General features: G+C 43.7%; 97 protein-coding genes, 4 tRNA genes, 2 pseudogenes and 2 riboswitches (1 of these 105 running past the window's edge). Of the genes and pseudogenes, 52 read left to right on the top strand and 51 right to left on the bottom strand.

Annotated features, from left to right (window positions below):
* Both glnD and dapD read left to right on the top strand, forming a co-directional pair.
* Positions 1 to 1622, top strand: partial view of a bifunctional uridylyltransferase/uridylyl-removing protein GlnD gene (gene glnD, locus BM135_RS03105; protein WP_092517713.1) — the 3' portion only. It extends 1033 nt beyond the left edge of the window; the window shows 1622 of its 2655 coding nt (coding positions 1034-2655); its start codon lies off the left edge, out of view; its stop codon occupies positions 1620 to 1622.
* 37 nt (positions 1623 to 1659) lie between these two features.
* A complete protein-coding gene (gene dapD, locus BM135_RS03100; protein WP_092517710.1) occupies positions 1660 to 2484 on the top strand; it encodes a 2,3,4,5-tetrahydropyridine-2,6-dicarboxylate N-succinyltransferase in 825 nt (274 codons plus the stop codon).
* A gap of 129 nt (positions 2485 to 2613) precedes the next feature.
* Here the strand turns inward: dapD and BM135_RS03095 are convergent, their stop codons facing one another.
* Positions 2614 to 3249, bottom strand: a complete 636-nt coding sequence (locus BM135_RS03095) for a hypothetical protein (RefSeq protein ID WP_092517708.1) — start codon at positions 3247 to 3249, stop codon at positions 2614 to 2616.
* Positions 3250 to 3517: 268 nt separating this feature from the next.
* Between BM135_RS03095 and BM135_RS03090 the strand changes: the two genes are divergently transcribed.
* Positions 3518 to 3904: a DUF3461 family protein gene (locus tag BM135_RS03090; protein WP_092517706.1), complete on the top strand. Its 387-nt coding sequence runs from the start codon at positions 3518 to 3520 to the stop codon at positions 3902 to 3904.
* A gap of 103 nt (positions 3905 to 4007) precedes the next feature.
* On the opposite strand, the gene BM135_RS03085 is transcribed toward BM135_RS03090, so the two are convergent.
* The 4 genes from BM135_RS03085 to syd form a co-directional block, all read right to left on the bottom strand.
* Positions 4008 to 4454, bottom strand: coding sequence for a flavodoxin (locus BM135_RS03085; protein ID WP_092517705.1), 447 nt, complete (start codon positions 4452 to 4454; stop codon positions 4008 to 4010).
* A gap of 50 nt (positions 4455 to 4504) precedes the next feature.
* Positions 4505 to 5257: a tRNA pseudouridine(65) synthase TruC gene (gene truC, locus BM135_RS03080; protein WP_092517704.1), complete on the bottom strand. Its 753-nt coding sequence runs from the start codon at positions 5255 to 5257 to the stop codon at positions 4505 to 4507.
* A gap of 1 nt (position 5258) precedes the next feature.
* The gene (locus BM135_RS03075; protein ID WP_092517702.1) at positions 5259 to 5615 is read right to left on the bottom strand and encodes a YqcC family protein; all 357 of its coding nucleotides are present in this window, start codon (positions 5613 to 5615) and stop codon (positions 5259 to 5261) included.
* A 565-nt stretch (positions 5616 to 6180) separates the two neighbouring features.
* Positions 6181 to 6729 carry a SecY-interacting protein gene (gene syd, locus BM135_RS03070; RefSeq protein WP_092517700.1) on the bottom strand — a complete coding sequence of 183 codons (549 nt, stop codon included), beginning with the start codon at positions 6727 to 6729 and terminating at the stop codon, positions 6181 to 6183.
* A 233-nt stretch (positions 6730 to 6962) separates the two neighbouring features.
* Here syd and BM135_RS03065 point away from each other — a divergent pair, with 233 nt between their 5' ends.
* The 4 genes and pseudogenes from BM135_RS03065 (at position 6963) to xni (ending at position 10912) form a co-directional block, all read left to right on the top strand.
* Positions 6963 to 8654 (top strand): cholesterol oxidase substrate-binding domain-containing protein, encoded by a 1692-nt coding sequence (locus BM135_RS03065; protein WP_092517698.1) that lies wholly within the window; start codon positions 6963 to 6965, stop codon positions 8652 to 8654.
* A 386-nt stretch (positions 8655 to 9040) separates the two neighbouring features.
* Complete coding sequence (queF, locus tag BM135_RS03060) at positions 9041 to 9886, top strand: NADPH-dependent 7-cyano-7-deazaguanine reductase QueF (protein ID WP_092517696.1); 846 nt, start codon at positions 9041 to 9043, stop codon at positions 9884 to 9886.
* Positions 9887 to 10002: 116 nt separating this feature from the next.
* Positions 10003 to 10110: pseudogene (locus BM135_RS16525) on the top strand (pyrimidine/purine nucleotide monophosphate nucleosidase domain-containing protein); the annotation flags it as partial.
* Between the two features lie 46 nt (positions 10111 to 10156).
* On the top strand, positions 10157 to 10912 hold the full coding sequence (xni, locus tag BM135_RS03055) for a flap endonuclease Xni (protein WP_092517694.1): 756 nt from the start codon (positions 10157 to 10159) through the stop codon (positions 10910 to 10912).
* A 134-nt stretch (positions 10913 to 11046) separates the two neighbouring features.
* Here xni and BM135_RS03050 read toward each other — a convergent pair whose 3' ends face one another.
* The 8 genes from BM135_RS03050 to BM135_RS03015 form a co-directional block, all read right to left on the bottom strand.
* The gene (locus BM135_RS03050; RefSeq protein ID WP_092517692.1) at positions 11047 to 12462 is read right to left on the bottom strand and encodes a TolC family outer membrane protein; all 1416 of its coding nucleotides are present in this window, start codon (positions 12460 to 12462) and stop codon (positions 11047 to 11049) included.
* A 5-nt stretch (positions 12463 to 12467) separates the two neighbouring features.
* Positions 12468 to 13808, bottom strand: coding sequence for an HlyD family type I secretion periplasmic adaptor subunit (locus tag BM135_RS03045; protein ID WP_092517690.1), 1341 nt, complete (start codon positions 13806 to 13808; stop codon positions 12468 to 12470).
* Between the two features lie 51 nt (positions 13809 to 13859).
* The gene (locus tag BM135_RS03040; RefSeq protein WP_092517688.1) at positions 13860 to 15632 is read right to left on the bottom strand and encodes a type I secretion system permease/ATPase; all 1773 of its coding nucleotides are present in this window, start codon (positions 15630 to 15632) and stop codon (positions 13860 to 13862) included.
* Positions 15633 to 15755: 123 nt separating this feature from the next.
* Positions 15756 to 16088 (bottom strand): AprI/Inh family metalloprotease inhibitor, encoded by a 333-nt coding sequence (locus BM135_RS03035; protein ID WP_092517686.1) that lies wholly within the window; start codon positions 16086 to 16088, stop codon positions 15756 to 15758.
* Positions 16089 to 16322: 234 nt separating this feature from the next.
* Positions 16323 to 17753 carry a serralysin family metalloprotease gene (locus tag BM135_RS03030; protein WP_092517684.1) on the bottom strand — a complete coding sequence of 477 codons (1431 nt, stop codon included), beginning with the start codon at positions 17751 to 17753 and terminating at the stop codon, positions 16323 to 16325.
* Between the two features lie 671 nt (positions 17754 to 18424).
* On the bottom strand, positions 18425 to 19522 hold the full coding sequence (gene rlmM, locus BM135_RS03025) for a 23S rRNA (cytidine(2498)-2'-O)-methyltransferase RlmM (protein ID WP_092517682.1): 1098 nt from the start codon (positions 19520 to 19522) through the stop codon (positions 18425 to 18427).
* Positions 19515 to 19910: a DUF423 domain-containing protein gene (locus tag BM135_RS03020; protein ID WP_092517680.1), complete on the bottom strand. Its 396-nt coding sequence runs from the start codon at positions 19908 to 19910 to the stop codon at positions 19515 to 19517. The genes rlmM and BM135_RS03020 overlap by 8 nt, the downstream gene beginning before the upstream one ends.
* A 56-nt stretch (positions 19911 to 19966) precedes the next feature.
* Positions 19967 to 20890 (bottom strand): transcriptional regulator GcvA, encoded by a 924-nt coding sequence (locus BM135_RS03015; RefSeq protein ID WP_092517678.1) that lies wholly within the window; start codon positions 20888 to 20890, stop codon positions 19967 to 19969.
* Between the two features lie 406 nt (positions 20891 to 21296).
* Here BM135_RS03015 and csdA point away from each other — a divergent pair, with 406 nt between their 5' ends.
* Positions 21297 to 22502 carry a cysteine desulfurase CsdA gene (gene csdA, locus BM135_RS03010; RefSeq protein WP_092517767.1) on the top strand — a complete coding sequence of 402 codons (1206 nt, stop codon included), beginning with the start codon at positions 21297 to 21299 and terminating at the stop codon, positions 22500 to 22502.
* A 139-nt stretch (positions 22503 to 22641) separates the two neighbouring features.
* Entirely contained in the window at positions 22642 to 23100 is a 459-nt protein-coding gene (gene csdE / locus BM135_RS03005) for a cysteine desulfurase sulfur acceptor subunit CsdE (RefSeq protein ID WP_092517676.1), read from the top strand.
* A gap of 23 nt (positions 23101 to 23123) precedes the next feature.
* Here csdE and tcdA read toward each other — a convergent pair whose 3' ends face one another.
* Together tcdA and mltA are read right to left on the bottom strand one after the other, a co-directional pair.
* The gene (tcdA, locus tag BM135_RS03000) at positions 23124 to 23936 is read right to left on the bottom strand and encodes a tRNA cyclic N6-threonylcarbamoyladenosine(37) synthase TcdA (protein ID WP_092517674.1); all 813 of its coding nucleotides are present in this window, start codon (positions 23934 to 23936) and stop codon (positions 23124 to 23126) included.
* 88 nt (positions 23937 to 24024) lie between these two features.
* Positions 24025 to 25125, bottom strand: coding sequence for a murein transglycosylase A (mltA, locus tag BM135_RS02995; RefSeq protein ID WP_092517672.1), 1101 nt, complete (start codon positions 25123 to 25125; stop codon positions 24025 to 24027).
* A 227-nt stretch (positions 25126 to 25352) separates the two neighbouring features.
* Here mltA and BM135_RS02990 point away from each other — a divergent pair.
* From BM135_RS02990 to BM135_RS02980, 3 genes are all read left to right on the top strand, one after another.
* Positions 25353 to 25429: transfer RNA gene (locus BM135_RS02990), tRNA-Met, on the top strand.
* 133 nt (positions 25430 to 25562) lie between these two features.
* Positions 25563 to 25639 (top strand) — tRNA-Met (locus BM135_RS02985).
* A gap of 66 nt (positions 25640 to 25705) precedes the next feature.
* A tRNA-Met gene (locus tag BM135_RS02980) sits at positions 25706 to 25782 on the top strand.
* A gap of 238 nt (positions 25783 to 26020) precedes the next feature.
* Here the strand turns inward: BM135_RS02980 and amiC are convergent.
* On the bottom strand, positions 26021 to 27268 hold the full coding sequence (amiC, locus tag BM135_RS02975; RefSeq protein ID WP_092517670.1) for an N-acetylmuramoyl-L-alanine amidase AmiC: 1248 nt from the start codon (positions 27266 to 27268) through the stop codon (positions 26021 to 26023).
* A gap of 242 nt (positions 27269 to 27510) precedes the next feature.
* Here amiC and argA point away from each other — a divergent pair, with 242 nt between their 5' ends.
* Positions 27511 to 28836, top strand: coding sequence for an amino-acid N-acetyltransferase (gene argA / locus BM135_RS02970; protein ID WP_092517668.1), 1326 nt, complete (start codon positions 27511 to 27513; stop codon positions 28834 to 28836).
* 44 nt (positions 28837 to 28880) lie between these two features.
* Here the strand turns inward: argA and recD are convergent, their stop codons facing one another.
* The 11 genes from recD to lgt all read right to left on the bottom strand — a co-directional run bounded on the left by recD (position 28881) and on the right by lgt (position 45553).
* On the bottom strand, positions 28881 to 30773 hold the full coding sequence (gene recD / locus BM135_RS02965) for an exodeoxyribonuclease V subunit alpha (protein ID WP_175485925.1): 1893 nt from the start codon (positions 30771 to 30773) through the stop codon (positions 28881 to 28883).
* A 5-nt stretch (positions 30774 to 30778) separates the two neighbouring features.
* A complete protein-coding gene (recB, locus tag BM135_RS02960; protein ID WP_175485920.1) occupies positions 30779 to 34399 on the bottom strand; it encodes an exodeoxyribonuclease V subunit beta in 3621 nt (1206 codons plus the stop codon).
* Positions 34396 to 37281: a pitrilysin gene (gene ptrA, locus BM135_RS02955; RefSeq protein WP_092517662.1), complete on the bottom strand. Its 2886-nt coding sequence runs from the start codon at positions 37279 to 37281 to the stop codon at positions 34396 to 34398. Before ptrA ends, recB begins: the two co-directional genes overlap by 4 nt.
* Positions 37282 to 37316: 35 nt before the next feature.
* Entirely contained in the window at positions 37317 to 40739 is a 3423-nt protein-coding gene (recC, locus tag BM135_RS02950; protein WP_092517660.1) for an exodeoxyribonuclease V subunit gamma, read from the bottom strand.
* On the bottom strand, positions 40732 to 41115 hold the full coding sequence (locus tag BM135_RS02945) for a prepilin-type N-terminal cleavage/methylation domain-containing protein (RefSeq protein ID WP_092517649.1): 384 nt from the start codon (positions 41113 to 41115) through the stop codon (positions 40732 to 40734). Before BM135_RS02945 ends, recC begins: the two co-directional genes overlap by 8 nt.
* On the bottom strand, positions 41112 to 41570 hold the full coding sequence (locus tag BM135_RS02940) for a YgdB family protein (RefSeq protein WP_245737281.1): 459 nt from the start codon (positions 41568 to 41570) through the stop codon (positions 41112 to 41114). The genes BM135_RS02945 and BM135_RS02940 overlap by 4 nt, the downstream gene beginning before the upstream one ends.
* A 23-nt stretch (positions 41571 to 41593) precedes the next feature.
* Positions 41594 to 42205, bottom strand: a complete 612-nt coding sequence (locus BM135_RS02935) for a prepilin peptidase-dependent protein (protein WP_092517645.1) — start codon at positions 42203 to 42205, stop codon at positions 41594 to 41596.
* Positions 42202 to 42708: a prepilin peptidase-dependent protein gene (locus tag BM135_RS02930; protein ID WP_245737279.1), complete on the bottom strand. Its 507-nt coding sequence runs from the start codon at positions 42706 to 42708 to the stop codon at positions 42202 to 42204. Before BM135_RS02930 ends, BM135_RS02935 begins: the two co-directional genes overlap by 4 nt.
* Positions 42709 to 42880: 172 nt before the next feature.
* A complete protein-coding gene (locus tag BM135_RS02925) occupies positions 42881 to 43336 on the bottom strand; it encodes a YaiI/YqxD family protein (protein WP_092517641.1) in 456 nt (151 codons plus the stop codon).
* 535 nt (positions 43337 to 43871) lie between these two features.
* Complete coding sequence (gene thyA, locus BM135_RS02920; protein WP_092517639.1) at positions 43872 to 44666, bottom strand: thymidylate synthase; 795 nt, start codon at positions 44664 to 44666, stop codon at positions 43872 to 43874.
* Entirely contained in the window at positions 44663 to 45553 is an 891-nt protein-coding gene (lgt, locus tag BM135_RS02915; RefSeq protein WP_092517637.1) for a prolipoprotein diacylglyceryl transferase, read from the bottom strand. The genes thyA and lgt overlap by 4 nt, the downstream gene beginning before the upstream one ends.
* 61 nt (positions 45554 to 45614) lie before the next feature.
* Here lgt and BM135_RS16860 point away from each other — a divergent pair, with 61 nt between their 5' ends.
* On the top strand, positions 45615 to 45836 hold the full coding sequence (locus tag BM135_RS16860) for a hypothetical protein (RefSeq protein WP_175485918.1): 222 nt from the start codon (positions 45615 to 45617) through the stop codon (positions 45834 to 45836).
* Positions 45837 to 46036: 200 nt separating this feature from the next.
* Here BM135_RS16860 and BM135_RS16855 read toward each other — a convergent pair whose 3' ends face one another.
* The 4 genes from BM135_RS16855 to rppH all read right to left on the bottom strand — a co-directional run bounded on the left by BM135_RS16855 (position 46037) and on the right by rppH (position 49929).
* Positions 46037 to 46429 (bottom strand): hypothetical protein, encoded by a 393-nt coding sequence (locus tag BM135_RS16855; protein ID WP_175485916.1) that lies wholly within the window; start codon positions 46427 to 46429, stop codon positions 46037 to 46039.
* A gap of 2 nt (positions 46430 to 46431) precedes the next feature.
* Positions 46432 to 46788, bottom strand: coding sequence for a tlde1 domain-containing protein (locus BM135_RS02905; protein ID WP_092517635.1), 357 nt, complete (start codon positions 46786 to 46788; stop codon positions 46432 to 46434).
* A 354-nt stretch (positions 46789 to 47142) separates the two neighbouring features.
* Entirely contained in the window at positions 47143 to 49389 is a 2247-nt protein-coding gene (gene ptsP / locus BM135_RS02900) for a phosphoenolpyruvate--protein phosphotransferase (RefSeq protein ID WP_092517633.1), read from the bottom strand.
* Positions 49390 to 49398: 9 nt separating this feature from the next.
* Positions 49399 to 49929 (bottom strand): RNA pyrophosphohydrolase, encoded by a 531-nt coding sequence (gene rppH, locus BM135_RS02895; RefSeq protein ID WP_092517631.1) that lies wholly within the window; start codon positions 49927 to 49929, stop codon positions 49399 to 49401.
* 116 nt (positions 49930 to 50045) lie between these two features.
* Positions 50046 to 50150, top strand: a riboswitch (TPP riboswitch).
* Positions 50151 to 50288: 138 nt separating this feature from the next.
* On the opposite strand from rppH, the gene thiB reads away from it, so the two are divergent.
* The 3 genes from thiB to thiQ are packed head-to-tail and all read left to right on the top strand — an operon-like array spanning position 50289 to position 53561.
* The gene (gene thiB / locus BM135_RS02890; RefSeq protein WP_092517630.1) at positions 50289 to 51293 is read left to right on the top strand and encodes a thiamine ABC transporter substrate binding subunit; all 1005 of its coding nucleotides are present in this window, start codon (positions 50289 to 50291) and stop codon (positions 51291 to 51293) included.
* Positions 51269 to 52873 (top strand): thiamine/thiamine pyrophosphate ABC transporter permease ThiP, encoded by a 1605-nt coding sequence (gene thiP, locus BM135_RS02885; protein WP_092517628.1) that lies wholly within the window; start codon positions 51269 to 51271, stop codon positions 52871 to 52873. The genes thiB and thiP overlap by 25 nt, the downstream gene beginning before the upstream one ends.
* Positions 52866 to 53561 (top strand): thiamine ABC transporter ATP-binding protein ThiQ, encoded by a 696-nt coding sequence (thiQ, locus tag BM135_RS02880; protein ID WP_092517626.1) that lies wholly within the window; start codon positions 52866 to 52868, stop codon positions 53559 to 53561. The genes thiP and thiQ overlap by 8 nt, the downstream gene beginning before the upstream one ends.
* Before the next feature lie 102 nt (positions 53562 to 53663).
* Here the strand turns inward: thiQ and BM135_RS02875 are convergent, their stop codons facing one another.
* Both BM135_RS02875 and BM135_RS02870 read right to left on the bottom strand, forming a co-directional pair.
* Entirely contained in the window at positions 53664 to 55370 is a 1707-nt protein-coding gene (locus BM135_RS02875; RefSeq protein WP_422646135.1) for an ArnT family glycosyltransferase, read from the bottom strand.
* A gap of 263 nt (positions 55371 to 55633) precedes the next feature.
* Positions 55634 to 57043 (bottom strand): DUF6880 family protein, encoded by a 1410-nt coding sequence (locus BM135_RS02870; protein ID WP_092517622.1) that lies wholly within the window; start codon positions 57041 to 57043, stop codon positions 55634 to 55636.
* 87 nt (positions 57044 to 57130) lie between these two features.
* Between BM135_RS02870 and BM135_RS17280 the strand changes: the two are divergent.
* The 3 genes and pseudogenes from BM135_RS17280 to rluA form a co-directional block, all read left to right on the top strand.
* A pseudogene (locus BM135_RS17280) lies at positions 57131 to 57451 on the top strand (DNA polymerase II); the annotation flags it as partial.
* A 371-nt stretch (positions 57452 to 57822) separates the two neighbouring features.
* The gene (rapA, locus tag BM135_RS02860; protein WP_092517621.1) at positions 57823 to 60732 is read left to right on the top strand and encodes an RNA polymerase-associated protein RapA; all 2910 of its coding nucleotides are present in this window, start codon (positions 57823 to 57825) and stop codon (positions 60730 to 60732) included.
* A 134-nt stretch (positions 60733 to 60866) separates the two neighbouring features.
* The gene (gene rluA / locus BM135_RS02855) at positions 60867 to 61520 is read left to right on the top strand and encodes a bifunctional tRNA pseudouridine(32) synthase/23S rRNA pseudouridine(746) synthase RluA (protein WP_092517620.1); all 654 of its coding nucleotides are present in this window, start codon (positions 60867 to 60869) and stop codon (positions 61518 to 61520) included.
* Between the two features lie 6 nt (positions 61521 to 61526).
* Here rluA and djlA read toward each other — a convergent pair whose 3' ends face one another.
* Entirely contained in the window at positions 61527 to 62351 is an 825-nt protein-coding gene (djlA, locus tag BM135_RS02850; protein WP_092517619.1) for a co-chaperone DjlA, read from the bottom strand.
* A 182-nt stretch (positions 62352 to 62533) separates the two neighbouring features.
* Between djlA and lptD the strand changes: the two genes are divergently transcribed.
* The 6 genes from lptD (at position 62534) to apaH (ending at position 69291) form a co-directional block, all read left to right on the top strand.
* A complete protein-coding gene (gene lptD, locus BM135_RS02845) occupies positions 62534 to 64897 on the top strand; it encodes an LPS assembly protein LptD (RefSeq protein WP_092517618.1) in 2364 nt (787 codons plus the stop codon).
* Between the two features lie 64 nt (positions 64898 to 64961).
* A complete protein-coding gene (gene surA / locus BM135_RS02840) occupies positions 64962 to 66266 on the top strand; it encodes a peptidylprolyl isomerase SurA (RefSeq protein WP_092517617.1) in 1305 nt (434 codons plus the stop codon).
* Positions 66244 to 67245: a 4-hydroxythreonine-4-phosphate dehydrogenase PdxA gene (gene pdxA / locus BM135_RS02835; RefSeq protein ID WP_092517616.1), complete on the top strand. Its 1002-nt coding sequence runs from the start codon at positions 66244 to 66246 to the stop codon at positions 67243 to 67245. The genes surA and pdxA overlap by 23 nt, the downstream gene beginning before the upstream one ends.
* A complete protein-coding gene (rsmA, locus tag BM135_RS02830; protein ID WP_092517614.1) occupies positions 67238 to 68053 on the top strand; it encodes a 16S rRNA (adenine(1518)-N(6)/adenine(1519)-N(6))-dimethyltransferase RsmA in 816 nt (271 codons plus the stop codon). Before pdxA ends, rsmA begins: the two co-directional genes overlap by 8 nt.
* 36 nt (positions 68054 to 68089) lie before the next feature.
* Positions 68090 to 68467, top strand: coding sequence for a Co2+/Mg2+ efflux protein ApaG (gene apaG, locus BM135_RS02825; protein WP_092517612.1), 378 nt, complete (start codon positions 68090 to 68092; stop codon positions 68465 to 68467).
* 2 nt (positions 68468 to 68469) lie between these two features.
* Positions 68470 to 69291, top strand: a complete 822-nt coding sequence (gene apaH / locus BM135_RS02820) for a bis(5'-nucleosyl)-tetraphosphatase (symmetrical) ApaH (RefSeq protein ID WP_092517610.1) — start codon at positions 68470 to 68472, stop codon at positions 69289 to 69291.
* Between the two features lie 68 nt (positions 69292 to 69359).
* Here apaH and folA read toward each other — a convergent pair whose 3' ends face one another.
* The 8 genes from folA to nudF form a co-directional block, all read right to left on the bottom strand.
* The gene (gene folA / locus BM135_RS02815; protein WP_092517608.1) at positions 69360 to 69845 is read right to left on the bottom strand and encodes a type 3 dihydrofolate reductase; all 486 of its coding nucleotides are present in this window, start codon (positions 69843 to 69845) and stop codon (positions 69360 to 69362) included.
* A gap of 335 nt (positions 69846 to 70180) precedes the next feature.
* The gene (gene ftsP / locus BM135_RS02810; RefSeq protein ID WP_092517606.1) at positions 70181 to 71602 is read right to left on the bottom strand and encodes a cell division protein FtsP; all 1422 of its coding nucleotides are present in this window, start codon (positions 71600 to 71602) and stop codon (positions 70181 to 70183) included.
* Positions 71603 to 71937: 335 nt separating this feature from the next.
* Positions 71938 to 72669, bottom strand: coding sequence for a 1-acylglycerol-3-phosphate O-acyltransferase (locus tag BM135_RS02805; protein ID WP_092517604.1), 732 nt, complete (start codon positions 72667 to 72669; stop codon positions 71938 to 71940).
* Positions 72670 to 72736: 67 nt separating this feature from the next.
* Positions 72737 to 74989, bottom strand: a complete 2253-nt coding sequence (gene parC, locus BM135_RS02800) for a DNA topoisomerase IV subunit A (protein WP_092517602.1) — start codon at positions 74987 to 74989, stop codon at positions 72737 to 72739.
* A gap of 104 nt (positions 74990 to 75093) precedes the next feature.
* A complete protein-coding gene (gene parE, locus BM135_RS02795) occupies positions 75094 to 76989 on the bottom strand; it encodes a DNA topoisomerase IV subunit B (protein WP_092517600.1) in 1896 nt (631 codons plus the stop codon).
* A 73-nt stretch (positions 76990 to 77062) separates the two neighbouring features.
* On the bottom strand, positions 77063 to 77671 hold the full coding sequence (yqiA, locus tag BM135_RS02790; RefSeq protein WP_092517598.1) for an esterase YqiA: 609 nt from the start codon (positions 77669 to 77671) through the stop codon (positions 77063 to 77065).
* On the bottom strand, positions 77671 to 78510 hold the full coding sequence (gene cpdA / locus BM135_RS02785; RefSeq protein ID WP_092517596.1) for a 3',5'-cyclic-AMP phosphodiesterase: 840 nt from the start codon (positions 78508 to 78510) through the stop codon (positions 77671 to 77673). Before cpdA ends, yqiA begins: the two co-directional genes overlap by 1 nt.
* A 97-nt stretch (positions 78511 to 78607) precedes the next feature.
* Positions 78608 to 79249: an ADP-ribose diphosphatase gene (gene nudF / locus BM135_RS02780; RefSeq protein ID WP_092517594.1), complete on the bottom strand. Its 642-nt coding sequence runs from the start codon at positions 79247 to 79249 to the stop codon at positions 78608 to 78610.
* 218 nt (positions 79250 to 79467) lie between these two features.
* Here nudF and tolC point away from each other — a divergent pair, with 218 nt between their 5' ends.
* From tolC to BM135_RS02765, 3 genes are all read left to right on the top strand, one after another.
* On the top strand, positions 79468 to 80838 hold the full coding sequence (tolC, locus tag BM135_RS02775; protein ID WP_092517592.1) for an outer membrane channel protein TolC: 1371 nt from the start codon (positions 79468 to 79470) through the stop codon (positions 80836 to 80838).
* Between the two features lie 215 nt (positions 80839 to 81053).
* Positions 81054 to 81755 (top strand): DUF1190 family protein, encoded by a 702-nt coding sequence (locus BM135_RS02770; RefSeq protein WP_092517590.1) that lies wholly within the window; start codon positions 81054 to 81056, stop codon positions 81753 to 81755.
* Between the two features lie 6 nt (positions 81756 to 81761).
* Positions 81762 to 82922, top strand: coding sequence for a glutathionylspermidine synthase family protein (locus BM135_RS02765; protein ID WP_092517588.1), 1161 nt, complete (start codon positions 81762 to 81764; stop codon positions 82920 to 82922).
* Positions 82923 to 82927: 5 nt separating this feature from the next.
* Here the strand turns inward: BM135_RS02765 and ygiD are convergent, their stop codons facing one another.
* Together ygiD and ribB are read right to left on the bottom strand one after the other, a co-directional pair.
* Entirely contained in the window at positions 82928 to 83704 is a 777-nt protein-coding gene (gene ygiD / locus BM135_RS02760; RefSeq protein ID WP_092517585.1) for a 4,5-DOPA-extradiol-dioxygenase, read from the bottom strand.
* A 346-nt stretch (positions 83705 to 84050) separates the two neighbouring features.
* Positions 84051 to 84704 (bottom strand): 3,4-dihydroxy-2-butanone-4-phosphate synthase, encoded by a 654-nt coding sequence (gene ribB, locus BM135_RS02755; protein WP_092517583.1) that lies wholly within the window; start codon positions 84702 to 84704, stop codon positions 84051 to 84053.
* Between the two features lie 118 nt (positions 84705 to 84822).
* Positions 84823 to 85028: riboswitch (FMN riboswitch) on the bottom strand.
* Positions 85029 to 85225: 197 nt separating this feature from the next.
* On the opposite strand from ribB, the gene ubiK reads away from it, so the two are divergent.
* Entirely contained in the window at positions 85226 to 85501 is a 276-nt protein-coding gene (gene ubiK, locus BM135_RS02750) for a ubiquinone biosynthesis accessory factor UbiK (protein WP_092517581.1), read from the top strand.
* A gap of 141 nt (positions 85502 to 85642) precedes the next feature.
* On the opposite strand, the gene hldE is transcribed toward ubiK, so the two are convergent.
* The 3 genes from hldE to BM135_RS02735 form a co-directional block, all read right to left on the bottom strand.
* Complete coding sequence (gene hldE / locus BM135_RS02745) at positions 85643 to 87067, bottom strand: bifunctional D-glycero-beta-D-manno-heptose-7-phosphate kinase/D-glycero-beta-D-manno-heptose 1-phosphate adenylyltransferase HldE (protein WP_092517579.1); 1425 nt, start codon at positions 87065 to 87067, stop codon at positions 85643 to 85645.
* A gap of 132 nt (positions 87068 to 87199) precedes the next feature.
* Positions 87200 to 90070: a bifunctional [glutamate--ammonia ligase]-adenylyl-L-tyrosine phosphorylase/[glutamate--ammonia-ligase] adenylyltransferase gene (gene glnE / locus BM135_RS02740; RefSeq protein WP_092517577.1), complete on the bottom strand. Its 2871-nt coding sequence runs from the start codon at positions 90068 to 90070 to the stop codon at positions 87200 to 87202.
* A 60-nt stretch (positions 90071 to 90130) separates the two neighbouring features.
* On the bottom strand, positions 90131 to 91117 hold the full coding sequence (locus BM135_RS02735; protein WP_092517575.1) for a CYTH domain-containing protein: 987 nt from the start codon (positions 91115 to 91117) through the stop codon (positions 90131 to 90133).
* Between the two features lie 317 nt (positions 91118 to 91434).
* Here BM135_RS02735 and BM135_RS02730 point away from each other — a divergent pair, with 317 nt between their 5' ends.
* Positions 91435 to 92055 carry a TIGR04211 family SH3 domain-containing protein gene (locus BM135_RS02730; protein ID WP_092517573.1) on the top strand — a complete coding sequence of 207 codons (621 nt, stop codon included), beginning with the start codon at positions 91435 to 91437 and terminating at the stop codon, positions 92053 to 92055.
* 15 nt (positions 92056 to 92070) lie between these two features.
* Entirely contained in the window at positions 92071 to 93243 is a 1173-nt protein-coding gene (locus tag BM135_RS02725) for a multifunctional CCA addition/repair protein (protein ID WP_092517571.1), read from the top strand.
* Positions 93244 to 93358: 115 nt separating this feature from the next.
* On the opposite strand, the gene folB is transcribed toward BM135_RS02725, so the two are convergent.
* Positions 93359 to 93712: a bifunctional dihydroneopterin aldolase/7,8-dihydroneopterin epimerase gene (gene folB, locus BM135_RS02720; protein ID WP_175485924.1), complete on the bottom strand. Its 354-nt coding sequence runs from the start codon at positions 93710 to 93712 to the stop codon at positions 93359 to 93361.
* Positions 93713 to 93821: 109 nt separating this feature from the next.
* Here folB and plsY point away from each other — a divergent pair, with 109 nt between their 5' ends.
* Positions 93822 to 94481, top strand: a complete 660-nt coding sequence (plsY, locus tag BM135_RS02715; RefSeq protein ID WP_092517569.1) for a glycerol-3-phosphate 1-O-acyltransferase PlsY — start codon at positions 93822 to 93824, stop codon at positions 94479 to 94481.
* Between the two features lie 125 nt (positions 94482 to 94606).
* Positions 94607 to 95647 (top strand): zinc-dependent alcohol dehydrogenase family protein, encoded by a 1041-nt coding sequence (locus BM135_RS02710; protein WP_092517567.1) that lies wholly within the window; start codon positions 94607 to 94609, stop codon positions 95645 to 95647.
* A gap of 112 nt (positions 95648 to 95759) precedes the next feature.
* Here BM135_RS02710 and tsaD read toward each other — a convergent pair whose 3' ends face one another.
* The gene (tsaD, locus tag BM135_RS02705) at positions 95760 to 96800 is read right to left on the bottom strand and encodes a tRNA (adenosine(37)-N6)-threonylcarbamoyltransferase complex transferase subunit TsaD (RefSeq protein ID WP_092517565.1); all 1041 of its coding nucleotides are present in this window, start codon (positions 96798 to 96800) and stop codon (positions 95760 to 95762) included.
* Positions 96801 to 97353: 553 nt separating this feature from the next.
* On the opposite strand from tsaD, the gene rpsU reads away from it, so the two are divergent.
* The 3 genes from rpsU to rpoD all read left to right on the top strand — a co-directional run bounded on the left by rpsU (position 97354) and on the right by rpoD (position 101606).
* Positions 97354 to 97569 carry a 30S ribosomal protein S21 gene (rpsU, locus tag BM135_RS02700; RefSeq protein WP_001144069.1) on the top strand — a complete coding sequence of 72 codons (216 nt, stop codon included), beginning with the start codon at positions 97354 to 97356 and terminating at the stop codon, positions 97567 to 97569.
* A gap of 114 nt (positions 97570 to 97683) precedes the next feature.
* Positions 97684 to 99432, top strand: coding sequence for a DNA primase (gene dnaG / locus BM135_RS02695; RefSeq protein ID WP_092517563.1), 1749 nt, complete (start codon positions 97684 to 97686; stop codon positions 99430 to 99432).
* 320 nt (positions 99433 to 99752) lie between these two features.
* The gene (gene rpoD / locus BM135_RS02690; protein ID WP_092517560.1) at positions 99753 to 101606 is read left to right on the top strand and encodes an RNA polymerase sigma factor RpoD; all 1854 of its coding nucleotides are present in this window, start codon (positions 99753 to 99755) and stop codon (positions 101604 to 101606) included.
* A 55-nt stretch (positions 101607 to 101661) separates the two neighbouring features.
* Here rpoD and BM135_RS02685 read toward each other — a convergent pair whose 3' ends face one another.
* Positions 101662 to 102441, bottom strand: a complete 780-nt coding sequence (locus BM135_RS02685) for a GNAT family N-acetyltransferase (protein ID WP_092517558.1) — start codon at positions 102439 to 102441, stop codon at positions 101662 to 101664.
* A 289-nt stretch (positions 102442 to 102730) separates the two neighbouring features.
* Here BM135_RS02685 and BM135_RS02680 point away from each other — a divergent pair.
* Positions 102731 to 102806, top strand: a tRNA-Ile gene (locus BM135_RS02680).
* Positions 102807 to 102992: 186 nt separating this feature from the next.
* On the opposite strand, the gene BM135_RS02675 is transcribed toward BM135_RS02680, so the two are convergent.
* Complete coding sequence (locus BM135_RS02675; protein WP_422646134.1) at positions 102993 to 103211, bottom strand: hypothetical protein; 219 nt, start codon at positions 103209 to 103211, stop codon at positions 102993 to 102995.
* 415 nt (positions 103212 to 103626) lie between these two features.
* On the opposite strand from BM135_RS02675, the gene BM135_RS02670 reads away from it, so the two are divergent.
* The 14 genes from BM135_RS02670 (at position 103627) to BM135_RS02605 (ending at position 115281) form a co-directional block, all read left to right on the top strand.
* Positions 103627 to 104016, top strand: a complete 390-nt coding sequence (locus BM135_RS02670; protein WP_092517550.1) for a hypothetical protein — start codon at positions 103627 to 103629, stop codon at positions 104014 to 104016.
* Positions 104017 to 104122: 106 nt separating this feature from the next.
* Complete coding sequence (locus tag BM135_RS02665) at positions 104123 to 105196, top strand: methyltransferase (RefSeq protein WP_092517547.1); 1074 nt, start codon at positions 104123 to 104125, stop codon at positions 105194 to 105196.
* A gap of 13 nt (positions 105197 to 105209) precedes the next feature.
* Positions 105210 to 105938, top strand: a complete 729-nt coding sequence (locus BM135_RS02660; protein ID WP_092517545.1) for a beta-ketoacyl synthase chain length factor — start codon at positions 105210 to 105212, stop codon at positions 105936 to 105938.
* Positions 105931 to 106722, top strand: a complete 792-nt coding sequence (locus tag BM135_RS02655; protein ID WP_092517543.1) for a lysophospholipid acyltransferase family protein — start codon at positions 105931 to 105933, stop codon at positions 106720 to 106722. The genes BM135_RS02660 and BM135_RS02655 overlap by 8 nt, the downstream gene beginning before the upstream one ends.
* Before the next feature lie 18 nt (positions 106723 to 106740).
* Positions 106741 to 106998: a phosphopantetheine-binding protein gene (locus tag BM135_RS02650; RefSeq protein WP_092517541.1), complete on the top strand. Its 258-nt coding sequence runs from the start codon at positions 106741 to 106743 to the stop codon at positions 106996 to 106998.
* A gap of 11 nt (positions 106999 to 107009) precedes the next feature.
* Positions 107010 to 107291 carry an acyl carrier protein gene (locus BM135_RS02645; RefSeq protein ID WP_092517539.1) on the top strand — a complete coding sequence of 94 codons (282 nt, stop codon included), beginning with the start codon at positions 107010 to 107012 and terminating at the stop codon, positions 107289 to 107291.
* Positions 107292 to 107339: 48 nt separating this feature from the next.
* Positions 107340 to 107915: a COG4648 family protein gene (locus BM135_RS02640; RefSeq protein ID WP_422646133.1), complete on the top strand. Its 576-nt coding sequence runs from the start codon at positions 107340 to 107342 to the stop codon at positions 107913 to 107915.
* Positions 107915 to 109300, top strand: a complete 1386-nt coding sequence (locus tag BM135_RS02635; protein ID WP_092517538.1) for an AMP-binding protein — start codon at positions 107915 to 107917, stop codon at positions 109298 to 109300. The genes BM135_RS02640 and BM135_RS02635 overlap by 1 nt, the downstream gene beginning before the upstream one ends.
* Positions 109287 to 109646 (top strand): ApeI family dehydratase, encoded by a 360-nt coding sequence (locus tag BM135_RS02630; protein ID WP_092517537.1) that lies wholly within the window; start codon positions 109287 to 109289, stop codon positions 109644 to 109646. The genes BM135_RS02635 and BM135_RS02630 overlap by 14 nt, the downstream gene beginning before the upstream one ends.
* Positions 109637 to 111412, top strand: a complete 1776-nt coding sequence (locus BM135_RS02625) for a glycosyltransferase family 2 protein (RefSeq protein WP_245737277.1) — start codon at positions 109637 to 109639, stop codon at positions 111410 to 111412. The genes BM135_RS02630 and BM135_RS02625 overlap by 10 nt, the downstream gene beginning before the upstream one ends.
* Positions 111413 to 111415: 3 nt before the next feature.
* Positions 111416 to 111838: an acyl-CoA thioesterase gene (locus tag BM135_RS02620; RefSeq protein ID WP_092517536.1), complete on the top strand. Its 423-nt coding sequence runs from the start codon at positions 111416 to 111418 to the stop codon at positions 111836 to 111838.
* Between the two features lie 17 nt (positions 111839 to 111855).
* Positions 111856 to 112458, top strand: a complete 603-nt coding sequence (locus tag BM135_RS02615) for an outer membrane lipoprotein carrier protein LolA (protein WP_422646136.1) — start codon at positions 111856 to 111858, stop codon at positions 112456 to 112458.
* A complete protein-coding gene (locus BM135_RS02610) occupies positions 112430 to 114754 on the top strand; it encodes an MMPL family transporter (RefSeq protein WP_092517534.1) in 2325 nt (774 codons plus the stop codon). The genes BM135_RS02615 and BM135_RS02610 overlap by 29 nt, the downstream gene beginning before the upstream one ends.
* Positions 114751 to 115281, top strand: coding sequence for a DUF3261 domain-containing protein (locus BM135_RS02605; protein WP_092517532.1), 531 nt, complete (start codon positions 114751 to 114753; stop codon positions 115279 to 115281). Before BM135_RS02610 ends, BM135_RS02605 begins: the two co-directional genes overlap by 4 nt.
* The last annotated feature ends 62 nt before the right edge of the window (positions 115282 to 115343 follow it).

Below are 115343 nucleotides of genomic sequence, written 5' to 3'. Positions count from 1 at the left end.
ATACCGAGTTTCAATTGCGGGGAAATCTCATCGATCTAAACGATGAAATACTGTTTAGCCGTGATCCTACTTCAATGTTGAGAATGTTTTATCACATGGCTGAACATCGTGAAATTAAGGGGATCTATTCCACAACATTGCGTCAACTTCGCTATGCCCGCAGAAACCTGAACAGCCCTTTATGTGAACTTCCCGAAGCACGAAAAATTTTCATGGATATTCTGCGCCATCCCCATGCGGTTTCTGGAGCATTACTTCCAATGCACCTTCATAGTGTATTAGGGGCTTATATGCCATTTTGGAGCAATATTGTCGGCCAGATGCAATTTGACCTTTTTCATGCTTATACCGTTGACGAGCATACTATCCGTGTACTGCAAAAATTGGAAAGTTTTGCTGATGAAAACAACCGGATGATCCATCCTCTGTGTGTTGAGCTTTATCCACGTCTTCCTCAACCAGAACTATTGCGGCTGGCGGCTTTTTTCCATGATATTGCCAAGGGACGCAATGGCGATCATTCTGATCTTGGTGCCAAAGATGCCTTCGCATTTGCACAACAACATGGTCTGACAAATCACGAAGCAGAATTAGTCGAATGGCTGGTTCGCGACCATCTACTAATGTCAGTGACTGCACAGCGTCGGGATATTCAAGATCCGGAGATCATTCAGCAATTTGCAAGCCGGGTCAAAAACCAAAACCGTCTTAACTACTTAGCCTGCCTAACCGTCGCAGATATTTGCGCCACCAACGCCAAACTCTGGAATAGCTGGAAACAGAGCCTGATACGAGAACTCTATTTCACCACTGAAATCCAATTGCGTCAGGGTATTCAAAATACTCCTGATTTACGGGAACGCATCCGCAATAATCGCTTGCAGGCATTGGCTCTTCTGCGACAAGAAAATATTGACGAACAGCGCTTGCAAAACATCTGGAGCCGTTGCCATGCAGATTATTTCCTGCGTCACACCCCCGACCAATTAGCCTGGCACGCCAGCCACTTAGTCCACCACCACTTTCCGGAACCGATGGTTCTGATCAGTACTGCATTTTCTCATGGCGGCACAGAAATTTTTATTTGGTGCCAAGATCGACCTTCGCTTTTTGCTGCCGTTGTTGGAGAATTGGACAAGCGTAATTTAAGTGTCCACGATGCCCAAATCTTTACTAATCGTGATGAAATGGCAATGGATACATTTGTTGTTTTGGAACCTAACGGTCATCCACTGGCTCTTGATCGTCACGAACCTATCCGTCGAACTTTGCTGCAAGTTGTGAATGATCCTCATCCTAAGATACCAAAAGCACGCAATTTACCTACCAAGTTGCGTCACTTTAATGTCCCAACCAAAGTGAACTTTTTACCAACAAAAAATATTCGTCGTACTTACATGGAATTAATTGCGTTGGATCAACCCGGATTATTGGCTCGGGTAGGCAATATTTTTGCTGAATTGGGAATTTCCCTGCATGGAGCCCGCATTACGACCATCGGTGAGAGTGTCGAAGACTTTTTTGTATTAGCAGATAAAGATCAAAACGCATTACATAAAAAAATAAGGGATGAATTATCAGAAAGGTTGACAGAAGCCCTCAACACACGGGATAAACTATAGCAAGATTCTCTTAACAGAAATTAGGAACCGCATAATTATGCAGCAATTACAAACGACTATCGAAAATGCATTTGAGAACCGTGTAAACATCACTCCCACTACCGTTGATAGCGAAACCCGTGATGCCATTAATCAGGTTATTCAAATGCTGGACAGCGGCAAACTGCGTGTCGCCGAAAAAATCGACGGACAGTGGGTAACTCATCAATGGTTGAAAAAAGCAGTATTGCTCTCCTTCCGTATTAATGACAATCAGGTGATGGAAGGTGCTGAAAGCCGCTATTTCGATAAAGTACCGATGAAATTTGCTGATTATGATCAGGCACGTTTCGAAAAAGAAGGATTCCGTGTCGTCCCTCCGGCGGCTGTCCGCCAAGGGGCATATATCGCCCGTAACACCGTCTTGATGCCATCTTACGTCAACCTCGGTGCTTACGTGGATGAAGGCACGATGGTAGATACTTGGGCTACAGTCGGTTCCTGTGCACAGATCGGTAAAAATGTTCACTTATCTGGTGGTGTTGGCATTGGTGGTGTTCTGGAGCCATTGCAGGCCAACCCCACCATCATTGAAGATAACTGCTTTATCGGCGCACGTTCTGAAATAGTAGAAGGCATTATCGTAGAAGAAGGCTCCGTGATCTCAATGGGTGTTTACATCGGACAAAGCACCAAGATCTATGATCGTGAAACTGGCGAAATCCATTATGGCCGTGTACCTGCGGGTTCTGTCGTGGTATCCGGTAATCTTCCATCCAAAGATGGCAGCTACAGCCTATATTGCGCTGTTATCGTGAAAAAGGTTGATGCCAAGACCCGTGGCAAAGTTGGTATTAATGAACTGCTAAGAAATATTGATTAATAGCATGAATTATCTATTTCATAGATAAGTTCACGAAATTATTATGCGGCTATATATTTGTATTGCCGCATAATTGTAGATTCAGAAAGAACTATTTTCGCATGTGGAAGCTAACTTATTGAAATAATCCTATTGAAGAGGTAGCTCGTTTTTAGAAATAATTGCCAATCTATTCTGATGATGTTCAGGATCTCCCCATAACCAAATTTCCTGTCGGCTAACATCGCCTTGGGTCAAAATTTTACGCAATTCACAAGAGATCATATCATAAGCGTAAACATGCATATTATATGCTAGCGCGTCATACATCCGATCCTGCCAAAAAGCCATACCATCAGTAGTCTGGTTCATATCTGATACAATTACATTGTACCGTTCAATTAAGTAATCAAAGAACACCTTACCAGCTAAGTCACGTAGAACAGCCCGATGTTGAGGTGTTCTAATGCGCCAAACAAGAATTTGCGTTACAGGACGACAATTTAATACAACATCCGGTTGTATAACCACCCTGTTATAATAAGCAACCTCTTTAGAGACATCATTAATCAAAGCTAACTCAAAATGAGACTGACTAATCCACTCACCCAATCGACCATCAACACGAACCATGCGATAACCAGGAGAAAGTACTAATCCTTTTATCTGGTTTGTGATATCTGTCCCCTCCACCAGTGAAGAATAGAGAGCATGATTATCTGAGCTTTCGTTCAAATGAGCAAAAACTTCATTAACCTTTTCAGGATCTAACAATCTTTTTGGCATGTGTTCCTCTCAGCTCTGATTATCTAAAATGGATAACACAGTTATTAAATTGATAAACATTTCTTGAAGAGATGCTAGTTTGATTGAATCTTAAGTTCAATAAGAAAACCTGTTACTTTATTGTTCTATTTCTTACTGACAACTAACCTGTTTCAGGCAGTATTCCCTCAAGTACCATTAACCAATTGACTTTTAACGATTACGAAATGGATAATAAATCCACTATTTTTTGCCTTTCCATTTCATTTAGGTGACTAGGTGGCGCGCTATGTACGATAACTTGAAAAGTTTGGGGATCACGTATCCTGAAGACATTGATCGCTATAGCCTCCGTCAGGAAGCGAATAACGACATTCTGAAGATTTATTTTCGCAAGGATAAGGGCGAATTCTTCGCCAAGAGCGTTAAATTTAAGTATCCACGCCAGTTAAAAACCATCTCTGACGATCACTCAAGCCAAGGTTATAAAGAAGTCAAAGAGATAAACACTAACCTGCGTTATGTGATTGAAGAGCTGGATCAGATTTGCAAGCATGACCAGATCGAAGTGGATTTGAAACATAAGATCCTCGACGATTTACGCCATCTCGAACATGTCGTTGCGAATAAGATTGCAGAAATCGAAGCAGATTTGGAAAAACTGACTCGTAAGTAATATGTCAGCTGTGTCATACACCGCTTATCCTTCCGAGGTCTCGAGTCAACTAAAGGAATAAGCGGTGTAATAACTCCCTGTACTACATTTACTAAAACATGCTCTACAATAGAGTTCCCCACTTCTCAATCCAGTCTTGGGCAAAAACTTCAGGCTCAACCACTTCAATAGCATCAATCAGCAGTATCTCACCGATTCGTTTGGCTCCCTGTTCCTGTAACAACTCATCAAAAGTGTGACCACCACCACAGAAAGTGTCATAACTACTGTCACCCAGCGCAATCACGCCATAGCTCAAATCGGGCTGATAGCCCAGCTTATCATTCAGCTCTGTATAGAGCGGCTGGATATTGTCAGGCAGATCGCCTTGCCCCGTTGTTGAAGTGACCACTAAAACAACTTGCTGTAAATACTCTTGCCATTGCGCCAAGGTTGCATCTTCAAAAATCTCGATCTCATGCCCCTGCTGTTCAAGGATCTGCTGCGCTTCTTCCGCAACCGCCAACGCATTGCCATAAACTGTACCAACGAAAACACCAATCTTTGCCATAAATATTGATCTCTTTAACTGGTTTGATACTACGTTGATTGATACTACATTCATTCATGAATAGTCAGACATTCCAGCTCAGGCACAATACCCTGCCAGCCAAATTGTTCAAGTAAATGCTGCCATGATGACTCCCATCGCGCAGTCAGAATAAGGTTCTCTCCCGTCACGGGATGCTTGAGTTGAAGATGGCTGGCATGCAGCATTAACCTGCTAGTCTGATAATATTTAGCAACACCGCGATTTTGTCGCAAATCGCCGTGCGTGGTATCCCCAATAATCGGGTGTCGAATATGCGCCATATGCCGCCGCAATTGATGCTTACGACCAGTTTTTGGCGTCAACTCCAAAAGACTGAAACGTGATGTTGGATAACGCCCTATTTCAATCGGACACTCTACTTGTGCCAGTGAACGGTAATAAGTAACGGCTGGTTGCGCTTCTCTGTCTGTATCAGCAAATTTATCCGCAATCTTATCCAGCTGCTCCATTAGGGCGTAGTCGATAATATCATCACCTTCAATATAGCCCCTTACAACTGCATGATATGTTTTTTGTATATCGTGGAATTCAAATTGTTGTGAAAGTGTTCTGGCAACTTCACTTGAAAGCGCCATCAATAAGACACCGGATGTTGGCCTGTCCAGACGATGAACAGGGAAAACATGCTGCCCAATTTGATCACGCAGAGTTTGCATCACAAAAACAGTTTCATGGCAAGCCAGCCAACTACGGTGAACTAACCATCCGGCTGGCTTATTGACTGCAACAATATGTTCATCCTGATAAATAATATCCAACATCTCAAATATCCTGCGTAAACGCATTGCCCGTAAATAAATTGCCCGTAAATAAATTATCCAATGCACATAAGTGTTCAAGCAAAGGTAAATAACGTTCTACTTCTTCTTTATAAACTTCTTCAAAATATGGGGCGATGGCGAATGCTGTCGGCAAACTGGCTTTTTGATCTATCAAAGCGCGCATTCTTGGGATTAATACCCACTGGAGCCACTCTTCTGCTGACATTGTATCAATAGAAAAAGGCTCAGTACTTTCAAAGGATTCTGGTTTAGGTGGATAATTTTGCCATAAACCCGCTGTTTTCATGGCAGCTTCAATTAACTGTAATTTATGTAGAATTTGTTTGTCGATACTCATGATGTTTCGTCTGATACTTGTCTGTTGCTCAGATGACAGAAACTGCCACCACGTCATTGGGACGTAAGAGTATCATTGATACGATTTCAGCGGAAAAGTTGCGGTAGGAAAATTACGGCTATAAATAAGGGAGGAGATAAAATCTCCTCCCTTAGAGTGGCTGTCATAGCAATCCTGCTATAATGGGGCACTCCCTGCTTTTTTTCCCTGACAAAAATATCCCTATTAGTCATCCTTTACTTAATCATTATACTGATAGTTTTCGGCATTCCTGCCTGTACCTAGTCATCCTTGAACCATCTTCCTGATGGATTTATTCCCTGGCAATTATTTTGCTGTGGCTCCTTGCGGAACAGTGAAAGGATCCACGATTTAGCCTGTTGAAACAAGCAACTGAATCAGTATCACAGGAGATAGGACAAAATTAACACCAAGATAAAATCACGCATATCATTGATACAAAATAAAAATAATACATCTGAATAATATTCACATCATGATTCAAAGAAATATCTTACGCGTTATGTGAGATATTTCTTACAAGAAATTAAATTAATATCTGCAATTAACTCATAACAGGATGGATAGCCGAAAGGAAACTTGCCAAATCTGGGGATAAAGTTTCCCGGTTATCGCTGCCAAATTGTTCGAAAATCACTTGTCCTGTCAAATTGCACACGGAAATCAGTCCCATATCGGAATCAGTGGTTCCAATAAATACAGTAGGTGAGAGTTTTAAGCGCTTCTGTGTGATAAGGTGCCCAATCAGGTTTTCCTGCAACCGAATAAAATCATCTTCACTCCATACCTGAATCAGACTGAAACTTTGCCCCTCAAAGCTGGCAGTCATATCACCTGCAAACTGCATCACGTAATAATCATGGATAGAGTCCTGCAAACGGATCTCCAATGCAGCTTCTACTTTACTGAGTTTTTCTTGAACAGAAAACGTCCGGGGAAGCCAATGCACCACACCATCTCCCGTACGCTCAATACATGGTGAAGGTATACCATACAACTCTCTGCTAGCTGGAGGAAAGCCTGTTTTCTCTTGCCATAATTCAACATAACGTCGGGTAAAATCAGAAAGTACTTCTGTCACATTAAAGGTCATACGATTATATCATCCACATTTTCAGGCTCAGGCTTATAATGCTATCCCGCTCATTACTATACGCTTTTTAGCAAAATAATAATCAAAGAGTAATATTACCATCTTAATGAAAAAATGTTTATATAGTCTATCCTTTTCTAAATATCTAGCTCTATTTCAATAAATTATAAAATCTATAATGATTTTACATTCAAAAACAAAAGCCTACCAATTAACAAATAAGGAAATAAAAAATGTCTTCATCAGAATCAATTGAACAAGAAAACAATCAATTACAAAAAGAGACAATTACGGAAATAGAATATCACTTATCTAATTTCCCTAGAAAAATAATATGGAAAATAATAAATTTTAAAAATTGGTCAGGAGAAATTCAAGCTGATACTATACCGTGCTGTATACCTAAATCTATCGAGGAAGTTATTACCGTCGTCAATTGGGCATGGAAAAATAATTATAAATTAAGACCTATCGGACAATCACATAATTGGTCACCATTGATATTGGAATCTGGACAAAGTTTCACAAATCGAATTATGCTGATGGATCTTTCCCCTCACTTCAGTCAGGTCAGTATCAAACATCGCTCTCAATTTTCCATAGTGACAGCACAAACTGGCATATTGATGGAAAAATTAATGACCCAAATGGAAGATCAAGGCTTGGGCTTCTCTGCAACACCTGCCCCCGGAGATTTAACACTCGGCGCTGTTCTCGCGATAGGAGGGCACGGAACTGCCATTAAAGCACTTGACGAAACGCTACTTCCGGGACACACATTTGGTTCTCTCAGTAATACGATATTATCCCTGTCTGCTATCGTGTGGGATGAAGAAAATCAGCAATATGCCATTAAACAGTTTGAACGCAGTGATCCAGATTGTGCTCCTTTATTAACCCATATAGGCGGTGCCCTCATTTTAGAAGTCCAATTTCAGGCTGGTAAAAATCAACGCTTACGGTGTCAAAGTTTTACCGATATTCCTGCGGCGGAATTGTTTGCCTCCTCAGAAAATGCAAAAGGAAATCGAACTCTTAGCCAATTCTTAAATAAAAGTGGTCGGGCTGAGATAATTTTATTTCCCTTTACAAATAATCCATGGCTAAAAGTCTGGAGTATCTCACCAACTCAGCCCCTTTCCAGCGTTGAAGTTAACGCTCCCTATAACTACCCATTTTCCGATAATATTCCACTTATCATATCTGATCTTGTGAAGGAAGCGCTTAGCACTACCCCTTCAGTAACCCCATTTATAGGTGAAATGCAATATCTACTCACAAACATCGCCTTACAAGGCCGTGAAAAAGATATCTGGGGCTGGAGTAAAAACCTGCTGTTATATGTGAAACCGACAACATTACGCGTTACGGCAAATGGTTATGCCGTATTAACACGCCGTGCTGATATTCAACGTGTACTAAGCGTATTTTATAGCCAATGGAAAAATTTAATCGAACAATTTGAAATTGAAGGAAAATACCCTATCAACGGCCCCCTTGAAGTTAGAGTTACTGGATTAGATAATCCTGCCGAAGTCATGTATGAAAAAGCGGTTGTTCCTGGCTTATCAGCCATTCGTCCCCGTTTGGATCACCCTGAATGGGATGTCGCAGTTTGGCTAGATATATTGACCTTTCCGAACACACCATATTCCATTGAATTTCTGCGTAAATTCGAGCAATGGTTATTCCAAGAATTTAATGGGACTTACGCATCAGCCCGTGTCGAATGGAGTAAAGGTTGGGCATATGGAAAAACTGCCGCATGGGAGGATACGGATGTGTTAACAAAAATAATCCCGGCTTCATTTACTGATGGTTTATTTGCTGATAACAATTGGGCTTTGACAATTTCTGCATTACAGAAGTATGATCCACATAATATATTTAGATCTCCATTATTGAATAAATTACTTTCTGATTAATAAATCTCTAATAAATAGCAGATATATAAATATATCTGCTATTCATCAAAACATAGATAAATAAAATGAATAGAGAAAACTTGATTCTTGGATTCACATATTAAGTGCAACATCGTAACGAACGAAGTAAATGAGTTGGTATTCCTTTAAATAACTCATTCGGCATTTTGTTACCCGCAACATTAATGGCCGATCTCTGGGTTATAGCTCATCCATTGAAGCAAAAAGACTTAGCTTTGTGGAAGCAGCGCTAAAATGGTTTGATGAATATGAAGAATAATGAACAATAAAAATACGAACCGTTAAGATTCCTTGATACACTAAAGGCTACCACAGTCGCAAAAACTATCTCAATCGTAAGATTTTTCAGCTTTTAAGGAATCCTAATGTCTTTGTATCAGGATAATCAGGCTCTCTCCCAACTCACGCTAGGTAAACCAACTCCTTACCGCGATAACTACGATCCTACTCTATTGCAAGCTGTTCCCCGCAATATGAATCGTGAACCGCTAGAACTATTTCCTGACAATCTTCCTTTTCATGGCGCTGATATCTGGACAATGTACGAACTCTCCTGGCTCAACGCACGCGGAGTCCCTCAAGTTGCCATTGGTCATGTCAGCTTAGACGCAGCCAGCGAAAACCTTATCGAATCAAAAAGTTTTAAGCTTTATCTGAACAGTTTTAACCAGACCCGCTTTGCTGATTGGGAAACGGTACAAAAAAACCTGCAACAAGATTTATCTGCTTGTGCCAACGGCAATATTGAAGTTGTGTTACATCCTCTCCACGATTTCAATCAGCAGCCAATTGCTGAATTTGAAGGAAAATGTATCGATAATCAGGATATTGAAATTGATGATTATCAGTTCAGTCGTGATTATCTTAACAATGCAGCAATTGGCCCTGTTGTTGAAGAAACTTTAATTAGCCATTTACTAAAATCGAATTGCCTGATCACTCATCAGCCCGATTGGGGATCTGTCATGATCCGCTATAAAGGTGCCAAAATTGATCAGGAAAAGCTATTGCGCTACTTAGTTTCCTTCCGGCATCACAATGAATTTCATGAACAATGTGTCGAGCGCATTTTCAATGACTTAATGACATTATGCGCTCCTGAAAAACTCACTGTTTATGCACGTTATACCCGTCGGGGAGGATTGGATATCAACCCGTGGCGCAGTAATGAAGCATTTGTTCCGACAACAGGAAGATTGTCCCGCCAATAATTGAAGTGACCGGATTAGTGACAGCCAGCCAAACTGCTGGATGAAATCAGTTATACCCAATAGATTTCAAATTGCTGTGATGGCAGATTGTTATGATGGCAATTCATTAAAAGCACCTTCTGAAAGATTTTGTGGAGCAGGATCGCATGAAACTTCCCGGAGGCACTGCTTATGAACTATGTTATGAGATAAATCGCAGATACCTTTTCTCATCAATTCAATAATGAGGCTGGAGCCAAGGAATAGATCCACGGATGGAAGATAACGACCATGATACACCTTTTGATTGTAGACGCCTTAAATCTGATTCGACGCATCCATGCGGTACAAGGAAGCCCTTGTATTCCCGCCTGTGAGCATGCGTTAAAGCAGTTAATCACCCACGCATCCCCAACCCATGCCGTGGCAGTATTTGATGAAGAGGATCGCAGCCATAGCTGGCGCCATCATCTTCTCCCCGATTACAAAGCGGGACGCTCTGCCATGCCGGACAGTTTGCAGCAAGAAATGCCATTCATTAAGCAGGCATTCAATGCACTGGGAGTCGCCAGCTGGCATGTGGAAGAGCATGAAGCAGATGATTTAGCCGCAACACTGGCAACAAAAGTCGCTGATAGCGGGCATAGTGTCACGATTGTTTCAACCGATAAAGGCTATTGCCAGCTTATTTCTCCCAATATCCAAATTCGTGATTACTTCCAAAAACGCTGGCTGGATTTACCTTTTATCCAGCAAGAGTTTGGCGTTGCCCCTAACCAACTTCCCGATTATTGGGGACTTGCAGGCATCAGTAGCAGTAAAATCCCCGGTGTTCAGGGTATTGGCTCCAAAACTGCGGCCATTCTGTTACAACAAGCGGGTACACTGGATAATTTATTCCAGAATCTGGAAACCCTGCCGGATAAATGGCGAAAGAAATTGGAATCTCATAAAGAAATGGCTTATATCAGCCGCGAAATTGCATCGCTAAAAACCGACTTATCATTACAGGGAAATTTGCAGCAATTGAGACTCATCAATAGATAAAAATTAATATTGCTATAGAAATATATTGTTATAGGAATATGATGTGTGATACCCGTTGCTATGCAAATTTTACAAGCCAGCAAAACGAGGTATCACATTTCAGTCATCTTAACTAATCACCTTAACCAATAATCCTAACCAAAATAATCAGAAATTAACTTAATATGTTCACCCTTTAATTGACCGGATTCATTCAATAACCCAATCCACGCTTTCATATAGTCATATTTTGCCTGAGATAATTCACGGCGAGCGGTATAAAGCTGTTGTTCGGCATTCAATATATCGATATTCACTCTCTGCCCCAACGACACACTTTTCTGGGTCGCCTTCACTTGTAATGCCGCCGCTTCTACCGCCATTTCATAAGCTCGTATCCGCTTTTCACCATTCACGCAGGCGTTATAATTGCGCCGCAGCGCATTCAGGATTTCTCCTGTCTGAGCATCCATCTCATATTTCGTCTTGCCATAGTTTGCTGCTGATTGACGCACCGCCGCCGAAGTACCTCCGCCATTATAGAGGTTCATGGATACCCGCAATCCAATAGAATCAGTCCGGTATTTTTGGTCGATACTGTTATCGCTGCTGGATTTATTTTCGCTATGGGAAGCATACAACTCCAGTTTCGGCAGATATCCCGCGCGATTGCGCGCAATATCTTGATACGCCACCTCAACTTTTTGTCGGGTCGTAGCCAGTTGTGGATTCTGACGTAATGCCAGCTGTTCCCAATCAGCGTAGTGTTCTAAGTCTAGTTTGATTATTTTGAACCGCGGAGAATTGGATAAAGAGTTAAATAAAGAGTCAGATAAACGATTGACAGGCAAATCTGCCGGCAACGGTATGCCAACTAATAATTGCAAGTCACGAATGGCTGCATCCAACTCATCTTGTACCACTAACTCATCAGCCAGTACCTGACTGTAACGCGTCTGAGTTTCTGCTACATCAGTACGAGTGCCTTCACCGGAAGAAAACAATTTCTGGTTGTGTTCGAGTTGTTCCTCATAGGCTGCCCGCTGCTGGGCTACTTGTGCCAAACGATCCTGCGCATAAGCCACTGCCACATAATTGTTCACTACTCTGACCGCCAATTGCTGGCTATCCGCCCGAAAGCGGCTATCACTCATCAAGGTATAAGCCTGACGGGTTCGATAACGTGCCCACGCTTCGAAATCGATCAATGGCTGGGTCAAAACAATCGCACCGTTATAGCTGTTATACTGCCGATCACGGCTCTCCCTGATGGCCCTTCCCCGATTGTTTAAAGATTGCGATTCCATCTTCTGCCAGTTTTGCGGCGAATTCTGGTAACTGATTAATATCTTGGGCAGCAACTCCGCCATCCCGATATTTTTTTCTTCCTGCCCGGCTTCCTTCTCTTTGATAGCAGCCTGAAACGTCGGATCGTGCTGCAATGCCAACGCATAAGCCTCCGTCAAAGAAAGCGTGTGTGCAGAGCCTGAAATTGACATCGCCAACAATACAGTTAACAACAGAGGTAATAGTAAAGTACGTTTATTGGCAATATGGCAATACCTCAACATCTTCATTATTCCTCGATCAGTGATGTAGATGTTCTATCCATTAGCGGCTTAAACAGATAGCTCAACAGTGAACGCGAACCTGTTTTGACGAATACCTCAACGGGCATCCCCGGTTTGATATTCAACCCTGCCAGTTTTTCCATGCCTTCAGGGCTTACTCTCAACCGCATTTGGTAATAAGGTTCTCTTGTCACCCCATCTACAAAACGGTCGGCAGAAACTACCATCACCTTGCCCGCGACTTTCGGCGTCCGGTTCTGATTGAATGCTGTAAACATCAAATCAACATCCTGCCCTACAGCCACTTTATCAATCAGGTTCACCATCAAACGCGCCTCCACCTCCAGCGCACTCTGGGTTGGCAGAATTTCCATTAATTTCTCACCGGAAGCCACCACACCACCCTGAGTAAACACGGTTAATCCAACCACTGAGCCATCTACCGGAGCAATGATGGAAGTATGTGACAGATCAAATTGCGCCGTTTCCAGCTTATTTCCCAGCTCATTGGCCAATACTTGTATATCTGCCAGTTGGCTGCGTACTTCACGTTGGTAATCCGCCTGACGCTGGATAACTCGCTGCTGCGTTTCCTGTTGCTGTTTTTCAAGCTGGCCGATACGCCCAGTCATCTCAGCCATGCTGCCACTCAATTCACTTTGACTACGCAGTAATTCCAGATAGCGATTACGAGGAAAATAACCCTCTTCAGTCAGAGCTTGCAGATTCGTAACCTGCTCCTTAAGTGAGACTTGCTGTTGCTGTTTGTTCATCAGCGCTTCCCGCAGTCCCTTGATTTGAAAATTCAGTCCCTCTTCAGTCTGTTGCATTCCCGCCAAATCACTGCGCAGCATTTCACGACGTGATAAAAAGAGCTGTTTCTGCAAGGCAAGAATCTCATCAATGCGGGGTTCCGATTGCTGATTCAGAAGCGTGGGAGGAAAAACAACAGCATCCCGCCCTTGCTGCTCGGCCAGAAGCCGGGCTTCCGTTGCCAATGTGGTATAAAACTGCTGTTTCAGAGAATCAATTTGAGCATTAACCTGTACCTGACTGAGCTGAACCAAAACCTGCCCGGCCTTCACTTGCTCGCCCTCTTTCACCTGAATTTGCTTGATAATGCCATTAACAGGGGACTGTACCGTTTTACGGTTCCCATCAACCACGACAGTACCAGAAGAAGCAACCCCTTTATCGAGTGGGGCGAATGCTGCCCAGATGAGAAACCCCAGAATGCCAATCCCAATCACCAACCAGCCTATTCGCAGGTAACGATTTGCATCCAGCGGCAATGATTCTGACACCTCGTTGTTTTTGGCATCCTTTGCGTTAGTCTGATAGGACATCTTTACTCCCAAATAGAAATATCCCAAGAATTGAAATATGGCTGAATCATGTTACGAGGCACGTTCGACCGCTTTTAACTGTGACTGTGGTTGCGACGGAGATGAAGATTGAGATAGCGCCTCCATAACTTGCTGGGAAGGGCCAAACATTTTCAGTTTTCCCTGCACTAACAGCAAAATTTTAGTTGTTTGCGAGAGCAATGAAGGCCTGTGAGTGATAACGACCACCGTTTTACCTTGTTCCCGTAATTGAGCGATCGCATGGCTTAGAGCTTTTTCACCAATATCATCCAGATTCGAGTTAGGTTCATCCAACACCAAGAGCGATGGATTGCCATATAGAGCACGAGCCAAACCAATTCGCTGTTTTTGTCCGCCAGACAGCCCCATGCCACCAGCGCCAATCACAGTGTCATAACCCTGCTCAAGATTGAGTATTAATTCATGAACACCGGCTTTCTTCGCCGCCTCAATGACTTTTTCAGGTTCAACATCATTAAAACGGGCGATATTTTCCGCGATTGTGCCACCAAACAGCTCAATATCCTGTGGCAGATAACCTATGGATGCCCCTAATTCATCTTTATTCCACTGGTAGATATCAGCATCATCAAGCCGTACAACGCCCTCTTGCGCTGGCCATATCCCTACCAGCAAACGAGCCAGTGTAGATTTCCCCGACGCACTGGGGCCAATCACTCCCAGTACATCACCAGGACTCAGGGCAAAGTTGATATCCTGCAAGACATATTGGTTATTTGGCGATGATCCGTTTTGTGAGATCTCAACTGTCCGCATTTTACTCGGTGGCATTGCTGATACTTTTTCCAGTCGTAGCATCCCCTCAGGAGATGGTAATGACATGCCACTCTTACGTTCTGGTTGAGCTTTCAACAGCTTGTCCAATCGTTGCCATGACAGGCGGGCAGTACTCAAACTCTTCCATGCCTGTATCAATTGCTCAATCGGCGACAACGCCCTTCCCATCAAAATAGAACCCGCAATCATCATCCCGGGAGTGATATTTCCTTCAATCGCCAACCAACCGCCCAAGCCAAGAATCAACGATTGCAAAGCCAGACGCACCGTTTTGGTCAACGCTGTGATAGATGCGGAGCGTTTACTGGCAATGCGCTGAAAATTGAGAAAACGCTTATGCAGGCCAAACCAACGATGGCGCAATGTCGGCAACATTCCGAGCGCTTCAATTACTTCGGCATTACGCAAGTTAGTACTGGCTAAATTAGCTGATCGTAAAGAAAGATTGCTTGCTTCCGCTAGAGGCACTTGAGATAACCACTGATTCAGCACCGCCAGCGCGATCAAAATGATCGCCCCAACCAGCGCCAACAATCCCAAATATGGGCTGAACAGAAAAATGACGCAAAGATAGACAGGAAACCAAGGCGCATCAAAAAAAGCAAACAGTGCATTACCCGTCAGGAACTGGCGGATAGTCGCCAAATCATTGAGCATCTGTCCTGCATCAGTGGAACCATTTCTCAGGTTGGATTCATATGAGGCGGTATAAACCCGCTGGTTCAGATGCATATCAAACTGGCTGCCAATGCGGATCACCACCATACTCCGGATATATTCCAGCCCACCCATAATGGCGAACATACCCAGTGTGATTAACGTCAGCATCAGCAAAGTCATTTCATTACTGGATGGCAGTACTCGATCATACACTTGAAGCATATAAATAGTGGGAACCAGCATCAGCAAATTGATGAATGCCGTAAATAAGCCAATAGTCCAGAAGACCTTGCTGCGTGCACGGATAACATCCGTGATTTCATCCTTTGGAAAGCGTAATTTCACTGCAATCCCTTTATCATTAACTGAAGCAAAACGAATTAGTTATTTATACCCTTATTTTCCAACCCACAGCTTTTGATTCACAGCTTTGCTGAAATCTATCGGGTATATAACCATGCATGATTTTTATTTTGTTACCGCATTCGCTGTGCCACTAAATGTCATGACCAGTTTCCGTCCATCAACAAAATAGGCAATCCATTGTTCCGATTCATGACTAAAAAACGCCAAACTATTGCCATCACCATCGGTCAATGTGATGCCATCAGGAGCCGGATACCACCCTTCAACAGATGGCCCAATCAACTCAGCCACACAAGCATCACCTTTCAAAGCCCAAATTGAACCTTCGGGTAAATGGGTATCAGTCAATTCAATACTGCACAACTTATTCCCACCGGAGAGTTGCCATAATCCTTTCAATTCACCAGCAGATGGAAGCCTCAAACTACTCGCCATACATCCTCCTACAAAAAAGAGAGAAAAAATTATCGATAAGATTGATTTTGATAAAATCGGTTTCAATAAAAACAATTTCGATATATAAAACTGACAACTACAAAGAAAAGAGCCAGAGAAAACAGGCAATAAACTGCGATATCGATATGACACGGCTATCTCCTTCCATCTCTTCATAATACTGCCGTATCCTGAGGCGCATACGGCAGTATTCCATTAACTCAATGACATCAATTAGACGATGAAATCTGCTTCAGTTAACGGTTGACCGACCACTTTCACCAGAAAATCGTTGCCCGCCAAATCACCACCAAGGCTGATTTCCAAATCAGTTACCTCGGTCACTTCATCATAAGTGAACAGCACTTCGCCCGCCTTACCTGAGAACGAATCCACAAATTTGATATCGCCAGTACCACCGAAATTGAATTCAGACAGATCGATTTTGTCTTCACCAGAGACGAAATCGTGGATCCAGTCTGGATTGTCTTGCAGCGATTCTTTGCCATCCAGGTAAACAAAGGTATCGTTACCTTCACCACCCCACAGATGATCACCGCCCAGACCGCCATAAATAATGTCATTGCCTGCGCCGCCTTTCAGGATGTTATCTGCGCTGTTACCCACCAGAATATCATCGCCGCTACCGCCAATCGCGTTCTCAATAACAACACCACGGGCAATAGAAACGTTGCCTTTCAAACCACCCACATCTGAAAAAGCGCCTTCATTGAGATTGATACGCTGATTTTGAGTAAAGCCGGAGAAATCAAAGGTATCTTCACCACCCGCATCCCAGACACTAAATACCAGTTTGCTGTTCGCATCGGTTGCTGTCATGAAGTCGCGGTCAGTATTGGAATTGAAACCGTATATGGTATCCCCACTACGGGTTTCCATATTCGCTCCATACAGCTCCTGAATGGCAGAAATATCATTCAGTAGAGGTGCTGATGAAAAATGATATTTGAAATCTTGACCCGTGAATTTTTCACCAAAGTAACTCATGACGGTATAAGCACGAGAATCTTCGAAATATTCCGCTGATCTGATATAACTTGGACGTATTTTATCAGAAGCATCATAATCGGCAGGATGTTCCAGCCCTAATGTATGTCCAATTTCATGAGTGAAAGTCTGACGGGCATAACCATTCACACCGATGTCATTGTCTACAAAAGTATAGCTTTTCGCATTATACCAAGTATAAGAAGTTCTCTGTCCCTGTGGAAAGGTAGCAAATGCATAATCTCCTCTCTCACTATGATCAAAGAAACCAAAAGTTATATTCGCTTTATTAACGTCACTCACCTCGGTAAATTTAATATTGGCAACATCAGACCAGGATTGTAAAGAAAGTTTCGCGGCTTCTTGTTGTTCTTCATTAAAAGTACTGAAGTCAGAAATCTTAAACCACGGCATTATAGAAGGTGCCGATTCCAGAAAATGATACGATAGTTCCAATGTGCCAGAATTAATGTATTTCTTGGACCATTGATAATCACCACGTGTAAGCCTATCAGGCGCTTCATCCGCTAATGCTTCATGCGCAACATAAACACTAGGATCAGAGTTTGGGACGTAGGCTGTGAGAAGTGAATGAACATCCTGCACGGAATTGGAATCAGATAACCCCACATAGGTATATTTTTTCTTTGAGGTCATATAAATCTCCTGTAATAACAAGATAAGTATTCTAAAACCCGAAATTTTAATAATAACGGAAGTAAGAGTTCTAAATTCTTCCTAAGACCTTCTTGGAAAGAAAACTCCGGAATAAAATAGCGTTAGTTATGGTCTATGTAAAAATAATTCCTATAACTTTTTAGAATAAATATTAAACAAATTTAATTTATGCAATTAATTATTAATTTCTCAATGTGATTTTTTTGATAATATAAAAACAACATTATTTAATAATAAATAATGTTGTTTTTATCTACTGAAAATTGATCCTAAGAGAGAATTATCTTCCTACCTGATTTTTTAAAAAATAGATGTTTTTTATTCAACTTGAAATTTATTCCATATCTTTATAATTCAAATCGTAGTTATATGAAATTATAATATAATGCAATTATAACATAAAATCGTAATTATATTTTCATATAATTATGAAATAATGGTACAGATAGGAAATAACTCTCCAGAAACTAACTCACACTAAGTTATGTTCTGAATAAGAGGAATAGGGATAACTGGAGTTGTTGAGTTAAATGGAATAACAGAAAATAATTAAGTGCTGCCAATAAGACAGCACATTAGCGATAGGTTATATACCCAATCAAATTGTAGAGCAGCCAACAAGGGCAGCACATTAAAAAATGACGGGACGATCAAAAATCCCGCTGGGCTGCATACACAGACCAGATTCGACGAATGTGCACAGTGATCTCTTCACGATCGTGATACAGGTGTTTCGCCTGGATCTGCGCATTCACGCCGTTCTCTTTCAATTGCAGCTCTATTTTCTGCAAAATATGAGCCACTTCCTCATAGCGCTTTTTCATCGGCAATTTAAGATTGAAGATCGCCTCACGACACCAGCTTTTTACCAGCCAATCCGTCATAAGTTGTGCAACTTTAGCGGGTTTCTCAACCATGTCACACACCAGCCAGTAAATATTTTTCACTGACGGTTCAAATTTGAAACCGTCCACACGATAATGCTTCACCTGTCCCGTATCCATCAGGCTTTCAGCCATTAAGCCATTATCTACCGCATGAACAATCATGCTGCGTTTCACAAACTGGTAAGTCCATCCTCCCGGACAAGCACCGAGATCCACTGCGTGAAGGCCGCTATCCAAACGCTCTTCCCATTCGTCATAAGGAATAAATACATGGAAGGCTTCTTCCAGTTTCAGTGTTGAACGGCTTGGTGCATCTGAAGGGAATTTCAGGCGAGGGATACCCATATAGAAACGGGAATTATTGTTGCTGTAGGAATACCCGACATAACAGCAACCTGAAGCAATGAAAAAAACATGAATCACAGGGCGACTGAAATTTTCCTTTGCCAGCAAAAGTTTTTCCTGACGCATCGCATTACGCAGCGGAACCGTAAACTTACGGCAGAATTTTATCAACTCTTTGCTTTCATTGGTATCCGGCACTTCTACACGCAGCTCACCCGCCCTCTCAATGACACCAAACAACATGCCAATAATCGGTGTAATGCGATCTTCCTGCGGTAAATCTTTCAATAGCTCACCAACAACCAACATTTGACGAGCAAAAATCATCTCACGGAACGGAATTTCCCGGATCAGGCGATCCGCATCATCCGGTTGATAACATTCAAACAGCACATAGCCACTGTTCTCTTTCACGCGGGCGAAACCGTAAATTTCTTTTTTACCCGCTTTATCGGTAATTTCTGCCGCACACTCTTTTTCAAAACCCGGACGGCAATATAAAGCAACTTTATTCATGGCTAAGCGCCAATTTCCTTAGACGCAGAGCGCCAATTAATACACATAACCAACCAATGAGAAAACTGAACCCACCGATTGGTGTTAAATAGACCAAAAATTTTAACGGTAAAAAGGCCAGACAATAAAGACTGCCACTAAACAGCACAATTCCCGCAGCGAAAAAAAAACCACTCCAGCCAAACGATGCTACAGGCTGACGCATCAATAAAGCTGCCAGAGCCATCATGGCGAGTGTATGCAGCCCTTGATATTGCAGGCCGGTATGAATCCATTCCATCTGACGTGGTGTCAGGATAGGTGCTAACATATGTGCCCCCATCGCTCCCAATGCCACGTAGAAAAAACCACTGATCCCAACAAAAATAAGCATGATTCGACTGTTCATCACACAGCTCCTGTTTCTGTTTAGCAGCTATATAGCTGGTTATTAATTGTGTCAGATTAAGTGTGTTGGGTGATAAATCCTAACCTTTCTTGCTCAGTCGCTGCTTGAGTCAGTATCCATTTCCGGAAAGCTGCGATCTTGCCCAATTCTGCCTGATTATCGTGACAAACCAAATAAAATGCATTCTTACTGACCAAAACATCATTGAACGGGCAGACAAGACGCCCTGCATCAATTTCATTCTGTGCCATGACATTGTTAGCCAGAGCAACCCCTTGACCATGCACTGCCGCCTGAATCACCATCGAACTATGACTGAATATTGGCCCCTGCTGAACATTGATCTGCTGCTGCATATCAAGCTGGCGGATATAGGCTTGCCAATCCCGCCGGGATGAATCGTGCAGCAAAGTATGTTTGGCGAGATCTGAAGGCGTTTTCAATGGACGATCTCCCGTCAGCAACGAAGGAGAACAAACGGGTAACAGATATTCCGGGTAAAGGCGGTCGGTTCTCATTCCCGGCCAGTTTCCCCTGCCATAAAAAATCGCGACATCGACATCATCAGCCAGTTTATCTTCTTCCCGATCCACCGCCTGAATACGGACATCGATCCCCGGAAAACTCTGATTAAAACCGGAAAGCCGAGGCACTAACCACTGAATAGCAAAACTGGGGGATAAACTGACCGTTAACGCCCCCTTAGCACTACGGGCCTGAAGTTTGCGGGTGGCATCATTGATAGCGGTAAAAATTTCCTTGATATCGAGATAATAACTTTGTCCATCTTCTGTCAATAATAGTGAACGATTACGACGACGAAAAAGCTTTAATCCCAGAAAATCTTCCAGACTTTTCATTTGATGACTAACAGCAGCCTGAGTCACAAATAATTCTTCTGCCGCTTTAGTAAAACTTAAATAACGGGCCGCAGCATCAAAAACGCGTAACGCATTGAGTGGAGGTAAACGTTTAGACATGTTCGTTTCTTATATAATAGTGACGATACCGATAACTCTTTTCATTCAGGTATTAGTTTTTGTAATCCGAATCATTATAATTTGTCCATTGATGATATACCAGCAAATCCCTATAGTGTGCGCACTTCCTAAGCCGGAACGAAAAGTCTCTTTGTAGCAATACATTGACGCTTTTGGCTTTGTGGTTGTGATGTTGTGTTTGCAAGTTGTCTGGGAAACCAGACTTTGTAGCGTAAGCTGCTGTTTTTTCACTTCCTGTACATTTACCCTGTCTGTCCATAGTGATTTTTTTTAATGCACCGCAATGGCGGTGCTTTTTTTCTCAACGTTCTCCTGTAGAATTCCTCTTCTCTTGGCTAAAGAAAAACTTATTATTTATCACACAACGATTAAATTAGCACCGTTTATGAAAGCCTTTGACTCCGAAAAATTCCGACAGTACTTTCCTGCCCTGCAACAATCAGCCACATTTTTGGACAGTGCAGCCACGGCATTAAAACCGACCTGTATGATTGAAGCAACTGAACACTATTACCAAAACCATAGTGCAACAGTACATCGCAGCCAACATGCCACTGCACAGGCCATGACCGCTCGTTATGAGCAAGCCCGTTCAATGGTGGCGGGATTTATCAATGCGCCATTGCCTGAAGATATTATCTGGACGAAAGGCACAACCGAGGCCATCAATCTAGCCGCACAAAGTTACTTCCGTTCCCGTCTGAACGTAGGTGATGAAATCATAGTCAGTGAACAGGAACACCACTCTAACCTGCTGCCGTGGCTGATTCTGGCAGAACAGACGGGCGCAAAAATCGTCAAATGGCCGATTGGTAATCAGCGCCAACCAGAAATCGACATCCTCGCAGAACTATTGACTGAAAAAAGCCGCTTGGTTGCCATCAGCCAAATATCGAACGTTACGGGTGCAGCAGTAGATTTGGCACAAGTCACTAAACTCGCCCACCAATATGATTGCCGAGTTCTGGTAGATGGTGCTCAGGGCATCGTTCACGCGCCTATCAATGTTCATCAACTGGATATCGATTTTTATGCCTTCTCGGCCCATAAACTGTATGGCCCAAATGGATTGGGTGTGCTGTATGGCAAAACTGAATTACTGAATGCGATGTCACCGTGGCATGGCGGCGGCAAGATGCTGACTCAAGTCTCATTTGACGGTTTTACACCGGAAGCAGTACCTTATCGCTTTGAAGCAGGAACGCCCAATGTTGCGGGTGTGATCGGCTTTGCCGCAACCTTGGAATGGCTGAAAACCATTGATATCCAGCTCGCCGAATCTTATGCAATTGCTCTGACGGATTATGCTGAACAGCAACTCAGCACGCTGGCGGGTTTTATCAGTTACCGTGTAGCAGGCTCCAGTTTGCTGACTTTCAATATCGCCGGAATACACCACAGTGACTTGGCAACGCTGATTGCAGAACAAAATATCTCCCTGCGTTCAGGGCAACATTGCGCCCAGCCACTGCTGGATGCCCTTGGGATTAGCGGCTGCCTGCGCGCTTCATTTATGCCTTATAATAACCAGCAAGATGCGGATAGGCTGATCAGCGCCGTAAAGTTTGCTGTATCGATGCTGGATGATTGAGATTGCAACTTTTCGCATCAATTTTCGCATCAAATAGCTTTAGTTTAGAAGCATAACTGCTATTATCCTGAAACTTCAATAATCCTGAAACCTCATTCAGAGCAAATCAACGACAAATCCACTGCAAGATAAATAACCAATGACACAATTCTCAGACAGAATTCTTGCTCCACATCCCTTCGGAACGGAAATCACAGAGCAACAACTTATTGAAAATTTTCAGCAATGCACATTATGGGAAGATCGTTACCGACAGCTAATCAGTCTGGCCAGAAAGCTGCCAGCTTTGGCGGATAAGCTAAAACAACAGAATATCGAAAGATCCGGCTGTGAAAATCGGGTCTGGCTGGGGCATCAACGACTTTCAGACGGCCGCCTGCATTTTTATGGCGATAGTGAAGGCCGTATTGTCAAAGGGTTATTGGCTATTCTACTGACTACCGTGGAAGGCAAAACACCAGAGCAGGTTTTACAAACACCTTTAACTGAGTTATTTCAACAAATTGGCCTTGAACAGCAATTAAGTGGTTCAAAGCTCAATGGTGTGAAATCCCTGATAAATACGATTCAGGAAATAGCTAATACCTATATTCATTAGCTTTGTTTTAAGATGAGACCTGTTTACAGCGTATTTTCCCGCCCGGCTTTTGCCACCATCTTTTTCAATGCGTGGGATACAGCAACAAAACCAAATGTCGCCGTAACCATTGTTGCGGCACCAAAACCAGAAGCGCAATCCATCCGCTTAGAGCCATCCGCGGTACTCTTCGCGGCGCAAACTGTGCCATCAGATTGGGGATAAACCAGCTGCTCCGTTGAAAAAACGCAGTCAATGCCCAACTTGCCTTTGCCGTTTTTCATCACACGATAATCCGACTTCAAGCGCTCTTTCAATTTGGCCGCCAATGGATCTTGTACTGTTTTTGCTAAATCCACCACCTGAATCTGGGTAGGATCGAGTTGCCCACCCGCTCCGCCAGTCGTTACAACCGGAATTTTATAGCGACGACAATAGGCCAATAACGCCGCTTTTGACCGTATGCTGTCAATCGCATCAATAACATAACTGAATCCTGTGGACATCAATTCGGCCACATTATTAGGCGTGACAAAATCATCAATGCAAGTAACTTTGCATTCAGGGTTGATCGCTCGTATCCGATCAGCGATGACTTCTGTTTTTGGCAAGCCTACGTTTTGTACCAACGTGTGTAACTGACGATTGGTATTGGTGACACAAACATCATCCATATCAATTAGCGTGATAGCACCGATACCTGTGCGCGCCAGAGCTTCTGCCGCCCATGAACCAACACCGCCAATGCCCACAACACAAACATGTGAACGGGCAAATAATGAAAGCGCTTTCTGACCATATAGTCGAGCCGTACCAGCAAAACGCTGAAGATAAGCATTAGATAGAAAAACTTGCATTGTTAAATAAATCCTGCATAAAACCTATCTCTATTGAAATAGGTTATCGATTGATTATTTCAAATTGATCGTAAGAATTGGAGGAATCTTACTGGTTATCAGCCAAAAAACCAGATGATGCTTTCTTCAATACCCAAACACGGCCATAGTGATTATAAAAACCGGCCATTTCACCCGATTTTTCCCCGATGCCATGATAAATATCAAAATGGTTTCCTTTTATGGCTCCACCAACATCCAGAGCTACCATCAGACGCATCTGATATTGGCCGGTAAATTTGCCCATCTTATCCAATACAGGCACTTCTGCCAGTAACGCTGTTCCGGGAGGGATCAATGATTTGTCAGATGCTACCGATGCTTTTGCAACAAGGGGCACGGCACTGGCTCCCCTCACTTGGGTATGAGGTTCAGGTTTAAAGAAAATAAATGAAGGATTATGTTCCAGCAATTCTCTCACTTCGGGTTCGCTGTGCTGTTCTGCCCACTGACGGATAGCTTTCATGGACATTTTCTCTTTCAGCACTTCTCCTCGACTAATCAGAACACTGCCAATACTAAGATAGGCATGTCCGTTTTTTCCCCCATAGCCAAAAAAGGTAAATGAACGCCCACCCCCAAAATTGACATAGCCACTTCCTTGTACTTCCATCATAAAATTATCCATCAGGGAATCACTGTAACCGATAATAAATTTCTTATTCAGTACTCCGCGATATATCGCAGCACGGCTTGGTAAACGGGAATGAGAGAGGGTTGTTGGCATACGGTACAACGGATATTTAAACTCACCTTGTTTGGTATGTCGTGCGTGCAACACAGGAGTGTAATAACCCGTGAATTTTACGTTGCCATATTTATCTTCACCTTCCATCTGATAAGCCAGCAAGCCAAATTCATTTAAATCACGGGTATCACCCCCCGACAACATCCAATTTTCGATCGCCTCAAATATTTCACGGTTATTGTTATAAAGGCGAGGAGAAGCTTCACTGATATATTTAACTTGAGTGACAAAGTCTCTGGCATTAACCGGGGAGCCTTCGGTATTAGGAGCATTAACCAACTGGAGGTTGTGGATAATTCGCCCATCCTTATATTGCTGTGCCCGATCAGTCGGCCGAAAATGACATCCTGATAATAACGAAATGACAAATCCAAATAAAAGATATTTGCCCCACATTCTCATATTAATGCCTTATCTCTAACCATCGCTTACTCCGACCACGAACAATATCAAACACCAATAAATAATGAAATGTAGTTATAAAAAATAGCTTACTGTTTTGATAAAGCCCATCGAGTAAAAATAAGACAGCAAGATTGCTTTTCAACCAAAAATCAAAATAATTTAGCAAATATTAATAAAAAAACTTGCAACTGCTACATTCAAGAGTATAGTGTGCCGACATCGAACGCGGGGTGGAGCAGCTTGGTAGCTCGTCGGGCTCATAACCCGAAGGTCGTCGGTTCAAATCCGGCCCCCGCAACCAGTTCGATAAGATGTTATCGTTGATATGTCGTAATATTCAAACGATTTAGTAGTAGAGAAAATTTAGCAGTAAAGAAAGTCATCATTCAGTATTTGCATTCATGATTGATAATCAAGATTTGCAGATAGACGGACGCGGGGTGGAGCAGCTTGGTAGCTCGTCGGGCTCATAACCCGAAGGTCGTCGGTTCAAATCCGGCCCCCGCAACCAACTTTATACGATGTCATTGCTCAATATTTGCATTCACGATTAATAATCAATTTGCAAATAGACGGACGCGGGGTGGAGCAGCCTGGTAGCTCGTCGGGCTCATAACCCGAAGGTCGTCGGTTCAAATCCGGCCCCCGCAACCAATATCAATTTTTTATCTTATCTCTTAGATTTCTTCCCAGTTCTTATTTCCTGACTTTTATCTGGTTTATTTTTAAATTTAGCTTTTAAATTAGCATTTAAATATTATTTAAATCCTGTTTAAAAAAATGTCTATAATTACATCATAAGCAATCAACCCTTACTGGCTTTATTTAATATTCTATCAGGCCAAGCTTCACAATAGCCTTTATGGCGAGAAGTTAATTCACAACGGATATTTCACCGCCGTGCTAATTCTGCTCCATTTTTGAAATATGCCTTAATGCCAGCAAAAATAGATTCCGCCACTTTTTGCTGGAATTTAGCTGTCTTAAGTTTACGTTCTTCTTCCAGATTACTGATAAATGCAGTTTCTACCAAAATAGAAGGAATCTCTGGTGCTTTCAATACCGCAAATCCTGCCTGATCGACACTATTTTTATGCAGTTTATTAATTTTACCCATCCGTTTGAGCACTTCATCACCAAACTTCAAGCTATCATTAATCGTTGCGGTTTGAACCAAATCCAACATGGTATGATCCAAATATTTATCACCACTTTTGCTAACCCCACCAATCAAGTCAGCCTCGTTCTGAGTCTGAGCGAGGAAGCGGGCTGTATTGCTGGTGGCTCCCTTAGTTGAAAGCGCAAACACGGATGATCCCCGAGCGGAGCGATTTGTAAAGGCATCCGCATGAATAGAAACAAAGAGATCAGCCTGCATCTTACGAGCTTTCGCCACTCTCACTTTCAAGGGAATAAACACATCTTCATTACGGGTCATGTAAACTTTCATACCCGGCTCACGCTTGATGATTGCCTGTAAACGACGGGCAATTTGCAACACGACATCTTTTTCCCGGGTTTTATATTTCCCAATCGCTCCAGAATCTTCACCACCATGACCAGGATCGAGCATAATCACAATCGGCCTGTCTCTGCCTGCCTTTCCGGGTTTACGGGTCTCAGCCGGTAAACGCTGTTCCAGATTCCCACTGTTGTATTCTTCAAGCAAAGCCAGCAAAGGATCATCATCCATACTAGCAGCCTTTTTGGGATATAGATCGAGTACCAAACGGTGCTTAAACTTTGCAATTGGTGGTAATGTAAAAATATGCGGAGCTACAGGCTGTTTTATTTCAAATACTAAACGCACTGTTTTAGGATCAAATTGCCCTGTTCTCACTAATTTTAAATAAGGATCACGCTGCTGAATTTGTGTCCCCATACTGCTCAAAACACTATTAAGCTGGATACCCCGTAAATCAATCACAATACGGTTAGGATTTGAAAGTGAAAACTGGCGATACTTAAGTGGAATATTAGACTCCAACGTCACTCTGGTATAGCTTGATGCAGGCCAAATACGAACAGCAATTACTTTTGAAGTAGCTGCGTAACCTATTGGGCTGATACTTAATAGCCATACCGCGGCTGCACCTTTCAGCAGGCGACGACGTGAAGTATTATGGTCTGAATGACTCATCGTTTATTCCATTTAAAAACAACCGAACTCAGTAATCTTTACTAAAGATAATAGTTAAGCGGGAACTCTAATTAATTAGCGAACTTCTGTCATCAAAAAAAAATGCATTTTTTAATCCCCTAATTTATATATGCCAATATAAATAATAGCTTTATTTTTATCCATATTTCCTCTTGCCATTTCCCTCCAAAAGGAATAAAAATACAAAAAAATCGAATAGAAATTCAATCAGAGAGGGGTTCATGAAAGAACGCAGTACTGAATTGATTGAGGCATTACGTCACTCGGTTCCGTATATCAATGCACATCGTGGCAAAACCTTTGTCATTATGCTGGGAGGTGAAGCCATCGCCCATGAGAATTTCTCCAACATCATCAACGATATTGGATTACTGCATAATTTGGGTATTCGTTTAATCGTTGTTTATGGTGCTCGTCCACAAATTGAACAGAATATTGTCGAACACAATTGCCAATCGGTTTACCACAAGCACACCAGAGTAACAGATGCTAAGACACTGGATTTGGTCAAACAAGCAGCGGGATTACTACAATTGGATATTACAGCACGCCTTTCCATGAGCTTAAGCAATACACCATTACAAGGTGCCAATATTAATGTTGTCAGCGGGAACTTTATTATCGCCCAACCTTTGGGAGTGGATGACGGGGTCGATTATTGTCACAGTGGCAAGATCCGCCGTATTGATGAGGAGGCAATCAACCAGCAATTGGATAATGATACTATCGTGCTGATTGGGCCGGTTGCGGTCTCCATCACAGGAGAAAGTTTCAACCTAACTTCCGAAGAAATTGCAACACAATTAGCGATTAAACTAAAAGCAGAAAAATTAATTGGATTTTGCTCATCTCAGGGCGTACTTAATGCTGAAGGTAATACCTTGTCAGAAATGTTTCCCAATGAAGGAGAAGCTCACCTGTGCAAATTGGAAAACACCAGTGATTACTATTCAGGAACCTCGCGTTTCTTAAGGGGAGCAATCAAAGCCTGCCGCCGTGGTGTTCACCGCAGCCATCTGATCAGTTATCAAGAAAATGGTTCGTTGATTCAGGAATTATTCTCCCGTGAAGGTATCGGCACCCAAATAGTTATGGAGAGCTCTGAACAGATACGCCGCGCCAATATCAATGATATCGGTGGCATTCTTGAGCTTATTCGCCCATTGGAGCAACAAGGAATTTTGGTACGCCGTTCACGTGAACAACTGGAAATGGAAATTGATAATTTCACGTTGATAGAACTTGATAATGTCACTATCGCCTGCGCTGCGCTGTATTCGTACCCTGATGAAAAAATCGGGGAAATGGCTTGCGTTTCTGTGCACCCAGACTACCGAAACTCTTCCAGAGGTGAAATATTGCTAAATGCAATTTCCAGTCAGGCTAAGCAGATAGGGCTGGAAAAACTTTTTGTACTCACAACCCGCAGTATTCACTGGTTCCAGGAGAAAGGTTTTGAACCCGCAGGAATAGAGATATTACCCGTGGAAAAACAAGCGCTGTATAACTATCAGCGCCGTTCCAAGATCTTGATGCTGAATTTATAGGGCTATTAATCTTGTTCGAATCAATCTTAGCTATATCAGCCTAGCTACATCGCCTTTTTATTGTGCGGGTTGAACCATTCCACCAACCCGCTTCGCCGCTGTGTAGCTGTAGCCACAGCCTTGTCCAACACCGGTTTATGGGCATAAATAGTCAATTTATCCCTAGCCCGGGTCAAAGCGGTATATACTAATTCTCGACTGATTAATGGTGAATATTGAGTTGGTAACACCAAGGACGTATGCTCAAATTCAGATCCCTGAGATTTATGCACAGTCATCACATAAGCCGTCTCATGTTGAGGCAATCGGCTCGGCTGAAACCCTTTAATCTGCCCATCCGACAACTGGAAATAAGCTTTCAGCTCATTATCCTGATTTCTGAGCATAATCCCGATATCTCCGTTAAACAGCCCGAGAGTACTGTCATTGCGCAATATCATGATAGGACGTCCGACATAACCACGGCTCTCTATATTTTTTGGCAGGGTGATAACACCTTTCCTGTGCAGTAATTGTTCCACTCGCTGATTCAGTCCGGTGACACCAAAAGGGCCTTCCCTTAACGCACACAACAATCGAAAACGGTTAAATTCGGCCAAAATGGCTTTTTCCGATGCCCGTTCATTTACCATCGCCAAATATTGGTAGTAACCCACAGCAGTTTCAGCCAACAGATGTTGATAATCTTCATCCGCTGAAAGTGGATAAAAATAAACATCAGGAAAAGATTGACTCAGCATCGTAGCAACACCCGCACGATCCCCCCGATTCACTGCTGATGCCAATTGCCCAATGCCAGAAGCCGAATTGAAGCGATAGCTTTTACGCAACAGACATAAACAATCCTGCACTACGGAAGCGTTTTCATCAGAATATGGTGAGGAATAAGGTGTCAGCTGGCATCCGGTTAATCTTCCCAACTGTTCGGCACGTTTGGCACTGTAGCCCTGTTCAGCAAAGCGGCAAATATCACCCAATACCGCCCCTGCTTCAACCGATGCCAGCTGGTCTTTATCCCCCAAGAAAATAACCTTCGCCCGTGACGGCAAAGCATCAATCAAGTGAGCCATCATTGGTAAATCCACCATTGAGGCTTCATCAATGATCAAAATATCAAGGGACAACGGATTATCACGACCATAACGCAGTTTCTGGCTATCGGGTTGCGCCCCTAATAAACGATGGATAGTTTGCGCCTGTTCTGGAATGCTACGCCATTGTTCCGATGTCAAATCGAGCTTCTTGACCGCATCCCTAAGTGATTCTGTTAATCTCGCCGCCGCCTTACCTGTTGGCGCTGCCAATTGAATACTTAATTTTTTTCCTTCATGCAATTTGATCAAGGCGGCCAATAACTTAGCCACTGTCGTGGTTTTTCCAGTTCCCGGCCCACCAGAGATCACAGAAATTCGGCTCGTTACAGCCACTGCCGCCGCAACTTTCTGCCAGTCAACGTCTTCTTCGGTAGTGACACCAAAAAGCTCATCCAAAATACGGCGTAACTGAATTTCATCAAAAGTATCAGTCAACTCTACCGCAGCAAAAAAATCTGCCACACGCCGTTCACTTTGCCACATGCGTTGTAAATACAGGCGACAATCAGTCTCCCCTTGATGGGCAAGGATCATTGGTGTAGGAAACTCCCCTATACTCACCGCAGGACAGGCCTGCAATTCAGCCAGTATCTGTTGTGGATCGGGTTCTCCGGCCAAAGACCAAAGCGATACAGCTAATTCAGGTTGCCTGCCTTCAAAAAAATATTTTGGCGAAATTCGCTCCAGTGGCAAACAGACATGCCCCGCTTCTGATTCAGCACTTAACAGCGCCGTAATTAACAGTAACAGAGGGTTTTCATCCTCAATCATCGCATAAGCGAACTGCATATCTAAAGGACGTAGCAACTTCTGGCTCACTGCCTGCTGCAATAATGACATCATGGAATTCATACGCTTTGCTCCTCACCAGCATCACTGAAAAGCGTATCCAGTTCGTCAATAAATTCAAAGGGGGGTAAATAATGGTAGATGCCATGCCCGGGATTATCCTTATCAATACCACGCAGAAACAGGTATATCACACCACCAAAATGCTGACGGTAATCATAATTGGCTAATCGGTGACGTAAATAACGGTGTAGAGCCAGAGTATAGAGTTGATACTGCAAATCGTAACGATGCTCTATCATGGCTCTTGCCATCGCTTCTTGCGTATATGACTGGCTGTTTTCACCCAACCAATTTGATTTGTAATCCACTACGTAAAACTGATCCTGCCAGCAAAAAACCAAATCAATAAAACCTTTTAACATGCCTTTGACCTGATGAAAGGACAGCGGTGCACATTGCGCAGACAGTGGATCATAACGACGAGTCAGGGCATCCATTTCCTTTGAATGCAATAACTTATCCACTGGCAGGTAAAACTGCATTTCACTTTGCTGGAGATGGCGGGGCACTTTGGCAAGCCGCATACCTTGCTCATTCAGTTCTGCATCTAAAATATCCTCTATCCATTGATCCAATACAGGTGCCCAATTTTCATCAAATCCTGATGCAGTCAGTTTTTCCACTAACCACGCTTGATCCGGGGGATTGCCAAAATCCAGATCCTCTAAAATACTATGCAAAAATGTACCCGCAGACGCCCCACGTGGAAAAGTATGCGGAGTCATCTGTAATGACTGTTCTCCCTGCTTTTCACCACGAGCATCAATATCCAGCTTCGGAGAAATGGATTGCACAATCACATCTACAGATTCGCCAAATGCACCGGAATAAGCATGAGAAGCAGCGTGAGAAGCGGAGTATTGTAAACCCGAATAGCTCGTCACCCGCCAGCCATCCCGTACAGAACGTTGAAACCTTCTGGCTTCCAGCGACAAAATATTTTCATTTTGCGAGCACCACTGTGAATCAGAGATATCTTCCACCAGCTTGATCTCTATGCTGTCATTACAAAGTTCATTCAAGCTGTTTACCAATAGTTCCACATCACCTTTCTGTCCCTTTTGCAGCAGGTATCCAAGAGCAGACAAATGCAAATCCGTGTCACCAGTCTTCCCTCTATTCCCTTTGATAAGCGGGGCTACACCAACACTACAGTGATAAACCGATCGCGTTAACGCTACATAGAGCAAGCGTAAATCCTCAGCCAAGCGCTCTTCATCGGCCAGCTCCAGAGCTTCTTTCAACGTTTCATCATCATGGGAAATACTGAGATAAGCTTCAAAGTTATGGCGATCATGATAGACAGCCTGCTTCTGCTTCCTGTAACCACAAATAAAAGGCAAGCAAACCAATGGATATTCCATCCCCTTAGACTTGTGAATAGTACAAATCTGCACCAGATGTCGATCACTCTCCAGCCGTAGCTGCTGGTTTTCTGATTGCGGATTCGGGCGTGAAATCTGTTGTGCCAGCCAACGAGCCACGGCATGTTCGCTATCTAATTGCTGAGATGCCTCCTGCAATAACTCACCAATGTGCATAACATCCGTAAGCCGACGTTCACCATCATCACCAGCCAACAGATTTTCTGCTATCCGATATTTCACCATTACTGCCCGCAACATGGGTAATACGCCACGAGAACGCCATAAACGGGCATAATCATCAAACTCATCAACCAAACGATCCCACGCCATTTCGTCGTGATTCAATTGATCAATTTGTTGTGCACTCAAGCCAAATAAACTGCTGGCTAATGCACTTCTCAATTCACGCGCTTTTTCCGGAGCCAATACCGCCTGTAATAGCCAAAGCAAATCTTTTGCTTCTAACGTATCAAACACACTTTCTCGGTTGGAAAGAAAAACCGATGGTATCTTCAGCGCATTCAATTCATTACGGATTAATGATGCTTCCCGACGATCACGTACCAACACTGTAATATCTGCCGCCATAACCGGGCGCTCTTTTTCTATATGACATAAAAGAGCCTTTCCTTCTTGTCCTGCCTGCAACCAATCCCGTATTTGGGCAGCACACTGTCGGGCCATGCTTTGTTCATATGCCCCTTTGGAAACGCCTTCACCAGGCTGCAACCAAAAACGCAAAGCAGCTTGCTCCTCATCATGAAAAGAAAAACGCAGCCCCTGATTTTTCTCTGCTGCATTAACGTTAATGAATGGGATTTGTTCAAACAAAAATGGGTGTTCTGGGCGAGAAAATAGTTTATTGACCGCTTGCACCATTGATGCAGAAGAACGCCAGTTAATTTCCAGCGTGTAATGGGCCTTAACGTTAGAACGAGCACGAATGTAGGTAAAAATGTCTGCCCCACGAAACGCATAAATCGCTTGTTTGGGATCGCCAATGAGCAGTAAGCCATTTTCCGGCTGTTCACTTTCTGATTGAGGGCAATATATGGCCTGGAAAATGCGATATTGCTGTGGGTCAGTATCCTGAAATTCATCGATCATTGCGACGGGATAGCGCTGCCGAATGGTTGCAGCAAGCTGCTCTCCTCCTGCACGTTGTAAGGCACTGTCCAAACGGGTCAGCAAATCATCAAAGCCCATGTAGCCACGTGTCAGTTTCTCCTGATTAACCGATTGGCGAACTTCCACAATCGCTTTGGAAATGATGATGTCTTTCAATGTCAGCGACTGTTGGTATAAACCATCAATGGCTTCAAACAACGCATGTTTTGGAGCCTCTCCTTTTTTGGTTTTTTCCAATAAGCGGGACTGACAAAATTTATCTAAATCTTTGGGCAGCAGGTAATCTTTGGTAGATAATCCAGCCCATTCAGAAACACTATTCAGCCAATTGGGTAAATACTTTTTGCTGTAGCTACGCTTATCAACACCTGAATTAGTGATCAGCACCTCTAACTCAGAAGCGGCATCATTCCACTGGCACTTTATCGAATCAATCTGTTCAATAATTTTCTGATGGCGGCTAAACAACGTTTCATCACCATCAGGCGCATTGACGATACACGGCATATCTCCGTGTAAATAGTCAGAAATATCTTTCAATAATGCTTCCGGCCCACTCCATATCCGGCTGACTTCCGCAGCAATCGACAATGGCAAGGGATAACAATGACGCCGCCAAAAATCGGCACAGCCTTGTTTACGTAGCTGACTTTCATCCTGAATCAGCGTTTGCTCAAACAATACACCTGACTCAAACGCATTGTGTACCAACATTCGCTGGCAAAAACCGTGAATGGTATAAATTGCAGCCTCATCCATCTGGCGTTCAGCGGCCAATAACCAACTGGCTGCGCTTTCCTTATCAGGAATCTCATCCAGCAATTGCTGGTAAGCCAGATCGCTAACGGCTGTTTCTACCCGTATACAGGCCAAGCGGAGTTGGTGGATGTTTTCACGGATACGTCCGCGTAATTCATCCGTTGCAGCTTCCGTAAAGGTAACAACCAGAATCTCTTCGACATTCAGCGGACGGGAAAAGGCGGCAGAGCCGCCCAATCCCAGTAACAGGCGCAGATACAGTAAGCCTATCGTATAAGTCTTTCCCGTTCCTGCTGAAGCTTCGATCAGCCGCTGACCATACAGCGGCAGTGTTAACGGGTTAAGTTTTATAGCTTTGCTCACTGAGCATTCACCTTGATCGGTAATTGTTTCTGGAAATCTGACACAAAGTCGTAAGTTTTCCAGCCTTTCATCTCAGCATATTGATGAACTGTGCCTTTTTTCCCTGTAATTTGGGAAATCAGAGCCAATCCCTGACGTTTAATAACCGCTTTTTCATAAAACGCAATGAGCTGTGCTTTAGTGGCTTTTTCCATCGCTGCTATGGTTTTCTCACGTGTATCAAACTTAAAGTTATTGCGCCCAAAATCCGCATAATAGCGACCTGCTTCTGAATAGAAAGTTTGTGGTGGTTCACGCATTTCTTTCAGCAGAGATTTTTTATACTGCTCAAACTCAGCATCAGACATCGCTTTCAGCTTTTTATCAGCCTGTTGATAGAAGCTCTGGTAGCGTTTATGCAGGTAATCCGGTTGCTTACTGTTGCTTTGCAACAAGAAACCCAATCCCCACTGTTTACCTATATTTTGGTTGAAAGCAAAAACTGCATAGCCAAGCTGTTCTTTCGTCCTCAATTGATCATAGAACCACTGTGACAAAATGCTACTCAGCAAACTGGAATAAATTTTGCCGCTGATGTGATCATATCCTGTCGGAATATAGATTTCCGCCAATGCATTATCTGTGCTGTTAGCTGTGCCTTTAAAATTAACCGCATAATTACGGTCGATAACAATGCGATTACCAGTCCACCAAACCGTTCCTTGATTAGCGAGTTGCTTCTGTGCTGATTGAACGATGTTAATACTCTGTTGCTCAGTTAAATTACCGAAAACCAGAGCTTGTAAAGCTGAGTGTTGGATCATGCTCTGACGGTATTTCACAATATCATCAACGGTAATGGCATCCAGCACCTTCAATTTTTCTGCCTGTTCAAAATAAGGCACACTAGAAAGGCGAGAAACTGGCTGCATTGCCATTTGGAAGGCGTTGCCATTATTAGCGACTTCCAGTTGTTCCCGATACCATGATTTCGCTTGAGCCAGCTCTTCTTGAGTCGGTGTAAACGAAATATACTGATTAATCGCTGAAGTTAACAACTCTGGTAAATGTTGCGTATAACCACTGACGCCGATTTTCAAACCATCTACATAACCTGTAAAAACGCTCATCCCCCCAACTGAAGCCTGATAACCCAACTGATTAAGTGTAAGTTCAGATAAATAGCCCAATAATGTATCTGAAATCTGATCCTCGATTTTCTTCAATCCATTAGGGTTACGCATCTCCAGTGTAATACTGCCTTTAGGCTCATCGGCAAAATATTGACTCGGCATATACAGCAGGCGAACATTTGGCTTTTCCAAAATCATTTCAGGGTGTTTTTGGCTGCCAGACGTTTTAATCAGGGATAAATCATCAGGAATATAAGGATTCAACTCAGGCAAAGAGAATAAATCTCCCTGTTCGAGTTTTTTCCATTCCGCCAGCTGCTTTGAGGTAATTTTATTGACCTGATACGGAGCCTGTACAAAGTAAGCTTCTTTGTTATGTGGCTCTGTTGGGCTGGTAAACCAAATACGTGCATTTTCAGGTGTTAATTCATCCAAACGGCTGGCTATCGCTTTTGGATTGAAGCCATCTACAACATACCCCGCATCAAAAACATGGGAAATAGGCAATATCAGCATGGCATCAGACAGTCCTTCAATATAGTTCATATTCCGCACGATTGACGCATACTGGAACGACAAATTAAGAACCTTAGCCATTTCATCAAAATAATTCTTGTTGATACCCTGTTGTTTTAGCAGGTTAATGTAAGAAAAAATGGCTGCTATAACTTGATCGCGCTGTTCAAGCCCTTTATCCGTCAGCGAAACATAAATATTAAATGTCCCGGAATTGCCATCAGTTTTTGGATTTGCTCCAGCATTAATGTCTTCGATTAAACCTTTTTTCTGCAACCAATCAGATAACGTATTTTGACTGCGGTTACCGATTAAATATCCGACATATGTATCTGTTTGGCTGCGAAAATCTGCAATATTGTCGGCAATGCTGAATTCCAGTTGCAACGCTTTATGGGGTTGTGCTGGCACATAATGGATAATGATGCCTTTTTCTTTATCTGTTATTGCAGGAACTGTAATAGCAGGCACAGAAGCGTGTCGATTCGGGATGCGACCGAAAGTTTCTGCCGCAATCTGAGCCAATTTATCTATTGATTGATTGCCATACACAACTCCTTTCATCAAATTGGCAGAGTAATAGCTGTGGTAAAAACCAATCAATGCTGTCTGTAATTTGCTGTCAGGTTTATCTTTGAGCGTTTCTAAATTTCCGCCAGCAAAGCGGGCATTGGGGTGGGCAGGATTAATGGTCTCGGAACGGATTTGCCATATACGATGCCCTTCACCCGCACGAGCAATGGTCATTTCATTGTCAACAGCATGGCGTTCACGATCAGCATTCACGGGGTTCAGCAAAGGCTCAGCAAGAGCATCCGCCAGGCGATCAGTCGCTTCTGCTAAGGAATCATTTTCAACTTCCAGATAGAATGCAGTTCGGTTAGCAGTTGTGCTGGCGTTACGGCTTCCTCCATGTTTTTGCAAAAATTCGGCAAATGCTCCCGGTTGAGGATAACGCTTGGAACCCATTAATACCATGTGCTCAAGATAGTGAGCCAGACCAAGCTGATTATCTGGATTTTCCATGTGACCAACCGGAATAGATACGGCGGCCAATGACTTAATCGCTTTTTCATCAGAAACCAACAGGACTGTCATATCATTTTGTAGTTTAATGGCTTTATATTGACGAGGATCGCGCTCACTTTTGTGAATCGTATCTGGCAACGGTTGCCAAGGCAATTGAGCATATGCAGTACCCCCACAAAGTAGCAGAAAGAACATCGTCATGATGCGGATAATATATTTAGGCATAACCTAATATTCTCCCTAATGATTTAAATAATGAGCTACTTGAATAATGAGCCATTTGAATAATAGGCCATAGGCAACAAATAGCTCTGAATTTCACGCTTCATGCGCTCCAAAAGTAATTGATCAACCTGCCGGAAAGTCCGTTGTATGTAATGATCACTACTTTCCCCTTTTCTGTCACGTGTCCCCAACCATTGTTCCATCAATTTATTTTCAGCGCTTTGTTGCGCTTCTTCACTGAAATCAATTTCCCGAGTTTCCTTATTAAAACAGTCAACCAACCATGCACAGCCACTTCGGCAAAACAAGGGGAGAGGCTCAGACATTCCTTGGAGATAGCCCTCAACCATTTGGTTCAGATATTTTTTCGCTTCATCCTGTGCTAGTGGTAAGAAACGGTATTCTGAAACTTTTTTATCTTCCTTCTCTATTTTCCCCTTTTTGCCCGTTCCATACATGCGGCTTTCACTAATACCACCTGAAAAACAATAGGCAAGGTGTTCAATCCATAATTGGATACCATCATTAGCCGTTAAGTTCGCTGGTCGCCAACGTAAAATTCCATCAGGCTGTACCTGATTAATTTTTCCGGTCAATATTACAGTGTCTAATTTTTCATATAGCTCAATGGAAAAAGGTTCTGTTCTCTCTTCACGTACCCTGATAGCCAGTGGCTGCATGGATTCCAGTTGTTCCATCCAGTAAACCTCACCAAAGGAGCCATATGGCAATCCTCCTGATGCACGGAGATGGCAGAACAAAGATTCAGGTGCTCCCTGTTCTATCAGAATGCTTAACAGAAGTTGGTTAAATTGATAACGTTGCAGGTTGTCCAGTACAAAAGGCTCTTCTTCAGGCAACTCCATCTCTTCAATGATGAAGTGCACTTTCAGCCGTTGCTGAAAAAACGCCCTGACAGGATGTCGATAAAAGCGGATCAACTCATCTAATGTAATTTCTTTTACCTCACTGCGATCAAAGCCAATCGGCTGACAAAAATCAGTCGCTGAAACACCTTGCTGTGTCGCGGCTGGCAACCATTCTGCTGCATAACTTTGTGAATAGTGGTCAGGCAAGAAATTTTCCGTTGCAAAAGGCACACGAGTATGTTGTGAAAGTAAATGTTTTCTGACATTTCTGGCACTATCATCAACATTCAGCATTTCATCAGCGGATAAGCAAAAACTCTGGCAAATATAATCCAGTAATTCATTGACCAATACGGATGGATTGCACTCAGTATCATCTCGAATCGATTTACCGATATAGCTAATATAAAGAAATTGCTCAGCCGAAACCAACGCCTCCAAAAAGAGATAACGGTCATCATCACGCCGTTTCCTATCCCCTCGCTGAGTTTTCTCTACCATAAGATCAAACCCAAGGGGTGGTATGGTTCTTGGATAAACCCCATCATTCATTCCCAACAGGCAAACAACCTTAAAAGGAATGGAACGCATAGGCATCAGAGTGCAAAAATTGAGGGAACCTGCAAGGAAGCGCTGGCTGATCTTCTCGTCATCAAAACGAAGCACCAGTTCATCGCGCAGCAGCACCAAAGGAATGCTCTCTCCGTAGTGTGCATTCAGGCCATTATCAATCACTTTTTGCCATTGCTGCGTAATAAGCGCCAGAACCAGTTCGATTTCATCATCCACTTCGAAAAAAGTTTCCAGCAGTTGCGGGCATACCGCTAACCAATCCGCCAATCGTTGTTCTTCGCTCAAAATTTTACGCCAGCGATTCAGTTCCATTAAAAACTCAGCTAATTGCCCGGCTAATTCGGCTGCAAGACCACTAGATTCATCGTAAGGCAAAACCTCATTCCATGGCCCTGCCTGGCTATCCATCGCATAACCCAACAGCATGCGCGTCAAACCAAAGCGCCAAGTATTCTGCCCTGTGGCTGGTAAAGACAATGCTTCAATATTGTCATCATCCAGCCCCCAGCAAATCCCTGATTCTTTTACCCAGCGCCGCAATAAACGCAACCCTTCTTCCTGAATAGCAAATTTATTGGCTAAAGCGGGAACTTCCAATAATGCCAACACCTGCTCTGCCGTAAATCGACTCTGTGGCAGCTCCAGCAGGGTAATGAATGCCTGTAAGACCGGATGCGCCTGACGAACTTTACGGTCAGAAATGGCAAAGGGGATATAACGGTCATCGGGTGCATTGCCAAAAACAGCCTGAATATAAGGGGCATAGCTGTCAATATCCGCCATCATCACAATGATGTCCCTCGGTGTCAGTGCAGGATCATCATCCAATAAATGCAGGATTTGATCCTGCAATACTTCTACCTCCCTCTGCGGACTGTGGCATGAATGAAAAGTCAGAGAGCGATCAGCACAATCAATCGGGCGCTTTTTCAGGCTATTTTTGAAGGTATTTTCTGTAGAGCCAATCTGGGCATGATCTTCAAGATCAAGGATATCCCGCTGGATTTGATGCAAGATAGAGTCAGGCTCCAATTCAACAAAAGCATGAACATCGGAATCTGGCTCCAATTGTGACAGCAGGTAGAGGTTATCCCTGCCCAATTTTCCCCAAGATGCCAGCAATGGGTTATTCAGATCCTGCTCTCCTTCGGCATTAAAAAGCGATGGAGCTTTGTCTGGATCTTTGAATCTTTCCAGCGGTTGGCGGCTTTTATAATGTTTGGGTTTCCGGCTATTTAACTTGGCAAGAAACGCATAACTCTGAATATCTCCCCAATAATATTGGCATGGGTTAGTGAACATAAGATGAAGATCAATATGTTTACCTAATGCTTTGAATACTTGCAGATAGGCAGGGGGTAATGTAGAGATGCCGCAGATGAAAATGCGCGGGGGAAGATTCTCCAATGGAAAATTCCCTTCTTCCAACGTTGTGATAAATCGATGGTATAAATTGGCGCGATGCCACAAGGGTTGTTGTAATTGGCGAGTATATTCTATCAGTTCAAACCATAGCTTTTTTTGCCATAATTGATTGCTGCTCAAGCCGTCAATTAATTGACCTTTTTCCCAATTTTCTAGCCACTGGGGGCGATAAACCAGATATTGGTCAAACAGATCGGCAATCCGGCCAGCCAACTGGTGGATCTTGCGTTTATCAATATCTTGATCAAGATAATGCCTGAGCGCTGAAAACTCCGGCTCCGTCAACAAATCAGGTAGCAGGGTCATCAATTTCCATTTCATGGCATCCTTACTGAAAGCGCCATCTTTGGGAACATCAGGTAATACTTGAGTAAACATCTGCCAGATAAAGGTTGCAGGCAACGGGAATTCCATGTTCGCAGCAATGCCCAATTTTCCTGCCAATTGAATCTGCAACCACTGTGACATCCCCGGGCTTTGAACCAAAATCACTTCCTTGCCAAATGGGTCAGACAAGGGATTATCCCCGATCAATATCGCCATCAACTCCTGAAGAATATCGAGCTGATTTGAATGATAAACTCTAAACATCAATGCTCCCACTTGCACAAAACCAGCGTTCTAATTTACTTGGTGTATTGTAATGTACTGTCAATTTAATCGTTACTCGATAGCATCCCAAAGAGTGAAATTCTCGCTGAAATTCCATTTTCCATCTTTGCTGTATTGCCGCCTCTCCTTCTGTTTTCTTCGGAGCAATCTGGCCTTCCCAACGCTCATATTGTTCCAACTGATCATGGGCATATCGTACCGCCTTAAGCTGCCCCCAATATTGTTGGAAATTGGCTGACAGTGCTTGATGGTAACGCATTAAACCCAATAAAGAGATCGCAAATACGGCAGATGAAACCATAACTTCTGGTAAACTCATGCCCGCTTGTCGCCCAAATAAGCTGTGCATTTTCATAAACAAAATTCAGTCTGAGGAACTGGGCAAAAATCCAGCCAACCACTTTCCACAGGAGCCAGTATCACAGGAGTAAGTGTATCCTGATTTAAGTATTTCATCTGTTTCATCCATTGATAAAGTTCAAGCTTTTCCCCTGATGTGAATTGAGCGATGCCTTTTAATAAAAAAAGATTGCCTGAATAGTGCTTGAGACAACTTTTCAAATTAAATTCAGTTTGTTGCAGACAAAGCCAAGCGCCCATTTCTTGCTGATTAATCGGCCATGATTGAGCTTTTCCCCATATCAATGATGATTCAGCCCGCAGAAAAGCATTCAAATAATTTTGTTCATCCATCATCATGAGCATCGCACTTTCCTGTTGATAATGGAGTGCTTTCAACATCATCAAACTCAGTGCCAATAGCATCATTATTGATACCAGCAAAACATTTCCCTGTTGCTTACCCGCCATATTTTCTTCATATCCTGATATATTTATTCCCTAATATTACGCAGCCGAATTGTCGCTTGATGACGATACACAATTGATGAGGATTTCAACCAATGGGCATTAATGGACAGAGTGATAAAAATTACCCCATTTTTTATCCGTGACTTTTCAAGATGAAAGGCATCAATGACAATCTCTTTTGGATCAAATAATCTTTCCCAACCACCTTCCTGACAATCTCCCACCCCTCTCTTCCACTCAAGAGTCCGATTATTTAAACGATAACCAAAAAATTCAGATTCAATATGATCAGGTTTTTCCCATCGATTATTTAAATTGAGATCAAAAGCAGCAATAAAACAAGAATTAGCGGCTTCCGTATTTTTATTTTTAATTACCAATGGATCACCTTCACACTGTTTTTTCTCCTGACAATAGCCTGCCCGTCGGATATCTTTCTCCATTAAATAGGCCGTTCTATTTACCAAATAATGCAATCTATATTTACGATAGAGATCGAGAATTTGGCCTGATATAACCGGATACGTTTTCGTCATGGCAATAAAAATCACGCTACTGATTAGCAGAGCTATCATTATCTCTAACAAGGAAAATCCTTCCTGTTTTGGTTTAAAACAGAAAATAGTCAGAATCATGGATTTTTTATTCCTTCACAATTAGGAAGTTGGTTAATTGTATTGCTGCATGTCCTAATTCGTCCACGCCCAGAAATTACGACACTAATTTCACCTGCCGAGTTTGCCAGAGTGAAACTCGCTGGCATTGCTGTATTTCTGATCCCATAAAAATCAATGCGATCAGCCGTGGAATATGACAAAAATACATCTTCATGAGGAGAGTTAACTCGCTCCCCATCATTTTCATTGCAATCAGTAATTTTGGTTATAGACGATACCAAGCACCAATGCTGCCCTATCACCAACCATAAGGTACGATCCTGATTCAAATAATTTGCCAAAGCCTGCTGCCTTTCCATAAAAGACAACACATTATGCACTGAAGATTGTAAACGAAGACGATTTTGATATTTTCCCCAATGATACAACCCCCATGATAAACTGATCGAAATGATGAGCATTGAAATCATTAATTCTAACAATGTAAATCCATATTGCTTACTAATACATTTGTACGCCATTATTTCCGACTTATATATCGTTCTCGATGTTGGTCAAGGGAAATATCTACTATTAGAAATAGAATAAACAGTGTCACTGTTTAATTATGCGAAGAGATTTGAAGAAAAAGCAGACGTGTTACTTTTTTACATTTTAATTGCGTGATGCTTCTCAGAATAGTCATATTTCCTTTCAAGATACTTTTTTTTGTTGCAATAACCATTTGTCTAGTTCATTTGCAAACTGCTGGCGATCACGTTGGTTTAACGCAGCAGGCCCTCCCGTGTGGATCCCACTCGCCCGCATCGTATCCATAAAATCACGCATAGTTAGACGTTCACGTATTGTCGCTTCACTATAACGTTGACCGCGCGGATTGAGTGCTATTGCACCTTTTTCGATCACTTCAGCAGCAAGAGGAATATCTGCTGTAATCACTAAATCACCAATTTCTGAGCGACGAACAATTTCATTGTCAGCGACATCAAACCCAGCAGGGACTTGTAATGTACGTAAAAAAGCGGATGCAGGTACACTTAATCGTTGATTTGCTACGAATGTAACCTGTACTTTTTCACGTTCTGCTGCACGATATAATACTTCTTTTATAACTTTAGGACACGAATCAGCATCTACCCATATAGGCATAACAGGTTCCTCTCAATTTCATCTTTTTAGCTATACCCTTCATATTTCAAGTTGCCTCTTTGTTGGCTGAACTCACTCACCCCGGTCACATAGTTATCTATGTTCCCGAGGATTCGCTCCCTTGCCGCCGCGACGCATCTTGAAAACCATTGGGTATATATCTAGGATATTTCTACGATCGTTAAAATAATCAAACTATTCATTATGAGTTTCCTTCCTCATCTTAGCCTATTTAATAAGCTAAAAATCATACTCAACTCAATAAGTAAGATTGCGTTCATGAAGGTAGTTAAAGTAATAAGATGAACTTTACTTCAACAAATAATGAAAAACAATTAGATAAAAACGTTTAGTCTTATGAACTGAATTCACGCTCAACAGAAGTTAAATACCTTCGGCAGGCGGATCAAGAAAACACGAAAGAACTAACATTCAGATGGCAAAGATTGAAGTTATGACCTACATTTTCCATCCTCCGAATTCAAGGATGGAAAAAAGAAGAGAAATGATTTTTATTTACTGAAGCAATTAAGAATTAAATTGCAACCGGGGCTTTAATACCCGGATATGGATCATAATCCACAATCTCAAAGTCTTCGAAGCGATAATCAAACAGTGAGTCTGGCTTGCGCTTAATAACTAACTTAGGTAACGCTCGTGGCTCACGGCTTAATTGAAGTTTGGTCTGTTCCAAATGGTTGCTGTAAAGATGGGTATCACCACCAGTCCAAACAAAATCACCAACTTTAAGATCACACTGTTGTGCCATCATATGCACCAATAGAGCATAGCTGGCGATGTTGAATGGCAACCCTAAAAACACATCACAAGAGCGCTGGTAAAGTTGGCAGGAAAGTGTGCCATCAGCTACGTAGAACTGGAAAAAAGCATGACATGGTGCCAATGCCATTTTATCCAATTCCCCGACGTTCCATGCGGAGACGATGATACGGCGTGAATCAGGATCACTTTTCAACTGCTCAATAACTTGGGTCAATTGATCGATCTGGCGACCATCCGCAGCCCCCCAGGCACGCCATTGTTTACCATACACAGGCCCCAAATCGCCATTTTCGTCAGCCCATTCATCCCAGATAGAGACGCCATTATCGCACAGATATTGGGTATTGGTATCGCCATTCAAGAACCAAAGCAATTCATGGACAATAGAACGAATATGACAACGCTTGGTGGTTACCAGTGGGAAACCTTCTTGCAAATTGAAACGCATCTGATGACCAAAGATAGAGAGTGTTCCCGTCCCCGTACGGTCATCTTTTGCTGTGCCCTCTTCCAGCACTTTTTTCATTAAATCCAGATACTGTTTCATTTTGTCTCTTGTACCTTGTTATTGCGAGTTTTGTTGCCAGAGTATTTATAAGCCCACACCATCATGATAATTCCACATAAAATCATAGGAATGGAAAGGATTTGCCCCATACTTATCCCTTCAAACAACCCGAGCTGTGCGTCAGGCTGGCGGAAAAATTCGACTATTATGCGGAATGCGCCGTAACCAATCAGGAATAAGCCTGACACACTCCCCATCGGGCGCGGTTTACGGATAAATAGATTGAGGATGATAAATAACACGATGCCTTCAAGCGCCATTTCGTATAACTGTGATGGATGACGGGGCAGAACACCATATTTTTCCAGAATAGGCCATAACGAAGAATTAGCTGTGGCCAATGCAATATCTTCACTGCGGGAACCCGGGAATAACATCGCCCAAGGCGTATCAAGCGTAACTCGTCCCCACAATTCTCCATTGATAAAATTACCGATACGCCCCATCCCCAAACCAAAGGGAACTAGTGGAGCAACGAAATCCGCGACTTGTAAGAAGTGGCGCTTAGTACGGCGCGCAAACCACCACATGGCACAGATAACCCCTACCAATCCGCCGTGGAAAGACATTCCCCCATCCCAAACTTTAAACAGGTAAAGAGGATTATCAAGGAACATTGGGAAATTATAGAACAGAACATAACCGAGGCGTCCACCGACGAAAACCCCGACAAACCCTGCATACAGTAAGTTCTCAACTTCGGTTTTATTCCAGCCACTGTTTGGTTTTGCCGCACGGCGATTTGCCAGCCACATGGCAAAAACAAAACCAACCAGATACATAAGACCGTACCAGTGAAGAGATAAAGGCCCGATTGAAAATATAACTGGGTCAATATTAGGAAATGCCAGATAGCTAGTGCTCATCGTTCCCCACTAAAAATAATGTTGTGTGAATGAATGATATTGTGCAAATAAATTATATGACTTGAATAAGTTAAGACAAATAATCGCAGATAATAACACAGGCAAGCGGCTTGCTCCCACCACTAAACCGCAAGTGGTTATCGTGGGAGCCTCTTACGAACTCTCATTGGCAAGTAGCAAGCGCCAAGAGATTTCGTACAATATCTGTGCTGATAGTATCACTGCAAGGGAGGGTTCTATGACAGCAAGATACACCCGCACAAAAAAACGTCAGTATGACTGAATCATCAAAACCATACCAACAGGCAAAACAAATAGGGAGGAGAATAACATCAGTCAAGTTGTACTTTTGGTTACATCAGATCGGGGGGCTTCGATAATTGCCAATGAAGTATGTTTCCGCCATGAGTTATATTTTGAGTAATAATGATTGTCTTAACAATCATTATTGCTGTTAAGTTTGCTGTTAAGTGAAAAATAAAACTAATACATTTCAGGGGTTATATTAAAGTAAGCCACTTCTGTTAATGAACACTCTTCTGCTGATATGATTGATGACGCGATGAAAATAACAGGTTTTTTGTGACTATCGATATACGGAATAGAAACTTCTATTGTTTGAGTGTACAACTGCCCCCAGTCTTCGAATGTGATTGGTTTCTTTCCTTTTACCAATTTATGTCTTTCAATTAGAGAAGAAGTCGCTTTCATTCGATCAAGCTGTTTATTTCTCTCGACTGCTGCATCTATCACTTTTTGAGCAGCCCAAGATTCAGTTGTAGCACAATAATCTAAAGCTTCTTTTGTTGCATCTTTCGTTGAAGATAATGCAATACTAGGAATAAATAGCATTGCAAGTAAAATCAGTTTTTTCATACTTATTCCACCACTAAATCTCTATCTACAGAGCTGATTATTTCTCTTCTTGCATTCGGTCCTACAATGATACAACCTTCTGACGCTTCTCCTGGATGCTCTCTACTATCACCATGAATTCTAAAAAGATTTCTTCCATACATATTATTACAATCACAAGGTTCTAAAATTATGGCCATCGGCCCCTTACTATTCGTATATCCTCCTATAGTATATCGTCCTCTAGGGATAGGACCCTTTCCGCGTACTGATTCTGATGCTGGATTGTTTTTATGTGTTCCTTTACCACTATAACCACGATCAACTAATCTATCATTATGATATAACTCACCTGAATATTGATGATAAATCCAAACCATTTAAAACTCATTTTTAAATTCCTATGGAAATATATGCTAATTATGATATCGCCTTTTAATTATAATTAGCACATTGAATGCAAAGTATTGCATACACTTATTCTATCATTTGATTATTGAAATGTTCAATAAATCTTACCATTAGCTTTGACAAAACAATATTAATTACAAATTTCCATTTATTAAATAAGAACATTCTTCTTTGTATTTTTAATTTCAGTTAAATTATCTAAAGTTGGAATTAGGTCAGTTTAATCCAACTATATTTTTATTTAATTGTTTTTTTAATTATTTCAATGCTTATTATATGCGTTAATATTATGCATTCAAAAATAACTTATTTATATATCCTTGCTAAATCCCCCCTCGAATCAGACCTCCCAAGCCATGTGATTCCATAAATTCGGTTGACAATTCTTTTACCTCATGGCTGGTTTCGGCTTTTAATACCAACTTGATTAGATGCTCAAGTTCATTGGCATCCAAATGTCGCAATAAATATTTGGTACGCGGAACGCTTCGACCACTTACGCTCAAGCTACGATAACCTAAACCAAGCAATATTAATGTCCCCATTGGTAAACCAGCCATTTCGCCGCATACACTAACAGGGAGATCAAGGCGCTGGCATTCATCAAAGGCCAATTTTAGTGCTCTAATTACCGCAGGATGTAAATTATCATATAGCGAAGCAACGTGTGTATTATTGCGATCCACCGCCAGCAAATATTGGGTCAGATCATTTGTACCAATAGAAGCAAAATCAATTCGCTTTTTTAATTGTGGCAGCAAAAAAATAGTAGATGGTACTTCAAGCATAATACCAATCTGAGGCATTTTGATCGTAGCGGCTAATGTTTGCTCTACTTCAGCTTTCGCTCTCTCAATCAGTTTTCGGGTTTCATCAATTTCTTCAATGCTTGTCACCATCGGTAAGAGTATTTTTAAATTGCCAGTCTGCACATTGGCTTTTAGCATCGCCCGAAGCTGAATCAGGAATATTTCCGGCTGATCCAGTGTGATACGTATTCCCCGCCACCCCAGACAAGGATTTTCTTCATTAATGGGCATATAAGGAAGTTGTTTGTCAGCGCCAATATCCAGTGTTCTCAACACAACTGGCTTATCAGGGAAAAGTTCCAGCATCTCTTGATAGCGATTTTTCTGCTCATCTTCTGATGGAAAACCACTATTCAGCATAAAAGGAATTTCTGTGCGATACAGCCCAATACCATCAATACTATCTTCTATCTGCTGTTCATGTTTTAAACTCAGGCCAGCATTGAGCTGTACCAGAACCCGTTCCCCGCTTTTAAGCTGTGCTCGCCGCTGTTGTTCACATTCAGCCTGCTTGCTGAGAACCTGCTCTTCTTCGATGATTTGTTGGTATTCCTGAGCAACAAGAGGCTCTGGTTCAATAAAAATCTCTCCGCGGTAACCATCAAGGATCAGTGTCCGGTTATGTAATAGCTCAGGCTGGATATCCGCCCCCATAATCGCCGGAATCCCCATTGCACGAACCAGTATTGCCGAGTGAGAGTGAGTCGCACCATCTCGCACAATCACGCCAACCAATTGCTCTTGTGGCAACTCAGCCAGCAAGTTAGCACTGAGTTCATCAGCAACCAGAATAAAGCGCTCCGGCCATTGTCCTCCCTCTGTGAAGAGATCATTCAGATGGTACAGCACCCGTTGCCCAAGCGCCCGCAGATCTGATGCCCTCTCTCGCATGTAAGGATCTTGCAAGTTGTTAAACTGTTTAGCGTATTTCTCAATCACGGTTTTAACCGCCCATTCCGCCATAAAACCATTATCGACGGAATGAAACAGATCTTGTTTGAGTTGAGGATCATTTAATAGATGAGAATAGAGATCAAAAATGGCAGCACTTTCTTTCTGTGAACTAGCAGTGAAACGTTTACTGATACGACGGCATTCAGCTGTGGCTTTTTCAAAGGCACAAGTCAGCCTTGAGCGCTCAGCCTGATAATCCAGTGTTAATACTTCAGCAACTTGTTCCAACAAAGGTTGGGAGCGATCTTGCCATCCCTGCGCCATCACAATGCCATCAGAAATGGCAAGTGCCTTAATACGGGTTTGACGATACTGACCAAATAACCCTTTTGTTTGCGCCTGAGCGAGAGCAGCAGCAAGCTGCATCGCCAGTGTCACCATGAAAGATTCTTCACTTTCATTAAATAACCGTCGCTCACGCTGTTGAACAACTAATATTCCCTGCAATTGGCGACGATAAACAATCGGTACACCTAAAAAAGCCCGCAGGCTTTCTTCTTTCACTTGGGGGATATATTTAAAACTTGGATGGTCACGGACATCAGCGAGATTAATTAATTCGGACAAACGCCCAACTTGCCCCACAACGCCTTCATCAAAGGCCAGACTGATTGCTTGTCCCTTGGGTTTTTTCAACCCTTTAGTTGCCATCAGGTAATAACATTGCCGCTGATGATCTGCCAGATAGATAGAACAGACATCCGTGTTCATTGCCAGACACGTTTCATTGACCAGTAACTCAAGCGCTTCAGATAAATTAGCTGCCATCGCAACCTTTTCGACAATTTCCCGTAAGCGCATGAGCATAGCAATGACCTAATTTCTTCTACGACGATGTAAATAAGGTGAATGTAGCAATGAAGCAGGTTCCTGAGTTGGCATCACAATAGAAGAGAATTCTTTCATCACGCGGCGATATACATCTCGTTTAAAAGAAACTACCTGCCGGACAGGATACCAATAGCTGACCCAACGCCAACCATCAAACTCCGGCATCTTACTGCGCTGCACATTAATATCTGCTTCATTACACAGCAACTGCAATAAAAACCAGCGTTGCTTTTGCCCAATACAAACGGGCTTTGTATCCCAACGCACCAAACGCTTGGGTAATTTGTAACGCAACCAACTCCGGGTCGAAGCGAGAACCCGTACATCTTTGCGATTTAAACCAACTTCTTCGAACAACTCGCGATACATCGCTTGCTCTGGTGATTCCCCCGGATTGATCCCCCCCTGAGGAAACTGCCAGGAATGCTGCCCATAACGGCGGGCCCATAGAACCTGCCCTTGGAGATTACAAATTACAATTCCTACATTCGGGCGGTAGCCATCATCATCGATCACCAGACTACCTCTCGATATAACAAATTTAAAAAGATAGCTAATTGTTTCACACTCATCTCAAGCGGTAAACCTCTATGATTGGACTTTGCAGGCACAACTGAAGTCTCTACAATACCGACATCTCAACGGGGTGCGGCTGTTGCAAAACAGTACGGCTGGGAACAAACCCGTCGAACCTGAATCGGCTAGTACCGTCGTAGGGATTTGAGACGCTATTCATTGATATAATAAATGTAATTTTTATTTAGCACTTTCTCAGATCCTTTATCACTGCGAATAACTATTTATATTCACAACTATTAATATTTATTACTATTTGTATTAATAACTATTTATATTCATAACTACAGGAGAGCAAAGTGTTTAAGAAATTATTTTCCAGCTTTATTGCTATCGGTATGCTGTCTATTTCGGCCTGTGCCTTTGCTCAGGTGAAGCCGACACTGACAGTTTATACTTATGATTCATTTGCCTCTGAGTGGGGTCCGGGGCCTGCCATCAAAAAAGCCTTTGAAGCAGAGTGCGGCTGTGAACTAAAACTCGTTGCTTTGGAAGATGGGATATCCTTGCTGAACCGTTTAAGGATGGAAGGCAAAAAAACTCCCGCAGATATTATACTGGGGTTAGATAACAATCTGATTCAAGCCGCTCAGCAAACGGGGTTATTCACACCCAGTCACGTCAATACTTCAAAACTGAAATTACCCATTACATGGAACAATACAACGTTTATTCCTTATGATTACGGTTATTTCGCCTTTATTTACAACAAAAACACCCTATCTCATCCACCCAAAAGTATGGATGAATTAATCAATAGTCACCAGAATTGGAAGATTATTTATCAAGATCCACGCACTAGCACTCCGGGCTTGGGGTTACTGCTCTGGATACATAAGCTTTATGGAGACACAGCGGCACAAGAATGGCAGAAAGTTGCCAAAAAGACACTGACCGTCACTAAGGGCTGGAGTGAATCCTATGGTCTGTTTCTGAAAGGTGAAGGTGATATGGTACTGAGCTACACCGCGTCACCGGGCTATCACATTATGTCAGAGAAAAAAGATAACTATGCCGCAGCCATATTCAAGGAGGGACACTATTTGCAGATTGAGGTAGCCGCTCAAGTGGCTTCAAGCAAACAGCCAGAACTGGCGCAAAAGTTCCTGAATTTCATGATTTCACCGGCATTTCAGCAAGTATTGCCAACAACTCAATGGATGTATCCCGTGATTGATATTCCTTTGCCTGACGTTTTCAAACAACTTCCTGTTCCTGAGAAATCTCTGCAATTCAACGCAGATGATGTGGCAAAACACCGTACAAAATGGATCCGTACATGGCAAAGCGCTGTAAGCCGTTAATCGCGGGTTGGTTATTGCCGGGGGTCATTGCCTCCGGCTTATTAATTATCGTTGCCCTGTCAGCATTCGGGGCACTGTGGCTCAATGCGCCTGAAAGCCATTGGCGGGAATTTTTAAATGACAGTTATCTCTGGCATGTCATTCAGTTTACTTTCTGGCAGGCATTTTTATCTGCTGTCTTCTCGGTAACCCCTGCCATTTTTCTGGCACGGGCACTTTACCGTCGCCATTTTCCGGGAAAGATACTATTTCTGCGCTTATGCGCCATGACATTGATTCTTCCCGTTTTAGTCGCTCTGTTTGGCATTCTTACCGTTTATGGTCAAACCGGCTGGCTGGCAAATATTTTCCAATGGATAGGCGTTGAATATCGTTTTACCCCTTACGGGTTGCAAGGCATTTTGCTGGCACATATTTTCTTCAATACGCCAATGGCAACACGGTTATTACTGCAATCTCTGGAAAGTATTGCTATTGAGCAGCGTCAACTCGCTGCCCAGCTTGGTATGAATGAATGGCAACATTTTCGTTTTATCGAGTGGCCTTATCTGCGCCGCCAGATTTTGCCGACCGGCGCATTAATTTTCATGCTGTGCTTTGCCAGTTTCGCAACCGTCCTTGCCCTGGGGGGAGGCCCGGCAGCAACGACCATTGAACTTGCCATTTATCAGGCCATTAGTTATGACTATGATCTTGGTCATGCTGCCCTGCTTGCCTTAATACAACTTTTTTGTTGCCTCGGTTTAGTGCTCCTTAGCCAAAAGCTCAAGGGCGTACTTTCTGTTGGTTATGGGCATCAACAACAATGGCGTAATCCACAGGATTCATGGCTGCGAAAATTGTCTGATGGTTTACTGATTGGCATCGCTTTACTGCTGTTACTTCCTCCGTTATTGGCAGTAATAGTTGATGGCCTGAACCGTGGTATTTTTAGTGTCTTAAGCCAACCTGCTTTATGGCAGGCTCTAACAACTTCCATCATCATTGCATTGGGGGCAGGATTGCTGTGTGTCATTCTGACCATGATGCTACTATGGAGCAGCCGCGAATTACGCTTGCGTCACTCTTCCCGATGGGGACAAGCAATGGAAACCAGTGGCTTGTTGATCCTTGCCATGCCGGGAATTGTCCTTGCCACGGGATTTTTCCTCCTGCTGAACACCACCATTGGTATACCTCAATCACCTTACGGATTGGTCATCTTGACCAACGCCCTGATGGCAATCCCCTATGCCCTAAAAGTGTTGGAAAATCCGATGCGCTATCTGGCGGAGCGTTACAATCCCCTATGTCGCTCCCTTAATATTCAAGGATTTCACCGCCTGCGCTGGATTGAGCTTAAGGCATTAAAAATCCCATTAGCGCAGGCGCTGGCTTTTGCCTGTGTATTATCAATTGGAGATTTTGGGGTTGTTGCATTATTTGGCAACGAAGATTTCCGTACCTTGCCTTATTACTTGTATCAACAAATCGGGGCATATCGTAGTCAGGATGGTGCAGTAACCGCATTCCTACTGCTTTTGCTTTGTTTTATTTTATTCACTGTGATTGAACGCTTACCGAGCCGACGCCATGATTAAACTTGAAAATGTCACTTATACCTATGAACACCTTGCCATGCATTTTAGTGTGAACGTTAAAGCCGGAGAACGCATTGCGATCCTCGGTCCAAGCGGAGCGGGTAAAAGCACATTATTAAGTTTAATCGCGGGATTCCAGTTTCCAGAACAAGGCAATATCTGGCTGGATGGCGAAAATCACACAAATACCCCACCTTCTAAACGACCTGTTTCGATGTTGTTTCAGGAAAATAACCTGTTTTCCCACTTAACCATTGAGCAAAATATTGGTTTGGGATTGCATCCCGGATTGCGGTTGAGTACTGAGCAAAAGGAAACGCTCCAACAGATTGCCACACAAGTGTCGCTGGAGGAGTGCTTGCCTCGCCTACCCGCTCAACTTTCTGGCGGACAACGCCAGCGGGCGGCACTGGCTCGCTGTTTAGTCCGCCATCAACCAATTTTATTGCTGGATGAGCCATTTTCGGCACTTGATCCTGCTTTGCGTAATGAAATGCTGGAATTGCTGAATCAAATATGCAGTGAACGACAAATTACCTTATTAATGGTGTCCCATAATCTTGATGATGCAGCAAAAATTGCTCCGCATTCTTTGCTGATTGTCGATGGAGAAATTCATTATCATGGGGCAACGGAGAAGTTAGTAAGTGGAGAGGTTGATGAGGCGGTGATTTTGGGAATAGGTTGAATTACTGAATTAGATAAATTCAATGATAATAAGCAAATTAAATAAACAACCACCTACCAATAACCCGAAATGGCCGCTTAAACGGCCACTAATACATATACCTTACTCACCACTTTCTATATTACCTAACGCCACTTTCTTATATACAACTAAATTTTCACGATCCTCATCGGGCCTATTCCCATGCCAAAATAGCATCATGCCTTTAGGAGCAGGTTCTATTTCTTCGGATAACACAATCAACCAATCGCATTTTTCAGGCGTTTCAAATTTACTCTGTTGTTGATGCAAGACATGAGCAAAATAATAAAGCATTGGCGCTTCAGATTCGCCAATATTATACGATGCCATACAATTATTAACTTGATAAACGCCAGCTAATTTGTGTTTTAGATCAAGAAATACCTCTTTATAACCCTTAGCGTAATCAATCCAGCCAACAAATAGCGTAAATACTAATCCCCAAACGGTAGCGATACCTAAAACCCAATTTTGAGCAGCACGCAAGGCGGGTGATTTAGATAGAAGCCAATTTTTCGCCATCCATACAGCGGTTATAAAAACAGCGATGGCAATGATAAATCCTGAAAAATGCATCTGATAACTCATTGGCAACCATCTGCCAAACGGCGCTAACCAATGCTTGTAATCAGAGGAAAGCGATAAAAAGTAACAGCCCCATAAAAATATAATCAGAATAGACCAAAGTGTAGAGGAGAATATGGTTAAATATCTATAGATTAACTTAGGTAATTTAATGAATGTTTCTGTAGCTAAAATTGCCATTGGTGCAATAAAGGGTAATAAATATAATGCACGACCAGAAGCTGATATTTGCAATAAAACAACTCCTAATACAACAAACGCCGCGCAAAGGAAATAATGTTTATCCGACAGGATCTTAATTGGATTCATTAATATAAAGATGAAAGCCAATATTCCTGATGGCAAGGCAAAAAATAGCACTGCTTCAGGGATTATTGTCAAATTCCCTCTTGCACCAAGATCTTCAACAGAAAAACCTAAAAATCGACCGATATTATTATCCCAAAACCAAACTTTGAATAAATCGGGATGTTCAATCAATAGCATAACTGGCCACGGCAGAATTAAAATCAGTGCAATTATTCCTGACAATAAAGCACTTAGCCAATAATACTTGGCTCGACAATGTTTAAGAAAAATAGGAGCCAGAACAAGGCAAATCCATAGTAATCCGGGAATAAATACCCCTTTTGATAATAACGTTACAGTTGTACCAATGATTAACCATAAACAAGAGTAACTTGTTTTTTCGTTTTTGATTAATCCCAGCAAACCATATAATCCGATGGTTGTTCCTGTTATTAATGCGGTATCAGTAAACATATCGTGACTGTGACGAACCAATCCGGGAGCACTTGCATACAAAGCAAAGGCTATCCATAGCCTACTGTCTGTAAAGTTTTTGACATCAAATACACGACGAGCCAACAGAATAAAAAAAGAAAAATTGATCACTGAAAAAAATAAACTGGCTGTTCTGGCTGCATCATGCATCGTAAGCCAGTGAGATAACAAATGGATGAATGAAGTTGCAGTCCAATAATACAAAGGAGGCTTTTCCATAAAAGGTTGCCCCGCATTCATTGTTACCAACCAATTTCCTGTTTCATACATGGTTTGAATAATGCCAAAACTGTAATTTTCATCTTGTTTCCAAGGGGTATGCCCATAAATACCCGGTAACAAATACAGCAGCATGAAAGTGATAAATAACAGTAATGCTTTGATATCTGTTTGACTCAATTTGTTTGGATTATTCATCATGGTTTACCAGATTCAATTGACTTTCGTTTTCTCTTGGATTTAATAACAAAAGATGCTTAAGTGCGATAACGGAATGCTTAACAACTTTGATCAACTCAAAATAGCTTTAATTATTAGTCTATTTCTGATAAAAATCATCCATTATAAATAATCTCCCTCCTTCCATCTTTTTAACCCACAAAGCAGCAACCTGAATAAAGGAGGAATTTAATTATTCCTCCTCGAGTGATAGTAAATATATTTAATTATCAGCAGTTAAATTATCACTTTTCGTAATGCACACTACCTTTACCAACTGAAACGTTTTTAATTTTTTCTTCTACCAAGGCCCAGAATGAAACTTTTCTTTTATGCTTTTCATACAATCCGTTTAGATAAGTTTCATGCATATCAAGCCCCTGCCAATCTGATAGCTTTTGGCTATAGTCAAAGCTCTTTTTCAGATCAGAAACAGCATATTTGTAATATTTACTTGCACCGCGATTTAGAACCTCACTGACCAATGCTCGTCGCAAAAATATCGCAGAATGAGCAAATCCGCATTTATCCAGCCCAGTTGAACCTTCCCTAGCCAATTTATGGCCGAAAGTTTCCACAATATTGGCTTTATCTTCCTCTTCGAGCGTCAGAATATATTCATTGAGAAGATCAAATTTCTTCATTTCGACCAAGAAACAAATATATTGGAAATCTCCATCTTTTCTACTGCTATCCAGAAATAATTGTATCGCCTGCACTCTTTCACTTTCGTCAATCAGACTTTCATATAATTCATAAAATTTATAGCTGTAGTCATTTTGGAAGGCTTCAAAGCAAAGTTCTTTTGCTTTTTCTTTCTGGCCTTCTTCAATATTGGCTTTAATTAATAGCGACATCAGTACATCATAGTATCTGGATCGCTGAATTTCATGATCTTTTCGAAAATTCTCCAATACCACAATAGCTTCATCCGCCCGGACATCTTCAATCAGCAATTCTGCATAAGCCAGATAAGCTGTAATTATTGAAGCGGATTCAATATCTTGATCAATCATCATTTTCAGGAAATCCATATCATTGAGAGCCTTGCTGATAGCTATGGCTTCTCTATACTCTTTATGTTGATAAAAGAGATCCCGCAGTAATTGAAATGTTGCCAGACCAAAGTCATTTTTGTAATTAAGCAAGAAAGTCTCGTTAAAACAAAAATAAGTTTTTTGGGCGATATTAAAAAGCTTATTCGCAACAACAGCCTTATCGACATCTTTTTGTAAGGCAAGTGCTTTTACCCACGTTTCAATTACATAAAAGTAATAATCCTGCCAGCCACCGCTTGACGTATCCTTAGTTTCAGCCACACGGTCAAAATCCAGCACTATTTTCTCCAATAGTATTTCCGACTCTTTCGGTGCCTTTGATATCGCATTATTAAGCAGCGGAGCCATCATTTTATGTAGTTCTTTAAAGAAGATATCAGCTTCATGATAATCAAGGAATCGCTGGCTTTTAGTGCATTTTTTATATTCTTTTTCTATCAGTTTCAAAATATCTTTCGGTTCCAACAGGTAGCCACTACTTAATGTGGTTTTAGCCTGTTCATTATTCGTAATAATGACTTGAATAATTTCAAGCAGTTTTTCTTTATCAAAACTGGTGAGCAATTCCATTTGCTTTTTAGTTAACCCATTTTTCATTATCTCCCCCAACAAGTGGCCCGTCAAAAAGCAGTTGCCTTTATTCCTCAATGTGATTTGCCTAAAGCAAAACCTCTACTAACGTAGGAGCGGCAATGTGAAATAAAGACATTGCCATTGAAAGATTTCAATCGTCAGCCTGTTTCGGCGCAATATTGATTACAATATCGTCAATTGCAACATCTGGAAAAAGCGCTCAGGGAGCAGGGTATTCTCCTCTACGAAACAGATATCCGCCCACCCGATAGGTTTATGATGGAGCGCTTTACTACTGCTCCCGTTTGGTTCAGCCACAAATCCGACATAAGTTATCAAATGAAACCCAATCCCGCCTATCGGCCTGATTTGAAATGGGTGTCTCTGGATATCGAAACCAGCCAGCATGGCGAGCTATATTCCATTGGACTGGCTAAAACGTCTCCATTCAGAAGAAGAAGCCAGTCAAATCGGGCATTCTCTGACGCAATTTGTCAACCAATGGTGGCGAAACCATCTTGCCATTTATTCAAGATGACTTTATGCCCCTGCTGACTGGGCAAATGAGCATATCTTTTGAATAATGGATATTTTTGCAGGTGACGACTTGCTCAGCTTCAATTAACATATCGCCCCTCTAATGGGCTACTGTACTTTTGTGATCCCGTTATAAAAAGAACGGGCGTTGTAAAATTCAGTTGAAAACTATCCCTATCGATAACCAATGATGATCGATATCCGACAAAAGCAGCCACCCTGCAACCATAAATAATATTGTCTAACAGAAAACTGAGCCAAAATTTATGCCATTTACTCTTGGTCAACGCTGGATAAGCGACACAGAAAGCGAACTTGGATTAGGAACAGTCGTGGCGCTTGATGCGCGCATGGTGACGTTGCTCTTCCCTGCCAGCGGAGAAAACCGCCTTTACGCACGCAATGATTCCCCCATCACCCGCGTTATGTTTAATGTGAGCGATACCGTGACCAGTCACGAAGGCTGGAAACTCAAGATCGATGATGTCCAGCAAGATAATGGCCAGCTGATCTATGTCGGTACTCGTCTGGACACTGAAGAAGAAAATACCTGCTTGCGGGAAGTTTTTCTGGATAGCAAGCTGACGTTTAACAAGCCACAGGATCGCCTGTTTGCGGGGCAAATTGACCGCATGGATCGCTTTGCTTTGCGTTTTCGCGCCCGTAAACACCAAAGTGAGCAATTCCGTCTGGCAGAAAGTGGGCTGCGTGGTATTCGAGCCAGTTTAATTCCTCACCAATTACACATTGCTAATGAAGTGGGCAAGCGTCACGCACCTCGTGTATTGCTGGCGGATGAAGTTGGTCTGGGTAAAACCATTGAAGCCGGTATGATTATCCATCAGCAATTGATGGCTGGACGTGCGGAACGTGTGTTGGTCATTGTGCCTGAAAGCCTGCAATACCAATGGCTGGTAGAAATGCTGCGCCGTTTCAATTTGCGCTTTTCGCTGTTTGATGATGGCCGATACAGCGAAGCGCTTCATGACAGCGATAATCCATTCGAAACCGAGCAACTGATTATCTGTTCGCTGGATTTTGTTCGCCGCAATAAGCAACGCTTTGAACATCTGCTGGAAGCGAGTTGGGATTTGATGGTGGTAGATGAAGCCCACCATCTGGCATGGAGCGAAAAATCCCCAAGCCGCGAATATCATGTTATCGAACAATTGGCAGAACAAATCCCTTCCGTCTTGCTGTTGACAGCAACTCCGGAGCAGTTGGGACAAGAAAGCCACTTCGCCCGTCTGCGCCTGCTGGATCAAAATCGTTTCCACGATTATCAGGCTTTTATTGATGAACAACAGCAATACCGCCCTGTCGCAGATGCTGTTACGTTGCTGTTATCCGGTGAAATACTGAACAATGATCAGCAAAATGCAATCGGTGACCTGATCAGTGAGCAGGATATCGTACCTATGCTGAAAGCAGTAAACAGCAATCAGGATGAAGAGAGTGAAAATGCCCGCCGCGAACTGATCACCATGCTGATGGATCGTCACGGCACCAGCCGACTCCTTTTCCGTAATACCCGTGGTGGTGTAAAAGGCTTCCCACATCGTGAATTGCATGAGATCAAGTTACCATTGCCATCCCAATATCAGACGGCAATTAAGGTTTCTGAAATCATGGGTGCCAAAAAGACGGTAGAAGCCCGTGCCAAAGATATGCTCTATCCTGAGCGGATCTATCAGGAATTCGAAGGGGAAAATGCCACATGGTGGAATTTCGATCCCCGTGTAGAATGGTTGATGGGTTTCTTGATGGCAAACCGCGATGAGAAAGTACTTGTGATTTGTGCCAAGGCAGAAACTGCGCTGCAACTGGAGCAAGTTTTGCGTGAGCGCGAAGGTATCCGCAGTGCCGTGTTCCACGAAGGTTTGTCCTTGCTGGAACGTGACCGTGCCGCTGCTTATTTCGCTTCTGAAGAAGAAGGTGCGCAAGTACTGCTCTGTTCTGAAATTGGCTCAGAAGGACGTAACTTCCAGTTTGCCAACCAACTTGTCATGTTTGATTTGCCATTCAATCCTGATTTGCTGGAACAGCGCATCGGTCGTCTGGATCGTATCGGTCAAAGCCGCGATATCAAAATCAGTGTGCCTTATCTGGAAAATACTGCGCAATCCATTCTTCTGCGTTGGTATTACGAAGGTCTGGATGCCTTTGAGCATACTTGTCCTACAGGTCGCCCCATCTATGACAAATATTATGAAATCCTGCTGAATTTCCTTGCCAAACCAAATGAGCAAACCGGATTCTGTGAATTTATTGCAGAATGCCGCAAGCATCATGAGGCGCTCAAACAACAATTGGAGCAAGGACGTGATCGTCTGTTGGAGATGAACTCCAATGGTGGCGAGCGAGGCCAGAAACTGGCAGAACAGATTGCTGCACAGGATAACGATACTGATCTGGTGAATTTTGCCCTGAATCTGTTCGATATCATTGGCATCAATCAGGAAGATCGCTGCGACAATATTATTGTCCTGCATCCATCCGATCATATGCTGGTGCCTGATTTCCCCGGATTACCAAAAGATGGCTGCTCCATTACGTTTGACCGTGAAAAAGCACTGTCCCGCGAAGATACTCAATTCCTGAGCTGGGAACACCCAATCATTCGCAATGGTCTGGATTTAGTCCTGTCTGGGGATACGGGAAGCTGTGCCGTTTCCATCCTGAAAAACAAAGCGCTGCCAGTCGGTACACTGTTGGTTGAGTTGATTTACGTTGTTGAAGCCCAAGCGCCAAAGCACCTGCAATTGACCCGTTTCTTGCCACCAACGCCAGTGCGCCTGTTGTTGGATCTGAAAGGAACCAATCTGGCTTCTCAGGTTGAGTTTGAAAGCTTCAACCGCCAGCTGAACGCCATCAACCGTCACAACGCCAGCAAGTTGGTTAATGCGGTACAGAAAGAAGTTCATGCTATTTTGCAACAATCAGAGCCTCTGATTGAAGAGCAAGCGCGCGTGTTGATTGAGACGGCGAAGAAAGAAGCAGATGAAGCGCTGTCGGCTGAATTGTCACGTCTGGAAGCCCTGAAAGCGGTTAATCCGAATATCCGTGATGATGAACTGGAAGCGATTGAATCTGAGCATAAGAATCTACTGCTCAATCTTGATCAGGCTAACTGGCGTTTGGATGCTATTCGTTTGGTGATCGTTTCTCACCAATAAGTTTCTCACCAATAAAATGGTTTCCCGTGAATAACATAAATAAATAGCTATCAATCGTTAGCCAATCTAAGTTCAGGGGCTTTCTCCGTGAGATGCCCCTGAAATCCAACCTTTTCCGACCCATTGGAGCCACTATGCTGGAGTCTTATAATCCCCCGACCGATCCTTGGTTATATGTGCTGTATCAGGATGAGCACATTATGGTTGTTAATAAACCCAGTGGATTACTTTCTGTGCCGGGTAAAGCAGAAGAGCACAAGGACAGTATTATGACGCGGATACAGGCTGAATTTCCCATAGCTGAATCAGTCCATCGATTGGATATGGCCACTAGCGGTATCATGGTCGTTGCTCTGACTAAAGCAGCCGAGCGTGAGTTGAAACGCCAGTTCCGTGAACGTGAGCCGAAAAAAGTCTATATCGCGCGGGTATGGGGAAAAATGGAGCAAGAAAAAGGATTGGTGGATTTACCCTTGATCTGCGACTGGCCGAAGCGCCCGAAACAAAAAGTCTGTTTTGAAACGGGCAAGTCAGCGCAAACTGAGTATCAGGTACTGGAATATGAAGCTCAGGCAACCCGTGTCCGATTGGCACCAATCACAGGACGTTCCCATCAGCTGCGGGTACATATGCTGGCACTTAGTAATCCTATTCTGGGAGATAGGTTCTATGCTCATACGCAGGCAAGAGAACTGGCACCTCGCCTGCAATTACATGCCCAAGAGCTATTCATTACTCATCCGGCTCATGGCACGCCAATGCATTTTGAGTGCAAAGCCGAATTTTGACGAGTGCTATTTAAAGCCCCGTTCCTTTTTAATCAAATCGTAAGCCGACTGGATGGACTGTGCCTTCTGTTTCGCAAGTTCCATCATTTCTGGTGGCAAGCCTTTTGCCACCAGTTTATCGGGATGATGCTCACTCATCAGTTTTCTATAAGCTCGCTTAATGGTTGTCGCATCATCCTGTTTATTGACGCCCAATACTTTACAAGCATCTTCCAATGTCGCTCGCTGCTGCCTATGACCTTGATAATGTCCATGTTGCTGGGATTGCCCACCAAAATTATGCCCATCAAAATGACGTCCTCCTTCCATCATGGCAAGAAATTGTTCAAATTGAACACGGGAAATGCCTAATTCTTCGGCGATAACAAACAGAACCTTTCTTTCATTGGGATGCAGTTCACCATCAGCAAATGCAGCTTGTAACTGAATTTCCAGAAACATTCGAATCAGGTCAAAACGACCGAAGCAAGCACGGCGTAATTGTCGCAATGTTTCACGCAAAGGAAATTGAAGCTGTTTACCTTCACGAAATGCCTGCTGTGCGGAAAGCCGAGCCTCACCATGTAACTGCATTCTGTTCATCAGTTGGGTGGCTAGCTGGATATCCGTTTCTGTTACCCGACCTTTTGCTTTGGTCAAGTGTCCCAATACTTGAAAAGTACTGCGGAAAAACAGTGCCTGTCGGGTTGAACCTTTAGTGCTCTCCCCCAATTTCTTCGTCCTGACTTTGTCGAGTAGATGACCAAGCAATAAGCCGATCACAATCCCCCAAAAACCAGTACCAGACGCAATCCCAAATATCAATCCAAATAATTTTCTCCAATACTGCATATAGTCTTCAATTCCCCAATGCCCTGAGCGCAATTTTGCATTATCATACTATTCATTAAGCTCTGTGCCTAACAGCAAGATTAGCAAAGTTAAACTTTACTCTGGCGCATATATCTCAACTACGTTAGTCTCTGAGCGTTTGCCGGCACGATGCCACTGATGACGGAACCGCATAAACATCTATGAATAAATGTTATCCTACCCTGCTGGCCACAATGGTATGGGCAGCTCTTTATAGTCAGCAAGCTCATGCTGACCTTGCAGCACAATGTATGTTGGGTGTACCTGTCTACGATAAGCCAATTATCACAGGCGATCCTAATAAAATGCCAATTAACATTAAATCCAATGATACTCACGGTGAATATCCCAATTTGGTTGAGTTTATTGGCAATGTTGATATCCAACAGGGAAATAAAACGCTGACAGCCGATAGGGTTCGGCTCGAACAAACACAAGATAAAGAACCTGTCCGCACTATTACCGCAGAAGGTAATGTCCAATATGATGATCCCCAGATCATTTTGAAGGGGCCACGCGCCTGGGCTAATCTGAATAATAAAGATACCGACGTGGAACAAGGCAATTACCAGATGGTTGGTCGTCAAGGGCGTGGCAGCGCAGACAAAATGATGCTGCGTGATGAAAACCGCTATACCATTCTGAATAATGGAGTATTCACTTCCTGTCTGCCCGGCAATGATAGCTGGAGTGTTGTTGGTTCCGAGGTAATCCTTGACCGTGAAGAGCAATTAGCTGAAATCTGGAATGCACGTTTCCGCATTGCCAATGTACCTGTGTTTTACAGCCCATACTTGCAATTGCCGATTGGTGACAAACGCCGTTCTGGTTTTTTGATCCCCAATGCCAGTTTTTCCAATAAAGATGGCTTCCAGTTCCTGCTTCCATATTACTGGAATATTGCACCCAATTATGATGCCACGATTACTCCGCATCTCATTACTATGCGCGGTTTGAAGCTGGATAATGAATTCCGTTACTTAACTGAAGCGGGTACGGGTACAGTTGCGTTGGATTGGATCCATAATGATCGCTTGTATGCAGATGATAAGAAATTCGATAAGAATTTAGCCAAGAGGAATAGTGATAGCCGTTGGTTGTTCTATTGGAATCACAGTGGTGTCATGAATCAAGTTTGGCGTTTCAGTGCTGATTATACCAAAGTCAGTGATCCGAACTATTTCCGTGATTTCAGCTCACAATACGGTTCCAGTACCGATGGCTACGCTACCCAGAAATTCAGTATTGGCTATGCACAACAGAACTGGAATGCCACACTGACAACCAAGCAATTTCAGCTTTTTACCATTGATGATAGAAGAAGAGCCTACCGATCCGAACCTCAGTTAGATCTCAATTATTATAAAAATGATCTGGGGCCATTTGATTTTCATACCTATTCCCAAATAGCGAGATTTACCAGTGTTGGTAATCAGTGGCCAAATGCAACCCGTTTGCATCTGGAACCAGCCATTAACTTACCTCTTTCTAATGGCTGGGCGAGCATCAATAATGAATTTAAATTGATGGCAACTCATTACCAACAGGATGTTTCTGATGCAGTTAAAAAAAATCCAAAAACTGCTTCATTGGAAAATTCGGTAAACCGTGTCCTGCCAGTGTTTAAATCAGATGCGAAGATGGTGTTCGAACGCGCCATGTACTTTAATCAAGATTACACTCAAACACTGGAGCCACGCGTTCAGTATCTCTATGTGCCTTATAAGAATCAGAATAACATTAACAACTTTGATTCTTCTCTGCTGCAAGCGGACTATACCGGATTATTCCGTGACCGCTTCTACAGTGGCTTAGACCGCGTTTCATCTGCCAATCAATTTACTACGGGTATGACTACCCGCGTTTATGATGAAAATTTAGTTGAACGTTTCAGCCTGTCCATAGGTCAAATTTACTACTTTGAACGCCCACGTACCGAAGATATTGCGTCTATTTCAGGTGGTAAGGATATTATCGGAAATAAAAAGGGAACGGGAGCCACTACATGGGCTGGCGATGCGCACTGGAGAATCGATGATTCTTGGGGTCTCAAAGGCGGGCTGCAATATGATAATCGTCTGGGCAGTTTAACTATGGGTAATGCCGTAGTGGAATACCGCCGTGATGCTGATCGTATGTTTCAGTTGAACTATCGTTTTGTTGACCGCGATTATATTCAAGCCACTCTGGAGCAAGGCGCCCCCGCTTATCAGCAGGGTATTTCTCAGGTTGGTATGGTGGCAAGCTGGCCATTGTCAGATCGTTGGGCATTTGTAGGCGCTTACTACTACGATACTAAAGAGAAACAACCTGCAAACCAGATGGTAGGTCTGCAATACAACACTTGCTGCTGGGCGGTTAATGTGGGTTATGAACGCAAAATCGTTAACTGGCGCTTCGGCAGCAGCCAATATGACAACAAATGGTCATTCAATGTTGAACTTCGTGGCTTAAGTAACAATCATAGTTTAGGGAGTCAGAAAATGTTGCAGCAAGGTATTCTTCCTTACCAACGCGCATTCTGATACCGATAAACGCAATGTAAACAAAATAACCCCGCCCAGGCGGGATTGATATGATGGGAAATGTATGAAGAACTGGAGATCGCTCATTCTCGGATTGATGTTTTCAGTAAACTCTGTCGCAATGGCCGCTCCACAAGAGCTCAATAAAGTGGCTGCTATTGTTAACAATGATGTCGTGCTGGAAAGTGACGTCAATAACCTTTTACAATCCGTTAAACTCAATGCGAAACATGCAGGCCAGCAAATACCGGATGAGAAAGCCTTGCGTCACCAGATCCTCGAGCGCCTGATTATGGATGACATTATTCTGCAAATGGCAAATCGGATGCAGATTACTATCCCTGATCAAGCCTTAGACTCTGCGCTCACAAATATTGCAGCCCAAAACCACTTGAGCCTTGCCCAGTTGAAACAAAGTCTGGGCGCAGATGGTATTAGCTTTGATACCTACCGTAATCAGATCCGCAAGGAAATGATTATTGCAGAAGTACGCAACAATGAAGTACGCAGCCGCATCAATATCCTGCCACAGGAAATTGATTCGCTGGCGAACCAAATCGGCAGCCAAAATAGTCAGGACACTGAGTTAAACATCAGCCATATCCTGATACCTCTACCGGAAAACCCAAGTCAGGAACAAGTAGAAAAAGCAGAGACCAAAGTCAAAAAAATCTTGTCTGAACTCAATAATGGCGTCGATTTCGGCAAATTGGCACTGACCTATTCCGGCGATACCCAAGCCCTGAAAGGTGGAAATATGGGGTGGAGCAAACTACAAGAATTGCCATCCTTGTTTGCAGCACAGCTTCAATCGGCGCATAAGGGACAAATTGTTGGCCCAATTCGTTCCGGCGTGGGTTTTCACATTTTGAAAGTGAATGATATCCGTGGTGACCAGATGCCAATCGCAGTCACTGAAGTAGATGCCCGCCATATTCTGCTGAAAACATCACCGATCATGAGCGATGAACAAGCACGCAGCAAATTGATGCAACTCAGAGAAGAGATCTTAAGTGGCAAAATTTCATTTGAAAAAGCCGCAAAAGAGTACTCTCAAGATCCAGGTTCAGCCATGCGCGGTGGAGAGCTGGGTTGGAACTTACCGAGTGCTTACGACCCGGCTTTCCGTGATACGTTGATGCAGTTGCAAAAAGGTGAAATCAGCCAGCCTGTTCACTCCTCTTTCGGTTGGCATTTAATTCAACTGACTAATAGCCGTAAAATCGACAGAACAGATGCAGCACATAAAGATCGTGCTTACCGCCTGCTGTTAAACCGTAAATTCAATGAAGAGGCACAAAGCTGGATGCAAGAATTACGCGCCTCCGCTTATGTGAAAATTTTAGATGGCAGCGATGCTCAACAATAAACCCATCATTATTACCCCCGGCGAACCTGCCGGGGTTGGCCCTGACTTAGTCATTGCCCTTGCCCAAAAAGAGTGGCCCATCCAATTGGTTGCCTGTGCCGATCCAGAGCTGATGCTCTCCCGGGCTAAGCAACTAAATTTACCTCTGCAACTGCAAACTTATTCTCCTGAACACATTTCTTCATCACAAGCCGCTGGAACCCTGACCATCCTGCCCGTTTATCTTCAATCCCCTACTATTGCCGGGGAGTTAAACCGAGAAAACGGTACTTATGTCACGGAAACCTTAGCAAAAGCCTGCGATGGTTGTCTGAATGGCGAGTTTTCAGCATTGGTGACAGGGCCTGTACATAAGGGCGTCATTAATGATGCGGGAGTGCCTTTTACCGGACATACTGAGTTTTTTGCTGACCACAGCCAATGCTCAAGAGTGGTCATGATGTTGGCGACAGAAGAGCTACGGGTAGCACTGGCAACAACACATCTGCCGATTCTGGATGTTCCCAAAGCGATCACGTTTGATTCCCTAAGGGAAGTTGTCACTATTCTCAATCATGATCTAAAAACCAAATTTGGTATCCCCCGCCCCCACATCTATGTTTGTGGCCTGAATCCTCATGCTGGTGAAGGCGGGCATATGGGGCATGAAGAAATAGATGTTATTATTCCGGCCTTAGACAGTCTGAGAGCAGAAGGTATATGGCTGGAAGGTCCGTTGCCTGCGGATACCCTGTTCCAGCCCAAATATTTGGATAATGCTGATGCAGTGCTTTCGATGTATCATGATCAAGGGCTACCCGTGTTAAAATACCAAGGTTTTGGCAGGGCAGTGAATATTACTCTGGGTCTGCCATTTATCCGAACTTCTGTCGATCATGGCACAGCACTGGAGCTGGCAGGGACAGGTCAAGCTGATGTGGGTAGTTTTATCACCGCATTAAATCTAGCAATTAAAATGATACAAAACAGTAATGAATAACAAAGTCCACCAAGGGCATCATGCCCGTAAACGTTTCGGGCAAAACTTTTTAACCGATCAATTTACCATTGATAGTATTGTCGATGCGATAAACCCACAGGCAGGCCAAGCCGTAGTGGAAATCGGTCCGGGTCTGGGGGCGCTGACTGAGCCAGTTGGTGAACGCATGGATAAAATGACTGTCGTCGAGCTTGACCGTGATCTGGCGGCTCGTCTGCATGTCCATCCCAAATTGAAAGATAAGCTGACAATCATTCAACAAGATGCAATGACTGTTGATTTTAGTCAGATTGCCAAAGAGCGCGGTCAATCCCTGCGTGTATTTGGTAATTTGCCTTATAACATTTCTACCCCGTTGATGTTCCATCTCTTCAGCTATACTGATGCTATCGCTGATATGAGCTTTATGTTACAGAAAGAAGTCGTGAATCGTCTTGTCGCAGGGCCTGGCAGTAAAACTTACGGGCGTTTAAGTGTGATGGCACAATACTACTGCCAGGTAATTCCTGTTCTTGAAGTACCACCTACGGCATTTACGCCGGCACCGAAAGTGGACTCTGCCGTTGTGCGTTTGATCCCACATAAGTGCACCCCTTATCCGGTTCAGGACATTCGCATGTTAGCCCGGATCACAACACAGGCATTTAACCAACGGAGAAAAACTCTCCGCAATAGCCTTGGGAATATTTTCTCCGCTGAACAGTTATCTGAACTAGGCGTTGACCCAAGCACGCGGGCTGAAAACATCTCTGTCGAGCAATACTGTAAAATGGCAAACTGGTTATCATCTCAATCTGCAATTGCCTAAGTAAATAAACAGACATTACAGTAACAGGAGGCACTTATGCTCAATGAACCAAGAATTCATATTCAAGTACAAAGTACTTACGTAGAAAGTCAATCACAGCCGGAACAACAACGTTTTGTGTTTGCTTATACAGTATTAATTCGTAATCTTGGGCATTCTCCCGTGCAACTGATTAGCCGTTACTGGCGCATTACCAACAGTGATGGCCACCGAATCGAAATCCAAGGTGAAGGGGTTGTGGGAGAACAACCTTTGATCCCTCCGGGAGCAGAATACCGCTACAGCAGTGGCACTATTTTGGAAACTCCTTTGGGAACTATGGAAGGCTACTATGAAATGATTGATCACAACGGTCGTCCGTTTCAAGCTCCCATTCCTGTGTTCCGTCTGGCTATTCCAACACTGATAAATTAATTATGGCTACCTATCTTATTGGCGATATTCACGGTTGTTATCGTGAATTTCGCGCTTTATTAGAACAAGTTGATTTTAATCCCAATAAAGACACCTTATGGCTGACAGGTGATCTTGTCGCCCGTGGCCCTGATTCATTGGCAGTATTGCGTTATATCAAACAACTCGGCTCCGCAGTTAAACTGGTACTAGGCAATCACGATCTGCATCTGTTGGCGGTTTACGCGAAAATCAGCCGCAATAAACCAAAAGATTTGCTGGATGAATTACTCACGGCACCGGATATTGATGAATTAATAAATTGGTTGAGAAAACAGCCAATGTTGCAAATTGATGACGAATTACAACTTATCATGACACATGCCGGGCTTACCCCGCAGTGGGATTTAGCAACAGCCAAAATATGTACCTGTGAAGTGGAAGCTATTCTTCGTAGTGACAGCTATCCCTTGTTTCTCAATGCAATGTATGGGGATATGCCAAATAATTGGACTCCAGAGTTAAGCGGTCTTGCTCGATTGCGTTACAGTACCAATGCCTTGACCCGGATGCGTTATTGTTTTCCAAATGGTCAATTGGATATGATCTGCAAATCCAAACCTGAAAGTGCCCCTGCTCCATTAAAACCTTGGTTCGAATTACCACGCAATATTCCTGAAGACTATTCCATTGCCTTTGGACACTGGGCCGCACTGGAAGGTCAGGGTGTACCTGCGGGCATCTACGCTTTGGATACGGGGTGTTGTTGGGGAGGTAAATTGACCATGCTCCGTTGGGAAGATAAGCAATATTTCAGCCAGGATTCATTACTCACTAAATTATAAATCCAGCAGATTATAATCCTGACCTGTGACGTCGGAGTGCCTCAAGGCACTCCACACGTAAAATTAGCTCACTCTCGACGTTCTAGAATTTCAAAACAATAGCCATGTGAATTGTTTTCATCTGCATCGTGATATTCGGTAAAAACTGAATTCCACTCGTCAGGTTCATAATCAGGGAAATGTGTGTCGCCAATCACTTCTGCATCAATATGAGTCAGATACATACGGTTGACCAAAGGAATAAACTGCTCATAAATTTTTCCTCCGCCCATCACCATAACTTCTTCGGCATCACCAGCGGCAGCCAAAGCAGCTTCGATAGAGTTTACCCAAGTGACCCGCTCATCGCTTGCAGGTTGACTGCTGATCACGATATTCAAGCGCCCTGGCAAAGGACGGCCAATCGACTCATAGGTCACTCGCCCCATCACAACCGGCTTTCCGAATGTATTGTGTTTGAACCAGGCTAAATCACCTGGCAAAGTCCACGGCATGGCGTTCTCCATACCGATAACTCGATCCATAGCCATCGCAGCAATCAAGCTGATAATCATTAAATCACCTTACAGCCAAGTAGAATGAAAATTTCGGACACTATACGGAAAGGGTTACTTTCAGTCGATAAGATTAGTAGCTTATTCCGAACAAAGAGTTAGTTTGTACAATAATTGTTAAACAATCCATTGTCTTACAAAATATTACTTAACAAATGGACACAAAAATAACATCCTTATTCAATTTCACAGAATATCTATCTGAAAAGCGAGTAATCTGACAGGAGGTCAAGGCTGCTCTTTGCTCTTATTTCTGTACTCACCTTCTTCTTGCTATAAGCTGCTATGAGTTAAGACAGTGGCAAAATTCAATTAAGATGGTAACAGCGTTTCGCTTAGAAACCCGGAGGATTAACAATCAACTTTCCGGCAACCCCACTATCAGCCATCTCCAATATCTGGCTGTAATACATAAAAGGAAAATTCTCATAAGATAGCTGCATCATATTAACCAGCAATTCTGCCCGGCTATCAATCCAAACAGTATCTTTCCAACCATAATCCTGTGGCTCTGGACGTTTGCCATTCAGATTGATGACCTTAAATCTTACCCCTTCAATATGCAAAGGCTGAGGTGTTGATGTTGTGACTATCCAACGCTCCCATGCTCCTTGCTGGCTCGTTATATCGATTTGATGCTTATTCGCTAGTGAACCATTGTTCCCTGATGAGTAATATCCCAAGTCAATCTGACGACTTCGAATGGAGGAGTTAATATGTGGATTATCAGCTACAAGCTGAGTCGGTAATTGATCTGTCACCAACGGAAGCAATCCACTGGCTTTCAGTGTTAATACTGTGGTTGATAAGAGTTTAGTTGAATATTCCAACAAGCCTTTCAAACGATCTATTAAACCTGCAGATTCCCCCGCAGTAATGGTAACACTCTCCCCTTTCGACATATCAATCAGAACCTCACGGCGCTCTCCCGGAGCAAGTGACAATAACTGTACCGCTATGGGAGTAGACAGCAATCCTTGATCAGTACCAATCATGTAGAATGGACGCCCATCGCTGAGTTGCAATTCATATCGCCGAGCATTAGAAGCATTCAGTAAACGCAGTCTGACCCAACCTCTGGCAACTTCTACGAAAGGATTTTCAACGCCATTAACAACCAAGGTATCACCAAGAAAGCCTTGATTATCCGTTGGGTTGTATTGTGGCACACCAAAATTATCAAACCGCTTATCTTGCAAAATAACAGGAAAATCATCGACACCATAATGTTTGGGCAACGGCAGGCTACGGCTGCTTTCGTCTTCCACCAGCCACATACCTGCAAGGCCGGCATAAACATGCCGTGCCATTCGATTTGGGGTATTGGCATGATACCAACAGGTGGTTGCAGGCTGGTCTATCTGGATAACCGGCGACCAACTTTCCTCCGGTTTTATCAAACGAGACGAACCCCCTATCAAGGTTCCGGGTACCAATAATCCCCCTACTGTCATTGAAACCGATTCAGATAGCCGATTGCTATATATTAGTTTGACATAATCCCCTCGGCGAACCCGAATAGTTGGCCCTAAATAATGTCCGTTAATGCCCCAAATGTTAGCATTCTTACGGCCATTAAACGCCCAGTTGGCTTTTTGTATAGTTAAAAACAGTGGTTGTCCTATTCGGGATTCCAGTAAGGGAGGGATCGGCAATTGTGTTTGTTGATTTTTCTTGGCTCTAATCACAAAAGGAAGCGCACCTAAACATATTGCCACACCTGAAGCCTGAATAAATTGGCGCCGACTCAGTGACATACTTTCTCCACAGAAGAAATGGTCTCTACAACAGAAATAATTTGCACAACGAGAATAGCAATCTCCAATGACGGTATATGCTCTTCGTCTTCCAAGCTGCGGCTTGAAGCTCTCAGGCGTACAATTCAAATAATTACTGGGATGAATACCCCGATATTGTGGCTATCAGGAGTTATTATTCTATCGATTGCGTTTAATAAAAACGTTAATTTATTAAACGCAATCATATCGCGAATAGGAGAGAAATTCTAAAATTATCTTAAATTTGTGGCGATAACCCATCCAAGATGCAGGAGATCATACTTAATAATTCCGGACAGTTTACTGTCATTCAATTACCCCCGCTTATTAAGCCCCTCAACTTCTTTATCTAGTTCTTCAATTTTATTTTGCATCATTTGCCGACAGTGTTCTGCCAGTTCACGAACCTGTTCTTTGGTATATTTCTTAGTATCAATCGGAGGCAACATTTCAACAATAACAGTGCCATTATTCCAACGATTGAGTTTTATTTTATGGTGTGTGGAAGAAACACAGACCGGCACGATAGATACTCCTGCTGCAATGGCTGCATGAAAGGCGCCTGTTTTAAACGGCAACAATCCGCGACCGCGACTGCGTGTTCCTTCCGGAAACATCCAGATCGAAACCTGTTTTTTGGTAATTTGATTAACAACCTGTGAGATTGTACCGTGTGCTTTTGTGCGGTTTTCTCTGTCGATCAAAATATTGCCCGTCAGCCAATAAAGCTGACCAAAGAACGGAATAAAAACCAGGCTTTTTTTGCCCACAGTGACGGTACGTGGCTGCACGGCATTAGACATGGTAACCATGTCGTAATTGTTTTGATGATTAGCGATATAAATGCTAGGCCCGTATCCCTGAGCTTCTGCCGGAATACGTTCCACTAGTTTAATACCCAATATTTTATGCAGTTTGCCAAACGCATGGCCGAAGGTCATTACATGACGTGGATTGCGTGGACTGAATAAACAGTAGATACAACCAAAAATAAAGATCAGGATTGTAAACAGAATAACAATAATTCCACGAATAATTGCTAGCATAGCGGCCTCTTGCAGAGCAGGCCAGTATGATACTGGCCCGCAATTATAATTTTTGTTGTTACTTAACTTATTGATTAGACGTTTCCACGTCAACACGTTCCACGCGCTGTAATCCACGAGGCAGTGAAGTTCCCTTACGCCCTCTTTCCGCTCTGAATTTCTGTAAGTCCTCTGGGCGGAGTTGCAATTTACGCTTACCAAAGTAGAGCGTAATGGCGGCTTGTGGAGGCAGTACCAGCAACCAACTCAGCATATCTTCCCCTGATGCGGCCTGAGCTGCGGGGATAGACACAATCTTGTTGCCCTTGCCTTTGGAAAGTTGAGGAAGATCCGCTACAGGGAACATTAACACGCGGCCCGCTTTGGTTATCGCCAGCAGCATATCATCCTGCTCGTTGTTAATTTCCAGTGGCCGCATTACCTTGGCATTTTCAGGCAAAGTGATCATTGCCTTACCTGCGCGGTTCTTAGCAATCAGGTCACTGAAAGTACAGATAAAACCATAACCTGCATCTGATGCCATCAAGAATTTCTGTTCTTCTTTCGCCATCAGAAGATGCTCAACCGATGCCCCGGCAGGCAATGCCAGTTTACCTGTCAAAGGTTCTCCCTGCCCTCTGGCTGATGGTAAATCCAACGAATCAATGGAGTAGCTGCGTCCAGTGGTATCAATAAAGACCACAGGCTGGTTGCTCTTGCCGCGTGCCGCACTGCGGAAACTGTCACCAGATTTGTAATTCAAACCTGCCGGATCAATTTCGTGCCCTTTCGCACTACGTACCCAGCCCATTTCTGACATGATGACTGTAACCGGTTCAGACGGCAGGATGTCATGATCACTCATGGCTTTCGCTTCTGTGCGCTCTTTCAATGGAGAGCGGCGGTCATCACCGTAGCTTGCGGCATCGGCAATAATCTCTTTTTTCAGTAAAGTACTTAACTTACGCTCAGAACCCAAGATCGCCTGAAGTTTGTCACGTTCTTTCGCCAGCTCTCCCTGCTCACCACGGATTTTGACTTCTTCCAGTTTCGCCAAGTGACGCAATTTCAGTTCAAGAATGGCTTCTGCCTGCGTTTCGGTTAATCCAAAACGCTGCATCAATACTAGCTTCGGTTCATCTTCATTGCGAATAATATGGATGACTTCATCAATGTTCAGATATGCCGCCAGCAAACCTTCCAGAATATGCAGCCGCTTCAGGACTTTTTCCAAACGATAATTCAAGCGATTACGTACCGTTTCGCGACGGAAAACCAACCATTCACTGAGGATCTCAACCAATCCTTTAACCGAAGGACGGTTATCCAAACCGATCATGTTGAGGTTAACGCGATAGCTTTTTTCCAGATCAGTGGTTGCAAACAGATGGTTCATGACTTGTTCGACATCCACGCGATTAGTACGTGGAACAATGACTAAGCGGGTTGGATTTTCGTGATCAGATTCGTCACGCAGATCATCCACCATCGGCAATTTCTTTGCCCGCATTTGGCTGGCGATTTGCTCCAGTATCTTTGCGCCGGATACTTGGTGAGGCAGAGCTGTAATAACGACATTACCTTCTTCTTTCGACCAAATTGCCCGCATCCGCACCGAACCACGACCATTTTTGTAGATCTTGCGGATATCTTCTTTTGACGTGATGATCTCAGCTTCTGTTGGATAGTCCGGCCCTTTGACGTATTCCATTGCTTCATCAAGCGATAGATCAGACTTATCCAACATGGCAATCAGAGCATTCGCTACCTCACGGGCATTGTGTGGCGGGATGTCAGTCGCCATACCAACGGCAATACCAGTAGTACCATTCAACAAAATATTAGGAAGGCGTGCAGGCAGCATTTTAGGCTCCTGCAATGTGCCATCAAAGTTTGGCACCCAATCTACGGTTCCTTGTCCCAATTCACTTAACAGCAATTCGGCATATTTGGACAAACGGGATTCGGTATAACGCATCGCTGCAAAGGATTTGGGATCATCCGGCGCTCCCCAGTTTCCTTGTCCATCCACCAACGGATAACGGTATGAGAAAGGCTGTGCCATCAAAACCATAGCTTCATAACAAGCCCCATCTCCATGCGGATGGTATTTACCGAGCACATCACCGACAGTACGGGCAGATTTTTTAAATTTGGCGCTACTACTCAGCCCCAATTCTGACATCGCATAGACAATACGACGCTGAACTGGCTTTAAGCCATCACCGATAAAAGGCAGCGCCCTGTCCATGATGACGTACATGGAGTAATTCAAATAGGCGTTTTCAGTGAACGTGTGAAGCGGCTGACGCTCCACACCATCGTGAGTTATCTCACTCATGTGTTAATTTCCTCAGAATCTGTATTGACTACCGTGCGCGATATTTCTCTTTATTTATGCACTAATCAGTTATACACCAATCAGTTATGCACTAAAGCTATGCGCTAAACTTCAATATCAATGGAGTCACCCTTCTCTTGTAGCCAATTACGGCGATCTTCTGAACGTTTCTTCGCCAGAAGCATATCCATGACTGAAAGGGTTTCTTGATAATTTTCATCATCGATAGTCAATTGCACCAGACGGCGAGTGTTGGGGTCTAATGTGGTTTCGCGCAACTGAATTGGGTTCATTTCACCCAATCCTTTAAAGCGTTGAACGTTCGGTTTACCCCGCTTGCGGCTCAAACGATCCAATATGGCGCTTTTTTCCCCTTCATCCAGCGCATAATGCACTTCTTTGCCGAGGTCGATGCGGTATAGCGGTGGCATTGCCATGTAGACATGCCCGCGTTTCACCAATGTCGGGAAGTGACGGACAAACAAGGCGCACAGCAATGTTGCAATATGCAACCCATCGGAATCCGCATCCGCCAGTATGCAGATTTTACCGTAGCGAAGCTGGCTCAGATCATCACTATCCGGATCGATGCCAATTGCAACGGAGATATCATGCACTTCCTGCGAAGCCAGTACTTCATCTGAAGAGACTTCCCATGTATTCAGGATTTTTCCGCGCAGTGGCATAATCGCCTGAAATTCTCGATCACGGGCTTGCTTCGCAGAACCGCCCGCAGAATCCCCTTCCACCAAAAACAGTTCAGTAATATTGAGATCTTGCGTAGTACAGTCTGCCAATTTACCCGGCAAAGCTGGGCCATTAGTCAGCTTTTTGCGTACGACTTTCTTCGCCGCGCGCATTCTACGCTGCGCACTGGCAATCGCCATTTCTGCGAGTTGCTCCGCATCTTGAATGTGCTGGTTTAACCACAGGCTGAATGCATCTTTCACCACACCGGAAACGAAAGCCGCAGACTGGCGAGAAGAGAGGCGTTCTTTGGTTTGGCCAGCAAATTGCGGATCTTGCATTTTGAGAGACAGCACATAAGCACAGCGATCCCAGATATCATCGGCGGAGAGTTTTACTCCACGCGGCACTATGTTGCGGAATTCGCAGAATTCACGCATGGCATCCAGTAAACCTTGACGCAAGCCGTTAACATGAGTTCCCCCCTGTACTGTTGGGATCAGGTTAACGTAACTTTCCGCCAATAGTTCTCCGCCTTCAGGTAGCCATAACAACGCCCAATCAACCGCTTCAGTATCTGCGCTGAATGTGCCGACAAACGGTGTTTTTGGCAGAGTTATCAGCCCATTGACGGCTTCCAGCAGATAATCAGTCAGCCCGTCGGCATAACACCATTTCTGCTCGGTATTGTTCAGTTTATCCTTAAAGACAATTTCAACCCCCGGACACAGTACCGCTTTAGCTTTCAGCAAATGGGTCAAACGAGTGATAGAGAAACGAGGAGCATCGAAATAGCTTTCATCCGGCCAGAAGTGGACACTTGTTCCGGTGTTGCGTTTACCGCAGCTGCCGATAACTTCCAATTCCTGCACTTTTTCGCCATTCTCAAAGGCGATCTGGTGAACCTGACTGTTACGACGAACAGTCACTTCCACGCGCTTGGACAGGGCGTTGACCACCGAGATCCCAACCCCATGCAAGCCACCAGAAAATTGGTAATTTTTATTGGAGAATTTTCCTCCCGCATGTAGGCGGGTCAGAATCAATTCAACAGCAGAAACTTTTTCTTCAGGATGGATATCAACCGGCATACCACGGCCATCATCTATCACTTCCAGAGACTGATCGCTGTGAAGGATTACTTCAATATGCTTAGCGTGACCAGCCAGAGCTTCGTCCACGCTGTTATCGATCACTTCCTGTGCCAGATGGTTCGGGCGGGCTGTATCAGTATACATTCCGGGACGGCGACGAACTGGCTCCAGGCCACTGAGGACTTCAATGGCCTCTGCGTTGTAACTAGATTGAGTCATGTTGTAATTCTGTCGGTTGCTTCGTTAATAGAGGGCCAATCAGTATTGATATACTGTTGATAATACCAGTCGCTTACTTATTTTTGGCAATTTTTTTACTATTGCCACTGGTTAGCCCCAAGAAGTCGATGATTTGAGGGAAATAGTATTCGAAGCCAATAAAAGCATGATTCCCACCGGATTCGACCGTCTGCCGACACTGCATCAGGTAAGCAACGGCTTGACGGTAATCGAGCACTTCATCCCCTGTTTGCTGCAATAGCCAGATAAGATCAGGCGATTCCAGCGGATCAATGTGCATCACTTTGAGATCATATATGTGGCTTTGTTCGAGAGTATACCGCTCTTCGGTATAGGGATTCACATTTTCCCCAAGATAATTCTGAAGCAAGTCGAATGGACGTACCGCAGGATTGACGATCACAGCAGGTAAACCAAAGCACTGGGAAAGCCAGATAGCCAGATAGCCACCTAAAGAAGAACCCACCAGCCCGATATTTTCACCGGCGCGTTCCATTACCAAATCTTCCAGTAAGATGGCCGCATCTTCAGGATAAGGAGGTAATTGCGGCACCAGCATGTCAATTTCAGGATGCTGCTGGTGCAACCAAGTTTTCAGCTCATTTGCTTTCGCTGATTGAGGTGAGCTATTGAAACCATGTAAATAAAGTAACGTCGACATTAATACCCGTCCGAATCTAAATCCGGGCAAAACTCGTTACTCTTCAGCCTGTGAACCTGTGTTTGCAGTTTCGCTTCTTTATTACCAGTCACAGACAGTTCGAGATAACGCCATCCCGGGGCCACTGTATCAAGCATAAAATTAGTACAATGTGGCTTAAATTGCACACAGGTTGATGGTGTTGCCATAACACGAATACCATTCCACATTTCATCAACTTCTTGATGAATGTGCCCACACAGCATGGCTTTCACCTGCGTTCTGCCTTTCAAACATTCTGATAATTCGGGAGAATTACGCAAACTGTGTTGATCCAGCCATGTGCATCCAGACGGCACAGGATGGTGATGAAGCATAACAATCGTATGGCGATCGCTGTGCTCATCCAAACATTTTTTCATCCATTCAAGCTGGTAATCCGTCAATTCGCCATGAGGAACGCCCTGTACCTGACTGTCCAGCATAATCAACTGCCAATGCTGACCGATGAATATCTGCTTGGAAGGTGAAATTCCTGCGGCTGCCAACGTATCAACCATTGCTGGCTGATAATCGTGGTTGCCCGGCAACCAAACACAAGGCGCAGGCAAACGGGCAATTCCCTCAGCAAAATGCTGGTAGGCATTGATGGTCTGATCCTGTACCAAATCACCTGTCGCAACGATCAAATCAATATCGAGATTTTGCTTCAGGATCATGTCCAATACAGCCTGATAACTGCAATAGGTATTGACTCCCAGCAGTGAGTCACCTTTATTGGCAAAAAGGTGTGTATCAGTGATTTGCAGTATTCTGGCTGTGGCGCCTTCTGCCACAGGTACTTCAAGCAGGCTCTCCAAAAGGTTTCCTTTTCCTGTCGATCATGAGAATTATTCTAGCGTGTCTTTATGCAAAAGATCTGCTGACTGGGACACACTTCCCGTTTTCCAACGCAAATTAGGAATTATACTCCAACCACGCTTTCTTAATTTTTTCATGGTGCAATGCCAGCCATTGTATTGCAATAACCGAAGCCGCATTATCGATAACACCTTCTTCTACCCATTGATAGGCTTGTTCACGGCTGACAACCAGAACACGAATATCTTCATGTTCGCCTTTTAGACCATGAACCCCTGACGCAGTAGAGGCATCGATTTCACCGACAAAAATATTCATGCGTTCTGTTGTACCACCGGGGCTGGAAAGATAACTCAATGCAAACTGACAACGCTTAACCTCAATACCCGCCTCCTCCACTGCCTCGCGACGGACGACCTGTTCAGCATCTTCTCCTTCTTCAATCATGCCGGCAATCACTTCCAGCAACCACGGCGTATGACTGGTTTCAATCGCAGGGATACGGATTTGTTCAATCAAAACAACTTCATCGCGTACTGGATCATAAGGCAGCAAAACACCGGCATGACCGCGTTCAAAAACCTCACGTTTAATAGTTTCACTCCAGCCTCCCTGAAATAGGCGATGCCTGAATTGATATTCAGTCATTTTGAAAAAACCGCGATAAAGCGTTTTTTGGGAAATAACTTCAACATCTTGTTTAGAAAAAGTATATGGCGAGGCAAGATCTTTACTCATAAAATATCCTGATTCTTTTTTAAAATTTCCTATTATTAAAATGTATTTTTCTACATTGATCTAAATAAATTCCTTTTGATAATACAAACAAGCCGAAAAATAAGGCAATATGGCACAAACAGCCACCCTACCCTGCTGGCATTCTCTGCTAGAATCAGTGGTATTGGTTTTTATGCAGGGGCAACTTAAGTAAAATAGCTGCACAACAAGGAACGCAAATGAAAAAATTGCTCTCTCTTTTTATCGCTATGAATCTGGTAGGTTTTAGTACTTCAAGCCAAGCCGCGGATCTGCTACAGATTTATCAGCAGGCAAAAGAAACAAACCCCGAATTGCTTAAGGCACAAGCTGACCGCAATTCGGTTGTTGAAAACATTAATGTAACGCGCAGTAGTTTACTGCCTCAGTTGTCTCTGGGTGCAGGAGTTAATTACAGCAAAAACTATCGGCTTCCCAAAAATCGTCAAATGGAATCCCGTGGTGCTAACGCTGCATTGAAACTGTCCCAAACTATCTTTGATATGGCGAAATGGAATCAACTGAGCCAGTCCGAGAAAAATGCCGATATTGCAGATATCAGTTTCCAGGCAGCCCAACAAAAATTAATTCTGGACACCGCTCAAGCTTATTTTGACGTTCTGAATACAATCGATACCCTAACATTTACCGAAGCCCAGAAAGCCTCACTGTACCGCCAATTGGATCAAACGACCCAACGCTTTAATGTTGGCTTGGTTGCCGTTACCGACGTGCAGAATGCCCGCGCCCAATACGATTCAATTCTGGCACAGGAAGTTTCCAACCGTAACAATCTGGACAATGCGTTGGAGAAACTGCGCCTGATTACGGGTATTTACTATCCTCAATTAGCCTCATTAAATATTGACCAATTTAAAACTAATCAACCGGAGTCTGCTGATAAGGTACTGAAAGAGGCAGAAAACCGTAATCTGAGCCTGTTGTCAGCTCGCTTAAGGCAAGATTTAAGCCGTGAACAAATTAAAAATGCCCAAACTGGCTATATGCCGACCATTAATTTAGAGGCAAGTACTGGTATCACTAATTCCCATAGTCGCGGTGCTCAATCTAATAATGTTTACTCAGGAAGTAACTCTGTTGGGCTATCATTAAATCTTCCCCTGTTTAGTGGTGGTGCTACTTACTCTCAAGTAGAACAGGCGAAATATAATTTCGTCAGCACCAGTCAGGAATTAGAAAACACCTATCGCAAAGTGATACAAGAAGTGCATTCCTCCTCCAATAATATTTCTGCTGCCATCAGTAGTGTTGAAGCCAACAAACAGGCCGTACTCTCTGCGCAAGGTTCATTGGACTCAATGGAAGCGGGTTATCAGGTGGGAACCCGTACTATCGTGGATGTGCTGGACTCGACAACAAAGTTGTACCAAGCCAAACAAAATCTATCCAAGGCACGTTACGATTATCTGCTTTCCCAATTACAGATCCAGCAAGCCCGTGGCATCTTAAATGAAAATGATTTGATAGCATTGAACAAAATGTTAGGCGAACAAATCTCAACCTCTGCCAGCAGCATCATTAAAGAGATGAAAACGCCATCAGTTCGCTGATTTAATGTACTATCGTTCTTGATTGAAAAACGTTATATTAAAAACGCTATACTAATAAAGAAAGCAGCCCGCCGATTGTGTGGGCTGTTTTTTAAGCATAGTCCTTTATGCATAGCCCTATATACATACATAGCCCTGAGAGCTAATCCCATTGGGCATCATAAATGGGATACGCTCTTAATCTTAATCAGATACCTTCAAGATGGATGCTCCCTATGACAATTATTTCTTTAACACCCAGGAAACGGACAAAAGAGATAAATCGCGATGCTTTCCGCAAAACATGGCGAAGTTATCGCTTGGCACCAGTCGCGCTCGCTGTCAGTGCTGTTTTCATGCTATCAGCTTGTGAACAGAACGATGAAACGGTGTCACTCTATACCAATGCCGATGAGTGCTCTCAGGCGAATCCTTCTAAAAGTGAACAATGCAAGACTGCCTACAACAACGCCCTGAAAGAAGCGGAAAAAACCGCGCCGAAATATGCTTCTCGTGAAGAATGTGTTGCTGAATTCGGTGAACAACAATGTACTCAAGCCCCTGCTCAGGCCGGAGTCGGTCAGACTCAGGCTCAGGCTGAAAACAGCAGCGGCAGTTTCTGGATGCCTTTGATGGCAGGTTATATGATGGGACGCCTAATGGGCGGCAGCTCTGCACCATCACAACCGCTGTTCACATCAAAATCGGCTTCCAGCCCAGCTAATGGCAAGTTTGTTGATGCGACCGGTAAAAGCTATGGCTCTGCTACCGCTGGTGGTCGCAGCATGACAGTGCCAAAAACGGCAATGGCACCAAAACCCGCAACCACAACTACGATTACCCGCGGCGGGTTCGGTGAGTCGGTGGCGAAGCAATCAGCCATGCAGCGTTCGTCTGCCAGCTCAAGTTCCAATTCTTCCCGTTCGATGGGTGGTTAATTAACGATGAAACGCATTGGTATTACCGAGCGCCCGGATTGGCGCGAAAAGGCAGCGGAGTATGGTTTTAATTTTCATACCATGTACGACCAGCCTTACTGGAGTGAAGAGGCTTATTACCAGTTCACTCTGAACCAGATTGAAGAAATTGAAGATGTAACGACAGAACTGCACCAAATGTGTTTGCAGGTCGTGGAAAAAGTGGTCGACAGCGAAGAACTGCTGACAAAATTCCAGATCCCAAAGCATTGTTGGGAGTTTGTCCGCTCTTCATGGATAACCAGTCAGCCTTCGCTCTATTCCCGCTTGGATTTGGCCTATGATGGCAAAAATCCGCCTAAATTGCTGGAAAACAACGCCGATACTCCAACGTCTCTGTACGAATCTGCTTTCTTTCAGTGGATCTGGCTGGAAGATCAAATCAATGCAGGCAATCTGCCATCAAATGCAGATCAGTTCAACAGCCTGCAAGAAAAGCTGATTGAGCGGTTTGTTCAGTTACGTGAAAAACATGGATTTGGCCTGCTGCACATGGCCTGCTGTCAGGATACTGACGAAGATCGTGGCACAATTCAATACTTGCAGGATTGTGCTGCGGAAGCAGATATTCCGACAGAATTCCTGTTTATTGAGGATATCGGGCTGGGTGAGAAAGGTCAGTTTACTGATTTGCAGGATCAAGTGATCAGCAATCTGTTTAAACTGTATCCGTGGGAATTTATGCTGCGTGAGATGTTCTCCACCAAGCTGGCCGATGCCGGCGTCCGTTGGCTGGAGCCATCATGGAAAAGCATTATTTCCAACAAGGCGCTGCTGTCAATGCTGTGGAAAATGTTCCCAAATCATCCTAACCTGCTGCCTGCTTATTTTGCGGATGAACGTCCTTCCGACATGAATAGCTATGTCATTAAACCGCTGTTCTCCCGTGAAGGGGCTAATATTCGGATTATTGAAAATAGTCGTGAAATCGCCAATGCCGATGGCCCTTATGGGGAAGAAGGCATGATCGTTCAGCAGTTCCATGCGTTGCCGAAATTTGACAATAACTATGCGCTGGTCGGTAGTTGGTTGGTAGACGATCAGTCTGCGGGTATCTGTATCCGTGAAGATCGTGAGTTGATTACTCAAGATTTGTCACGTTTCTACCCGCATATTATTTTGGATTGATTCAATTAGCCAATCTGAATAGATAACATACTCAAGGAGCCGTCTTCAATCCCCTCAATGGGCGTTGAAATCGGCTCTTCTTTATCCCATGTTCCCATCACATACAGCAATGGCAGGAAGTGTTCTGGCGTTGGATTAGACAATAGACCGTCTTCCCTGTCCAAAGCGTTAAGCAGTGGATGAGGTTCTTCCAGACACGTTAAATTTTCGCGCACAAACTGTTCAAAAGAGAGTGCCCAGAGAAAAGGTTCAGCACCCCATTCTTGAGCTGGCAGGTTATGCACAACGTTTCCACTTCCCATGATTAAAACGCCTTCATCCCGCAGTAAAGCTAATTTTTTACCTATTTCATAATAAAAAGAGGCAGGTTGATTGCGATCCATGCTCAATTGAACAACGGGAATATCTGCGTCAGGATACATTTTTGTCAGTATTCCCCAAGATCCATGATCCAATCCCCATTTTTCAAAATCAGTCTCGACCTCAATCGGTTCAAGAATATCCTGTACTAATACAGCCAGTTCAGGAAACCCTTTAGCTGGATATTGTTTTTCATGCAACTCTCGGGGAAAGTTACCAAAATCGTGAATAGTTCTGGGCTGTGCCATCGCTGTCACAGCAGTGCCATTCGTATACCAATGCGCGGAAATCACAAGAATCGCCCTTGGTCTGGGTAATTTTTTCCCTAATTCAAACCAAGCACGTGAGTAATAGTTATCTTCAATGGCATTCATTGGACTACCATGACCAATGAATAGAGCAGGCATTCTCAGGAGACTCATTTTCGCCCCTTATACAGCAAAGTAAACATTTCGAATAATGTATTGTTGGACTATGATAAAAAAATTATGACAAGATTAAGACCCTTCTTCCTTGAATAGCACCAAGCAAAAATTATGGAGTGTGTCAGGAATACTGAAAGGCCACAGGGTGTGGGCTGTAGCCTCTCAAGGTACATGCGTGTGTTTCTCCATCTTTCAAGCTACTGTGCTATAGCACAGCAACTCGAAATCTGTTGAGTATAACCGATATATTCTATTCTGATCTGTTTTCTACCCTAATTAAATAAACATACTATTTAGGGATTATTTCGATGAAATACATAAGAAAATCTAATAATAATATCTATTAGCTAGCTTTCTTTGCTATTTTTAAGCGGTAATTCACTAAATCTTCAATAGTGACTACCGGCATATCATGCTGTTTTGCGAATTCAATCACTTCAGGAGCACGAGCCATTGAGCCATCGTCATTTGTCAATTCACACAGCACTCCCGCTGGCTTGAAACCTGCCATTTTAACTAAATCAATGGTCGCTTCGGTATGACCACGACGAGCTAAAACCCCTCCCGATTGTGCACGTAAGGGAAAAACATGTCCTGGACGATTTAAATCATTTGGTTGTGCATCATCTGTAATAGCGGCCTGGATGGTCGTGATGCGATCTGCCGCAGACACGCCCGTTGTTACTCCGTGTGCGGCTTCAATCGTAACAGTGAATGCGGTTTGGTACTGGCTGGAATTGCTTTCTACCATCATTGGCAGTTCCAGCTGTTGGCGGCGTTCTTCGGTCAGGCAAAGGCAAACAATCCCGCTGCCATGGCGGATCGTCAATGCCATTTGCTCTACAGTCATCGTTTCAGCAGCGAAAATCATGTCACCTTCATTCTCACGATTTTCGTCATCTAATACCATCACGCCCTGACCCGCACGCAAAGCTGCAAGCGCACGTTCAACACGTTCAAATGGCGTCCCAAATGAGGAAAGTAGCGTCTGATTCATGGTAAAAAAACCTCTTTGAATGTATGGATTACCAGAATCAGGGCAATTTTGAGGAGTTTGTGCTGCACAAAAAGACGGCAACAAAAACAACAGACGAGCGCAAGTACTCGATTGATGCTGTTATTCTCTCCCATCCGGACTATCACCGTCGGCTCCAGAATCACACTGGATCTGCTGACCCCTGTTTTAACCCTTATTGCTTAAGTTTCAGATAATCTAAAAAAACAATAAAGATAAACAGAGCGCTCGCGGGCTGCATAAAATCATCAGTCGATGTTTTATGTTACCGCCGGTAGGGATTTTCACCCTGCCCTGAGATAAACAATTGCACTATAGCGCTAATAACCAATAGGGGCAATCAACAAAATCAAATATGAAACCTTGCTCGCAATCATTTATGCTTTCGCCATGAAATATTAAAATACTGCCAACATCTCTATGCTATTACGCTATAAGATACTGTTCGCAATAAGGTACTGTTACTCTATAACGTACTGTTACGCCATAAAAGGATGATAATCATGCTCGATCCAAAGAAAATTGAACAAATTGCGCGCCAGTTTCACAATGTTATGCCAAAAGGCGTCAAAGAATTTGGCGATGATGTAGAAAAAAAATTGCGTACCGTTCTGCAATCCCAATTGAGCAAGTTGGATCTTGTAAACCGCGAAGAATTTGATATTCAGACACAAGTCTTGCTACGCACCCGTGAGAAATTGGCTGCAATGGAACAACGCTTGAATGAATTGGAAGCCCGTCTCGAAGGAGACGACAAAAAAAACCAACAGGTTGAATGATGATACGAGGAGAATAGCTACCTCAGCTCAGTTCTCCTCCCTATTTTTCCGGGCTTTTTTCTATTTTATTGAAGTAAAGAAATATATGCCGCCATGCTCCAAAAGAAGCATAACGGCACATGATAACTATTTATTGGCTTTTTATTGGCGCTTAATGGTTTTGATGATATTGGTCGTTGAGATACCATCTTCGAAGTTCAATACCTTAACTTCGCCACCCGCAGCCCGAACGTCTTCGCTACCGGCAATCTCTTCTGGCTTATAATCGCCGCCTTTGACCAAAATATCCGGCAAGATGCCTGCGATTAAGCGCTGCGGTGTATCTTCTTCAAATGCTACGACCCAATCTACAGATTCCAGTGCCGATAACACAGTCATGCGCTGTTCCAACGGATTCACGGGGCGAGTTTCTCCTTTAAGGCGCTTGGTTGAAGCGTCACTATTCACAGCAACGATCAGGCGATCACCCAATTTGCGGGCATTGGAAAGATAAGAAACGTGGCCTGCATGAAGGATGTCAAAACAGCCATTGGTCATGACGATACGTTCACCACGCTGACGCGCCTGTGCGACAGCGTCTTTCAGTTTATCTTCACTCATCACACCAAATCCGGTTTCTGCACGCCCACGCACTGCATTTTCCAGTTCAACAGGTGAAACCGTGGAAGTTCCCAACTTGCCAACAACCACACCCGCGGCCGCATTGGCAAGGTAACAAGCTTCGTTCAGTGGCTTGCCAGCAGCTAATGCCGTTGCCAATACGCCAATCACGGTATCTCCAGCTCCTGTAACATCAAACACTTCCTGAGCTTGAGTCGGCAGATGCAATGGTGGTTGTCCTACCCGCAACAAACTCATGCCTCGCTCAGAACGCGTGATCAACAGCGCTTTCAGTTCCAAATCCTGCACCAGTTTCGTGCCTTTCAGCACGACATCATCATCATCCTTACAATGCCCTACAACGGCTTCAAACTCTGACATATTCGGTGTAAGCAGCGTTGCACCACGATAGCGGTTAAAATCGCTGCCTTTTGGATCGATAAGTACAGGAACATCGGCTTCATTGGCCAGCTTAATCATGGCCTGAACCTGACTCAATGCTCCCTTGGCATAATCTGACAGTACCAACGCGCCAATATGAAGCAAGGATTGTTGAATTTTTTCCAGCATAGGCTGAGCATCTACATTCTGGAAACCTTCTTCAAAATCCAGACGCAATAATTGCTGATTGCGTGATAAGACACGCAGTTTTGTGATCGTTGGATGAGTTGGAACAGAAACAAAATCACATCGGACTTTCACACTGTTGAGTTTCTCACTCAATGTCCGCGCAGCGTCATCAATGCCTGTCAAGCCAACCAAACGTGAATTAGCTCCCAATGAAGCAATATTCATGGCTACGTTAGCCGCTCCACCAGGACGCTCTTCTATGGTTTCTACCTTAACTACTGGAACCGGTGCTTCCGGTGAAATGCGGCTAGTTGGGCCGTACCAGTAGCGATCTAACATGACATCACCAACAACCAAAACATTTGCGCGGTGAAAATCAGGGAGTGTTACTTTCATCCCATGCTCCAAATATCAGAATAAACTGTCGCGGATATTACCATAATCAAACTCAGTGCCAGCAAACTTGATCAGGAAAAGCAACTATTTCAGCTATTCTGGCAATTTCTATTCCGGCAATTGCTATTCCTATCACGGTGCACTAAGGTCATTCTCCAGCCATTTTTTCCAGCTATCACCTACCATTACTTGCTGCTGGCTGAAATGTCCGGCTGAAACTCGGCTGGATAACGCTTGCAAAGCTAAATGATGCAGTTCATCACGCATGGTGATATAAGCCTGTGTCAGCGCTATCGCTTCCTGCTCATCCATAATATTATGGCGCGCCATTAGCTCGAAAATTCGCACATTATCAGACCAGCGGGTCAACTTGGCATTTTCCGGGGCATAACGCAGAACCTGATACTGAGCGATAAACTCAATATCTGTGATCCCACCCGGATCAGCTTTGATGTCAAATTGATCTTGTTGATGGCTGCCCAAGTGCCGGTACATTTTCTCTCGCATCTCACGTACTTGTTGGCGCAGAAGATCGGGATTACGGGGAAGACACAATGTTTCACGGCGTATACGTTCAAAATGATTGCGCATTTTCTCATCACCAAAAACCATACGCGCACGAATCAGCGCCTGATGTTCCCAGGTCCACGCTTCATTTTTTTGATAATCATCAAAGGCTTCAAGGGTGCTGACCAGCATTCCCGACTCACCGGATGGCCGCAGGCGGGCATCAACGTCATACAGTATCCCCGATGTTGTTCGGGTACTGAACAAATGCATAATGCGTTGGGCAAGGCGCAAATAAAATTGGCGGGCATCAATGGAACGAGTCCCATCCGTCGTCACACCCATGGGGCAATCCAGCAAGAACACCAAATCCAAATCAGAACCATAACCGAGTTCCCAACCACCCAATTTGCCATAGCCAAGAATGGCAAACCCTAATCCCTGTCGCTGAGATAAATGCGCCGGAACGCCATAACGTTTTGTCATTTGGTTCCACGCCAGCTTCACAACCGCCTCAATTATCGCCTCCGCCAGATAAGTCAGGTGATCACTCACTTTCATTACAGGCAAGACTCCTGCAATGTCTTCTGCTGCGATCCGCAATAATTGTGCTTGCTTAAATTGACGTAAAGCCTCCAGCAATTGTTCTTCATCATCCTCAGGAATACGTAGCAAATATTGATAAAGCTCATCGCGATAAGCTTCCATCGGTAACGGTTGATACAGTGATTTGGGATCAAGCAGTTCATCCAGCAATAGCGGATGGCGAGCAAGCTGGCTTGCTATCATCGGAGAAGCAGCACAGAGCCGGATAACGTGGATCATGACCTGCTCTGATTCCAGCATCAATTCCAGATAAGTCGTACGGCTAACAATGCTGAGCAACAGGGAAATAATCCGCTCCAAAACGATATCGGCATCTTCCCTAGCGCCAATTTTCTCCAACAGACGCGGCATCAATTGGTCAAGCACATCCCTTCCCCTTGGGCCAATAGTGCGCTTACTGACGTCTTTATGAAAAAGTGCCATTACATCAAGCATCTTCCGGGCTTTTGCATCATCAAGATGAGGAATTAATGCGATGAGTTCGTCCGTGTTCAGGGATTCCTGCCATAAACTCTTGAACGGCGCGTGGCTGGCCTCCTCGCTATTTTCCTCTATTTCATCGCCAATCAATTGTCGGAAAATAGCCCGCACTGCATCCATTTTTCGCTCGGTTTCTGCCATCAATTCCTTCCAATCGGCAAAATTCATTCCCCAAGAGAGACGAGCACGATCCAGCTCATTATCCGGTAAGGTTTGCGTTTGTTGGTCACGAATAGATTGCAGCAAGTTCTCAAGCCGACGTAAAAACAGATAGCTTTCTTCCAGCTGTCTCAACTGTTCCGTAGGCAATAAAGCCAAATCGTCAATGGCCTTCAATGCTGACAATAATGAGCGGGATTGCAGGCTCGGTTCTCTTCCTCCACGAATAAGCTGAAACACCTGAGTGATAAATTCAATTTCACGGATCCCGCCCGCACCCAATTTAATATTATCTTTTAATCCCCGACGGCGAACTTCCCGTTCAATCATGCCTTTCATATTGCGCAAAGATTGAATTGCACTGAAATCGATATAACGACGGAAAATAAATGGTCGCAACATTTGGCGCAGTTCCTGACAATAATCCTGATCACCATGCCCCAAAATACGCGCTTTCACCAAGGCATAACGTTCCCAGTCACGCCCTTGTTCCTGATAATAATCTTCTAATGCCGGAAAACTGAAAACTAAAGGCCCACTATCACCAAATGGGCGTAATCTCATATCTACACGATAAACAAATCCGTCGACAGTTTGTTGATCCAGGGCCTTAATTAATTTCTGTCCCAATCGAGTAAAGAACTGAGAATTATCCATGTCTCGACGGCCGCCTTGCGTTATGCCATTTTCTGGATAGGCAAAAATGAGGTCAATATCAGAGGAAAAATTGAGTTCTCCACCTCCCAACTTTCCCATTCCCAAAATAAGCAGCGGCTGTGCCAAACCATCACTATTCGTAGGCGTTCCCCAATCCTGACAGCAACGCAGGTAAAGCCAATCACGGGCGGCTATAATCAGAGTTTCAGCCAGCATACTTAATTGCTGCAATGTCTGTTCTGTCGTACTGCTTTGCAATGCCTGCGACCACGCAATCCTAACCAAAATTCGATGACGGAAAAGACGTAAACCCCGCATCAGACCATTTTCATCATTTACCGCCAACGATGTTTGTTCTAACAATGTTTGTTCTAACCAATGGGCATAATGTTGCCATTCCTCTGGTTGAAGGGGATTCTGGCGAATATCCTCCAGCCATGCCGGATGTGATAACATGTTTTCTGCCACAAAATCACTCAATGACAACACAGCCTGTTCATTAGGTGAAAAGGACGTTATCGTTTCCCCCAATGGCGGAAGATTCGCAGCGATATGCTGTAATTGTCGAGCTAAGGGTAATGAAAGTGGCAGCATAACTGTTTTCCTTACTGGCTGTTTTTTAGTCTTTTTTAGCTATTTTACATAGCAAAGGGCTTATCGGTGCTGAGCCATCAACCATTGCATTAACACCAGCTTACATTGCAACCAAGAAGCGCTATAACACACGGTTTCAGAAGATAAAGTTTCAGAAAATAAAGCAATATTTAATTCCGGCAGGAAATTAGCCAATAAATCCAATATCGGCAAATGTTCAGTCTGTCTTTCAGTCAGTTTCGTCACCCACTGTAAAACCTGCACCAATCCCATTTTTCCTTCTGGCAAACCTGCGAGCCACCCTTCTTCTTGCTCTTGCCATTGCGCCAGAATTTCAGTCAGAAGCACAGACAATGGCTGCTGCCATTCCAACTCGTCCGGCACTCTCGGCAATGTTTTATGTGATAAGCCATTTTTATGTGATGAACCATGAACAAGCGCGTATCCCCGTGCAGCCTTACTTTTATTTGCTAAACGCAGGCCATTCTGTAATGCCAGTTTGTTCGCTAATGACAGAATATCAGTGACATTTCCGTTTTTCAGCTCCAGCTCAAACTCACAAATGGGTGAAGTCTGACTTCCTGAATCTTTATTTTCAGAAAAAATAATTCCCTGATCCAGCACCACTTCAATTTCACTTTCTCCGTAAGTTATCAGCCATTTTTCACGGTTAAAATCGGTACTGAATAATTTGTTCAATTGTGCCTGTAGATGAGCGAGATCGGTATTTTCAGGCCAGATATGGTTGGGAAATCGAGCCAGATCCAATTCAGGATGATGCAAAGGAACGTTGAATTCAGGACGTTGGTGCAACCCTCCAAGTACTTTACCCGCCGTTTTCATGGTCATCTCATAGTGCCCGTCAAAACCACGAATGCGTAGCCCCATGTCCCAACGCCGTAATTGATTATCTACCGTCTCAAAATAAATATTAGTCAGATGTTGTGGTGAAGTGTAATCATGAGGAAACTGAAATAATTGCTGGCGAACTGCCGGTATCACATCGGGCTTCACGGACAGTTTCAATTCTATTTCTACAGAACTCATATTTTTTATTCCTCAATTGATATCACAGAATTTTTTCTTAATCCTGTTCACACTATCCTTTACAAAAGAACAACTTTTACAAAAGAACAACTTTCACAAAAGAAAAATAAACCACAATAGGGTGTTATCTCAATAAACATCACATTTACTTCACCAAAAAAACCCTAACAGGGCCTGTATTCAGCCAGTTGATATAGCACTTATTCTGGTTTACTGATTGCACCCACAAACTTAACTCTTTACTATCCTTTGAGTAGTTTAAATCACGATTAGTCCATATTCGATTAGTCCACACACAAAGAACAGTTGAAAACAGAATGCAAAAACTACATCAATTACTTATCCTGTTATTGAGCTTCACTCTTCCATTATCCGCACACGCTGAAGAAAAACGCTATGTTTCCGATGAGCTATCAGCTTACATTCGTAGCGGTCCAAGCATTAAAAACCGAATTATTGGCTCACTGAATGCCGGTGAAGAGGTTACCTTAATCAGCCCCAAATCAGATAATGGCTTCTTGCAAGTGAAAGACCAGAAAGGGCGTACAAGCTGGATACTTACAAGTGAACTCAGCAACATCCCAAGCCTGCGTGAACGTATTCCCTCCATGGAACAAGAGATCAAAACACTAACCGAAAAACTGTCCACAATTGACGATAGATGGAATGAACGCACTGCCGAGTTGCAAAACAAAGTGGCAACCAGCGATAAGATCATCAATGATCTGAAAAAAGAAAATGCCCAGATTCAGACTAAATTGATCGTAGCTGAGAAAAAGGTAGAAGCTGCCAATGTGCAACTGGATAAAAAACAAAGGGAAATTATCTTGCAATGGTTTGCATATGGCGGAGGTGTTGCGGGGATTGGCCTGATTTTGGGGCTGGTATTGCCACATATTATCCCTCGTCGTAAAAAGAAAGATCGTTGGATGAGCTGATTTAAGGAAGTAAGAGTGAAAGTTTATTTGGTTGGCGGTGCCGTTCGCGATCAATTATTGGGCCTACCCGTCACCGAACGGGACTGGGTTGTCGTCGGGGGCAATCCAGAGGCTCTTCTGTCTCAGGGATATCAACAAGTCGGGAAAGATTTCCCCGTTTTCCTGCACCCTAAGACCCATGAAGAGTACGCGCTGGCACGCACAGAAAGGAAATCAGGTCAGGGATATACTGGTTTTACCTGTTATGCCGCTCCCGATGTGACACTGGAAGAAGATCTGCTGCGCCGTGATTTAACGATTAACGCTATTGCCCAAACGCCCAAAGGTGAATTAATCGATCCTTATCATGGTGCCAATGATCTCAAAAAGCGTATCCTGCGCCATGTCTCCGCTGCGTTTTCAGAAGATCCATTACGTGTGTTGCGTTTGGCTCGTTTTGCTGCTCGCTTTGCCCATTTAGGCTTTTCAATTGCACCAGAGACACAAGCACTCATTGCAGAAATGGTCGCGAATGGTGAATTGTCATCATTGACCCCTGAGCGTGTTTGGCGAGAAACTGAAAAAGCACTTATCTCACAATCACCACAAGTCTATTTTCAGGTTCTGCGTGATTGCGGGGCATTAGCCGTACTCTTTCCTGAGATCGATAACTTGTTTGAGGTTCCTTTGCTTGAACATGGTGCTGGGCTGCATTCATTACAGGTTTTGCGAATATCCACCCAATTGAGCGAAGAAATAGATATTCGTTTCGCCTCTCTATGTTGCCATATCGAAATGACACCGCTGAAACAAATGTGCGAACGGCTGCGCATTCCCAACTCGGCACGCGACCTGGCCATGATTGTGACGCAATATCACCATTGGGTACATACCGTAGAACAATTGCCTCCAGAAGCCCTGCTGACCTTGTTTAATGCCGTGGATGCCTGGCGCAAGCCTCAGCGCATTGAACAGCTGATTACCTGTAGTGAAGCAACCTGTAACGAAGCAGACAACCGTGGATATACAGGAGCAGAAACTTCATCCTATCCACAAGGTGATTATTTGCGTGAAGTGTTTGCTATTGCCAATCAAGTAAATGTCCAAGAAGTGATTGCCCGTGGATTTCAGGGCGCTGAAATTCGCACTGAATTGGAACGTCAACGACACATTGCCATCGCAGATTGGAAACAACTATCTATTTATTAAAACTATCTATTTATTAAAACAATCGATTTATTAAGTTAACTAATTAACTCAAGCGTCCCGAATAATTAATCTAATTGGGACGCTTTTTAATGTGGTCAGTCAAAGAGCGCGCCAATCAGCTTGCACTCCGTTCAATCACTACACCGACACTTCTTGCTTGCGCAACCGCGCCCGGTTTGCTGACTTTCACCCTTACCCAAGGTGAATGAAATTGGGTCAGCAAAATATTCGCTACTTCTTCTGCGACCCGCTCGACCAAGGCAAAACGTTGGTTAGCCACATGATTAATGATGGCTTCACTAACCTCGGCATAATCCAGACAATACTCAACATTATCGCTGGATGAGGCTCGTTTGTTATCCCATCCCATTTCGATATCGAACACTAATTTCTGTTTAATAGTCTGTTCCCAGTCATAAACGCCAATAGTGGTAGTGACTGTTAATTCTTCAATAAATACGATATCCATCATGACCTTTCCCCCGTTTTTCAGTTCGCCAGATACCACTTCCGACGAAATATGCGTATTATCCATTGTTAGACTTAAGAAAACGACCCTTATTCATTGGAGATATCTTATGAGTGCTATCGCGCTTGGCATGATCATCTTCGCGTACTTGTGTGGCTCTATATCCAGCGCGATATTGATCAGCCGTTTGACAGGGCTTCCCGATCCCCGTCAACATGGTTCCGGCAATCCAGGGGCAACCAATGTGCTGCGCATTGGAGGTAAATGTGCTGCATTGGCAGTACTGGTTTGTGATGTTCTAAAAGGACTAATACCTGTTTGGCTGGCATATAAACTCAACATTTCCCCATTGTATTTAGGCATTATCGCTATTGCCGCCTGTTTGGGGCATATTTATCCCCTCTTCTTCCATTTCAAAGGAGGAAAAGGTGTGGCAACAGCTTTCGGTGCTATTGCTGCCGTCGGCTGGGATCTGACAGGATTGATCACGGGGACATGGTTGCTAACGGTGCTGTTAAGCGGCTACTCTTCATTGGGTGCCATCGTCAGTGCATTAATTGCACCTTTCTACGTCTGGTGGTTCAAACCTGAATTCACTTTTCCCGTCGCAATGCTGTCATGTCTAGTACTCATGCGTCATCACGATAATATTCAACGTCTGTGGCGAGGGCAGGAAAGTCGTATCTGGCAGAAACTGAAAAAGAAACAGGAAATGACAGATAAAGAGAAAATTCAGGCAACTAAAGAACAAGAGCAACAAGACGACTGAAAGCAATGGCTTTATTTCAATTTTATTGTGAAAGATACTACACTTTTTAATATTGATTAATTTCCACTCATTAAAGGAATTAAATTAACGCGGCAAAAAACCAAATAACCTATGAGAGAGACCTTATGAAAGCACTCGTTTATCATGGCGCAGGCAAAAAGCACTGGGAAGAAAAAGCACCACCTCAACTTATTGAATCAACCGATGCAATCGTCCGTATTATCAAAACCACCATTTGCGGAACAGATCTACATATCCTCAAAGGGGATGTTCCAACTGTAGATGCAGGACGAACATTAGGTCATGAAGGTATTGGGATAGTCGAGTCTGTTGGAGAATCTGTCCATAATATCAAAGTGGGTGATAAAGTGATTATCTCCTGCATTACAGTTTGTGGTCGTTGTCGTTATTGTAAACGTCAGCTTTATTCCCATTGTGAAGATGGCGGTTGGATACTTGGACATAGAATTGATGGCACGCAGGCTGAAAAAGTGCGTATTCCCCATGCAGATAACAGCCTGCACCGTCTGCCGGAAGGTATTAATGAAGATGCGGCATTAATGCTCAGTGACATCCTGCCTACGGGTCTTGAGATCGGTGTCATCAATGGCAGGGTGCAACCGGGTAATACCATCACTTTGGTCGGCGCAGGCCCTGTAGGACTTTCTGCGTTACTGGCATCGCAGTTCTATTCACCAGCCCATATCATCATGATTGATACCGATGATAACCGCCTTCGTGTCGCACAACAGCTGGGAGCAAATACCATTATCAATCCAACACGTCAAAACGCAGTAGAAGAAATTCAAAAACTCACTGATGGCATCGGTGTGGATGTCGCGATTGAGTGTGTAGGTATCCCTGCAACATTCAAGATCTGCCAAGATATCATTACCGCTGGTGGATATATTGCTAACGTTGGTGTTCATGGAAAATCCGTTGAATTGCACTTAGAAGATCTTTGGATCAAGAACATCACCATTACGACAGGGTTGGTAAACACAAGCAGTACACCTATGCTGCTGAAAAGCGTCCAATCCGGCAAGATTGCACCTGAAAAGCTGGTAACTCATCGTTATTTGCTAAGTGAAATTGAAACCGCCTATGAAGTTTTTGGCGACGCTGCAAAGGAACAAGCCCTGAAAATTGTTCTGACGGCAGAATAAACCAAGGGATAATCAGGCATCACACAATTTGAATATACATCTTCCCTTTAATCAAATATTTAAAAGGCTGAGTACAAAATAGCACTCAGCCCATATCAAACAGCATATTTTTTTACCATTTTTGCAGAGCAGGAAGATCCGCCAACGGCCAACGTGCTTTCACCGTTACACCCAATTCACCGACAGTTCCTCCTTGCAAACGGATCATGCCAGCCAACGCGATCATTGCCCCATTATCAGTACAGAATTCAGGTCGGGCATAGAAAACTTCGCCTCCCAGTTTTTCCATCACTTCCTGCATCTTGGTACGCAATGTTCGGTTTGCACTAACTCCACCCGCCATCACTAAACGTTTGAATCCCGTCTGTTCCAAGGCACGTTTACACTTAATCGCCAACGTATCCACAACCGCATCCTCAAATGCGCGGGCAATATCTGCTTTAGTTTGCTCATCCTCAGCCATATCATGACCATGAATGTTATTGCGGATCGTATTGGCTGCGAACGTTTTCAGGCCTGAGAAGCTGAAATCCAGCCCCGGACGATCTGTCATCGGACGCGGAAAGACAAAACGCCCAACCTTGCCCTGCTGTGCCATACGGGAAAGTACTGGTCCGCCCGGATAATCCAATCCGAGCAGTTTTGCTGTTTTGTCAAAAGCCTCGCCCGCCGCATCATCAATAGACTCACCAAGCAATTTGTATTTACCGATACCCGTCACGCTAATAAGCTGGGTATGACCGCCTGAAACCAGTAAGGCAACAAAAGGAAACTCAGGCGTGTTTTCTTCCAGCATCGGAGCCAGCAAATGGCCTTCCATATGATGCACAGGAATAGCAGGCACATCCCATGCAAACGCCAGTGAACGCCCGATTGTTGCCCCAACCAGTAAGGCTCCAACCAATCCCGGCCCCGCTGTGTAAGCAACTGCATCAATATCTTTACTCGTCAGGCCCGCTTCCTTCAAAGCCGCCTGAATCAAAGGAACCGTCTTACGAATGTGGTCACGGGACGCCAGTTCAGGTACTACACCGCCATAATCAGCATGTAGCTTGACCTGACTGTATAATTGATTGGCTAGCAGACCGATTTTGTCGTCATAAATTGCGATTCCGGTTTCATCGCAGGACGTTTCTATACCTAAAACTCGCATTGCACTATTCGTCTCGTTGTTTGGTCACTATACACATTCGTATCTCTTTCAACGGGTGCCAGTGTAACATTATCTATTTATACAGCTCTAATCTATTTATGTGCCTCTATACCCAATGGATTTCAAGATGCATCGCGGCGGCAAGGGAGCGAATCCCCAGGAGCATAGATAACTATGCGACCGGGGTGAGTGAGCGCAGCCAACAAAGAGGCAACTTGAAAGACGAAGGGCATATACTTAAATCCCTTGCTGATAGCCACTTTACTATCAACATTCTCATCACCGAGTCCATTACATGCTGGCTATTTTTTCTGATTAGTCTATAATCAATCTCCTACTTGAATATTCTGTGTGGTTAATGTTAATGACGCCGATATCAGATTGCTTGTTTTGCGTACAAAAAAGCATCCTGTAACCCATGGCGTTATCGGTTTCAATTTGCCTCGGCACTTTACAAAGCCGTGTTCATTGAAGTAAAATTCCGCACCATTTTAAAGACGGCTGGCACTATCACGCCAGCGACAAACCCGATTTCTATTGAGGTGAGAGGCACATGCCAGTAATTAAAGTACGTGAAAACGAGCCATTTGACGTAGCACTGCGTCGCTTTAAGCGTTCTTGCGAAAAAGCAGGCGTATTAGCAGAAGTTCGTCGTCGTGAGTTTTATGAAAAACCAACGACTGAGCGTAAGCGCGCTAAAGCTTCTGCTGTTAAGCGTCATGCTAAAAAGCTAGCTCGCGAAAACGCACGTCGTACTCGTTTGTACTAATCTTTGCGGTCAATCCGCTTAGTGGTTGTATTAACAAACTACTGCAGTTAAAGGCCGTGCTTTCCCAAAGGAAGCGCGGCTTATTCTCGTTCATCAACAGGCGTAAAAGGGCTTATGGCTGGACGAATTCCACGCGCATTTATCAATGACTTATTAGCAAGAACCGATATTATTGATTTGATCGATGTTAGGGTACCTCTGAAAAAGAAAGGTAAAAATCATCAAGCGTGCTGTCCTTTTCATAACGAAAAAACCCCTTCATTCACTGCTAATGGTGATAAGCAGTTTTATCATTGCTTCGGTTGCGGAGCGCATGGTAATGCCATTGATTTTTTGATGAATTATGACAGATTGGACTTTGTTGAATCCATTGAAGAACTGGCTGCAATGCATGGGCTGGAAGTTCCCTACGAAGCAGGCTCCGGCGGCGGTCAAATCGAACGTCACCAAAGGCAAAATCTTTACCAACTGATGGATAAGCTCAACGGCTTCTATCAGAATTCACTGAATACCCCCGGCGCTCAATCAGCCCGACAATATTTGGCTCAACGTGGACTCAGTGAAGAAATCATCCACCGTTTCTCTATTGGTTTTGCGCCTACGGGATGGGATAACGTCCTAAAGCGATTTGCCCATAACAAGGAAGATCGCAAACAGCTAAACGATGCGGGAATGCTGGTCACGAACGACAATGGTCGCACTTATGATCGTTTCCGCGAACGTGTGATGTTCCCTATTCGCGATCGTCGCGGTCGTGTGATTGCGTTCGGCGGCAGAGTGTTGGGAGATACAATTCCCAAATATCTGAACTCGCCGGAAACAGAAATATTTCATAAAGGCCGCCAGTTATATGGTCTTTATGAGGCACAGCAAAGCCACAGTACGCTTACAAGGCTATTAGTGGTTGAAGGCTATATGGATGTTGTTGCGCTGGCCCAATTTGGCATTGACTATGCTGTGGCTTCGCTAGGGACGTCCACGACAGCCGAACACGTTCAGTTGCTTTTCAGGACAACGGATAGCGTCATCTGTTGTTACGATGGTGACCGTGCGGGCCGTGATGCCGCATGGCGTACATTGGAAACGGCACTGCCTTACCTGAATGATGGTCGGCAATTACGTTTTATGTTCTTGCCTGATGGCGAAGATCCTGATTCACTGATTCGAAAAGAAGGGCAGGAAGCGTTCGAGCAGAGAGCAGAAAAGGCACTGACTTTATCTGCATTCTTGTTCGAATCACTATTGCCACAAGTTGATTTAAGTAACCCTGAAGGAACGACTAAGCTCAGTTCGCTAGCCATGCCACTGCTCAGTCAGATTCCAGGGGAAACACTGCGACTCTATCTGCTTCAAGAACTTGGAAACCTGTTGGGTACTCCCGATACAACACAATTGGAACGATTTCTGGCGAAACTTGTCAAAAAAGATACCAATACTTATCAGGCGCTAAAACTGAAACCGACAACAATGCGTATTCTTATTGCATTGCTGGTGCAAAACCCACATTTAGCGGCATTAGTTCCCCCACTACAGGGAATGTTTTCTACTCAAATAGCAGGATTGCCGTTATTCATAGAGCTTATCGACACGTGCCTTGCCCAACCTGGTTTAACCACTGGGCAACTGTTAGAGCAATATCGCGATAATAAATATGCTAAACAGCTTGAAAAACTCGCTGCATGGAACGATATACAGATAGAAGAGATTGCTGAAAAAACTTTTAGCGATGCACTGAACCATCTTTTCGCGTCAGCACTTGATGAACGTTTTAACTTTCTGATTGCCAAAGAGAGAACCGAAGGTCTAACACCAGAAGAGCGCGAAGAAGTCCAGCTAATTACGGTTTCTGGCGCGAGGAAATAAGAATCTGTCTCAGCAAGGCTATCTACTTCAAGGCTACATTATTTGAAAGCTATATTACTTGGATTACTTACACAATGGGTTTGTATCCAAAATATGTCTTGATGAAAATATAGCTTGGTGAAACAGGTTCTAAATCAAAACATAAAATCGCAGACACAGAATTCACGGCTTAAATGCCGCATTAGGTAGGGTAAATAGCCCTACAATTGCCGCAATTGAGGGCAGCGGCAATACAATGAAAACGCCCTCAAATGTTATTGTTGGCATATTTGTTTTGCCGACCGACACCAACCAATACTCTGAAGTGTGGATACCGTCTTATGGAGCAAAACCCGCAGTCACAGCTAAAGCTACTTGTCACCCGAGGTAAGGAGCAAGGCTATTTGACCTATGCTGAGGTCAATGACCATCTGCCGGAAGATATCGTCGATTCTGATCAGATAGAAGATATCATCCAAATGATCAATGACATGGGCATCCAGGTAATGGAAGAAGCACCTGATGCCGATGATCTCATGTTGGCAGAAAACACAAACGACACAGATGAAGATGCAGCGGAAGCAGCCGCACAAGTGTTATCTAGTGTCGAGTCAGAAATCGGTCGTACCACTGATCCGGTTCGCATGTACATGCGTGAAATGGGTACGGTTGAGCTCCTGACTCGCGAAGGTGAAATTGACATTGCAAAGCGCATTGAAGATGGCATCAACCAAGTACAGTGCTCCGTTGCTGAATACCCTGAAGCGATTACTTACTTGCTGGAGCAGTACGACCGCGTTGAATCCGGCGAGAGTCGTCTGTCCGATTTGATCACAGGCTTCGTTGATCCTAACGCAGAAGAAGATCTTGCACCAACAGCCACTCACGTTGGCTCAGAACTTCCTCAGGAAGAGCTTGACGACAATGATGACGATGAAGATGACGAAGAGCGTGATGATGATGCTGACAGCGAAGATGATAACAGCATCGATCCAGAATTAGCTCGTCAGAAATTCCTGGAGCTGCGTGAGCAATATGAACTTACTCGTCAGTCAATCAAAGCTCACGGCCGTAGTCATCCTAATACTGCAGCAGAAATATTAACTTTATCTGAAGTATTCAAACAGTTCCGTCTGGTACCAAAACAGTTTGATTACCTGGTCAACAACATGCGTTCCATGATGGATCGTGTACGTCTTCAAGAACGCCAGATCATGAAGATGTGTGTTGAGCAGTGCAAAATGCCGAAGAAAAACTTCATTACTCTGTTCTCTGGCAATGAAACAAGTGAGACATGGTTCACCGCTGCAAAAGCAATGAACAAGCCATGGTCTGACAAGTTGCTGGAAGTTGAAGAAGAAGTTATGCGTAGCCTGCAAAAGTTATGTCAGATCGAAGAAGAAACTGGCATGACCATTGAACAGGTCAAAGACATCAATCGTCGCATGTCAATCGGTGAAGCGAAAGCTCGCCGGGCGAAGAAAGAGATGGTTGAGGCCAACCTGCGTTTGGTTATTTCGATTGCGAAGAAATATACCAACCGTGGCCTGCAATTCCTCGATTTGATCCAGGAAGGTAATATCGGTCTAATGAAAGCGGTTGATAAATTTGAATACCGTCGTGGTTACAAATTCTCAACTTACGCGACATGGTGGATCCGTCAGGCGATTACTCGTTCTATTGCAGATCAGGCACGCACCATCCGTATCCCAGTACATATGATTGAGACCATCAACAAACTCAATCGTATTTCCCGCCAGATGTTGCAGGAAATGGGTCGTGAGCCTTCACCGGAAGAGCTGGCAGAACGCATGTTGATGCCTGAAGACAAGATCCGCAAGGTACTGAAAATTGCCAAAGAGCCAATCTCCATGGAAACCCCTGTGGGTGATGATGAAGATTCACATCTGGGCGATTTCATTGAGGATACCACTCTTGAACTGCCACTGGATTCAGCAACTTCAGAAAGCCTGCGCTCAGCAACTCACGATGTGCTGGCAGGTCTGACTGCACGTGAAGCGAAAGTTCTGCGTATGCGTTTTGGCATTGATATGAACACTGACCATACTCTGGAAGAAGTGGGTAAACAATTTGATGTAACCCGCGAGCGTATTCGTCAGATTGAAGCAAAAGCACTACGTAAATTGCGCCATCCGAGCCGTTCCGAAGTACTACGCAGCTTCCTTGATGACTAATCAACGAACTTGCTGATAAATCTGAAAAGCGTCTGTTTCGGCAGACGCTTTTTTATCACGCACGGATAAATCCCTGATATTCAAATAATGGCTTAAATCCAATACGCCGATACAATCCATTACCATCACGAGAGGCATCCAAATAGCACGTAGTTACACCATATTGTTTAGCTTCATTCAACACATGATTGATCAAGGCAGAGGCATATCCCCTTCTCTGTTCCTCCACCAGCGTACTAATTTCATCAAAACGAACAATATTATCTAATCTTGATAAAGTTAAAGAACAGATCGGCTGACCATCGACATACAAGGCATAATGTTGCAGATCTTTTCCCGCATCCAAAGCTGCTTGATGGCATTTTTGATACTGCCCAGAAATAGAAGCACCTGTCTCAAATGCGCTTTCCATCGGGATTGCCCAATCATCCAAACAGTGGTTAACACACCGAATGTCATATTCCATAACTGATACATCGCTCATCTGCCAATTCACCAAATCAAGTTGCATGGCTGTAGTTATACTATCAGCATCAAACACAAATCCAGCCTGTTGAATCACTGCTAAAACTTGACTATCTGGCTCTACAGCAACAATCGCAAAAGGAAAATAAGTTTTCTCATCCAGCAATTGAATTCCTTTTTGTAGATCCTCGGCGGTCTGTTGATTAACATCGGTCACCAGCAAAAAATTCAATGAATGCGTTTCAACTCCAGTCACATAGGCTCGAACACTTTCACTAATGTGCTGAGACATCTGGCTGATAGATGAAAAAAAGTGATCTTCTATTTGATAATGAGCCCAAATAGCTGCCGATAAATTATTTTTTTCCATATTGATTTACCAAAATATTTTTATGAAAAGTAATAATAATGTTTGAAAATCAATGAAAAACACAAAATTACACTGACAAAAATTCATTGACTAAATTATGAACGAAGCGCAGTAAACAATCAGAAATGTTTGTTATAAAAGCAAACAATATCACTAAAAAAGATTTCAGATGACTTCCAATAAGCTGAGATACGTTAAAATATACTAATTATTGTATATAAAATACGCATATGAATTTTGGGGACTAGACCTAAGACCAAACTGTACCGTATAATCTCCCCACTTCAACGGCCCCTTAGCTCAGTGGTTAGAGCAGGCGACTCATAATCGCTTGGTCGCTGGTTCAAGTCCAGCAGGGGCCACCAAATTTTAGCTGTTAAATCAGCAATATAGACCACTCAAGCACGAGTGGTTTTTTTATATCTTTTGGTCAATGTCCCTTTTTTGTCTCCTGAGAAAAATTTAGTGTCCCATTTTGTCTTCGCTGACACGTAAGATGGATTGTGCAGCGTGAGCGCAACACAGGAACGCGATCCAAATTAATCGCATAGTCAGTAGGTTAATGCGTGGATAGCCGATGTGACCTTACCTACCGTATCAATTTTGGTGGAATGCCGTAAGTCAAAGATACGGGTCACTTCCTGCTTTTTCACCCCCATGCAGTTGGCTAACTCAATTTGCGTTAACTTGGAATCAATAAACGCATTGAGCATAAGCACTTTGGAGGCCACGCTTGAGGGCACATCGACATAATCCTCATTCTGTCCCACGGGGCTAGGCAGTGCGATTTTTTCGTTGTCTTCGAAATAAAATATTAATTTTATAAATAACTATAGTTACCATTAGCTAACTTCTTATCACTTATGTTACTAAATAATGCATTCATAAAATCCATTATCCTTGAAATAAGCATCTACAGAACTAATATAAAAAATCTAATTCAATATTCATCCAACTAACTTTAAATTAACAAGCTAAATAAACACCCCATATACATAACTGCATTTAATGAATCCTAAAGGCGAATAAAAAGCAGAGATAAAATTAAATAGGATTCAGAGAATTATTCAATGAAATCCATAATGAAATGATAGATGTAGCAGTATTGTAAGAATTTATTTAAACTAATATGTATAACATCACTATGACATAAGCTATATCATCTCATCTAACAAGAGAAAAATAATGAAAACTTCATATAAGCTATTAATTAGTCTGGTTTGCGTCATCACGCTTGCTGGCTGTGCCCGTAACGCACCAATATTAACTCCTCAAGCCACTATCATGACTCATAATTCTCTGTCTTCCGTGAAAAAAGCTATTTTGGAAGCAGGTAAGAAACGCAAATGGGTAATGACCGAAGTTTCTCCTGGGGTTATTGATGGCTTCCTGAAAAATCGCCAGCATGACGTGCAAATACGCATCAACTATACTGCCAAAAACTACTCCATCAATTATGTCAAGAGCCATAAATTAAGAGAGAGTGATGGAAAAATTCACCGCAACTATAACCGTTGGGTCAATAATCTGGATAAAGACATTCAGTCAAATTTAGCCCTGTTGGCTAATCAATAAATTTCAGCTTTAAGGCCTATCCCTTATCAGTGAAAACACACTGATAAGATAGGCTTTAGTTTTTCAATATACATTCTGGCTACAGACATATCGGATATCTGGATATATGACCGCACCCTATAATTATGACAAAGATGAGTTCAGTGCACTTGAGGCAATTACAGAAGCTCAACGCATTGCTTTTGCCCCTATGCTATTTCAAACAGCAATGGGACTACGCGATTGCGGAATTTTATCTTTCCTGGATAAAAACCACAAAAATGGTGCGACCAAAGATGAGATTTTCAGGAACTCCGAATTAGATAGCTACGGTGTGGGTATTTTGTTGGATATGGGATTGAGCGGCAGAATTATTATTAAGCAGAATGATCGTTATTTCCTCAGTAAAATCGGACATTATTTGCTACATGACAAGATGACTCGCGTCAATATGGATTTCACTCAGGACGTTTGTTATCAAGGGTTATTTCACTTAAAAGAATCTCTCCTGAAAAATAAGCCTGCCGGATTAAAAGTGTTCGGTGAGTGGCCAACGATTTATCCTGCTCTGAGCCAATTACCTGAGCCTGCTAAAACAAGCTGGTTTTCATTCGACCATTTTTATTCTGATTCTGCCTTTAATGCGGCATTGAAAACTGTTTTCTCCATAAATCCTAAAGTGATTTATGATGTTGGTGGAAATACAGGAAAATGGGCATTGCGCTGTTGCCAATATGACAGTAAAGTCAGCGTTACTATTCTGGATTTACCCCAGCAAATAAAATTGGCTGAAGAAAATATACGCAGCCAAGGTATGGCTGATCGTATTTTCGGCTATCCTATTGACATGTTATCGGATGACGACTTACCCACAGAAGCAGATATTTGGTGGATGAGCCAATTCTTGGATTGTTTTTCCGAAACACAAATTATAGGCATTTTACGCAAGATCTCCGCAGCCATGAAACCTGATGCACGAATTTGCATTATGGAGCTGTTTTGGGACTGCCAGCCTTTTGAAGCAGCGGCTTATAGCCTTAATGCTACCTCGCTTTATTTTACTTGTATGGCAAATGGTAATAGTCGTTTTTATAGTGTTGATGATTTTACCCAATTCCTTAATAAAGCTGGGTTGGTCATAGAAAACCAAATTGATCAGCTAGGGCTAGGGCATACATTACTGATCTGCAAAAAGCAGTAACGAACGGTATTTCATGAAATTGACATTGGATATTACAGACTGGCAAGCAATCGCCCCAGGACTCTCTCTTGCTGAAAAGTGGAAAGAATGGTCTGCGAAATTACCAGCTACTATCGATAAATCACAGCCATTAGAGAAATGTGCCCAATTACCCATGATGACAGCTCGCCGTTTAAGCTCTGGCAGCCGTCTTGCCGTGGATTGTGGTTTAAGCATCCTGCGTCGTAATCAAGTCGATGCCATTGTCTATACCAGCCGTCACGGTGAGCTGGAACGCAATTACCAAATATTGCAGAATCTGGCGCAAAAAGAGAGTGTTTCTCCAACCAATTTTGCCATGTCAGTTCATAACTCTTCTGTAGGTAATCTAACCATTGTGGCGAAGGCTCCTCTGGTTTCCTCTTCCGTTTCGGCAGGTATTGACAGTTTCTTGCAAGGGCTGTTTGAAGCCTCAACACTGCTTCATGCGGGGCACCGTAAAGTCTTGCTGGTCGATTTTGATGGTGAGATCCCCAGCTTTTATCACAATGTCATAGATACCAATACCCCAACCTATCCATTTGCGGTCGCTCTATTGCTGGAGTCAGGTACTTGCTTACGCTGTACAAAGCAATCTTCATCAGAAGCAGAACCTGACCTTCCTCAAAGCCTCCAGTTTCTTCATGGCTGGTTACGGGGCAAGCAGAATTTCACTGTTTCAGGAGATCATTGCCAATGGAATTGGAGCCTGTCAGATGATTAAAAGGGTTTCAGTCAATATCACTGAACGCATTAACTGGCTCTGGCGTCTGCTCATGACCGGATTTTGTTTTGCCCTGTTTGGCTTAGGTGGGTTACTGCTTTCTCTTATTTGGTTTAATTTATTGCTGGTTTTCCTACGTAATGAAAGTAAACGTTGCTATCTCGCGCGCCACAGCATTTCATTCAGCTTTCGCCTGTTCCTTTTTTTGACCAGAAAATTGGGAGTACTGGATTACCATTTCAATGAACTGGATAAAATTCGTGCGGATAAAGGTTGTTTGATTGTTGCTAATCACCCAACTTTACTGGATTACGTCATTCTGGCATCAACACTGCCAGACGTGGATTGCATCGTAAAATCTGCGTTACTGCGCAATCCTTTTGTCAGCGGCGTAATACGCTCTGCACGTTACCTGATTAACAGTGATGCAGAAACTCTGCTTCCTGTTTGCCGCGAACGGCTGACTTCTGGTCACAATATCCTGATTTTCCCAGAAGGAACGCGCACAACACCCGGCCAACCTATTTCGCTTCAACGTGGAGCCGCTAATATCGCCGTACGATGTGAATGTGATTTGCGGATCATACATATTACTTGCAGCCAGACTATGCTGGATAAAAAAAGCAAGTGGTATCAAATCCCACCGAAAAAACCCATTTATACGATCACTATTGGTGAACAACTCACCAATGAAAATTTTGCTGTTGATATAGAAAACGGGCATGCCATCGCTGCCCGCCAACTCAATCGTCAGCTAACTCAATTACTAACACCATCAAACTAACAGATGTCGGATACGATGATGCAAGCATTACATATTGAAATAAAACAATTAATTATAGACACCCTGAACTTGGAAGATCTTACACCTGCCGATATTGAAACTGATGCCCCCCTGTTTGGCGACGGCTTAGGTTTAGATTCAATCGATGCTCTGGAGCTGGGCTTGGCAGTAAAAAATCGCTTTGGCATCGTACTATCCTCTGAAAGTGAAGAAATGCGCCAACACTTTACTTCTGTAGCCACATTGGCAGCTTATATCCAATCTCAGCAAGCATAAGAGCAGGTGTAATCATGGAAAAACACGCTATTTTTCAGGAAGTTTCCCAGCTACTGGTTCAACTGTTTGAGTTGTCCCCCGAAGACATTACGCCTGAATCACGACTTTATGAAGATCTGGAACTCGATAGCATTGATGCGGTTGATATGGTTGTCCACTTACAGAAGAAAACTGGACGCAAAATCAAACCGGAAGCATTCAAATCCGTTCGTACCGTGCAGGATGTCGTAGATGCCGTGGAACAGTTATTTAAAGAGCAACCATCGACAGAACCATCGTTAAAAGACCAGTAATCGGCAATAAATCATCAGTCAAGCAGAAACAAACATTTGGGTAGTTAATTGAAGCCGTTGATTTTATTGCTCCGTATTGCCAATACCGTGATGTTAATCGCCTGGCCGTTCTTGGTCTGGGCGATGGTTAACTACGGGCAATTTCATGCCATGTTGATCGTCATTATTTTATTTTTTGGTTTGCGATTATTGTTAAGCAGGTATCAAACCCATAATCAGCAGAAATCTGGCTGGAATACCGGATGGATATTGTCCATAGCAGGGATAGCCTTGGGGCTGGCTAGTTTATTCCTTCGCAGTCACCAGCTTCTTATGTACTATCCGGTAGTCGTTAATGCTGTTCTGCTGATTCTGTTTAGCAGCTCATTGCGTTACGGCTCCCCCATTATTGAAAAAATAGCCCGTATCAAAGAACCGGATTTACCCCCTGAGGGCATTGCTTATACACGTAAAGTCACCTACATCTGGTGCCTGTTTTTTATGTTCAATGGTGCAATAGCACTTGGAACTTGCCTGTATAACGATATGACTTTATGGACATTGTGGAACGGAATGGTGAGCTACCTATTAATTGGGTTACTCATTTCCATTGAATGGCTGGTACGCCAGCGGGTAAAAAAATAATGAAAGCACAACCCATATCTCAATGGCTATCAGAAGATAATAACCCCGACAGGTTAATCAGTTGGGGGAATAACGCCATCAGCCTGAATACACTTCGGCAGGATGTGACCGCGTTATATTTACGCCTGAAAATACACGCAAAAAACCAAAAACTCTCAACATCCCACTGGGCCTTGTGTTTTGACGATAGCTACAATTTCTGTGTCGCGCTGCTGGCAACACTTTATGCTGGTAAAACTCCCGTTATTCCGGGTCATTGCCGAGCAGCCCAATTACAAGAGCAACAATCTCTGTTTGATGGGGTCTTGACCGATTTACCCCTGACTTTATCCTGTCCTTGTTTACGGATGACATCATCAAATCCAGAAATTGATGTTACGGAAAAAATCTCGCTGAACCTCACATTGCCAGCCATCTCACCGGATGCCACTTTGGTGATGTTTACTTCTGGTTCAACAGGTATTCCTCAACAAGTGCTTAAAACTGTGGCAGCCATGGATCTTGAATCCCAATGGCTGGCTTCCCTGTGGGGAGATAAACTGCAATCCTGCATTGTCAGATCTTCAGTCAGCCACCAGCATTTGTATGGATTGACTTTCCGTATCTGGTTGCCAATGGCTCTGGGTTTACCATTCGATCGCAAGATGGTGGAATTTCCCGAACAACTTACCAATAGCCCACGTTGTGCGCTGATCAGTAGCCCTGCCTTCCTGCAACGGCTGGATGACAAACTTCCTGCCCCTGATTGTACTTTTGTCGTTTCAGCGGGTGGGCCACTGCACTTTGCCTGTGCGGAACGATCAATGCAGTGGCTCAACATTCCGCCTAATGAAATTTATGGCTGTACCGAAACTGGCATAATGGCCTGGCGAAGCCGTAAAACAAACAACGAAGTCTGGACGACATTTGAGGGAGTTTCATTTCAGGAAGATGGAGAAAAAAATGTGCGCGTCTATTCTCCTCTACTTGCTGATCCCTTTGGTCTGATTCTGGACGATCAGTTTGACTTTGATAAGCAAGGTAATTTTGCTTTATTGGGGCGGCGGGATCGTCTGGTGAAGATTGAAGAAAAACGTATTTCCCTATCAGAAATCGAACGCCGCCTGCGTGAAATTTCTGGTATCACTGATGCTGTCGCATTGCTCATTAATCGAGGTAAGCGCAATAACATTGGCGCGGTAGTCGTTTTAGATCACGAAACCTACACACGTTATCAGCAGCAAGGAATTCGCAAGCTGTCACAAGATTGGCGTCACCAGTTAAAGCCTTGGTTGGAATCTGTCGCATTACCACGTTATTGGCGAGTCGTTGAAGCCATTCCCCTGAATGCCCAAAGCAAGCGCTCATGGCCTGCTTTACAGGAGCTATTTAATGAAACCCATTGAAATTCACCGCGAGCAACCTGCTCAAAATGAGGTCATTGTACAATTGTATCTAGACCCCGATTTGGATTGGTTCCGGGGGCATTTTCCCATTCAGCCACTTCTGCCGGGTGTGGCCCAAATCGATTGGGTCATGCATTATGCCGAAATGCTGCTGGCTCCGGGCTGGTCTTTCGCTTCAATTGAAATGGTCAAGTTCCAGCTCCCTCTGCAACCGGGCAATAAGCTACTATTGAAAATCAAATGGGATGAAGAAAAATACCTCCTGACCTTCCATTATGATATAGAAGCTCAGAGCGGAAGCGAAAGCCAGACAGCAAGCCAAGGAAAGATAAAGTTATGTCGCTGAGCGCAAGTACGAGCGTAAATATGATTACGCCCTGCGTGGTTATTCCTTGTTATAACCACGGTGCAACCATGTCGGCGGTATTGGAAAGATTATCTCCTTATCATCTCCACTGCTTTATCGTGGATGATGGCAGTGCTCCCGACACTCAACACCATCTTCAAGATTTAGCCAAGTCCGTTCCTAATGTAACGCTTATCCGCCTTGAACATAATCAGGGCAAAGGCGGTGCCGTCATGGCAGGAATGCGGGCAGCCGCGGATTCAGGCTATAGCCATGCTTTACAGGTTGATGCCGATGGGCAACATTGCCTTGCCGATATCCCTCTGTTTTTGGCAAAGGCACAGCAGTATCCCAATCACTTGATTTCCGGTAATCCAAAGTATGATGATTCCGTGCCAAAATCCCGCCTTTATGGGCGCTATATCACTCATTTCTGGGTTTGGGTGGAAACGCTTTCTTTATCCATTAAAGATAGTATGTGTGGCTTTCGTATTTATCCGCTGGCTCCTACGCTACAACTGTTGGCTAAAAAAGATGTTGGTCGTCGCATGGATTTTGATATTGAAATCATGGTGCGGCTCTATTGGCAAGGAACAGAAAATCAATTTGTGCCAACAAAAGTTACCTATCCTGAAAATGGCCTGTCCCATTTCGATGCGTTGAGGGATAACCTCAGCATTTCATGGATGCATACCCACCTGTTTTTCGGTATGTTACCGCGCATTCCTTCTTTATTATGGCGTAAACAATTGCTATGGCGTACTCGACTGGGAATAAATAGCCAGCATTGGTCAGCGATTCAAGAACGCAAAGGCTTGCTTGGCATGAAATTCATGCTGGCGGTTTATCGATGGTTCGGACGCAAGCCTTTTGAATTGCTGCTTTACCCTATTGTTGGCTATTTCTGGGCAACTGGTGGTTCACAGCGTCAGGCATCCCGCCAATATCTTGAGCGACTGAAACAAACCATGCAACATAAAGGCATTACTGTTCCACAGCGCCTTAATAGTTATCGCCATTACCTGCGTTTTGGCACAGCCATGTTGGACAAAATCGCCAGCTGGCGTGGTGACTTTAAATGGGGAAAAGATATCGAGTTTACGGCGGGAGCAGAACAAATTCTTTTGGATGAAAAACTTTTGGATGGAAACTCAGGCGGAAAACTACTGTTGGTTTCGCATTTGGGCGATATTGAAGTCTGTCGGGCACTGGCGCAACAAACAGGTAAACCGACCATCAATGCACTGGTATTTACTGAACACGCCGAACGTTTCAAACAGATCATTGAAGAAGTTTCACCACAAGCAGGAATCAATTTATTACCAGTAACAGATGTCGGAGCAGATACCGCCATTATACTGAAAGAAAAAATTGATGCCGGAGAATGGGTGGCAATTGTCGGTGATCGAATTGCCGTTAATCCTTCTCGCGCCAACACTCAACGCGTTGTATGGAGCCAGTTTCTCGGTCATTCTGCACCATTTCCGCAGGGGCCATTTATCCTTGCCTCGGTATTGCGTTGCCCAGTCCTATTGATGTTCGCTCTCCGGCAAAATAACCAATTCAAAATTTACTGTGAACATTTTGCCAATCCTCTGGAATTGCCACGTAAACAACGAGAACAAGCGTTGCAGCAGGCGGTAGATCTCTATGCTTCCCGACTGGAACACCATGTCCTGCAATCTCCGCTCGATTGGTTTAATTTTTTCGATTTTTGGCAATTGCCATCTGATCGAAAAAATTCTGCTCGGAAAAATAAGGAATAAAAAATGCTGACTGCCCCCCGTTTTACGGCTGAAGTTGAATTAACTGTGCCATTTCATGATGCTGACCCAATGGGCGTTGTTTGGCATGGAAACTACTTTCGTTATTTTGAAATTGCCCGTGAGGCATTGATGAACCAACTCAATTATGGCTATCGGGAAATGAGTAAATCCGGCTATGTTTGGCCTGTCGTCGATGCCAAAATCAAGTATCGAGCCTCAGTGCTGTTTGAGCAAAAAATACGCGTCAGAGCCACCATTGAAGAATTTGAAAATCGCCTGAAAATTGCTTACCAGATTTTTGATGCAGCAAGCGGCAAAAAAACAACCGTAGGCTATACCATTCAGGTCGCCGTTTCTAAAGAAACACGGGAAATGAGTTTTATCAGCCCGGACATTTTATTCGAACATATGGGGGTCAAGCCGTGAAAAAATGGCGCTGGATACTGCTGTTCCTGACAGCAAGTTTCATGACAATCAATAACGTGGCACATGCCATCACTCTTGAAGAATTACAACAGCGGTTCGCCCACCAGCCAACTGTACGAGCACATTTCACCCAAGTGCGTCAAATTCAGGGTATGCCACAACCCCTGTCTTCCAGTGGTGAAATGCTGGTTTCACAACATAAAGGGCTGTGGTGGCATCAACAAAAACCTTTTCCACTGACACTGGTGCTGGATGACAGCCATATGGTTCAAGCCATGCCGGGGCAAACTCCCCAAGTGATCACCGCCGATTCCAATCCTCAACTGTTTCAGTTCAACCATCTGATGCGGGCACTGTTTCAGGCCGATCGTGCCGTGCTGGAAGAAAATTTCAAAATCGAATTCAGCGATCTTGGGCAGGAAAAATGGCGCTTGGTACTGACGCCCAAAACGTCTCCTTTAGATAAACTTTTCACAGCGATTACCCTGAGCGGCCAAGCTAACCTTGATACGATTTTACTGACCGATCGCCAAGGTGATCGAACAGAACTCTCTTTTACCCAACACCAATTAACACCAGAGACGCTGAGTAATGAAGAAGAGCAATACTTCAAATTCTGAGCCACGTCGGCTGGCACCATTCTGGTTACTGATATGCGCTATCCTGCTGATATCGCTGGTAACCTTGTTGCCTCAATCCCGTCTGTCCACCAGCGTACTGGCATTGTTGCCAGCACAAAGTGCTGGAAACATGCCACCTGCTTTGCAAGGAGAGTTCATGCAACGTCTTGATCGGCAATTGGTGTGGATGGTCAGTCCGGGGGAAAAAGAGGATGTCGCTCCTGCCCAATACTGGTTGGAGCATTTGCAAAAAATACTGTTTCTGAGCCATGTCAAAGGGCCAATGACGGCAGAACAGCAACAAGCATGGGGGCGTTTTTACTACGAACACCGTAATGCCATGCTCGATCCTATCACCCGTGACAGGCTGAAAGATGAAGGCAATCAGCAGGCAAATTGGATCTTGTCTCAAGTTTATTCCGCATTTTCTGGTGTCAGCGGGCAAGAGCTTAACAACGATCCCCTGATGCTGGTCAGAGGTTCACAACTGGCGCTTCAGCAGGCATCCAACCAATTGCGACTCCAGAATGGCTGGTTGGTCGCCAAAGATGATTCAGGGAAAAAATGGTATCTGCTTCACGGAGAGCTAAAAAGCTCTTCCTTTGACATGCAGCAAGGGCATCATGCCGTTACTGAATTGAATAAGTTGCAGCAGGCTCTGAAAGCTCAATTTCCTGATGCCGAAGTCATTTCAAGGGGAACCCTGTTCTACAGCGATTATGCCACTCAACAGGCGAAACACGATATTTCAACACTGGGTAGCGTCACGGTACTCGGCGTATTGCTACTCATTTACAGTGTTTTCCGCTCCCTAAAACCTTTGTTGCTATGTGTTCTATCCATCAGTATCGGCGCATTAGCAGGAACTGTGGCGACTTTGGGGATCTTTGGTGAACTTCATTTCATGACGCTGGTAATGAGCGTCAGTATTATCGGTATTTCCGCCGACTACGCCATTTACTATCTGACAGAACGCATGGTACATGGTCAGGAAGTCACGCTGTGGCAAAGTATGCGGAAAGTCTTGCCAGCCTTATTGATGGCATTGGCAACAACCGTCATTGCCTATCTAATCATGATGTTCGCCCCTTTCCCCGGCCTACGCCAATTGGCTGTATTTGCAGCTGCGGGCTTGACGGCTTCCTGCCTGACGGTTGTCTGCTGGTATCCCCGACTTGCTAAAAATCTACCAGTACGCCCTGTTCCAGCCATGATCATATTAATGCGCTGGCTGGCGTTATGGAGACGCAATCGGCTGTTTTATATGGGATTACCAACAATACTGGCAGTTTTTGCAGTGCTGGGAATTTCTCGCTTGCAGATCAATGATGACATTGCCCAATTACAGGCTCTACCACAGGATATCCATCAACAGGAAAAACGCATTGCAGCACTAACCGGACAGCGAAGCGATCAGAAATGGTTCGTGATTTACGGTAATAATGCAGAACAAACCTTGCAGCGGCTGGAATCTTTTATTCCAAAATTGGATACAGAAAAACAGCAAGGTAATATCAGTCATTACCAACGACTCCCGCTCTCCTCTCTTGCTCAACAACACAGAGATCTTGAACTGCTCAAGGCCGCCACTCCCAATATCATGGCTCGCCTGGCAGAAGCAGGTTTGACAATGAAACAACCTGATGCTCGTCCCATGACTGTCACGCCGAATGACTGGCTCAACAGTGTAGTTAGTGAAGGTTGGCGTTTGATGTGGATAACCCTGCCAAATGGCTACAGTGGCGTCCTGCTACCTGTAAACGGCGTTAAAGACAGTGTATTGATGCGTCAGTTGGCAGAAAAACAGGAAGGCGTCAGTTGGGTTGATCGCAAACTGGCTTTCGATGAGATGTTTCAATTCTACCGCACTATGCTTGGCTGGTTGCTGGCAGGTTCAATCATACTGATTGCCATCAGTTACATAGCACGGCTCGGTTTGCGTCGCGGCATCATCAACATAGTGCCATCCTTGCTATCCCTTGGCTGTGGGCTGGCTGTTCTCGGCTTTAGTGGTCATAGCCTTAACTTATTCTCAATATTGGCTCTGGTTCTGGTGCTTGGCATTGGCATCAACTACACCCTGTTTTTCAGTAATCCCCATGGTACTCCGTTGACCTCGCTATTAGCGATCAGTGTCGCAATGTGTACTGCATTACTCACACTAGGGATGTTGGTATTCAGCAGCACTCAAGCAATCAGCAGTTTTGGCATCGTATTATGCAGTGGGATATTTACCGCTTTCCTGCTATCGCCATTGGCAATGCCTGAACGCCAAAAAAGGAAAAAGAAATCATGATACGGTTATTCATTCTATCCCTGACTTGCCTGCTGGCAGCGTGTACGAACTCCCCGCAAAACAGCACGCCCAGTGCATGGCTGAAACCAGGTGTACGCGTTTCTTTACCAGAACCAACCATAACACCTACCATTAATGAACAACAACTGCTGACGGCTACAGTAAAAGGCAAGCAGCAGTCATTGATTGTGCTACTCAGCGCCAATGAACAACACCTATCCTTGGCAGGATTGTCTTCGCTGGGCATTCGGCTGTTCAAATTGAATTACGATCAAAATGGTATTCATACCGAACAATCCATTGTCTTGCCGGAACTTCCGCCTGCCAATCAAGTCTTGGCTGATATTATGCTCAGTTACTGGCCTGTTTCCGCTTGGCAGAGCCGACTGCCTGATGGCTGGGTGCTTAAGGACAGTGGTAATCTCCGCCAACTGCATGATAAAAATGGGAAATTAATCACAGAAATTTATTATGATAGCCCAAATGGCAAACGACGTAGGGCAAACGGGTCTAATTTATACAGATGAAAATCCCACTGTCAGGATTTTCATCATATAGCCATTATCCCAGCCAGCCTTCTGGCGCTTAG

This window comes from Xenorhabdus japonica, from assembly GCF_900115195.1.
Lineage (GTDB): Bacteria > Pseudomonadota > Gammaproteobacteria > Enterobacterales > Enterobacteriaceae > Xenorhabdus > Xenorhabdus japonica.
Note: the sequence above shows the minus strand (reverse complement) of the source record. Positions and strands in the feature narration are given on the sequence as shown.

What these genes read in the sequence shown, in the direction of transcription:
- BM135_RS02605 (WP_092517532.1), top strand. Translation starts at nt 114,751, where the DNA reads ATGATACGGTTATTCATTCTATCCCTGACTTGCCTGCTGGCAGCGTGT.
- dapD (WP_092517710.1), top strand. Translation starts at nt 1,660, where the DNA reads ATGCAGCAATTACAAACGACTATCGAAAATGCATTTGAGAACCGTGTA.
- BM135_RS02610 (WP_092517534.1), top strand. Translation starts at nt 112,430, where the DNA reads ATGAAGAAGAGCAATACTTCAAATTCTGAGCCACGTCGGCTGGCACCA.
- recD (WP_175485925.1), bottom strand. Translation starts at nt 30,773, where the DNA reads ATGATGTCATTATTGCAGCAGGCAGTGAGCCAGAAGTTGCTACGTCCT.
- rpsU (WP_001144069.1), top strand. Translation starts at nt 97,354, where the DNA reads ATGCCAGTAATTAAAGTACGTGAAAACGAGCCATTTGACGTAGCACTG.
- apaG (WP_092517612.1), top strand. Translation starts at nt 68,090, where the DNA reads ATGCTCAATGAACCAAGAATTCATATTCAAGTACAAAGTACTTACGTA.
- rapA (WP_092517621.1), top strand. Translation starts at nt 57,823, where the DNA reads ATGCCATTTACTCTTGGTCAACGCTGGATAAGCGACACAGAAAGCGAA.
- tolC (WP_092517592.1), top strand. Translation starts at nt 79,468, where the DNA reads ATGAAAAAATTGCTCTCTCTTTTTATCGCTATGAATCTGGTAGGTTTT.
- BM135_RS02805 (WP_092517604.1), bottom strand. Translation starts at nt 72,669, where the DNA reads ATGCTAGCAATTATTCGTGGAATTATTGTTATTCTGTTTACAATCCTG.
- BM135_RS03050 (WP_092517692.1), bottom strand. Translation starts at nt 12,462, where the DNA reads ATGTTGAGGTATTGCCATATTGCCAATAAACGTACTTTACTATTACCT.
- thiQ (WP_092517626.1), top strand. Translation starts at nt 52,866, where the DNA reads ATGATTAAACTTGAAAATGTCACTTATACCTATGAACACCTTGCCATG.
- folA (WP_092517608.1), bottom strand. Translation starts at nt 69,845, where the DNA reads ATGATTATCAGCTTGATTGCTGCGATGGCTATGGATCGAGTTATCGGT.
- BM135_RS02650 (WP_092517541.1), top strand. Translation starts at nt 106,741, where the DNA reads ATGCAAGCATTACATATTGAAATAAAACAATTAATTATAGACACCCTG.
- BM135_RS02625 (WP_245737277.1), top strand. Translation starts at nt 109,637, where the DNA reads ATGTCGCTGAGCGCAAGTACGAGCGTAAATATGATTACGCCCTGCGTG.
- BM135_RS02905 (WP_092517635.1), bottom strand. Translation starts at nt 46,788, where the DNA reads ATGGTTTGGATTTATCATCAATATTCAGGTGAGTTATATCATAATGAT.
- BM135_RS02870 (WP_092517622.1), bottom strand. Translation starts at nt 57,043, where the DNA reads ATGAAAAATGGGTTAACTAAAAAGCAAATGGAATTGCTCACCAGTTTT.
- ptrA (WP_092517662.1), bottom strand. Translation starts at nt 37,281, where the DNA reads ATGCCTAAATATATTATCCGCATCATGACGATGTTCTTTCTGCTACTT.
- BM135_RS03045 (WP_092517690.1), bottom strand. Translation starts at nt 13,808, where the DNA reads ATGTCCTATCAGACTAACGCAAAGGATGCCAAAAACAACGAGGTGTCA.
- syd (WP_092517700.1), bottom strand. Translation starts at nt 6,729, where the DNA reads ATGACCTTTAATGTGACAGAAGTACTTTCTGATTTTACCCGACGTTAT.
- plsY (WP_092517569.1), top strand. Translation starts at nt 93,822, where the DNA reads ATGAGTGCTATCGCGCTTGGCATGATCATCTTCGCGTACTTGTGTGGC.
- ygiD (WP_092517585.1), bottom strand. Translation starts at nt 83,704, where the DNA reads ATGAGTCTCCTGAGAATGCCTGCTCTATTCATTGGTCATGGTAGTCCA.
- BM135_RS02620 (WP_092517536.1), top strand. Translation starts at nt 111,416, where the DNA reads ATGCTGACTGCCCCCCGTTTTACGGCTGAAGTTGAATTAACTGTGCCA.
- nudF (WP_092517594.1), bottom strand. Translation starts at nt 79,249, where the DNA reads ATGAGTAAAGATCTTGCCTCGCCATATACTTTTTCTAAACAAGATGTT.
- queF (WP_092517696.1), top strand. Translation starts at nt 9,041, where the DNA reads ATGTCTTTGTATCAGGATAATCAGGCTCTCTCCCAACTCACGCTAGGT.
- lptD (WP_092517618.1), top strand. Translation starts at nt 62,534, where the DNA reads ATGAATAAATGTTATCCTACCCTGCTGGCCACAATGGTATGGGCAGCT.
- BM135_RS02940 (WP_245737281.1), bottom strand. Translation starts at nt 41,570, where the DNA reads ATGGCGGGTAAGCAACAGGGAAATGTTTTGCTGGTATCAATAATGATG.
- thiP (WP_092517628.1), top strand. Translation starts at nt 51,269, where the DNA reads ATGGCAAAGCGCTGTAAGCCGTTAATCGCGGGTTGGTTATTGCCGGGG.
- csdE (WP_092517676.1), top strand. Translation starts at nt 22,642, where the DNA reads ATGACACAATTCTCAGACAGAATTCTTGCTCCACATCCCTTCGGAACG.
- glnE (WP_092517577.1), bottom strand. Translation starts at nt 90,070, where the DNA reads ATGCTGCCACTTTCATTACCCTTAGCTCGACAATTACAGCATATCGCT.
- ribB (WP_092517583.1), bottom strand. Translation starts at nt 84,704, where the DNA reads ATGAATCAGACGCTACTTTCCTCATTTGGGACGCCATTTGAACGTGTT.
- truC (WP_092517704.1), bottom strand. Translation starts at nt 5,257, where the DNA reads ATGTTGGATATTATTTATCAGGATGAACATATTGTTGCAGTCAATAAG.
- xni (WP_092517694.1), top strand. Translation starts at nt 10,157, where the DNA reads ATGATACACCTTTTGATTGTAGACGCCTTAAATCTGATTCGACGCATC.
- BM135_RS02665 (WP_092517547.1), top strand. Translation starts at nt 104,123, where the DNA reads ATGACCGCACCCTATAATTATGACAAAGATGAGTTCAGTGCACTTGAG.
- recC (WP_092517660.1), bottom strand. Translation starts at nt 40,739, where the DNA reads ATGTTTAGAGTTTATCATTCAAATCAGCTCGATATTCTTCAGGAGTTG.
- lgt (WP_092517637.1), bottom strand. Translation starts at nt 45,553, where the DNA reads ATGAGCACTAGCTATCTGGCATTTCCTAATATTGACCCAGTTATATTT.
- tcdA (WP_092517674.1), bottom strand. Translation starts at nt 23,936, where the DNA reads ATGCAAGTTTTTCTATCTAATGCTTATCTTCAGCGTTTTGCTGGTACG.
- surA (WP_092517617.1), top strand. Translation starts at nt 64,962, where the DNA reads ATGAAGAACTGGAGATCGCTCATTCTCGGATTGATGTTTTCAGTAAAC.
- apaH (WP_092517610.1), top strand. Translation starts at nt 68,470, where the DNA reads ATGGCTACCTATCTTATTGGCGATATTCACGGTTGTTATCGTGAATTT.
- BM135_RS02710 (WP_092517567.1), top strand. Translation starts at nt 94,607, where the DNA reads ATGAAAGCACTCGTTTATCATGGCGCAGGCAAAAAGCACTGGGAAGAA.
- BM135_RS03090 (WP_092517706.1), top strand. Translation starts at nt 3,518, where the DNA reads ATGTACGATAACTTGAAAAGTTTGGGGATCACGTATCCTGAAGACATT.
- BM135_RS03085 (WP_092517705.1), bottom strand. Translation starts at nt 4,454, where the DNA reads ATGGCAAAGATTGGTGTTTTCGTTGGTACAGTTTATGGCAATGCGTTG.
- BM135_RS02685 (WP_092517558.1), bottom strand. Translation starts at nt 102,441, where the DNA reads ATGGAAAAAAATAATTTATCGGCAGCTATTTGGGCTCATTATCAAATA.
- rsmA (WP_092517614.1), top strand. Translation starts at nt 67,238, where the DNA reads ATGAATAACAAAGTCCACCAAGGGCATCATGCCCGTAAACGTTTCGGG.
- amiC (WP_092517670.1), bottom strand. Translation starts at nt 27,268, where the DNA reads ATGAGTCATTCAGACCATAATACTTCACGTCGTCGCCTGCTGAAAGGT.
- parC (WP_092517602.1), bottom strand. Translation starts at nt 74,989, where the DNA reads ATGAGTGAGATAACTCACGATGGTGTGGAGCGTCAGCCGCTTCACACG.
- BM135_RS02765 (WP_092517588.1), top strand. Translation starts at nt 81,762, where the DNA reads ATGAAACGCATTGGTATTACCGAGCGCCCGGATTGGCGCGAAAAGGCA.
- pdxA (WP_092517616.1), top strand. Translation starts at nt 66,244, where the DNA reads ATGGCAGCGATGCTCAACAATAAACCCATCATTATTACCCCCGGCGAA.
- folB (WP_175485924.1), bottom strand. Translation starts at nt 93,712, where the DNA reads ATGGATATCGTATTTATTGAAGAATTAACAGTCACTACCACTATTGGC.
- BM135_RS03095 (WP_092517708.1), bottom strand. Translation starts at nt 3,249, where the DNA reads ATGCCAAAAAGATTGTTAGATCCTGAAAAGGTTAATGAAGTTTTTGCT.
- BM135_RS02635 (WP_092517538.1), top strand. Translation starts at nt 107,915, where the DNA reads ATGAAAGCACAACCCATATCTCAATGGCTATCAGAAGATAATAACCCC.
- BM135_RS02935 (WP_092517645.1), bottom strand. Translation starts at nt 42,205, where the DNA reads ATGATTCTGACTATTTTCTGTTTTAAACCAAAACAGGAAGGATTTTCC.
- dnaG (WP_092517563.1), top strand. Translation starts at nt 97,684, where the DNA reads ATGGCTGGACGAATTCCACGCGCATTTATCAATGACTTATTAGCAAGA.
- thyA (WP_092517639.1), bottom strand. Translation starts at nt 44,666, where the DNA reads ATGAAACAGTATCTGGATTTAATGAAAAAAGTGCTGGAAGAGGGCACA.
- mltA (WP_092517672.1), bottom strand. Translation starts at nt 25,125, where the DNA reads ATGAGAATGTGGGGCAAATATCTTTTATTTGGATTTGTCATTTCGTTA.
- BM135_RS03075 (WP_092517702.1), bottom strand. Translation starts at nt 5,615, where the DNA reads ATGAGTATCGACAAACAAATTCTACATAAATTACAGTTAATTGAAGCT.
- rpoD (WP_092517560.1), top strand. Translation starts at nt 99,753, where the DNA reads ATGGAGCAAAACCCGCAGTCACAGCTAAAGCTACTTGTCACCCGAGGT.
- parE (WP_092517600.1), bottom strand. Translation starts at nt 76,989, where the DNA reads ATGACTCAATCTAGTTACAACGCAGAGGCCATTGAAGTCCTCAGTGGC.
- BM135_RS03020 (WP_092517680.1), bottom strand. Translation starts at nt 19,910, where the DNA reads ATGAACAGTCGAATCATGCTTATTTTTGTTGGGATCAGTGGTTTTTTC.
- BM135_RS02670 (WP_092517550.1), top strand. Translation starts at nt 103,627, where the DNA reads ATGAAAACTTCATATAAGCTATTAATTAGTCTGGTTTGCGTCATCACG.
- BM135_RS02630 (WP_092517537.1), top strand. Translation starts at nt 109,287, where the DNA reads ATGAAACCCATTGAAATTCACCGCGAGCAACCTGCTCAAAATGAGGTC.
- BM135_RS02945 (WP_092517649.1), bottom strand. Translation starts at nt 41,115, where the DNA reads ATGAAAATGCACAGCTTATTTGGGCGACAAGCGGGCATGAGTTTACCA.
- BM135_RS03030 (WP_092517684.1), bottom strand. Translation starts at nt 17,753, where the DNA reads ATGACCTCAAAGAAAAAATATACCTATGTGGGGTTATCTGATTCCAAT.
- BM135_RS02925 (WP_092517641.1), bottom strand. Translation starts at nt 43,336, where the DNA reads ATGCCTATATGGGTAGATGCTGATTCGTGTCCTAAAGTTATAAAAGAA.
- BM135_RS02660 (WP_092517545.1), top strand. Translation starts at nt 105,210, where the DNA reads ATGAAATTGACATTGGATATTACAGACTGGCAAGCAATCGCCCCAGGA.
- BM135_RS03035 (WP_092517686.1), bottom strand. Translation starts at nt 16,088, where the DNA reads ATGGCGAGTAGTTTGAGGCTTCCATCTGCTGGTGAATTGAAAGGATTA.
- BM135_RS02930 (WP_245737279.1), bottom strand. Translation starts at nt 42,708, where the DNA reads ATGGCGTACAAATGTATTAGTAAGCAATATGGATTTACATTGTTAGAA.
- hldE (WP_092517579.1), bottom strand. Translation starts at nt 87,067, where the DNA reads ATGAAAGTAACACTCCCTGATTTTCACCGCGCAAATGTTTTGGTTGTT.
- BM135_RS02735 (WP_092517575.1), bottom strand. Translation starts at nt 91,117, where the DNA reads ATGAGTTCTGTAGAAATAGAATTGAAACTGTCCGTGAAGCCCGATGTG.
- ptsP (WP_092517633.1), bottom strand. Translation starts at nt 49,389, where the DNA reads ATGCTCATGCGCTTACGGGAAATTGTCGAAAAGGTTGCGATGGCAGCT.
- BM135_RS16855 (WP_175485916.1), bottom strand. Translation starts at nt 46,429, where the DNA reads ATGAAAAAACTGATTTTACTTGCAATGCTATTTATTCCTAGTATTGCA.
- csdA (WP_092517767.1), top strand. Translation starts at nt 21,297, where the DNA reads ATGAAAGCCTTTGACTCCGAAAAATTCCGACAGTACTTTCCTGCCCTG.
- tsaD (WP_092517565.1), bottom strand. Translation starts at nt 96,800, where the DNA reads ATGCGAGTTTTAGGTATAGAAACGTCCTGCGATGAAACCGGAATCGCA.
- BM135_RS02655 (WP_092517543.1), top strand. Translation starts at nt 105,931, where the DNA reads ATGATTAAAAGGGTTTCAGTCAATATCACTGAACGCATTAACTGGCTC.
- rlmM (WP_092517682.1), bottom strand. Translation starts at nt 19,522, where the DNA reads ATGAATAAAGTTGCTTTATATTGCCGTCCGGGTTTTGAAAAAGAGTGT.
- rluA (WP_092517620.1), top strand. Translation starts at nt 60,867, where the DNA reads ATGCTGGAGTCTTATAATCCCCCGACCGATCCTTGGTTATATGTGCTG.
- djlA (WP_092517619.1), bottom strand. Translation starts at nt 62,351, where the DNA reads ATGCAGTATTGGAGAAAATTATTTGGATTGATATTTGGGATTGCGTCT.
- BM135_RS03065 (WP_092517698.1), top strand. Translation starts at nt 6,963, where the DNA reads ATGTCTTCATCAGAATCAATTGAACAAGAAAACAATCAATTACAAAAA.
- yqiA (WP_092517598.1), bottom strand. Translation starts at nt 77,671, where the DNA reads ATGTCGACGTTACTTTATTTACATGGTTTCAATAGCTCACCTCAATCA.
- ftsP (WP_092517606.1), bottom strand. Translation starts at nt 71,602, where the DNA reads ATGTCACTGAGTCGGCGCCAATTTATTCAGGCTTCAGGTGTGGCAATA.
- BM135_RS02730 (WP_092517573.1), top strand. Translation starts at nt 91,435, where the DNA reads ATGCAAAAACTACATCAATTACTTATCCTGTTATTGAGCTTCACTCTT.
- ubiK (WP_092517581.1), top strand. Translation starts at nt 85,226, where the DNA reads ATGCTCGATCCAAAGAAAATTGAACAAATTGCGCGCCAGTTTCACAAT.
- BM135_RS02770 (WP_092517590.1), top strand. Translation starts at nt 81,054, where the DNA reads ATGACAATTATTTCTTTAACACCCAGGAAACGGACAAAAGAGATAAAT.
- BM135_RS02875 (WP_422646135.1), bottom strand. Translation starts at nt 55,370, where the DNA reads ATGATGAATAATCCAAACAAATTGAGTCAAACAGATATCAAAGCATTA.
- BM135_RS03015 (WP_092517678.1), bottom strand. Translation starts at nt 20,890, where the DNA reads ATGTCTAAACGTTTACCTCCACTCAATGCGTTACGCGTTTTTGATGCT.
- argA (WP_092517668.1), top strand. Translation starts at nt 27,511, where the DNA reads ATGAAAGAACGCAGTACTGAATTGATTGAGGCATTACGTCACTCGGTT.